The organism is Candidatus Devosia phytovorans (assembly GCA_029202405.1).
Lineage (GTDB): Bacteria > Pseudomonadota > Alphaproteobacteria > Rhizobiales > Devosiaceae > Devosia > Devosia phytovorans.
In genome coordinates, this window is record CP119312.1 from 3,408,594 (window position 1) to 3,523,936 (window position 115,343).

General features: G+C 61.5%; 86 protein-coding genes (2 of these 86 cut by a window edge). 34 read left to right on the forward strand and 52 right to left on the reverse strand.

The features are described 5' to 3' along the window. The 7 genes from P0Y65_16710 to P0Y65_16740 form a co-directional block, all read right to left on the reverse strand. Positions 1-281: the 5' portion of a DUF2937 family protein gene (locus P0Y65_16710; protein ID WEK03814.1), read on the reverse strand. 235 nt of this gene lie to the left of the window's left edge; only the first 281 of its 516 coding nucleotides appear in the window; the start codon lies at positions 279-281; its stop codon lies beyond the left edge, outside the window. Between the two features lie 69 nt (positions 282-350). Next, positions 351-1,325, reverse strand: a complete 975-nt coding sequence (locus P0Y65_16715; protein ID WEK03815.1) for an autotransporter outer membrane beta-barrel domain-containing protein — start codon at positions 1,323-1,325, stop codon at positions 351-353. A 280-nt stretch (positions 1,326-1,605) separates the two neighbouring features. Beyond that, entirely contained in the window at positions 1,606-1,914 is a 309-nt protein-coding gene (locus P0Y65_16720; GenBank protein ID WEK03816.1) for an HPr family phosphocarrier protein, read from the reverse strand. A gap of 58 nt (positions 1,915-1,972) precedes the next feature. After that, complete coding sequence (locus P0Y65_16725) at positions 1,973-2,374, reverse strand: PTS sugar transporter subunit IIA (protein WEK03817.1); 402 nt, start codon at positions 2,372-2,374, stop codon at positions 1,973-1,975. A gap of 166 nt (positions 2,375-2,540) precedes the next feature. Beyond that, positions 2,541-3,011, reverse strand: coding sequence for an HPr kinase/phosphatase C-terminal domain-containing protein (locus P0Y65_16730; protein WEK03818.1), 471 nt, complete (start codon positions 3,009-3,011; stop codon positions 2,541-2,543). Positions 3,012-3,020: 9 nt separating this feature from the next. Further along, entirely contained in the window at positions 3,021-4,832 is a 1,812-nt protein-coding gene (locus P0Y65_16735) for a sensor histidine kinase (GenBank protein ID WEK03819.1), read from the reverse strand. An 8-nt stretch (positions 4,833-4,840) separates the two neighbouring features. After that, positions 4,841-5,557: a response regulator transcription factor gene (locus P0Y65_16740; protein ID WEK03820.1), complete on the reverse strand. Its 717-nt coding sequence runs from the start codon at positions 5,555-5,557 to the stop codon at positions 4,841-4,843. A gap of 248 nt (positions 5,558-5,805) precedes the next feature. On the opposite strand from P0Y65_16740, the gene pckA reads away from it, so the two are divergent. Next, on the forward strand, positions 5,806-7,398 hold the full coding sequence (gene pckA, locus P0Y65_16745) for a phosphoenolpyruvate carboxykinase (ATP) (protein ID WEK03821.1): 1,593 nt from the start codon (positions 5,806-5,808) through the stop codon (positions 7,396-7,398). Here pckA and P0Y65_16750 read toward each other — a convergent pair. From P0Y65_16750 to P0Y65_16770, 5 genes are all read right to left on the reverse strand, one after another. Then, complete coding sequence (locus P0Y65_16750) at positions 7,383-8,435, reverse strand: Gfo/Idh/MocA family oxidoreductase (GenBank protein WEK03822.1); 1,053 nt, start codon at positions 8,433-8,435, stop codon at positions 7,383-7,385. The genes pckA and P0Y65_16750 overlap by 16 nt on opposite strands. A 62-nt stretch (positions 8,436-8,497) precedes the next feature. Continuing rightward, positions 8,498-11,107, reverse strand: a complete 2,610-nt coding sequence (locus tag P0Y65_16755) for an EAL domain-containing protein (GenBank protein WEK03823.1) — start codon at positions 11,105-11,107, stop codon at positions 8,498-8,500. Positions 11,108-11,259: 152 nt separating this feature from the next. Next, complete coding sequence (locus P0Y65_16760) at positions 11,260-12,024, reverse strand: DeoR/GlpR family DNA-binding transcription regulator (GenBank protein WEK03824.1); 765 nt, start codon at positions 12,022-12,024, stop codon at positions 11,260-11,262. Next, positions 12,021-12,575 (reverse strand): gamma carbonic anhydrase family protein, encoded by a 555-nt coding sequence (locus tag P0Y65_16765; protein ID WEK03825.1) that lies wholly within the window; start codon positions 12,573-12,575, stop codon positions 12,021-12,023. The genes P0Y65_16760 and P0Y65_16765 overlap by 4 nt, the downstream gene beginning before the upstream one ends. Before the next feature lie 10 nt (positions 12,576-12,585). Next, a complete protein-coding gene (locus P0Y65_16770) occupies positions 12,586-13,995 on the reverse strand; it encodes a YdiU family protein (GenBank protein WEK03826.1) in 1,410 nt (469 codons plus the stop codon). A 79-nt stretch (positions 13,996-14,074) separates the two neighbouring features. Between P0Y65_16770 and P0Y65_16775 the strand changes: the two genes are divergently transcribed. Beyond that, entirely contained in the window at positions 14,075-14,758 is a 684-nt protein-coding gene (locus P0Y65_16775) for an HAD family phosphatase (protein WEK03827.1), read from the forward strand. A 368-nt stretch (positions 14,759-15,126) separates the two neighbouring features. Beyond that, on the forward strand, positions 15,127-16,002 hold the full coding sequence (locus tag P0Y65_16780) for a cell wall hydrolase (protein ID WEK03828.1): 876 nt from the start codon (positions 15,127-15,129) through the stop codon (positions 16,000-16,002). Between the two features lie 99 nt (positions 16,003-16,101). Here the strand turns inward: P0Y65_16780 and P0Y65_16785 are convergent, their stop codons facing one another. The 5 genes from P0Y65_16785 to P0Y65_16805 form a co-directional block, all read right to left on the reverse strand. After that, entirely contained in the window at positions 16,102-16,935 is an 834-nt protein-coding gene (locus tag P0Y65_16785) for a dipeptide ABC transporter ATP-binding protein (protein WEK03829.1), read from the reverse strand. Continuing rightward, complete coding sequence (locus tag P0Y65_16790; GenBank protein ID WEK03830.1) at positions 16,932-17,780, reverse strand: ABC transporter ATP-binding protein; 849 nt, start codon at positions 17,778-17,780, stop codon at positions 16,932-16,934. The genes P0Y65_16785 and P0Y65_16790 overlap by 4 nt, the downstream gene beginning before the upstream one ends. Before the next feature lie 4 nt (positions 17,781-17,784). After that, positions 17,785-18,687 (reverse strand): ABC transporter permease subunit, encoded by a 903-nt coding sequence (locus tag P0Y65_16795; protein ID WEK03831.1) that lies wholly within the window; start codon positions 18,685-18,687, stop codon positions 17,785-17,787. A 1-nt stretch (position 18,688) separates the two neighbouring features. Continuing rightward, positions 18,689-19,696 carry an ABC transporter permease subunit gene (locus P0Y65_16800; GenBank protein WEK03832.1) on the reverse strand — a complete coding sequence of 336 codons (1,008 nt, stop codon included), beginning with the start codon at positions 19,694-19,696 and terminating at the stop codon, positions 18,689-18,691. 184 nt (positions 19,697-19,880) lie between these two features. After that, complete coding sequence (locus P0Y65_16805; GenBank protein ID WEK03833.1) at positions 19,881-21,476, reverse strand: ABC transporter substrate-binding protein; 1,596 nt, start codon at positions 21,474-21,476, stop codon at positions 19,881-19,883. A 222-nt stretch (positions 21,477-21,698) separates the two neighbouring features. Here P0Y65_16805 and P0Y65_16810 point away from each other — a divergent pair, with 222 nt between their 5' ends. Further along, positions 21,699-22,094 carry a VOC family protein gene (locus tag P0Y65_16810; GenBank protein WEK03834.1) on the forward strand — a complete coding sequence of 132 codons (396 nt, stop codon included), beginning with the start codon at positions 21,699-21,701 and terminating at the stop codon, positions 22,092-22,094. A 74-nt stretch (positions 22,095-22,168) separates the two neighbouring features. Continuing rightward, a complete protein-coding gene (locus P0Y65_16815; protein WEK03835.1) occupies positions 22,169-23,107 on the forward strand; it encodes an aldo/keto reductase in 939 nt (312 codons plus the stop codon). Positions 23,108-23,230: 123 nt separating this feature from the next. Here the strand turns inward: P0Y65_16815 and P0Y65_16820 are convergent, their stop codons facing one another. The 3 genes from P0Y65_16820 to P0Y65_16830 form a co-directional block, all read right to left on the reverse strand. Further along, positions 23,231-24,169 carry a Gfo/Idh/MocA family oxidoreductase gene (locus P0Y65_16820; protein WEK03836.1) on the reverse strand — a complete coding sequence of 313 codons (939 nt, stop codon included), beginning with the start codon at positions 24,167-24,169 and terminating at the stop codon, positions 23,231-23,233. Positions 24,170-24,241: 72 nt separating this feature from the next. Continuing rightward, the gene (locus tag P0Y65_16825; GenBank protein ID WEK03837.1) at positions 24,242-24,586 is read right to left on the reverse strand and encodes a VOC family protein; all 345 of its coding nucleotides are present in this window, start codon (positions 24,584-24,586) and stop codon (positions 24,242-24,244) included. A 14-nt stretch (positions 24,587-24,600) separates the two neighbouring features. Next, positions 24,601-25,833 (reverse strand): glycerate kinase, encoded by a 1,233-nt coding sequence (locus P0Y65_16830; protein ID WEK06825.1) that lies wholly within the window; start codon positions 25,831-25,833, stop codon positions 24,601-24,603. Between the two features lie 137 nt (positions 25,834-25,970). Between P0Y65_16830 and P0Y65_16835 the strand changes: the two genes are divergently transcribed. From P0Y65_16835 to P0Y65_16850, 4 genes are all read left to right on the forward strand, one after another. Then, positions 25,971-26,663 (forward strand): DUF1045 domain-containing protein, encoded by a 693-nt coding sequence (locus P0Y65_16835; GenBank protein ID WEK03838.1) that lies wholly within the window; start codon positions 25,971-25,973, stop codon positions 26,661-26,663. 97 nt (positions 26,664-26,760) lie between these two features. Next, positions 26,761-27,327, forward strand: coding sequence for a phosphonate metabolism protein/1,5-bisphosphokinase (PRPP-forming) PhnN (gene phnN, locus P0Y65_16840; GenBank protein WEK03839.1), 567 nt, complete (start codon positions 26,761-26,763; stop codon positions 27,325-27,327). 63 nt (positions 27,328-27,390) lie between these two features. Beyond that, on the forward strand, positions 27,391-27,540 hold the full coding sequence (locus P0Y65_16845) for a hypothetical protein (GenBank protein WEK03840.1): 150 nt from the start codon (positions 27,391-27,393) through the stop codon (positions 27,538-27,540). Then, positions 27,527-27,730 carry a hypothetical protein gene (locus P0Y65_16850; protein ID WEK03841.1) on the forward strand — a complete coding sequence of 68 codons (204 nt, stop codon included), beginning with the start codon at positions 27,527-27,529 and terminating at the stop codon, positions 27,728-27,730. Before P0Y65_16845 ends, P0Y65_16850 begins: the two co-directional genes overlap by 14 nt. 62 nt (positions 27,731-27,792) lie before the next feature. Here the strand turns inward: P0Y65_16850 and P0Y65_16855 are convergent, their stop codons facing one another. Then, on the reverse strand, positions 27,793-28,011 hold the full coding sequence (locus tag P0Y65_16855) for a hypothetical protein (GenBank protein ID WEK03842.1): 219 nt from the start codon (positions 28,009-28,011) through the stop codon (positions 27,793-27,795). Positions 28,012-28,544: 533 nt separating this feature from the next. Here P0Y65_16855 and P0Y65_16860 point away from each other — a divergent pair. Continuing rightward, positions 28,545-29,603, forward strand: coding sequence for a LacI family transcriptional regulator (locus P0Y65_16860; protein WEK03843.1), 1,059 nt, complete (start codon positions 28,545-28,547; stop codon positions 29,601-29,603). A 70-nt stretch (positions 29,604-29,673) separates the two neighbouring features. On the opposite strand, the gene P0Y65_16865 is transcribed toward P0Y65_16860, so the two are convergent. Continuing rightward, the gene (locus tag P0Y65_16865; GenBank protein ID WEK03844.1) at positions 29,674-31,503 is read right to left on the reverse strand and encodes an ATP-binding cassette domain-containing protein; all 1,830 of its coding nucleotides are present in this window, start codon (positions 31,501-31,503) and stop codon (positions 29,674-29,676) included. A 322-nt stretch (positions 31,504-31,825) separates the two neighbouring features. Then, complete coding sequence (rirA, locus tag P0Y65_16870; protein ID WEK03845.1) at positions 31,826-32,302, reverse strand: iron-responsive transcriptional regulator RirA; 477 nt, start codon at positions 32,300-32,302, stop codon at positions 31,826-31,828. 227 nt (positions 32,303-32,529) lie between these two features. Between rirA and P0Y65_16875 the strand changes: the two genes are divergently transcribed. Further along, positions 32,530-32,817, forward strand: a complete 288-nt coding sequence (locus P0Y65_16875) for an HU family DNA-binding protein (protein ID WEK06826.1) — start codon at positions 32,530-32,532, stop codon at positions 32,815-32,817. Here P0Y65_16875 and P0Y65_16880 read toward each other — a convergent pair. The 6 genes from P0Y65_16880 to P0Y65_16905 form a co-directional block, all read right to left on the reverse strand. Continuing rightward, positions 32,788-34,005 (reverse strand): ROK family transcriptional regulator, encoded by a 1,218-nt coding sequence (locus P0Y65_16880; protein WEK03846.1) that lies wholly within the window; start codon positions 34,003-34,005, stop codon positions 32,788-32,790. The two genes, P0Y65_16875 and P0Y65_16880, sit on opposite strands and share 30 nt — an antisense overlap. A gap of 298 nt (positions 34,006-34,303) precedes the next feature. Continuing rightward, positions 34,304-35,359, reverse strand: coding sequence for a sn-glycerol-3-phosphate ABC transporter ATP-binding protein UgpC (ugpC, locus tag P0Y65_16885; GenBank protein ID WEK03847.1), 1,056 nt, complete (start codon positions 35,357-35,359; stop codon positions 34,304-34,306). A gap of 10 nt (positions 35,360-35,369) precedes the next feature. Beyond that, a complete protein-coding gene (locus tag P0Y65_16890; GenBank protein WEK03848.1) occupies positions 35,370-38,567 on the reverse strand; it encodes a glycoside hydrolase family 38 C-terminal domain-containing protein in 3,198 nt (1,065 codons plus the stop codon). Then, positions 38,564-39,373, reverse strand: a complete 810-nt coding sequence (locus P0Y65_16895) for a carbohydrate ABC transporter permease (protein ID WEK03849.1) — start codon at positions 39,371-39,373, stop codon at positions 38,564-38,566. Before P0Y65_16895 ends, P0Y65_16890 begins: the two co-directional genes overlap by 4 nt. Beyond that, positions 39,373-40,263 carry a sugar ABC transporter permease gene (locus tag P0Y65_16900; protein ID WEK03850.1) on the reverse strand — a complete coding sequence of 297 codons (891 nt, stop codon included), beginning with the start codon at positions 40,261-40,263 and terminating at the stop codon, positions 39,373-39,375. The genes P0Y65_16895 and P0Y65_16900 overlap by 1 nt, the downstream gene beginning before the upstream one ends. An 88-nt stretch (positions 40,264-40,351) precedes the next feature. Beyond that, entirely contained in the window at positions 40,352-41,668 is a 1,317-nt protein-coding gene (locus P0Y65_16905; protein ID WEK03851.1) for an extracellular solute-binding protein, read from the reverse strand. Between the two features lie 279 nt (positions 41,669-41,947). Here P0Y65_16905 and P0Y65_16910 point away from each other — a divergent pair, with 279 nt between their 5' ends. Then, positions 41,948-42,973, forward strand: coding sequence for a LacI family transcriptional regulator (locus P0Y65_16910; GenBank protein ID WEK03852.1), 1,026 nt, complete (start codon positions 41,948-41,950; stop codon positions 42,971-42,973). Positions 42,974-42,980: 7 nt separating this feature from the next. Here P0Y65_16910 and P0Y65_16915 read toward each other — a convergent pair whose 3' ends face one another. After that, positions 42,981-43,226 carry a hypothetical protein gene (locus P0Y65_16915; protein ID WEK03853.1) on the reverse strand — a complete coding sequence of 82 codons (246 nt, stop codon included), beginning with the start codon at positions 43,224-43,226 and terminating at the stop codon, positions 42,981-42,983. Between the two features lie 237 nt (positions 43,227-43,463). Further along, positions 43,464-44,807: an FAD/NAD(P)-binding protein gene (locus P0Y65_16920; GenBank protein WEK03854.1), complete on the reverse strand. Its 1,344-nt coding sequence runs from the start codon at positions 44,805-44,807 to the stop codon at positions 43,464-43,466. 192 nt (positions 44,808-44,999) lie between these two features. On the opposite strand from P0Y65_16920, the gene P0Y65_16925 reads away from it, so the two are divergent. After that, complete coding sequence (locus P0Y65_16925) at positions 45,000-45,188, forward strand: hypothetical protein (GenBank protein ID WEK03855.1); 189 nt, start codon at positions 45,000-45,002, stop codon at positions 45,186-45,188. On the opposite strand, the gene P0Y65_16930 is transcribed toward P0Y65_16925, so the two are convergent. Both P0Y65_16930 and P0Y65_16935 read right to left on the reverse strand, forming a co-directional pair. Continuing rightward, entirely contained in the window at positions 45,185-45,418 is a 234-nt protein-coding gene (locus P0Y65_16930) for a hypothetical protein (GenBank protein ID WEK03856.1), read from the reverse strand. The genes P0Y65_16925 and P0Y65_16930 overlap by 4 nt on opposite strands. 135 nt (positions 45,419-45,553) lie before the next feature. After that, positions 45,554-57,145: an Ig-like domain repeat protein gene (locus tag P0Y65_16935; protein WEK03857.1), complete on the reverse strand. Its 11,592-nt coding sequence runs from the start codon at positions 57,143-57,145 to the stop codon at positions 45,554-45,556. 594 nt (positions 57,146-57,739) lie between these two features. On the opposite strand from P0Y65_16935, the gene P0Y65_16940 reads away from it, so the two are divergent. The 5 genes from P0Y65_16940 to P0Y65_16960 all read left to right on the forward strand — a co-directional run bounded on the left by P0Y65_16940 (position 57,740) and on the right by P0Y65_16960 (position 62,985). Beyond that, entirely contained in the window at positions 57,740-58,435 is a 696-nt protein-coding gene (locus tag P0Y65_16940; protein WEK03858.1) for a helix-turn-helix transcriptional regulator, read from the forward strand. A gap of 21 nt (positions 58,436-58,456) precedes the next feature. Next, positions 58,457-59,140, forward strand: a complete 684-nt coding sequence (locus P0Y65_16945; protein WEK03859.1) for a helix-turn-helix transcriptional regulator — start codon at positions 58,457-58,459, stop codon at positions 59,138-59,140. Between the two features lie 85 nt (positions 59,141-59,225). Beyond that, entirely contained in the window at positions 59,226-61,730 is a 2,505-nt protein-coding gene (locus P0Y65_16950) for a membrane-bound PQQ-dependent dehydrogenase, glucose/quinate/shikimate family (protein ID WEK03860.1), read from the forward strand. A gap of 23 nt (positions 61,731-61,753) precedes the next feature. Further along, on the forward strand, positions 61,754-62,488 hold the full coding sequence (locus P0Y65_16955; GenBank protein ID WEK03861.1) for a cytochrome c oxidase assembly protein: 735 nt from the start codon (positions 61,754-61,756) through the stop codon (positions 62,486-62,488). Then, entirely contained in the window at positions 62,485-62,985 is a 501-nt protein-coding gene (locus P0Y65_16960; protein ID WEK03862.1) for a CopD family protein, read from the forward strand. The genes P0Y65_16955 and P0Y65_16960 overlap by 4 nt, the downstream gene beginning before the upstream one ends. On the opposite strand, the gene P0Y65_16965 is transcribed toward P0Y65_16960, so the two are convergent. Further along, positions 62,966-63,517, reverse strand: a complete 552-nt coding sequence (locus P0Y65_16965; protein WEK03863.1) for a DUF2231 domain-containing protein — start codon at positions 63,515-63,517, stop codon at positions 62,966-62,968. The two genes, P0Y65_16960 and P0Y65_16965, sit on opposite strands and share 20 nt — an antisense overlap. Here P0Y65_16965 and coxB point away from each other — a divergent pair. From coxB to P0Y65_16990, 5 genes are all read left to right on the forward strand, one after another. Then, complete coding sequence (gene coxB / locus P0Y65_16970; protein WEK03864.1) at positions 63,479-64,201, forward strand: cytochrome c oxidase subunit II; 723 nt, start codon at positions 63,479-63,481, stop codon at positions 64,199-64,201. The genes P0Y65_16965 and coxB overlap by 39 nt on opposite strands. Next, positions 64,198-66,690 carry a cytochrome c oxidase subunit I gene (gene ctaD, locus P0Y65_16975; protein WEK03865.1) on the forward strand — a complete coding sequence of 831 codons (2,493 nt, stop codon included), beginning with the start codon at positions 64,198-64,200 and terminating at the stop codon, positions 66,688-66,690. Before coxB ends, ctaD begins: the two co-directional genes overlap by 4 nt. Beyond that, entirely contained in the window at positions 66,687-66,989 is a 303-nt protein-coding gene (locus P0Y65_16980; protein ID WEK03866.1) for a hypothetical protein, read from the forward strand. Before ctaD ends, P0Y65_16980 begins: the two co-directional genes overlap by 4 nt. A 364-nt stretch (positions 66,990-67,353) precedes the next feature. Continuing rightward, positions 67,354-69,006 carry an AAA family ATPase gene (locus P0Y65_16985; GenBank protein ID WEK03867.1) on the forward strand — a complete coding sequence of 551 codons (1,653 nt, stop codon included), beginning with the start codon at positions 67,354-67,356 and terminating at the stop codon, positions 69,004-69,006. Then, a complete protein-coding gene (locus tag P0Y65_16990) occupies positions 69,006-69,845 on the forward strand; it encodes a hypothetical protein (GenBank protein WEK03868.1) in 840 nt (279 codons plus the stop codon). Before P0Y65_16985 ends, P0Y65_16990 begins: the two co-directional genes overlap by 1 nt. A gap of 148 nt (positions 69,846-69,993) precedes the next feature. Here P0Y65_16990 and P0Y65_16995 read toward each other — a convergent pair whose 3' ends face one another. From P0Y65_16995 to P0Y65_17020, 6 genes are all read right to left on the reverse strand, one after another. Continuing rightward, positions 69,994-70,272, reverse strand: coding sequence for an HU family DNA-binding protein (locus P0Y65_16995; protein ID WEK03869.1), 279 nt, complete (start codon positions 70,270-70,272; stop codon positions 69,994-69,996). 279 nt (positions 70,273-70,551) lie between these two features. Continuing rightward, complete coding sequence (locus P0Y65_17000) at positions 70,552-72,243, reverse strand: response regulator receiver domain (protein ID WEK03870.1); 1,692 nt, start codon at positions 72,241-72,243, stop codon at positions 70,552-70,554. Next, positions 72,240-75,233: an ATP-binding protein gene (locus P0Y65_17005; GenBank protein ID WEK03871.1), complete on the reverse strand. Its 2,994-nt coding sequence runs from the start codon at positions 75,231-75,233 to the stop codon at positions 72,240-72,242. Before P0Y65_17005 ends, P0Y65_17000 begins: the two co-directional genes overlap by 4 nt. Beyond that, positions 75,226-76,302 (reverse strand): DNA cytosine methyltransferase, encoded by a 1,077-nt coding sequence (locus tag P0Y65_17010; protein WEK03872.1) that lies wholly within the window; start codon positions 76,300-76,302, stop codon positions 75,226-75,228. The genes P0Y65_17005 and P0Y65_17010 overlap by 8 nt, the downstream gene beginning before the upstream one ends. 279 nt (positions 76,303-76,581) lie before the next feature. After that, positions 76,582-77,370 carry a hypothetical protein gene (locus P0Y65_17015; GenBank protein WEK03873.1) on the reverse strand — a complete coding sequence of 263 codons (789 nt, stop codon included), beginning with the start codon at positions 77,368-77,370 and terminating at the stop codon, positions 76,582-76,584. Positions 77,371-78,127: 757 nt separating this feature from the next. Further along, a complete protein-coding gene (locus P0Y65_17020) occupies positions 78,128-78,370 on the reverse strand; it encodes a helix-turn-helix transcriptional regulator (protein WEK03874.1) in 243 nt (80 codons plus the stop codon). A gap of 279 nt (positions 78,371-78,649) precedes the next feature. Here P0Y65_17020 and P0Y65_17025 point away from each other — a divergent pair, with 279 nt between their 5' ends. The 5 genes from P0Y65_17025 (at position 78,650) to P0Y65_17045 (ending at position 91,878) form a co-directional block, all read left to right on the forward strand. Next, positions 78,650-80,524 (forward strand): AAA family ATPase, encoded by a 1,875-nt coding sequence (locus P0Y65_17025; protein WEK03875.1) that lies wholly within the window; start codon positions 78,650-78,652, stop codon positions 80,522-80,524. Positions 80,525-80,882: 358 nt separating this feature from the next. Then, positions 80,883-81,506: a hypothetical protein gene (locus tag P0Y65_17030; GenBank protein WEK03876.1), complete on the forward strand. Its 624-nt coding sequence runs from the start codon at positions 80,883-80,885 to the stop codon at positions 81,504-81,506. 68 nt (positions 81,507-81,574) lie between these two features. After that, positions 81,575-83,494 (forward strand): AAA family ATPase, encoded by a 1,920-nt coding sequence (locus P0Y65_17035; GenBank protein WEK03877.1) that lies wholly within the window; start codon positions 81,575-81,577, stop codon positions 83,492-83,494. Between the two features lie 570 nt (positions 83,495-84,064). Further along, positions 84,065-89,647, forward strand: coding sequence for a DUF3320 domain-containing protein (locus P0Y65_17040; protein ID WEK03878.1), 5,583 nt, complete (start codon positions 84,065-84,067; stop codon positions 89,645-89,647). Between the two features lie 356 nt (positions 89,648-90,003). After that, positions 90,004-91,878: a DUF262 domain-containing protein gene (locus P0Y65_17045; GenBank protein ID WEK03879.1), complete on the forward strand. Its 1,875-nt coding sequence runs from the start codon at positions 90,004-90,006 to the stop codon at positions 91,876-91,878. A gap of 475 nt (positions 91,879-92,353) precedes the next feature. Here P0Y65_17045 and P0Y65_17050 read toward each other — a convergent pair whose 3' ends face one another. The 4 genes from P0Y65_17050 to P0Y65_17065 form a co-directional block, all read right to left on the reverse strand. Continuing rightward, complete coding sequence (locus tag P0Y65_17050; protein ID WEK03880.1) at positions 92,354-92,740, reverse strand: DUF333 domain-containing protein; 387 nt, start codon at positions 92,738-92,740, stop codon at positions 92,354-92,356. Between the two features lie 345 nt (positions 92,741-93,085). Continuing rightward, the gene (locus tag P0Y65_17055; protein ID WEK03881.1) at positions 93,086-93,820 is read right to left on the reverse strand and encodes a hypothetical protein; all 735 of its coding nucleotides are present in this window, start codon (positions 93,818-93,820) and stop codon (positions 93,086-93,088) included. 114 nt (positions 93,821-93,934) lie between these two features. Further along, positions 93,935-94,240, reverse strand: coding sequence for a hypothetical protein (locus P0Y65_17060; GenBank protein WEK03882.1), 306 nt, complete (start codon positions 94,238-94,240; stop codon positions 93,935-93,937). 518 nt (positions 94,241-94,758) lie between these two features. Further along, positions 94,759-95,481, reverse strand: coding sequence for an SDR family oxidoreductase (locus tag P0Y65_17065; protein ID WEK03883.1), 723 nt, complete (start codon positions 95,479-95,481; stop codon positions 94,759-94,761). Between the two features lie 89 nt (positions 95,482-95,570). Here P0Y65_17065 and P0Y65_17070 point away from each other — a divergent pair, with 89 nt between their 5' ends. Further along, positions 95,571-95,963 (forward strand): helix-turn-helix domain-containing protein, encoded by a 393-nt coding sequence (locus tag P0Y65_17070; protein ID WEK06827.1) that lies wholly within the window; start codon positions 95,571-95,573, stop codon positions 95,961-95,963. A 15-nt stretch (positions 95,964-95,978) separates the two neighbouring features. Here P0Y65_17070 and P0Y65_17075 read toward each other — a convergent pair whose 3' ends face one another. After that, the gene (locus tag P0Y65_17075) at positions 95,979-96,587 is read right to left on the reverse strand and encodes a TetR/AcrR family transcriptional regulator (GenBank protein ID WEK03884.1); all 609 of its coding nucleotides are present in this window, start codon (positions 96,585-96,587) and stop codon (positions 95,979-95,981) included. A gap of 105 nt (positions 96,588-96,692) precedes the next feature. Here P0Y65_17075 and P0Y65_17080 point away from each other — a divergent pair, with 105 nt between their 5' ends. Both P0Y65_17080 and P0Y65_17085 read left to right on the forward strand, forming a co-directional pair. Further along, positions 96,693-97,904, forward strand: coding sequence for an MFS transporter (locus P0Y65_17080; GenBank protein WEK03885.1), 1,212 nt, complete (start codon positions 96,693-96,695; stop codon positions 97,902-97,904). A 244-nt stretch (positions 97,905-98,148) separates the two neighbouring features. Beyond that, positions 98,149-102,519 carry a hypothetical protein gene (locus tag P0Y65_17085; protein ID WEK03886.1) on the forward strand — a complete coding sequence of 1,457 codons (4,371 nt, stop codon included), beginning with the start codon at positions 98,149-98,151 and terminating at the stop codon, positions 102,517-102,519. Positions 102,520-102,930: 411 nt separating this feature from the next. Here the strand turns inward: P0Y65_17085 and P0Y65_17090 are convergent, their stop codons facing one another. Further along, the gene (locus P0Y65_17090; GenBank protein WEK03887.1) at positions 102,931-104,328 is read right to left on the reverse strand and encodes a hypothetical protein; all 1,398 of its coding nucleotides are present in this window, start codon (positions 104,326-104,328) and stop codon (positions 102,931-102,933) included. 248 nt (positions 104,329-104,576) lie between these two features. Next, entirely contained in the window at positions 104,577-105,485 is a 909-nt protein-coding gene (locus tag P0Y65_17095; protein ID WEK03888.1) for a hypothetical protein, read from the reverse strand. A gap of 1,295 nt (positions 105,486-106,780) precedes the next feature. On the opposite strand from P0Y65_17095, the gene P0Y65_17100 reads away from it, so the two are divergent. Genes P0Y65_17100 through P0Y65_17110 form a run of 3 tightly spaced genes read left to right on the forward strand, consistent with a single transcriptional unit; the run spans position 106,781 to position 109,034 of the window. Then, entirely contained in the window at positions 106,781-107,770 is a 990-nt protein-coding gene (locus P0Y65_17100; GenBank protein WEK03889.1) for a helix-turn-helix transcriptional regulator, read from the forward strand. Next, positions 107,754-108,749, forward strand: coding sequence for a hypothetical protein (locus P0Y65_17105; GenBank protein ID WEK03890.1), 996 nt, complete (start codon positions 107,754-107,756; stop codon positions 108,747-108,749). Before P0Y65_17100 ends, P0Y65_17105 begins: the two co-directional genes overlap by 17 nt. Before the next feature lie 30 nt (positions 108,750-108,779). Further along, positions 108,780-109,034 carry a hypothetical protein gene (locus P0Y65_17110; GenBank protein WEK03891.1) on the forward strand — a complete coding sequence of 85 codons (255 nt, stop codon included), beginning with the start codon at positions 108,780-108,782 and terminating at the stop codon, positions 109,032-109,034. A gap of 126 nt (positions 109,035-109,160) precedes the next feature. On the opposite strand, the gene P0Y65_17115 is transcribed toward P0Y65_17110, so the two are convergent. From P0Y65_17115 to P0Y65_17135, 5 genes are all read right to left on the reverse strand, one after another. After that, complete coding sequence (locus P0Y65_17115; protein ID WEK03892.1) at positions 109,161-109,976, reverse strand: DNA-binding protein; 816 nt, start codon at positions 109,974-109,976, stop codon at positions 109,161-109,163. After that, complete coding sequence (locus P0Y65_17120; GenBank protein WEK03893.1) at positions 109,976-112,510, reverse strand: recombinase family protein; 2,535 nt, start codon at positions 112,508-112,510, stop codon at positions 109,976-109,978. Before P0Y65_17120 ends, P0Y65_17115 begins: the two co-directional genes overlap by 1 nt. Positions 112,511-113,423: 913 nt before the next feature. Then, positions 113,424-113,630, reverse strand: a complete 207-nt coding sequence (locus P0Y65_17125; protein ID WEK03894.1) for a hypothetical protein — start codon at positions 113,628-113,630, stop codon at positions 113,424-113,426. Positions 113,631-114,213: 583 nt separating this feature from the next. Continuing rightward, positions 114,214-114,438 carry a hypothetical protein gene (locus tag P0Y65_17130; protein ID WEK03895.1) on the reverse strand — a complete coding sequence of 75 codons (225 nt, stop codon included), beginning with the start codon at positions 114,436-114,438 and terminating at the stop codon, positions 114,214-114,216. Positions 114,439-115,206: 768 nt separating this feature from the next. Continuing rightward, positions 115,207-115,343 carry the 3' portion of a helicase C-terminal domain-containing protein gene (locus tag P0Y65_17135; GenBank protein ID WEK03896.1) on the reverse strand. The gene runs 2,368 nt beyond the window's last position, so only the last 137 of its 2,505 coding nucleotides appear in the window; the start codon falls outside the window, past its right edge; the stop codon is at positions 115,207-115,209.

The following is a 115,343-nucleotide window of genomic DNA, read 5'->3' on the forward strand; positions in this document are numbered from 1 at the left end:
TGCGCCAGGGTGCCGCTCAACTGTTCCAGTCGCACGAAATTGGCGGCTTCGCTGGTGCCACGGCCAACGATGAAGCCGTCGGTGGCGGTATTGTAGCGGTCCAGCGCTTGCTGGCGGTCCAGCCCCGCCGCAGCGGCCTCGGTGTCGAAACGCTGGGTGATGATGCGCAATTCATCCACGGCACCGCCGAGACGCTGGGTGTATTGCTGGGCATATTCGGGGAATTGGCTGAGGACAACGGCCAGTCCGACGCCACCGATCCCCGCTATCACTCGCCGCATGACCTGCTCCTCGATGCCAGGAAGAATGGGCTGGTCATGGTTACGGTTGCATGAAGGCGTGTTGCCAGATCAGTCGAGCGAGACGGATAGCGTGCCCTTGAGGTTGAAATTGCCGCCGCCCTGGCCGATGCCGTCATAGCCGATGGAGGATTTCCAGCGCGTGCCGCTGGGCAGGTCGATATTGAGCGTGCCCTCGAGGCCGCTGCGGATGCCGTCGACGGCGAGGTCGGTGCCGTTCTCGGCGACCAGATTGGCCACCGTATTGAGCTTGAGGCCGGTGGTGACGATGATCTTGTTGACCGTGGTGAGCTTGTAGGAAACGCTCGGGCCGACCGCCAGTTCGCTGGTCGCCTTGCGCTGCGCCTCAATGATGGCGCCGTCGGCATCGACGCCTTCCGGTGCCGAGGCGGAAAAATGGGTGAGTTTTACCTGTGGTCCGAAGGTCCACTGATTGGCGGTCCATTTGCCGGTCAGCGATGTGGTCATCAGCCAGTTCGAAGCCTGGCTCTGGCCCGCGAGGCCACCGCGGGCGCCCAGCACGTCGACATAGAGGTTCTCGCTCAGCCGCGCCGTGCCGAAACCGCCCAGGCTCCAACCGGCAATGGCGGCGGAGGCGGCGAGATCGGTCTGGGCAAAGGTGCCAAGCAGCAGCTTTTCGCTGACCAGATAGTCGACACCGGTGCTGAGCGTGGCGAGGTGATGGCTGGCGCTGGATTCCTGCTTGGGCATGGCGCGACCCTTGACCCAGAGATCATAGAGGCGTGGCTTGCGGTTGCCGCCCAGCTTGTCGAAGGCGGCGAGCGAGGCTGCGACCGGGATGGGGCTACCGGACATGACGCCGGGCAGCGCCTTCATGAAGGGGCCGGCCGAATTGGAGATCTGCACCGTTCCCTTGATCCGGTCGGTGCGGTCCGATGTTGTTGGCAGGTTGGCGACGATGATGCGGTTGCGCTCCATCATCTGGCCAAGGTCGGGCGTACCCTGCGCCTTTGCCGGCGCAGCAGCGATCAGAGCGAGCAGCAATGCCGCTGGCAGCAGCCGCAAAAGGCCGCGCCCTGCCCAAAGGGGCCGGAACCATCCCACCATGTTCGTATGCGGTCCCTGTCACGCATGAGCGCTGCCGGCCAAACGCCCAGGCAGACGCAATCAGGGAAGCCCCAAGGACTGACGCTGGCTTCCCGCTCATCTCCCGCGGGAGACTGGCTGCAAAATCGCGCTTATCGCCGTCATGATCCAGCCCCTCACGGTCAAATGAGCCATGAGCTGAGAGGGAAGGTCAAAGCCGATCTGGAAAGGATTTGTTTACGAAGCGGCGGGCGGGCAATCAGCCGGCGATGCCGTCGCTGTCTTCGTCAAAGCCATTGTTGACCAGCTCGACAATGGCTTCCAATGCCTCGCGGGCCTGCTTGCCGCTGGCCTGGACGAGGATGGTCGAACCCGGTCCGGCACCCAGCATCATCAGGCCCATGATGGAATTGCCGTTGACCGAGGAGCCGTCCTTTATCACCGATATATTGGCGTCAAAGCATTCGGCCGTGCGAACGAAACGGGCCGAAGCGCGGGCGTGCAGGCCCTTGCGGTTGACGATGGTGAGTTGCTGGGCGACCGCCCGGCTGCCGCCCGATCCGTCCATTTACCGGAATATCCGCAAAGCTGAGATCGGGAGCGGGGTCGCGCGCCAAAACGCCATGTCAGGTGGCTCCGAGGATCGAATTGGCGACGGTGATATATTTGCGGCCCGCTTCCTGGGCCAGGCTGACGGCATCCTTGATGGCCATGTCGTTGCGCACGCGACCGAGCTTGACCAGCATGGGCAAGTTGACGCCAGCGATCACTTCCACTTCGCGATTCTGCATGACGGAAATGGCCAGATTGGAGGGCGTGCCGCCGAACATGTCGGTCAGGATGATGACGCCTGCGCCATTGTCGGCCTTGTCGACCGCGGCAAGGATGTCGTTACGCCGATTTTCCATATTGTCGTCGGGACCGATAGCGATGGTCTCGCAATATTCCTGTGGCCCCACGACATGTTCGAGAGCCGATTTGAATTCATTGGCGAGCGCACCATGCGTCACCAGAACCAGACCTATCATGCAACGTCCCCAGCCTGCCGCGCCACGCCCTGGCGCCCACGGCATTCCAGCAATTCCTGCCCCCTGTCCATGTGGCTCCCAAGCCGACACGAACGCGAACCCGGCCCAGTAGGACGAGCATGGTTCATTTTCGGCCTGTAACGGCCCGGATTCAAGTGGTTTTTTCTCACGGTGCCGTGGGTTGCGGTCCAAGAGCGGCAATCGCCTCGATCACCAGCAACATCTGATGCGCCACGCCGACCACATCGCCATAGGGCACGGGCGTGCGCGCAATGCGGACGCCGGCCAGTTCGGTGACCAGTTCGTCTTCCTCGAGCATGCGGACGAGATCGGGCACGAGATCGACGACGAGATGGAGCGGCACGGGGCTCTGGTGCGGGCGCTTGACGATGCCGCGGCCGCGCAGTTCGATCAGCCCGGCAAGGCTGTCGGGCGCCTGCATGTCGAGGTCGTCGCCTCGCTGCAGCAGATCGACACGGTCGTCGGAGACGAGAAAGGCGGGGAGCCCCCTGCCCTCCCAGCGATCAAGCAGCGTCAGGGCAAGCACGGACTTTCCAGCGCCGGATGGCCCGCGCAGCAGGACACCCGTCTCGCCCAGCAGCAGGCCTGTTCCGTGAACATTGAGTGGCTTGGTCATGACGATAATCTATTTGCGGGCACGCGGTAACACAACCGTGAACGCAGCGCCGGAGCGGTCCTGTCTGTTATGCGCCCGAATGGTCCCCTTATGCGCATCGACAATCTGCTTGGAGATCGACAGGCCGAGGCCCGAGTGATCGCCAAAGCTCTCGCCTTCCGGTCGATCGGTATAGAAGCGCTGGAAGATCTTCCCGACATCCCCGGTAATACCGGGCCCTTCGTCGGTCACCATGACGGTGATCAATTCGGCATCGGTGGAGAGCGCAACGCGCACCACGCCACCTTCGGGCGAAAAGCTGACGGCATTGTCGATCAGATTGGCAAAGACCTGCGCCAGCCGGCTCTCGTGGCCATTGATGATGGCGGCGCCCTTGCCGGTTCCGGCGCGCTTGTCCATTTCGACCTTCACGCCGCGCCCATGCGCCATGTCGCCCTGTATCGACACCATGGCCTCTGCGAGCTTCTCGACATCGACGCGTTCCGAGCCCTCTCGGGCCAGTTCGGCATCGAGGCGGCTGGCGCTCGATATATCGGTGATAAGGCGGTCGAGACGTTTGACGTCATGCTGGATGATGTCGTTGAGACGATCCTTGTCCTCCTGCCGCTTGGCCAGCGGCAGGGTTTCGACGGCACTGCGCAGGGATGTCAGCGGGTTCTTGAGCTCATGGGCGACGTCGGCAGCAAAGCGCTCGATGGCCTCGATGCGATTATAGAGCGCATCGGTCATACGCCGCAGCGCGCCCGAAAGATGACCGATCTCGTCGGGACGGTCGGTAAAATCGGGGATTTCGGCGCGGGCATTGCCGGCCGTCTGCACGCGCTCGGCAGCTTCGGACAGGCGGCGCATCGGACCAGCGATGGTGCCGGCCATCAGCAGCGAGAGGGCAATCTGAACGATGGCAGCGATGCCGGCGATGCGCAGGATGCTCCAGCGCTCCTGTGCCACGATCGAATCGATGTCGCCCGGCGCAGTCGAGAGCAGGATGGCGCCGACTACGGCGCGCAGGCGCTGCACCGGCACGGCCACTGACACCATGAGCTGGTTCTGCGCATCGAGACGGACAAAATCGGCCGGCGCCCCCGCAAGCGCCGAGGCAACCTCGGGATAGCGATTGCCCTCGTCGATGCCATATTCCTGATATTTCGGGAAATTGTCGCCCGGCACCCAGGCGAGCACGGCATTCCACCAATCCCACAGGAAGAACTCGGGCGGCTTGGTGTCGATCACCGTCCGCATCACCTCGCCACGAGCATAGATATTGTCGCTGTCGAGGATTTGCAGTCCGCCCTGGTCGTAGATGCGGGCGCGCGTGCGGGTCGGCGTGATGAGATTGCGCAACAGCGGCGCGACCCGCTCCGGGCTGATCGGGAATTCAAGGCTCGGGTCGAAATAGGAGAGCGAGGAAATCGAGCCCGCGCCCTGCAATTCGAGCAGGCGGTCGGGATTGACCGAGATCACGTCGCTATTGACCGTGGCCGAGGCGGCTATGGCCGCAGCAATGATTTCGCCCTGCACGCGCAGCGACTGCACGCGTGCATCGATAAGGCCGGCACGCCACTGGTTGAGGTAGAGAATGCCCACGACCAGAACCAGCAGGCCCGCCAGGTTGAGCACGATGATGCGCTGGGTGAGGCTGGAAAAGATCGAGAAGTTGAGGAAACGCACCACGGCGTTTCCCAACTTGTAGAAGGGCGCCAGCAGCATGCGCCAGCGCCTCGCCGGGGACGTCCTCGACTTCTGGTCAGCCGTATCCTGCCCCGGCGCCTGCCATTCGGCAGCGTCGGGTTTGGAGCTGGTTTCCGGGTCGAGAACGGCCACTTTTGCGCCTATTGTTCCTTGAAGCGATAGCCGACGCCATACAGCGTCTCGATCATTTCGAAGTCGTCATCGGTCGCCTTGAACTTCTTGCGCAGCCGCTTGATGTGGCTGTCGATGGTGCGATCGTCGACATAGACCTGGTCGTCATAGGCGGCGTCCATCAGCGCATTGCGCGACTTGACGACGCCCGGACGCAGGGCAAGCGCCTGCAGGATCAGGAATTCGGTGACGGTCAGCGTCACGCGCTGGCCCTTCCAGGTGCAGGTATGGCGTTCTTCGTCCATCACCAGCGAGCCGCGCTCGATCAGCGCCTTGCCCGGCGCGGCGTCGCCGGCGGCACCGGCAGGTGCCGAGGGATCGCGGGGTGCGGAACGGCGGAGGATCGCCTTGACGCGCTCGACCAGCAGGCGCTGGCTGAAAGGCTTGGTGATGAAGTCGTCGGCACCCATCTTGAGGCCGAACAGCTCGTCGATCTCTTCATCCTTGGAGGTGAGGAAGATCACCGGCACATCGGATTTCTGGCGCAGGCGGCGCAGCAGTTCCATGCCGTCCATGCGGGGCATCTTGATATCGAGAATAGCCAGGTCAGGCTTGTCGGTGGTCAGTCCCTCGAGGCCCGAGGCTCCATCGGTATAGGTGGCAACCTGGTATCCCTCGGCTTCCAGCGTCAGCGAGACGGAGGTGAGGATATTGCGGTCGTCATCAACCAGCGCGATTTTTGGCATATTCTGCCTTTCTTGTTCGGACGCTTGCAAACAGGCGGCTCTATGGGCCGCTTTTACATGCTTGCAGGCGACAAATACGCATTAAATAAGGCGTGGCCAAGAGCAGCGCCGGTTCTGTGCACACGCATACGCAGATGCAACTTCCGTCTTACGACCCATTTCGGGATGGTTGTCTGACGAATTCGTCCCGTATTTTCAGCTCCATAGCAGGCGGCGCCTTTGCCGCCGAAGCGACGGAGCATGCTGCAATGACCCAGTTCGACCACGAAGCCCTCAGGAGCGCTGTCGCTGCACAGGCTGGATCGGTATCCATCAACGATATCGCGCCAAGGCTGGTTGCACGCTCGCTACAGGGCGAAGAGTCGCAGCTGACGGCCGATGGCGCGGTCAGCGTGCGGACCGGCGCCTTCACCGGCCGGTCGCCCAAGGACAAGTTCATCGTGCGCGATGGCCTGACCGAGACCAGCGTCTGGTGGGATAATTCGGGCGCCATGAGTCCGGCCCATTTCGACGTGCTGCTCGACGATGCGATCGCCTCGTTTGGCGGCGTGGCGGCTTTCCGACAGGATCTCTTGGCGGGCGCCGATCCGCGCCACCAGTATGGCGTGACCGTGCTGACGCCCAGCGCCTGGCATGCGCTCTTCATCCGCAACCTGCTCATTCGCCCCGGCGAGGGCATCGAGACCAGCGTCAGTGCAGCGCCGGTGACCATCATCCACGCGCCGCGCTTCAAGGCTGATCCGGCCCGCCATGGCAGCCGCACGGATACGGTGATCGCGCTCGACATGAGCCGCAATATCGTCGTCATCGCCGGCACGCTCTATGCGGGCGAGATCAAGAAGTCGGTGTTCTCGCTGTTCAACTTCCACGCGCCGCGCCAGGGCGTGCTGCCGATGCACTGCTCGGCCAACCTTGGCAAGGATGGTGAGGCCGCGTTGTTCTTCGGCCTGTCGGGCACCGGCAAGACCACGCTCAGCAATGACCCTGACCGCCCACTGATCGGCGATGACGAGCACGGCTGGAGCCAGGACGGCGTCTTCAATCTGGAGGGCGGGTGCTATGCCAAGACCATCAAGCTCAGCCCGACGGCCGAGCCGGAAATCCACGCGGCGACCAAACGCTTCGGCACGGTGCTGGAAAATGTGGTGCTCGACGATGCTCATATACCCGCGTTCGACGACGTCTCGCTGACCGAAAACACCCGCGCGGCCTATCCGATCCACGTCCTGCCCTCGATCGCTAGGGGGAGCGTGGGCGGCACGCCCAAGACCGTGGTCTTCCTCACAGCCGATGCCTTCGGCGTGCTGCCGCCGGTGGCGCGGCTGACATCTGAACAGGCGGTCTATCATTTCCTCTCGGGCTACACCGCCAAGGTGGCCGGCACCGAACGTGGCGTTACCGAACCGCAGGCGACTTTCTCGGCCTGTTTCGGCGCGCCCTTCATGCCGCTGCACCCAACCGTCTATGGCGACATGCTGGCTGAAAAGCTCGAACAGAGCGGCGCTACCGCCTGGCTGATCAATACCGGCTGGACCGGCGGCGGCTATGGCGTGGGCAAGCGGATCGACATTGCCTCGACCCGTCGCCTGCTCACGGCAGCGCTGGATGGTTCACTCGACGAGGCCGAAATGCGAGAGGACGAACTCTTCGGCTTCGAAGTGCCGCTGAGCGTGCCGGGCGTCGATGCCAGGCTGCTGACACCGCGCGCCACCTGGGCCGATGCGGACGCCTATGACCGCCAGGCCATGCATCTGGCCGGCCTGTTCCGCGCTAATTTCGAGAAATTCGGCACCGGCGCCAATGCAGCGCCGGGCCCACGTCTGGCTCAGGCTGCCGAATAGCCCAGCTCGACGCGCCGACCTTCCCTCGAAGAGCGGAGCATGGCGTCGATCAGGCGATGCACAAGCAGGGCCGTCTCGCCGGTGGAAACTGGGGGACGGCCTTGTCGTATGGCATCGGCGAAATCCGTGATCTGGGCGGCATGCCAGTCAAAGGGAAAGGCCATGGGATCGGCACCGCCGCCACCCTCGGTGGTTTCGCCCTCGACAATGGTTTCGCCGGACATGGTGTGGATGGTCAGGTTACCGGCGGTCAGCGTCGCGGTCGCCTTTTGGAAGTTCAGCGTCAAACTTTCCGGGCTACCCGGAAAATTCGCCGTGGTCGCCATGACCGCCCCCACAGCGCCACTGGCGAATTCGATACCGGCCGAAACGAAGTCCTCGGTCTCCATCTCATGCAGTCGCGTCGTTCGCGCCATGGCGGTCACAGCCTTTGCGGCGCCGGTGTAGCTCAGCATCAGGTCGAGCGAGTGGATGGCCTGGGTCAGGAGAACGCCCCCGCCATCCTGGGCGAGCGTACCGCGGCCAGGCTGGTCATAATAGCCAGCCTGGGGTCGCCACCATGGAACGGACAATTGAACCGCTTCAATCCGTCCGTAACGATGGTCGGCAACAGCCTCGGCGAGGAGCTTTGACGCCCGACGAAAACGGTGCTGGAAGATGATGCCGAGCGGAATGTTCGAAGAAGTCGTGCAGCATGCCTGGATGGCTTCTGCCGCCTCCAGCGTCCGCTCCATCGGCTTTTCCATCAGCACCGGAATGCCGGCTTTCGCCGCCGCCTCGATGATGGGCAGGCGGGCGTTAGGCGTCGTCAGCACCAGCAGAGCGTCGATGCGGGGGTCGGCCAGCAGCGCCTCAATGCTTTCCGCTTCAGGAAATCCATAGGTCTGACAGAACTTTGCCCGTTCCTCGGCATTGCGGCGATAGACGCCGATGACGGCTATGTCCCTGGCCAGCGATTGCAGCGCCAGCGCATGGGGCTTGGCGCCCATGCCTGCGCCAACCACTCCATAGGCAAACCGTCCCTGCGCATCCGTCATCGCCATCCTCCTCAGGCTAAAGGCTTGGGGGATCATACATATCGAAGCGGCGATGAGAAGCGTCAGGACGCCTTGAGCCAGGAGCGGCCAATGAGAAAGGCCTCGAGGTCAGCGGCACTGAGCGGGCGGGAGAAGGCGTAGCCCTGCAGGATATCGACGCCCAAATCCCGAAGGATGACAGCATGTTGCATGGTCTCGACACCCTCGGCGACCACTTCGATGCCCATGGATTTGCCAATATCGACGATCGAGGCCAGCAATTGCCGCTGCATGGGATCATCGAGGATCGGATGAACCAGCTGGCGGTCGATCTTCATCCGCTTGGGACGAAGCTTTTGTAGAGAGACGATAGAGGCATAGCCGGTTCCGAAGTCGTCGATCTCGACATCGATCCCCAACTCCTTGATCTGGTCGATGTTCCAGCCGACCAGCGCATCGCTCTCGTCGAGATAGATCGATTCCACCAGCTCGAAAGCGATGCGGCCGGGCTCGATGTCGAGCTCCAGCAGACCTTTGATCAGGTCCTCGTCATGCAGGCGGCGATGCGAGACATTGACGGAAGCACGCGGCACGTCGAGCTTGATGGCATCCCAATGGTCCAAAGCCCCCAGGGTCTGCGCCAGGATGATGCGGTCAAGCGTGGCGACGACGTTAAGCTCCTCGGCGATCGGAAGAAAAACGTCTGGCGAGCGCAGGCCGTGAGTGGGATGGATCCAGCGCGCCAGGGCTTCAACGCCGACGACTTCAAGCGTCCTGGCGTCGAACTGGGGCTGGAACCAGGCGACAAATTCGTTGCGTTCCAGCCCGTTGAGGATTTCGTCGGCCAGTTTCTTGGTCTTGACCACCTCGGCCTGCAGGGCCTCGGAAAAGAACTCGTGGCGATTGCGGCCCCGTGCCTTGGCCCGATAAAGCGCGATATCGGCATTGATCAGCAGGCGCTGCGGATCCACCGCCGGCCCGCGATCGGCGGCGATGCCAATGCTGACGCCGAAGCGGCATTCGTGGCCCTGGTAGGCGACCGGCTGGCGCATTTCACGCGTGATGCGATCGGCCAATGCGCCCAGGTAGAAGTCGCCTTCTGCCGCCGTGGTCAGCACGACGAATTCGTCGCCGCCAATGCGGGCCACGAAGTCATGATAGCTGCAGGCATCGCGCAGGATGGCCGCGGCATGGATCAACATGGCGTCGCCGGCGGCATGACCCAAGGTGTCATTGATCTGCTTGAAGCGGTCGAGGTCGACATGCAGCATGGCCATGCTGCCGGTGCCGCGGTAGCCCTCCAGAGCTTCACGGCGCAGGACCTCGTCGAGATACCGCCGGTTGGGCAGGCCAGTGAGGCTATCGTGCAGCGCATTGTGCTCGATGCGGGTGCGGGCTGCCTCGAGTTCGCGATTGCGCGCCTCGGTCAAAAGATTGGCATGGCGCAATTCATCGTTGAGCACCACGTCCGAGGTCACATCCCAATTCACCCCCACGACACGGTCTGGCACGCCCGGCTCGCGGAACAGCGCCCCCATGGAACGGACGTGGCGGATGGTCGTATCGGGCAGCAAGACGCGGTATTGCGACTCGTAGCGCCCCGTGGCGATCATGCGGCGAAAATCGGCTTCGGCACGCTCCTGATCATCGGGATGCACGGCCGCCTTCCAGTGCTCGTGGTTGCGGGCATCGTCATCCACGGTCAGCCCATAGAGCTCATTGGTGCGCGCGTCCCAGTTCTCCTGACCGCTGGCGAGGTCCATTTCCCAAACCCCCACCTTGGAGACATCCAGCGCCAGGCCAAGCCGGCGGGAGAGATCTTCGAGGTCCTTCTCACGGGATTTCAGCTCGCGGAAATGGCTCTGGCGCTCGCCGAGCAGACGGCCGGTAATGACGATGGGCAGCAGGATCAATGCACCGGCGATGACCATGGCGAGGCGCAACAGCAGGCGTTCGCTGTCCGCAGCGTTCCAGCCGCCCTTGGGGATAGCCGCGATTTCCCAGCTGCCGGAGGGCAGAATGACCCTGGCAGTCACCGGAGCGGAGGCGGCGAGGTTGCGACCAAAGAATCGCGTCCCTTCGAGTCCGCCCATTTCCAGCGACGATATCGAGATTTCAATGCCCAGCCCGGAATCGAGCAGGCCGCTGTCGAGATAGAGGCGACCGACATCGACAACCGCGGAGACCACGCCCCAGAAGCGGCGACCAGAGGGTGTGTCGGTATGCACCGGAAAGCGGCCGACAAAGCCGCGGCCGCCCTGCACCAGATCGACCGGGCCGGCGAGGACCAGCTTGTCGGTATCGCGTGCGCGCATGACCGATGCGCGCTGCTCCTCGTTGTTGAGATAGTTGAGGCCGATGGCTTTTTCATTGCCCGCCAGCGGATAGGTCATGGAGACGATGAGGTCGGGCGCCGCCGCGATGGAGCGGAGCTGGCTTTGCTCTTCGAAGATATTGGCGACCAGCGCCGAGAACCGGGTCTGATCCATGTCCGGCTCGGTGGAAATGGTGGACACCAGACCACGGACGAGCTGCAGATTGCCGTTGATATTGCCTTCGAGCTTGGCGCGCACCAGGGCGACTTCCGCAAGTACGTCAGTGCGCTCGCGCTCCTCGTTGAGGATGCCGCTCTGGCGATCGAGAAACCAGCCGCCGACGCAGAGAACCGCAATGGCCAGCAAAGCGGGGAGCAACGTCGGACGCAGCCAGTTCAGGCGATCATACCGACTATTCCTGATGTCCCTAGCCACGTGCCTGATACCTCCGGCCAGCACAGCATAGTCCTCGAGACAGGTTTAAGTTCGGCTTATCGGTTCGCCAACGTGCTGTCGTGGTTAGCGGGGGGCTAACAGGCTTCGATCAGCGTGACGCCGGCGTCATTACAGCGCTGCCGGAAGCTCGCCGAAACCAGCCGGTCGGTGACAAAGGTGCCGATCTGGTCGATGCGGGCGATGCGCACCGGCGCGGAGCGGGCGAACTTGCCCTGATCGGCGACCAGAATAACGTGGCGGGCATTGGCGATGATGGCCTGCGCCACCTTGACCTCGCGATAGTCATAATCAAGCAGCGCGCCATCCTCATCGAGCGCCGAGGCGCCGATCACCGCATAATCGACCTTGAACTGGGAAAAGAAATCCGCCGCCGCCTCGCCAACAATGCCGCCGTCGGAAGGGCGGACAACACCACCGGCGATCACCACCTCAAGCCGTGGATAGACCCGCAGGCGATTGGCGACATTGATATTGTTGGTGACGACCAACAGGCCCGCGTGATCGAGCAGAGCCTGGCTGACCGCCTCGGTGGTGGTCCCGATATTGATGAACAGCGAGGCATCATTGGGGATGAGCGCTGCGGCCGCCTTGCCGATGGCATCCTTGGCCTCGGCGGCGATGCGTCGGCGTGCTTCATATTCGAGGTTCTCGACGCCCGATGGCAGGGTCGCGCCGCCATGCAGGCGGCTTAGCAGGCGCTGGTCGCAGAGCGTGTTGAGATCCTTGCGGATGGTCTGCAGGGACACGCCGAAATGGCTCGACAGTTGCTCCACCGTTACCCGGTTGTGCAGGCGCGCCAGTTCGAGGATGGCCTGGTGTCGGGTGGCGGTATCGCTCATGCCGGCTCGAAGTCCCCAGGCGTTGCACCAATGGCGACCAGGCCGCCGGCAAAGCGGCGCGCGTTCCTGACATAGCGTTCAGCCGAAGCGGCCAGCGCCGCGACGCCGGCTGCATCGATTTCCCGGACCACCTTGCCCGGCGCGCCCAGCACCATGGAATTGTCGGGGATGACCTTGTTTTCGGTGACCAGTGCATTGGCGCCGATGAGGCAGTTCCTGCCGATTTTGGCGCCGTTGAGAATGGTGGCCCCCATGCCGACCAGCGTGTTGTCGCCAATGGTGCAGCCATGGACGATCGCCGCGTGGCCGATGGTGCAATTCTCGCCAATGCTCAGCGGGTAGCCGGTGTCGGTATGCAGCACGCAGTTTTCCTGAACATTGCTGCGGGCGCCGATGCTGATGATCTCGATATCACCTCGCGCCACCACGCCGAACCAGATGCCAACGTCCGGGCCAATCTCGACATCACCGACGAGCACCGCAGTTGGAGCGATCCAGGCGACGTCGGGGTGAATGCGCGGGGCCGTTCCATCAAGGGCATAGAGGGGCATGGTCGTCTCCTTAGGGCGTGACCCCATAGGCTTGGCGCATCTGGGCGATTTCTGCCAGTGCTGTTTCGACGCGGCTCCAGTCGTCGCGCTCGACGATGGGCTCCCACATCGCCTCCACCTCATCGACCAGCATGGTGCGCGGCGTGGTCCGGGCAAAATAGGCATGGTCGAGGTTGACGTCATTGGCCGGGCCGTAGTTCTCAAGGCCATTGGCAACCGGACGAAAGGCTTCGCTGGCATACAGTTCTGCCGAGGGTGAGCGGGCGGCGCGTTCGGCGCTGAGAGTGCCGCCGCGCCAGTCGAAAAAAAACTGCTCGTAAGAAGCCTTGCTGCTCAACAGGAAGCCGAAGAGTTCGGTGACAAAAGCGCCATCGCTCTCGGTATCACGTGGCGTCAATCCGAGGCGACGCAACATCTGGCGCGGCAGCTCTTCGCGAAAGATCGGCCAGACTGTGTTCAGCGCCGGCTCCAGCGCTTCGATGCTCGACAAGGGCAGGAGGCATTCGGCCAGCCGGGTCAGGTTCCAGGCCAGGGTGTCGGGTTGGCGGCCGAAGCTATAGAGACCGGTCTCATCAAAATAGGCGGCGGTGAATCCTGGATCGTAATGTGGCAGGAAACGCCAGGGGCCGTAGTCAAAGCTTTCGCCGGTGATGTTGATATTGTCGGTATTGAGCACGCCGTGGACAAAGCCGGCCGCAGTCCATTGCGCGCCAAGCCTTGCAACATTGGCGACGACGGCCTGAAGGAAAGCTGCAGGCTTGTCGGCAGCCCCTGCCAGATCGGGATAATAATTGGCGATGCAATAGTCGAGCAGTTGGCTGATGCTGTCGGTGTCCTCGAGATAGGCGAGGCGCTGGAAGGTGCCGATGCGGATATGGCTGTGGCTGAGCCGGGTCAGGACCGACGATCGCGCCGGCGATGGTTCATCCTGGCGATAAAGTTCCTCGCCAGTTTCAATCAGCGACAGGCTCTTGGAGGTATAGACGCCCAGCGCCTCCAGCATTTCCGTCGCCAGCACTTCGCGCAGCCCGCCCTTGAGCGTCAGCCGCCCGTCACCGCCGCGCGACCAGGGCGTCTTGCCGCTGCCCTTGGTGCCGAAGTCGAGCAGGCGAGGGTCTTCAAGGTCATGGGCCTGGGCAAAGAGAAAGCCGCGGCCGTCGCCGAGATCGGGATTGTAGCTGCGGAATTGATGGCCGTGATAGCGCAGGGCCAGTGGCTGTGGCAGCGAACCGGGCAGCGGCTCGAAACGGCCGAAATGGGTCAGCCATTCGGCCTCGCTCAAACCATCGAGCCCAACCCGGCTGGCCCAGCGCTGGTCGCGATGGCGCAGCACGGTTTTGGGAAAATCTGCGGCATCTACCTGATCGAAAAAGGCCCGACCGAGAGACAGATGGTTTTGCGAGGGACGAAATAGTGACATGGCTCAGACACTAATGCGCAAGTCTGCTCTTCGCCATCCCGCCTAGCAAGCGAGTCCAAATCGCCCTATATCACGCAGGATGAAATCCCAGAGCGATATCCTGCGCCTCGCGCCCTTTCAGGCCGTCATTTTCGATATGGACGGCACGCTGCTCGACACCGAAAGCGTGTTCAAGACCATCGTCTTCGAGGTCTGCACCGAGCTCGGCTTCGAGATGACCGATGCGGTGCATATGTCCATGGTGGGTGGCAGCCACGAGCATACCAATCGCCTGCTGCTCGAATCCTATGGCGTTAGCTTTCCCTATACATTGTTCGACGAGCGCTGCCGCGTGATCATGCGCGAGCGCAGCCATGGCGGCGTACCGATGAAGCCGGGCGCGCTGGAGCTGGTCACCGAATTGCGCGAGCGCAAGATCCCGACCGCCGTTGCCACCTCCTCGCGCAATCCGCATGCCCAGCATCATTTGGGCGCAGCAGGCCTGCTCGACCTGTTCGATACGGTGGTCACACGCGACGACGTGGTCAATCCCAAGCCGCATCCCGAACCCTATCTCACGGCCGCCAAACGGCTGGGGGTCGATCCGCTGCATTGCCTGGCGCTGGAAGACAGCCATGCCGGCGTGCGGGCTGCCCATGCCGCCGGCATGCAGACGGTGATGGTGCCTGACCTCGTCCATCCCAGCGAAGAAATCCGGGCGCTGGGCATTGCCGTGATGGAGAGCCTCGATCACGTACGGCTGGCGGCCTTTGATCGTCACTAGGCGTTTGAAAGTCACGTTCTTGCAGAGCCCGGCCCGCGTGCCGGGCTTTTCTTTGCGACCTGCATTGTCGCAAGCGCATTCCGTAAACTTTTAGGCTTTGCCGAAAGCAGGCCCTAACCACCCAACAAAGCGCTGTATTTAAAGGGTTTTCATATCGACTTGGGTCGATTAACCCTAACTTAACAAGCTAACGACTATGGTTAAGCAGTCGTAAATTTGATCTTCCCACGCGTGCGGACCTTGGATAGGGTGCAGCCGGAAGTGACGAGGACCTGCAACGACAGGTCTTTAACGAAGGTTCGCCAGATACGGCTGGACGGGCTCAGGGGTAAGGACGGGGCATGGGTCTGAGCTGGCGGAATATTGCTGTGCGTGCGTTTTCGCATGTGCTCGCCCTCGGCGCGATCGCGCTGGTTCTGTTTATCACCCTTGTTCCTGCACATGCCCAGACGCTGCGCGTCGCTGACGTAACCCCCTTCGAAGTTCCTGCCGACCTTATCACCCTGCGCGAACAGCCTGCCATTGGCCCGACCTTTGTTGGCATGGCACCTGGTCAGCAGGCGCTGACCCCGGCCCTGCTCGCCAATTATGTCGATCGCCAGAACAAGCTGCGGGCGCTGGATGTGCTGGGACTGCAGGAGCAGGAAGAACTGACCGCCGACGTGCTGATGGGCTATATCGCCCGCGGTTCGATGGGCGAGGGCAATAGCGCCGTGTCGGCCATTGCCAGCTTTGCGGCACCGACCGCTGCTATCGAGCCCGACCTTAACCCGACAATGCTGGCGGCCTATGTCGAGACCGGCTACCAGCCGCTCGCCGCCCGCCTGCAGCATGCCGATGCCGAGCGCGATTGCCTGGCACAAGCGATCTATCACGAGGCCCGCGGCGAGAGCCAGGCTGGCCAGTTGGCCGTCGCCAATGTCATCGTCAACCGCGCCCGTTCCGGCAAGTTCCCGTCGACCCTTTGCGGCGTCATCTACCAGAATGCCGACAAGGGCTATCACCGCTGCCAGTTCACCTTTGCCTGCGACGGCCGCAATGATGCACCGGGCGAACGCAATGCCTGGAAGCGCTCGGCCGAACTGGCCCAGTCGGTCTATGCCGAATTCGCGCTGGGTGACGATGTGGGCGCGGTTCCCGGTTCGGCGCTTTACTATCACACCACTGCGGTCAACCCGTCGTGGTCGAACACCTACAATGCCGTCGCCGAAATCGGCTCGCATATCTTCTATTCGCCCAACTAGACGGGTTGGCTGCGCGATCCACGCGGCCTCTTCCAAAATCCAGGCAAACAAAAATCCCCGCTTGCGCGGGGATTTTGCATTGGGCGATCTGCCTCTGTGTCAGACAGCCAGAGCGGCTTTCCTGGCAAGGCGGGCCTTGATGTTCTCGATGCTGGAGTCCGGCGTCGCGGCGAAGAGGCTCTTGGTATAGGCGTGCTGCGGATTGGCGAACACGTCGTCGCGCGTGCCGTGTTCCACCACATCCCCGAAATACATCACCATCACCTCGTCGGCGATATAGCGCACGACCGAAAGGTCATGGCTGATGAAGACATAGGTCAGGCCGAACTCATCCTGCAGGTCCTTGAGCAGGTTGAGGATCTGCGCCTGGACCGACAGGTCGAGCGCCGAGACGGGCTCGTCGAGAACGAGGAAGCTCGGATTGAGCATCAGGGCACGGGCAATGGCGATACGCTGGCGCTGGCCACCGGAGAACATATGCGGGTAGCGGCCGAAATGCTCCGGACCGAGGCCGACCTTGATCAGCATGGCCATGGCCTTTTCGCGGCGCTCGGTAGCGGACATGTCGGTGTTGAGCAGCAGCGGCTCGGCCAGGACATCACCGATCTTCTGGCGCGGGTTGAGCGAGCCATAGGGGTTCTGGAAGACGATCTGCACCTTCTGGCGCATTTCCTTGCTGACGCCATGGCTGGCATCGACCTTGTTGCCATCGATCAGGATGTCGCCGGAAGTCGCCGGGTCGATCAGGGTGATCATACGGGCGAGCGTTGACTTGCCACAGCCGCTTTCGCCAACCACGGCCAGCGTGCGGCCCTTTTCAAGCTTGAAGTTCACGCCCTTGACGGCATGGACCACCTTGGCGGGGCGGAGGAAGCCACCCGAAGAGACATAGTCGCGCTTGAGGTCGCGCACTTCGAGAACGGGGGTGCTCATCGGGCGGTCTCCACTTCGGCGGCAAAGTTGAAGTCGGCCACCGTGGGCAGGCGATCGCCCACCGCATTCTCCGGCAGGGCCGACAGCAGCGCGCGGGTGTAGTTTGACTTGGGATTTTCGAAGAGGGAGAGCACGTCGGCCTCCTCCATCTTGTGGCCCTTGTACTGCACGATGACGCGATCGGCCGTCTCGGCGACCACGCCCATGTCATGGGTGATCATGATCAGGCCCATGCCAGTTTCGGACTGGAGGCGGACCAGCAGGTCAAGGATCTGCTTCTGGATGGTCACGTCGAGCGCCGTGGTGGGTTCGTCGGCGATCAGGAGCTTTGGATTGCAGGAGATGGCCATGGCGATCATGACGCGCTGGCACTGGCCGCCTGACATCTGATGCGGGAAAGCGCCGAGGCGTTCGGCGCCATCCTTGATGCCGACGAGGCGCAGCAGTTCGACGGCACGATCACGCGCCGCCTTGCCCTTGAGGCCAAGATGCTTGCCCAGCACTTCCTCGAGCTGAAAGCCCACCGTGAAACAGGGGTTGAGGCTCGCTACGGGCTCCTGGAAGATCATGGCAATGTCGTTGCCGATAATCGCGCGCTTTTCGCGTGCCGTCATCGCCAGGAGGTTGCGGCCCTCGAATTCCATCTTGTCGGCAGTAACCGTGGCGGTCGAGGGCAACAGGCCCATGACAGCCAGCATGGCCACCGACTTGCCGGAACCCGATTCACCGACGATGGCGAGGACTTCATGCGCATCGACCGAGATATCAATGCCGTCCACGGCCCTGAACAGGCCGATCGAGGTATCGAAGGAGACGGAAAGATTTTTGATTTCAAGCAGGGGCATGGCGTCAGCTCCTCTTGAGCTTGGGATCGAGGGCATCACGCAGGCCGTCGCCGACCAGATTGATGGCCAGAACAGTGATGAGGATGGCAAGACCCGGGAAGGTCACGACCCAGGGGGCCTTGGTGATGAATTCGCGGGCCGAGGCCAGCATGGTGCCCCATTCCGGGGTCGGTGGCTGGGCGCCCATGCCAAGGAAGCCAAGGGCCGCAGCCTCGAGGATGGCATTGGAAAAGCTCAACGTCGCCTGGACGATCAGGGGCCCGAGGCAATTGGGCAGGATGGTCACCAGCATCAGCCGGAAGTGGCCAGCGCCGGACAACTTGGCAGCGGTCACATATTCGCGGCTCTTCTCGGCCATCACCGCGGCACGCACGAGGCGGGCAAAATGCGGCTGCAGCACGAGGGCAATGGCGATCATGGCATTGAAGAGGCCCGGCCCCAGGATGGTCACCAGCACCAGCGCCAGAAGGATCGGCGGGAAGGCGAGGATGATGTCCATGATGCGCATGATCAGCGCATCGACCCAGCCGCGGAAATAGCCGGCGAGGACGCCGAGGATGACGCCGACGATCATGGCCGCCACGACCACAAAGAAGCCGATGAACAACGAATAGCGGGCGCCGTGGATGAGCCGGCTCAACATGTCACGACCGACCGGATCGGTGCCAAGCAGGAAGCGCGGATCGGCATTGGCATCCCAGAAGGGCGGCTTCAAGAGCGCATCGCGATACTGGAAGATCGGCGAATGGGGCGCGATGAAATCGGCCAGCAGGGCAAAGACGATCAGGATGGCAAAGACCGTCAGGCCGATGACGGCGCCGCGGTTCATCGAGAAATAATACCAGAATTCGCGCAGGCCCGAGACGGGCTTGCTGGCGGTCACGGTGGGTTCAGTGGATGTGGTCATGTTACTGCACCCGGATGCGCGGATTGATGAGGGCGTAGAGCAGGTCAACGATCAGGTTCACCGCCATGACGATGAGGGCGATGATCAAGAGGCCAGACTGCACCACGACATAGTCGCGCTTTGAAATGGAATCGATCATCCACTTGCCGATGCCCGGCCAGGTGAAGATGGTTTCGGTGAGAATGGCGCCGCCAAGCAGCAGACCGACCTGCAGGCCGATCGTGGTGACGACGGGGATCAGGGCATTGCGCAGGGCGTGGACGTTGATGACGCGGCGGGGCGACATGCCCTTGGCGCGCGCCGTGCGGACATAGTCCTCGCCCAGCACTTCGAGCATGGCCGAGCGGGTCTGGCGGGCGATGACGGCGAGCGGAATGGTGCCCAGAACCACGGCCGGCAGGATCAGGTGGCGCAGCGCCGAAACGAAGGCGGGCCAATTGCCGTAAAGAATGGTGTCGATCAGCATGAATCCGGTGATCGGGCGCAGGAAGAAGCTCAGTGCAATGCGGCCCGAGACCGGCGTCCACCCCAGATAGGTGGAAAAGAACATGATCAGCAGCAGGCCCCACCAGAAGATGGGCATGGAATAGCCGGTGAGGGCCACGCCCATGGTCGCCTGGTCAAACCAGGAGCCGCGCTTGACGGCGGCGAGGATGCCCGCCGGAATGCCGATCGCCACAGCCAGCAGCATGGCAACCAGCGCCAGCTCGATCGTGGCGGGGAAAAGCGTCATGAATTCGGTGATGACCGGACGCTTGGTGGCCAGGGAAATGCCGAAGTCGCCCTGCAGCACGCCGCCCAGATAATTGAAATATTGCTGCCAGATGGGCAGGTTGTAGCCGAACTGCTCGCGCAGAATCTCGTAGCGTTCCGGCGTTACGCCGTGTTGCCCGGCCATGGCCAGGATGGGATCACCGGGGAGAACGCGCACGAAGGTGAAGGCGCAGATGGAAATGCCGATGATTGTCGGAATGACCAGCGCCAGTCGGCGCAGCAGATAGTTGAGCATGAGCGGGCTTTACCCTTGTCCAGCCGGAGCCGAAGCGATCCGGACGGCACTAGTTTCCTGTTGACCGGTTCGGCGGTTCCGTTGTCCGGAACTCTTGGAAAACCAGCACGTGTTCTAAAAATCGGAGCCCCGGTCCGCTGAAGCGGATCGAGGCTCCTATCGTCTTGCCGTAAGGCCTCAGGCCTTACTCCTGGACGTCGACGTCCTTGAAGCTGTGGCTGCCGAGCGGGCTCATAACATAGTTGAGCACGGTCTTCTTCATCGGCATGAACACCTTGGAGTGAGCGATGGTCATGGCGGGCTCTTCAGCCTTGAAGATTTCCTGGGCCTTAGTGTAGAGCGCAGTACGTTCTTCGGCATCAGAGGTTGCCTTGGCAGCCTGGATGGTGGCTTCGAACTCGTCGTTGCACCAGCTCGAGTAGTTGGACACGCCGATGGCCGAGCAGGAGAACAGGGTGGCGAAGAAGTTGTCCGGATCACCATTGTCGCCGGTCCAACCGATCATGAACGGGCCCTTGCGGTCGGCAAGCTTGCCGCGTTCGCGATATTCGGTCCATTCGTAGGTCACGATGTTGGCGGTGACGCCGACAGCGGCCCAGTCAGCCTGGATCAGCTCAGCCATGCGCTGGCCATTCGGGTTGTAGGGACGCGACACCGGAATCGCCCAGATCTCGGTGGTCAGGTCGGTGACACCGGCTGCCTCGAGCAGCTTCTTGGCTTCTTCGGGATTGTAGACGTCGGCTTCGATGGCGTCGTCATAGGACCACATGGTGGGCGGGATCAGGTTCTTGGCGTCCTGGCCGGCACCCTGGTAGACGGCATCGATGATGGCCGACTTGTCGATGGCCATGGTCAGTGCCTTGCGAACGTCCGGATTGTCGAACGGCGCCTCGGTGGTGTTGTAGGAGAGGTAACCGATATTGAGGCCTTCGCCTTCCTGCACGGTCAGGTTCTCGTCGCCCTGGAGGGCTTCAAGATCGGCCGGAGCCGGATAGGGCATGATATCGCATTCACCGGCCAGCAGACGCTGGGCGCGAACCGAAGGATCGGTGGTGATGGCGAAGATCAGGTCATCGACCGGCTGCTTGCCTTCCCAGTAGTCGGGGAATGCGGAGTAGCGGATGACGGTGTCGAGCTGGTAGTCGACGAACTGGAACGGACCAGTGCCCACCGGCTGGGTCGAGAAGGCAGCGAGATCGCCGGCGGCTTCGACCTGGTCGGCATATTCCTTGGAGACGATCGAGGCGAACTGCATGGCAAGGTTTGCCAGCATGGGAGCGTTTGCTTCGGTCAGGGTGATCTTGACCGTCAGATTATCGACCTTCTCGATGGACGAGAGGTACTTGGGCATGTCCATGCCCTGGAAGTAGTCCCAGGTCATGCCTTCGAGATAGGCATGCCAGGCGTTGTCTTCCTTCCACTGACGCTCGAACGAGAAGATCACGTCGTCTGCGTTGAGGTCACGCGTGGGCGTGAAATAGGGCTGGGTGTGCCACTTGACGCCGGGGCGCAGGTGGAAGGTGTATTCCAGACCGTCTTCGGAGATTTCCCAGCTCTCCGCGAGAGCGGGAATGATTTCGGTGGTGCCGGGCTTGAACTCGACCAGACGCTCGAAAATCGTGTGAGCCGATGCGTCGAAGTCGTTGCCGCCGGTCAGCGGGCCGGGATCGAAGTGGGCGGGCGAGGCTTCCGAGCAGTAGATCAGCTGCTTGGCCTGGGCGGCACCGGCGGCGAGCGCCATGATGGCCGTTGCGGTCAGCAGCGTTTTCATCAATTTCATTATTGTTGTCTCCCGATATTCCTGCGCACCCGGCTTGCCAACCGGGGCTTGGGCGACACCAAAGCGTAGAATCCCCGATCGTGCAACTCCGGAGTTTGACCATTTGGTCAATCTGATGACAACGGGAACAGGCTTCCACAGGATTGGACGGTTTTGAAATGAATGGTTCGGCTGGCGATTGCCCGCTTGACCCGGTGATTGGCCGGGTGATCCATTCTCTGCATGACCCAATCGATCGCCACCATATCGCTGCTTGTTGCCGACTACGACGACGCCAAAAGTTTTTATTGCGGCAGGCTCGGCTTCGATCTTGTTGCCGACACGGACCTCGGTGGCGGCAAGCGCTGGGTGCTGGTGGCTCCGGCCGGTCAGAGTGGTGCGCAGCTGCTGCTGGCCAAGGCGGATGGCGACGCCCAGAGCGCTGCCATAGGCAATCCGGGCGGCGGGCGCGTCATGTTCTTTCTCAACACCAGCGACTTTGCCAAGGACCACGCCGACATGATCGAACGTGGTGTGCGCTTTCTCGAAGAGCCCCGCCATGAAGCCTATGGCACGGTTGCAGTATTCGAGGACCTCTATGGGAACAAGTGGGACCTCATAGAGCACGCCAAGTCCTGAGACTGCTGCCCGTTTTCAGAACCGAACCCAACGCTGCCCAAGGCGTTGTTCAGCCATAACAATGGAGAAATATCATGGATCGTCGCCCGCTTGGCCGCAGTGAACTCGTCATCGAACCCCTGGTTCTGGGCGGCAATGTCTTTGGCTGGACCGTGGACGAGAAACTGGGTTTCGACATTCTCGACGCCTATGTGGACGCCGGCTTTACCGCCATCGATACGGCCGAGGGCTATCCGAACTGGGTGCCGGGCAACCCGCCGGGGATGAGCGAGACGATCATCGGCAAGTGGATGAAAGCCCGTGGCAATCGCGACCAGGTGCATGTCTTCACCAAGGTCAATTCGGCCAACAAGCCGGGTGGGCTGGGCGCCGAGGCGATCAGGAACGGGATCGAAGACAGTCTCAAGCGCCTCCAGACCGACTATGTCGACCTCTATTTCAGCCATTGGCCAGACCCGCAGACCGAGCACGAGGAGACACTGGGGGCCTATGATCCGCTGGTCCGTTCGGGCCGAGTGCGGGTGATTGGCGCATCCAACTACACGTCGCAGATGGTCAAGGATGCCAATGAGACGGCGGTGATCAAGTCGCTGCCGCGCTATGAAGTGCTGCAGCCGCGCTACAATCTGTATGATCGCGCGGAATTCGACGCGCTGCGCGATGTGGTCACCGAGGACGATATCGGCACTGTGGTCTATTACAGCCTGGCGTCAGGGTTCCTGACCGGCAAATACCGTTCGAAGGCCGATTTCGGCAAGTCGCAGCGTGGCGGCGTTATCGAGAAATATCTCGACGCCAAGGGCGAGAAGATTCTTGCCGCGCTCGACACGGTGGCCAAGGCCAATGATGCGACGCCGGCAGAAGTGTCGCTCGCCTGGCTCGTCGCTCAGCCGGGCGTGACCGCACCCATTGCCTCGGCGACTTCGGTGGAACAGGTCAAGAGCCTCGCCAAGGGCGTGCGGCTCAAACTCAGCGATGCCGAGCTGCAGACGCTGACGGACGCGGGGAAATAAGAGTACCCCCACCTGACCTCCCCCTGAAAAGGGGGAGGGATTGCCTCCACTCGTGGGCACAATTCAGCCACCTACGCCGCGCAGTCCCTCCCCCTATCAGGGGGAGGATAGGTGGGGGTATCCCTACCACTCAAACTCCGGCCCGTTTTCGCGACCACCCATCAGGAAGACGTCGCTCATCAGGCGCAGGGGCGCGGCGTCGACATCGCTCTCGCCGCGTTCCAGCAGCGCGGCGAAATGGTCATACATGGCGGCATATTCGCCATCACCATGCTGCAGCACCAGTTCGCCATTGACGGTCAGCGAGCGTCCGCCGCTTTCGAGCTTGATCTTCGTGCCCTTGCCGGTCTCGACGCTGAAGGTCCAGATCTCGCCGCTCTCTTCGAGCCAGTTGAAACCGGCCGACAGCTTGGGCTGATGCAGTTGGCCCGACTTGAAGGCGATCTCGACGTCAACCGGTGTCTGTCGATTGACCGGGAAGGTCAGCCTGGCGCTTTCCACGAAGACCGGAAAGGGCATGATCTTGGTGAAGATCGAGAAGGCATTGATGCCGGGATCGCAAACGCCGAAGCCGCCCGGCTCCCAGACCCAGTCCTGCCCCGGATGCCACTTGCGCACGCTTTCGCGCCAGTCGATGCGGACAGATTTGACGCCCTCATCGGCCAGGATTGCCCTGGTGCGATCGACCGGCGGATTCCACTGACTGTGCCAGGTCTGGTAGAGAATGCGATCGAGTCTTTTGGCGTGGTCGATCAGGTCATCCAGCTCGGAAATCGTGGTGGTGGGCGGCTTTTCCATCATCACATCCTTGCCGGCGTCGAGCGCCTCGCGGACATATTGATGGCGGATGCCGGGCGGGGTGCAGATCGAGACCAACGATACATCTGGTAGCGCGGCATAGAGCTCGGCGGGCGTCTTGAAAGCCGGCAGGCCATTGTGGCTCAACCCGCGCGTCGAGACCGTCGCGGCCAGCTCGAAATGGTCCGATGCGTCGATCACCGGCAGATGCTGGTCCTGGGCGATCTTGCCCACGCCGATAACGGCAATCTTGCGCTTGGCCATGAAAAGGCTCCCCTCAGAAATCGGTCCGTATAGAACAGAGCCCACCCCGGTCTGCCAAGGGGATTTGTATGATTATTTTGGAGCTTCCCAGAGTTCGATCGGATTGCCTTCCGGATCGTGGATGCGGGCAAACCGGCCGGTCTCGGGCGTATCCCATTCGGCGCGCGTTTCCGCGGCAATGCCAGATGCACGCAGATCCGTGAGCAGTGCATCGAGATCATCGACGCGGAAATTGATCATCCATTGCCGCTCGGCGGGGAAATAGTCGCTGTCAGACTTGAAGGGCGCAAAGACCGTCATGCCGGCCTCCTGCGTCCAGAAGCCGGGCACGCCAAGATGAATTTCGTACCATTGCCCCAAAGCCTCGGCGTCCTTTGCCCGAAAGAACACGCCGCCAATGCCGGTCGCCCTTGCCATGTGATCCTCCCCGATCAGAAGACGAGGATAGCACGGAAGTCGTTGACATTGGTGCCCGTCGGGCCGGTGACCAGCAGGTCGCCGATGGCATCAAAGGCGCTCCAGGCGTCGTTGTTGGCAAGAGCCACCAGCGGGTCGATCCCGGCCTTGCGCAGGCGGGTCGCGGTCTGACCATCGGCAAAGGCGCCGGCATTGTCTTCCGAGCCATCAATGCCATCGGTATCGGCCGCCAAGGCGGTAATGCCCTCGACGCCATCGATGGCAATGGCGAAGGCAAGGAGGAATTCGGCGTTGCGACCGCCCCTCCCCCCCTTGCCGCGCAGGGTCACCGTGGTCTCGCCGCCCGAGAGCAGGACGACGGGCTTGGTGAATGGGCGATTGCGGGTGACGACTTCGCGGGCCATGGCGGCAAGCACCTGCGCCACGTCGCGCGACTCGCCCTCGATGGAATCGGAAAGGATGGCCGCCTCGACGCCGCGCTGGCGCGCCAGGTCCGCCGCGGCCTCGAGCGACAGGGTGGCCGAGGCAATGGTCGAGACGCTGTTGCGGGCAAAGGCCGGATCATCGGGCCTGGGGGCGAGATTATCCTCGCCGGCCATGATGCCGTGAGCATGGGGCGGCAGGTTGAGTTTATGGAGATTGGCATATTTGCGCGCCAGTTCGCGCGAACCAGCGAGGGGAATGGTTGGCCCCGAAGCTACCACCGCCGGGTCATCGCCCGGCACATCGGAGACGACCAGCGTCGCCACGCGGGCGGGCGCGCATTGCAGGGCCAGCCTCCCACCCTTGATGGCGGAGAACTGGTTGCGGATGAGGTTCATCACCGAGATCGGTGCACCAGAGGCCAACAGCGCCCGGTTTATGTCCTGCTCGTCATCGAGCGTCAGTCCGGGCGCCGGAGCTGGCAATAGCGCCGAGCCGCCACCCGAAATCAGCGCCACGACGAGATCATCAGGCCCAAGGCCGGAGACCATTTCCAGCATGCGGCGCGCCGCCAGATAACCGGCAGCATCCGGCACGGGATGCGCTGCCTCGACGATCTCTATGCGCTCGCAGGGCGTGGCATAGCCGTAGCGCGTCACGACAAGGCCGGTGAGCGGGCCGTCCCAGGCCTCTTCGAAGGCCCTCGCCATCTGGGCCGAGGCCTTGCCAGCACCGATGACCACGGTGCGGCCCTTCGGCCTGTCCGGCAGATGGCGTTTCACGCCCAGCTCGGGCTGGGCCTGAGCCACGGCGTGGCGAAACATTTCTTCGAGCAGCGCGCGGTCCATCATTCCTCCCGACTTGCGATTCTCCCGTCACAAGGGTAGCCAGCATGAGCGTGCCTGCACAGGGTGTCAAAGTCCGACACGGATAGTGCGTAGCGGCAGGGACAGGAGTTTCGATGGCCGAACGTTTCGCGATCTATTTTGCCCCATCTGCCACCAGCAATCTGTGGGAGCGTGCCGCGACCTGGCTGGGCCGGGACGCCAGCGATGGCGACCTGTTCGATGGCCCGGTGGCGGGCGTTGATCGCGACCGGCTGCTCAACCTCACCCAGTCGGCCAATCGCTATGGCTTTCACGCCACGATCAAGGCGCCGATGGCCCTGACCGAGGACAGCACGGAAGCTGACCTGCGCACTGCGCTGAGCGAATTTGCCGGAAGGCACGAGCCCTTCAGCCTGGGCAAACTGCGTCTGGCATCGCTGCAGGGGTTTCTGGCGCTGCTGGTGGACGACAATGAGCGCCTGCAGGATTTTGCCGCCCATGTGGTGGAGGATTTCGATCCCTTCCGCGCGCCGATGAGCGTCAAGGATCGCGCGGCGCGGGCCGGCAAGGGGCTGAGCGAGCGACAGCTCGAACTGCTCGATGCCTATGGCTATCCCTATGTGTTCGAAGAATTCCGCTTCCACATGACGCTGACCGACCGGCTGGCCGACGAGGACGCCCATGAGATCGCCCAGGCGGCGACCACCTGGTTCGGCCCAGTGCTCGAGGAAGAGATCGTCCTCGACCGGCTGTCGCTGTTCCACGAACCCGACGCCGGCAAGCCCTTCCGCCGCGTGGGTGATTTCAAGCTTGGCGCTGCCGCGTGATGGATTGACGTTGCTGGGGGCACTGGCCATGGTAACGCCCATCGGGCGGCGACTGCTTCGGGTGGAGCAGCGGCGACGTTAAGGGATTGACTGACCCATGGTTCGACCGCTCGGTTCTCTGGTTCTGGTCGTCGGACCCTCCGGCGTCGGCAAGGACACATTGATCGACGGCGCGCGTCAGGCGCTCGACAATGACAAGCGCTTCAGCTTCGTGCGGCGCCTCGTCACCCGCACCTCGGGCCCGACAGGCGAGGAACACGACAATGTCGAACCGGACGTCTTTGCCGAAATGGAGGAGGCCGGGCGCTTTGCCCTCTCCTGGGACGCGCATAACCTGCGCTATGCCTTGCCGCTGAGCGTCGATACCGACATAGCGCTGGGCCGTACGGTGGTGGCCAATGTGTCGCGCCATGTGGTTGGCGAAGCCAAAGCCCGCTATCCGGGCTGCACCGTCATCCTCATCACCGCCGAAATCTCGCGGCGGGCCGAGCGCCTGGTCAAGCGTGGGCGGGAAAATCCGGATCAGATCACGGCGCGGCTGGCGCGGGAAAACGCACCCGTGCCGACGGGCATCAATCCGATCATGATCGACAATTCGGGCTCGATTGCCATCGGCGTCACCGCCTTCGTCATGGCCTTGCGCGGGATCGCCGCGCAGGAATAGCGCCGGGTTGAACCAGTCGCCTTTTGCCGCGTTGAACCCTGACAGTAGCGTCAGGAGTTTTCCATGAGTCGAAATGGTCTTTATGCCGTCATTGCCATCCTGCTGATCGCAGTGGTCGGCTTTGGCATCTACAGCTATCAGCAGCAGCAGGCCCAGCCGGGCATCGAAGTGCGCGTCGATGGCAATGGAGTGTCGATCGATGGCAATGGCTAGCGAAGACGACAGCCGCCGCCAGTCCATCGTCACCGCCATTACCGCGGAGCTGGAACGGCAGGCCAAAGACGGGGAAGCGCGGGTCAATGTGGACGCCTTGGCCGAAGCGATCGACATCGCCCTCGAACCGGTGCCGCCCACGGCCGAAGGCAAACGGCCCTATGAGCTCAACGCCACCAATGACGATTGAGCATCAGGCCTGACGATGAAACAAAGCGCGTCCCCTGACCACCAGATCAGGGACGCGTTCATTCAGAGCGTGTCGTCGGTGCTGCGGATAGCCTGGGACACGGCGAAATGGGCCTTTTCGACCGTCTCGAACTGCTGGCCGTCGATGGCAAAGGCCGGCAACTTGACCGCGACGAAACGGAAGCCTTCGGAATTGGGCACGACGACGCCTTGGGGCTCACCACCCACTTCTATGACGATCGGCCTCTGTGCCTGGGCACTATGTAAACTGCGTTCCTGCATGGGTGGGTGCTCCACTTGCGCATTGCACGGGACAAAAGGGAAAGACTCGCGGAGCTTTCACCACAATTGCCGGCAATGCTGAGATTCTATCGGAAGAGTGAGACGAAGAGGTGACAGAGGTCACATTCGTTTGTTGCGACAGGTCTCTTGCCAGCGTTTTACGCTTTGGAGCTGGGTGGTTACGCGCGCACAACCTGCATGGATGGTGAAGGTAATAGATGGCGTCATCTTCATTCCTTTCCCGCTGGTTGAACGGAGCTAACATCGGCACATGCCGATGCAGTGACGGCAAGATAGGAGTGTTTTTGGGCAATTGCTAGGCCAGCAACGACCCAAGAATACAGATTTATCAGAAAAGACTGCCCTCAATTGGTCGCAATCAGAAAATCTGAACAATTCGGTCATGTTTTTGATGCACGCCCCTCACGCCTTGCAGGACAAGCAAGGCTTGAAGTGCACCGGACAATCTGGTGTGGTCGAGCTTTAAACACGTGACACCGCCGGAAAACGGCGGGCCCCAAGGGATAAGCGAAGTGTCAGAAGACGACGTGCCGGCTGCCAGCAAGGGCAAGCGCGGGGTCAAGCCATCGGGCAAGCCCACGCTCAAGACCATAGCGCAGATGACCGGCTTTGCCGTCACCACCATTTCGCGGGCCCTCAACAATGCCCCCGAGCTTAGCCAGGACACCCGCGACCGGGTGCAAAAGATCGCGGCAGAACTGGGCTACCTGCCCGACCGCGCGGCGCTACGCCTCAAGACCGGCCGAACCAATGTGATCGCCCTGGTGCTCGAGCCGGATGAGCAGATCTATGGTTTTGGCTCTTCCATCGTCAACGGGCTCAGCGAGGCGGTGCGCAATACGGCTTACCACATCGTCATCACGCCGCTGTTCCGCGGCGTCGATCCGATGGAGCCGATCCGCCATATCGTGCGCAACCGCATGGCCGACGGCGTGATCTTTTCCAAGGCCGAGAGCTTTGACGAGCGCATCCGCTTCCTGCTCGACAATGACTTTCCCTTTGTCAGCCACGGCCGCACCAATTGGCCGGAAGGGCATCCCTTCGTCGATTTCGACAACGAGACCTATGCCCACGGCGCAGCCAGGCGCTTGGCTCAGTTGGGATGCCGCAACATCTCGACAATCCTGCCCGATAGCGCCCTCACCTATACCGACCATCTCAAGACCGGCATGGCGCGGGGCGCCAACGAGGCGGGGATCGCCTATGAGTTCGCCGCCGACGTCAACCTGGGCAGCGCGACCGATGCCATCCGCCACTATGTGACCAAGCGCACCAAGCGGCCCGACGCGCCCGATGGCTGGGTCTGTGCATCGGAAGTGTCAGCGCTGGCAGTGATCGGCGCACTCAATGAATGCGGCAAGAAGGTCGGCCAGGACGTGCATGTCGTGTCCAAGCAGGCCTCCGAAATGTTCGCACAGTTCCAGCCGGGCGCAGAGACGGTGTTCGAGGATTTCGTCGATGCCGGCCGCAATCTGGGAAGCCTGCTGCTGCGCCGGATTGCAGGTGAGCCAATTGGCGACCTGCACCATCTGGCAGAACCGAAATTTGATTGGCTGCGAACCGGCCCATAGGGCAAATCCGCTCCAGCGGAGCGAATTTAGGTAAGCAGGCCATGAGGGCTATGCCCGAATGGCGGGCGGACTAACCTTCCAGCTCTTCCCTGAGCAGTTCCAATTCCATCCACTGTTCCTCGGCCTGGGCTTTCTTGGCTTCGGCTTCGAGCAGGGCCTTGGACTTGGCGGCAAAGCCGGCCGGATCCTTTGTGTAGAAATCAGGCTTGCCCAGCGCTGCGTTGATCGCCTTGATCTCGTCTTCCAGCCCATCGATGGTCTTGGGCAGGGTTTCGAGGGCGTGCTTTTCCTTGAAGCTCATCTTGCGCTTGGCGGCCGGTGCCGGAGCCGAGGTTGCCTGGCTGGTCTGGGTGAGGCTGGTCTTGCCGGCGCGATGGGTCTTGGCCGTGGGCTCGCGGGCGGTGACGCCCTCGCCGCGCTGGATGACCATGTCGGAATAGCCGCCGGCATATTCGAGCCAGAGGCCTTTGCCTTCGGCAATGATGACAGAGGTCGCCACGCGGTCGAGGAAGTCACGATCGTGGCTGACGACGATGACCGTGCCGGCATAGTCGGAAACCATTTCCTCGAGCAGGTCGAGGGTTTCAAGATCGAGGTCGTTGGTCGGCTCGTCGAGCACCAGAAAGTTCGACGGCAGCGACAGCGCACGAGCCAGGGCCACGCGCGCGCGCTCACCGCCCGAGAGCTTGCCGATCGGCGTATTGGCCTGTTCGGGCCCGAACAGAAAGTCCTTCATATAGCCCACGACATGCTTGGGCTGGCCGTTGATCTGCAGTGTGTCCGAGCCACCGCCGGTCAGGGCTTCCTTAAGGCGCGTGTCTGGATGGAGCTTGGCGCGACCCTGGTCGAGCATGGCCAGTTCAAGCGCCGAGCCGAGCTTGATCGTGCCGGTGTCGGGCTGGTCGAGCCCGGTCAGCATCTTGATCAGCGTGGTCTTTCCCGCGCCATTGGGGCCGACGATGCCGATCCGGTCGCCGCGCACGACGCGGGTCGAGAAGTCACCGACGATGACGCGATCGCCATAGGCCTTGGAGATATTTTCGGCCTCGACCACCAGCGCGCCGGAGGTGCGGCCCTCTGCGACCTGCATGTTGACCGAGCCGGTGACCCGGCGCTGTTCGCGCCGGTCCTGGCGCAGACCGGCAAGGCGTTCGAGACGGCCGACATTGCGCTTGCGACGCGCAGTGACGCCATAGCGCAGCCAATGCTCTTCGCGCACGATCTGGCGGTCGAGCTTGTGGCGGTCGCGCTCTTCTTCCTCCAGCACCTGGTCGCGCCAGGCCTCGAAGTGGGAAAAGCCCTTGTCGAGGCGGCGGGTCACGCCACGATCAAGCCAGACGGTCGAGCGCGTGAGATCGGAGAGGAAGCGACGGTCATGGCTGATCAGCACCATGGCCGAGCGCATGGAATCGAGCTCGGACTGCAGCCATTCAATGGCCGGCAGGTCGAGATGGTTGGTCGGCTCGTCGAGCAGCAGCACGTCGGGCCGGGGCGCCAGCACGCGCGCCAAGGCAGCGCGGCGGCCTTCGCCACCCGAGAGGTTCCTGGGGTTTTCTTCGCCGGTCAGGCCCAGCGAGCTCAGCAGATATTGCGCGCGATATTCATCGTCACCTGGCCCTAGACCGGCCTCGACATAGGCGAGCGTCGTCGCATAAGCGGAAAGATCGGGCTCCTGCGGCAGGTAGCGCAGGGTGGCGCTGGGCTCGACAAAGCGCACGCCACTGTCATGGGTCACATCGCCCGCAGCGATCTTGAGCAGGGTCGATTTGCCCGAGCCATTGCGGCCGACCAGCGCCACGCGCTGTCCGGGCGAGACAATGAGTTCTGCCCCTTCGAGCAGGGTAGTGCCGCCGAAGGTGAGCTTGATATTTTGAAGCGAAAGAAGGGGTGCTGGAGCCATGGGGCGGATAGAGCACAGGCAGGCGGCAATGAAAAGGCCGCCCAGCGGCACCGGCAAAGAGAAAGGCCGATCAGGACGTTGAGGATCCTGATCGGCCCGGGGAGACGGTAGCAGCAAGCCCCGTCGTCTCGTTTGCTTGGCGGGAGGGTCGCATTCCCCTCGTCCCGTCACCGCCTCGCTATGGCCAGAGATAACCACAGCGTAACATGACTGTCAAACTCATAATTATGACCTGGGCGGAAAATATGCGCGACCGCGGACAGAAAAACAAAAATCCCCGGAGCATGCCGGGGATTTTCAAGAATTCAGATGTGTCAGCCGGTCAGAGCGCGGCGAGCAGCGACTTGTCTTCGGCAACGGCCTGGGCGGTCGAAATGCCCAGGCGCTCACGGATCGAGCGCTTCTTGCTGGCGAGATCGGCAATCGTATAGCCGGCTAGCACTTCGAAAAAGGCGCCAAGAGCTTCGCGCAGCGCGCCATTGAGATCGCATTCGCCGATAAGGGGGCAGTCAGCACCCTCCTCAAAGCATTCCGCCAAGGCGAAATTCTCTTCGGTGAGGCGAATGGTCTCGAGCAGGGTGATGTCCTCAGCCTTCTTGCCCAGCTTGATGCCGCCGTGACGGCCGCGCACCGTTGCCAGCAGGCCATTTTCGACCAGGGGCTTGATCAGCTTGAACAGGAAGAGTTCGGAAATGCCATATGCCTTGGCGATATCGGCGACCCGGCTCAGGCTGGGCTCATTGACGGCGCAATAGACCAGGGTACGGATCGCATAGTTGGATTGACGGGTCAGTCTCACTGCGGCCTCTGAAGCTCGAGTTCGGGAACGAGTCAGATCACCCGTTCTTGTATGCGTCCTTCTTAGAACAGGTCGCAGCTTATAACCATTCTAAAATATGTCAACATAAGTTGATTGATTGCTTCAAGTTTCTCGCGTGCAACCAAAAAGCTCGACAGCCGCTTAACTTCGGACTATGAACTTAAGTTCAGGGGGACGTTATTTTGGTTAAGACGATTACGCGAGCCATGCTTAGCGAAGCGGCTTCCCGCCGCACTGGCCTAAGCAAGACAGACACCGCCGCTATTTGCGACGCTATGTTCGAACTCATCGGCGCATCATTAATGCGCGCACAGACGGTTAAACTGACCACATTCGGGTCGTTGCAGGTGCGCTCACGCGCAGAGCGCATGGGGCGCAATCCGCGCACCGGTACGGAACACACGATTTCGCCGCGTCACACGGTGGTGTTCACGCCCAGCGCGCAGTTGCGCGATGCGCTGAACTCACCCGACGAGATCCGCAAGCGTGCGTGAGAAGAAGCGGCGGTAGAGCGTCAGCTCGCCGGCACCCATCGACGGCGCCATGGCGCCAAGATGACCGAGCATAACCTGGGGCGGACGGTAGGACGCCGGCACCGGGAGATGCTTGAGTTCGCTTTCGACCTCGGCAACCAGGCGCTCGCCAAGGGCAGGCGGCAGGATGGTGTCCAGCACGACCAGCGCGGTCTCGATGACCATGGTCGTGTTGTAGACCACGCGCGCAAGGGCATTGCCGCTGTCCTTGATCCACTGGTCGACGACGGGCGCGAACGTATCCCAATCCCAGGTCTCGAACTGACCGGAGATCATCAGGAAACCTGCGTCTTCCAAGCGCTTTTCCAGTACGGCCGTCGAGGCAATGCGATAGGCCGGCTGTAGCGGACCGTCGCCCTGACGCACCAGCATGGCGCCCATATTGGCCGAGTTCCCGCTGGACCCTTCCCAGAGCGAGCCCTCACCCACTATGCCGGCGGCGATGCAGCGCCCGATCATGAAATAGATGAAGTCGCCGGAACGCGGCCGGGACAAGGCGATGAGTTCGGCCCAGCAGGCTGCGTTGCCGTCGTTGACCAAACTCACGTCCAGGCCGCAGCGGCGCTCAAGATCGCCCGCCAAATCGAGGTTAGCCCAGAGCGCGCCCTGCTCTTCCGGCGCTTCGGACAGGTGCATGTAGCCAGCCATGTCAGCGGGCATCGAAACACCGATGTCGCGCAGCCGGCTCTGTCCGGCGTCGCTCAGACCTGCACGCAACTCGCCGATTGCCTTGGCGATTTCCCCCGGCAGAGTACGCGCGTCGGGAAAGTCATAGTGCCAACGCCGCGTGCCCAGCACATTGGCCGTGAGGTCGATCATGACGACATCGACATGCCGCCAGCCCAGCTCGACGCCAATGGAATAGGCGCCCTCGCTGCGCAGAAAAATCGGGGTCGCCGGCTGGCCGCGACGGCCGCGCAGCACCGGACCGCGCGTGATCAGCCCATCCTGTTCAAGATCGATCAGGATTGCCGACACGGTCTGAGGTGCCAGCCCGGATAGACGGGCAATTTCAGCATTGGACACGCCGGAATTGAAGCCGATCAGCGTGAGTACGGCGCGCTCGTTGGCCCGGCGCAATCCGTGGTGCTGGAGGCCACGCCCGCCAGCATCGAACACATCCCGCACCAGCTCTGGTTTTACTGTCATCAGTCACTTTCACCGAGGCCGGTGCCTGAGCCCGATGAAATAACTTCAACAGGCGATTTTAAATTTCAAAGATGTTTGCAGCACGCAAATGCGACAAACATGGGTTTCATAAGTCGTCTGACGATCATGCCAAACGGGGTCCGCCGCGCCTAGGTCCCTACCGGAAGACATCGATAACACTGCCATGATTGTCTATTGGGAGATTTGACAATTCACCAGCAATTCTGCCGAACACAGACACGCATCTGATTCTCTAACAAAAAAACTGAAGAGATATTTGGAAAATTTTGCGCGAATCCTATCGCAAGGCGCGACCCTGCTCGTCGAACAGGTGCACCCCATCCCTGGGCAGGCCGATATGGATCGTCTCATGCAGCTGCAGGTCTGGCGCCCCGTCGAGCTTGATCGTCACCATGTCACCGCTGGGCAGTTCGACATAGGCCAGGGCGTATTCGCCGAACTGTTCGATGACCGCCAGTGTGCCGGAGAAATGGGCCGTGTCCGACGTGGCCAATTGCAGGTGTTCGGGACGCACGCCCAGTGTTCGCACATCGGCCAGTTTTGGGTGGCTCAATGCTAACAGTCTGTTACCCGGAAGTGCCAATCCGTCAGCATTTGCGGTCACATTGAGAAAGTTCATGCGCTGGCTGGCGATGAAGCCGGCAACGAAGGTGTTGACCGGGTTGCGGTAGAGTTCGAGCGGGGTGCCAACCTGCTCGATATTGCCCGCGTTAAGCACCACGATCCGGTCCGCCAGGGTCATGGCCTCGACTTGGTCATGGGTCACGTAAATCATTGTCGCATCGAGTGTATCATGCAGCTTGGCGATCTCGATACGGGTCTGGGCGCGCAGCGATGCGTCGAGGTTCGACAGGGGTTCGTCGAAGAGAAAAACGCGTGGATTGCGAACGATGGCGCGACCAATAGCCACACGCTGGCGCTGGCCACCGGAGAGCGCCTTGGGCATGCGGTCCAGATATTGCTCGATCTGGAGAATTCGCGCCGCCTCGCGGACCCGCTGCTCGACTTCGGCTTTGGGCGTCTTGGCAAGCTTGAGGCCGAAGGCCATGTTTTCGTAAACGCTCATATGGGGATAGAGCGCGTAGGACTGGAAGACCATGGCGATGCCGCGCTGGGGCGAGGGTATGTCATTGACGACCTTGCCCCCGATCGAGATGTCCCCGCCCGTGATCGGTTCGAGACCGGCAATCATGCGCAGCAAGGTCGACTTGCCGCAGCCGGACGGTCCGACGAAAACCACGAATTCACCGGAGGTTATGTCGAGATCCACGCCATGGACCACTTCAAGCGATCCATAGGACTTGCGGACACCACGCAGCGAGACATCGGCCATTTCATGCTCCTCAGGTTTCGATCAGCAGGGTCGCAATCTCGAAGGGCCGCAGCGCGAGGCTGACGGTATTATCCTTGAGCTCGAGGGGTTTGCTGTCGCCCTCCTCCATCAGATTGACCACGCGCACCGACTTGACCGGCACGCCGAAGCTGATCGTTGCGTCGGCCCGAATATTGGCGTGCTCGAAGATGCGCAGCACCACGGCATCGGACTTTTCGGCCTTCTTGACGGTTTCGAGCGTCACATTGGACTGGTCGGCGCTGGCAAAGCTGAAGCTCCGGAATTCGCTGGCTGGGCTGCCGGAAGGTCTGGTTGAACCGACCAGCGCCACCGGATTGTTGAAGCGCTCGGCGGCGCGATGCACTTCGGCGAGGTCGGCAACCCCGTCGTGGACAAACAGCGCATAGCGCAGGCGATGCTCGCCCAGATCGGCCAGCGGATCGGGATGAGTCGAGCCACGCACCAGCGTCAGCCGGACGGATTGTTCAAGACAGTCATAGGCATACTTGCAGTCATTGAGCAGAGCGACGCCAAAGTCGGCCTCGCTGAGATCGACCCAGCGATGCATGCTCGCTTCGAACCTCGCCTTGTCCCAACTGGTGTTGCGATGGGTGGGGCGCTTGACGTGGCCGAACTGGATTTCCGAGCGGATTTCGGAGGTGTTGAGATCAAAGGGGAACTGCGCCTTGAGCACCGTGCGGCGCTCCTGCCAGTCGATAAAAGTGTCGAACTCCACCTGCCGGGCACCGACTTCGAGCGAGATGACCTGCACGACGGTCGAGGCCTGATATTTGCGTTCGACGCGAATGGCCGCACGATGCGGGCCGGTTTCGACAACCGAAATGGATGTCTTGCCATCGGCCAGCGGCCAGAACTGCTCCTCGAAATAGCGGTCGATGTCCCAGGCATCCCATTCCATCGGCTTGTCTTCGTAAGCGATGAGGCGGTTGGCTTTTTCGCCCTGGGCCAGGGTTTCGCGATTGCGCGTCTTGTCGAGAATTGACGTGATTTCGCCCGACTTGTCGAAGGTGATCCTGAGCTTGTCGTTTTCGAGATGCTTTTCGGAAACCGAGAGCGACGACGACACCTTGGCAGCGCCAGAGACGATCTGGCCACCGGTCCAGCCGAGCGGGGCAATATCGGCTGCAGGCGCGCCGAAGCTGGTCGTGCCATCGGCCGATATCAGCTTTTGCAGCGGCTGCACTGCGCCATTGGTGGCGAGCGACGTGCCCTCCTGAACGCCATCGGACGTGACGCTGACAAGGCCCGAGCGAGTCTGACCGGTGAAGTTGAACAGGCGCAACTGGTCCGCACCCGGCTTGGCAAAGGCCTGGGCAGCAGAATGCCAGGGGCCGTTCTGCGAACCGAGTGTCGAAAAGATCTGGCCATATTCATTGTCGCTGTCGACATAGACCTCCGGGATGGAGGTACCCGGCAGGATGTCATGGAACTGGTTGATCAGCACCAGTTCCCAGAACTCGGCGAGGGTTTCACTCGGATAGGCGGCACCAGTCTGGGTCAGCGCCATGGCGCCTAAAAACTCCAGCTCACGCAGCATGCGCTCGGCGCGGCGGTTGTTGGCCTTGTTCTTGGCAACCGAGGTCAGCGTGCCGCGGTGATATTGCAGGTAAAGCTCGCCATTCCAGGTGGGGAACCTGTTGCCCGGCGCATCCATGGCCTTGCCCAGGCGGTCAAGGAAGGGAACGATACCCTCCAGCTTCACCTTTGGCGCGCCGGGAATACCGCGTTCCATGCGGATGCCGCGCTCGATCATGCCACGGGTCGGGCCGCCGCCGCCGTCGCCATAACCATAGGACATGACGACTTCGCTATGCACGGCCTTGGGCTCGTAGCGCTTCCAGGCGCCCATGGTCTCGGACACCGAGAGGTCGCCATTGTAGGTGGTAAAGATTTCTTCGCTGTCATACTTTTGCGCGGTGATCAGCTGGGCCTTGGTCACCGTGCCGTCAATGCCCTTCCAGTGGAAGCTGTCATAGGGATGACGGTCGGTGTCGTTCCAGCTCAGCTTGGACGTGACGAAATATTTCAGCCCCGACTTGTCCATCACCTGCGGCAGGTTGGCGGAATAGCCGAAGGTGTCGGGCAGCCAGACGGTCTTGGGATCGACGCCGAAATGCTCGAGGTGGAAGCGGCGGCCGCGCATGATCTGCCGCACAAGACTTTCGCCCGAGACGATATTGACGTCAGGCTCGACCCACATGGCGCCTTCGATCTCGAACTGGCCCGCCTTGATCTTCTTGATCATGCGGTCCCAGAGTTCGGGATAATCCTTCTTCAAGAAGTCGAAGAGAACCGACTGGTTATACATGAAGATGAACTCGGGATATTCCTCCATCAGGTTGAGCACCGTGGCGAAGGAACGCCCCGTCTTGTCGCGGGTATGCATGACGCGCCAGAGCCAGCCGACATCGAGATGGGTCGAACCCACGGCGGTGATCTGCGGCTGCACCTCGGTATCCACCAGCTTGTAGATCTCGCCAGCGATCTTTTCGGCAGCGCCGAGCGAGGCCTCGAATTCGGGCGTGAAGCCATCGCGGCGATCGAGCGCCCGCAGGGCGCGATCGACGATGTTGAGAATAGCCTGGCGGCGCGGATCGTTCTGATAGAGGCGGACGGCGACGTCGAGTGGGGTCTGAAGGTCCCAGTAGAGTTTTTCGGCGCGTTCGCTACGGGTGTAGAAATCGACCGTGAAACCGACCAGCGGACGGTCAAAGAAGGTAAAAGCATTGACCAGCAGCACATGCTTGTTGCCCGGCTTGGCCTTGCGCTCGATGACCAGTTCGGTGTGATTGCCGTCGAGCGCCTGAGCGATCTTGCCGTCGAGATAGGCGAGACACTGCGGGTCGGTGGAGCCGGGGCGATCCTGCCACTGACTGGTGAACTTGAGGACAAAGGTCTTGCCCCGAGCCTCTTCGGGCACGATGACTTCGGCGGCAAACCAGGTGTGGCCCTGCTTCTTGGCCCAGACGGAATGAGGCCCGAACTTTTCCCACTTGCTCCAATCGGCCTTGAGCGCCTGGTCGGCGGTGACATCGGCGCGCTGCACGTGCCACTGCCAGTCACTATAGGGAACGGGCGTCAGGATCTTGGTTTCAAGGTCCTTGCATAGCCGGATGAGCTTGCCCTCCATCTTGAGGTCATCGTCGAGCAAACCAAGCTTCGACGACATGGGATTGGAATAGGTCATCCTTTAACTCCGACACCGGCGAACCCTGTGTTCATGTTGCGCCGTAACAAGAAATAGACGCCGACCGCCGGCGCTGCGTAGAGAATGGAAAAGGCCGTGAGGAAGCCATAGTTGATGGCACCCTGCTGGCCGAATGCTGCGTAGAGACCGACCGACATGGGGAAGGCATCCTGGACGCGGGCAAAGATCAGCGGCAGCAGAAACTCGTTCCAGGCGCCGGTGAAGCTGAAGAACCACACCACCGCAATGCCGGCCTTGGACATGGGCAGGACGATCTTGGTGATGATCTGTAGCAGGCTCGCCCCTTCGACATAGGCGGCTTCCTCAAGCTCGATCGGCACGGTGTCGAAGAAGTTCTTGAGCAGCAGCAGGGTGAAGGGGAGATTGAGCACGGTCAGCGCAATGATGACGCCGAGCTGATTGAGCAGGCCCGAGCGCTGCGCCGCAAAATAGAGCGGTACCAGCACACCGGCCGAGGGCAGCATGCGCAGCAGGACCAGGGTCCAAAGGAAGGCGTTGCGGCCGGGAATGCGCAGCCGCGACAATGGATAGGCGGCGGAAATCCCGACAATGACGCTGAGGGTGGCCGTGCCGGCGGCGATCAGCATGGAGTTGAGGAATTGCCGCCCGGCATTGCCCGAGACGGCCATGGCGAAATTGTCGAGCCCGAGGGCGCGCGGGATTTCGAGCTGGCCGGTGGACAGTGGATTGAAGGCGTTGAGGAACAGCCAGGAAAAGGGGCTGACCCAGATGACGGCCATGAAGGCGAGGGCAATGGCGGTGAGGCGGGAAGGTCCGGTTTCCATTATTTGGGCTCCCGCAGCATGCGCAGATAGACGAGCGACAAGAGACCGACGATGACCAGCATGGCCACGGAAATGGCGCTGCCAAAGCCCAGGTTACCGCGCGAAAAGCTCTGGTTGTAGAGGAAGACGGCGAGCGTCTGCGTCGCCGTGCCAGGACCACCGCCGGTCATTGCGTAGATCAGCGGGAAATAGGTGAAGGTCCAGATGGTGATGAAGAGCATGTTGGTGGCGATATGCGGCCGGATGATCGGCAATTGCACCAGCCAGATGCGCTGGAACGGAGTGGCGCCATCGACCTTGGCCGCTTCGACCACTTCACGCGATACCGAATCCAGCGCTGCCGAAAACAGCAGATAGGACCAGGCCGTGCCCTTCCAGATATTGGCGATGGTGACGATGGGCAGGGCATATTCATTGATAAAATTGATCGGCGGGAAGCCGAAGGGCGTAACGAAAAGTGCGTTGATCAGGCCGGTCTGATTGGTGGTTGCCGACCACAGAAACGCCGCCACGATATCGGGCAGCAGCCAGCCTAGCATGATGCAGACTTCGACCACGCTGCGGATGGTCGATTGGGTGCCGCGCAGCACCACGGCCAGCAGGAAGCCGAGCACGGATTGGCCGACGATGGCGGAGAAGAAGACGAAGATCACCGTGGTCCAGAGAGACTCGAGAAAGCCACGGCGGGTGAACAGGCGTTCGAAATTCTGCAGGCCGACCCAGCTCCATTCTACCGACTTGCGACCCACGAGGGCCAGATCGGTGAAGCTGAAGGCAAAGGCCCAGGCAGTGAAATAGAGCAGCGCCCCGATCAGCACCATGGCCGGCAGCATGCCGAGGCCAAGCACGAGGAGATTGCTGGTAAGCCAGGGATTGGCCTGGTTTTTCATACTTTTGGCCCCGTCGCCGCCGAAGCTTGAAAACACCCGTCACGGCGGCGCCCGGAGGACATTGGGCGCCGCCGCGTCGGGAGGTGGCTTATTCGTAGGTTATGACGTTCTCTTCGCCGAACTCGTCGACCAGGGCGTCATGGTAGGTCTGGATGACCTCGTCGACGCTGGCACCGTCGAGCAGGTCGGACGTCGCCTGCTGAATCAGGGCCGAGACCGTCTGGTAGCCGGGAATGGTGTCACGGCCTGTTGTGTCGGCGGCCAGCTTGGTTGCTTCAGCGAGGAAGGGATCAGCCGTATATTCGGCACTGTCCGAGATGTCGGTGCGGACGGCCATGCGGTGGGTTGCCAGGGTCCAGGCCTTGAAGTTGGCTTCGTCGAAAATTGACGTCACCAACTTGAAGGCCAGGTCCTGATCGGCAGCCTTGGCATTGATGCCGATGGCCCAGCCACCGGAGATATTAGTGGTTGCCTTGGTGCCGGGTTCGCCCGAGCCAGGCCAGGGCGTCCAGGCGACCTGGGCATCACGCTCCTCGCGGCTCGGGGGATTGTTGCAATCCCAGAGGCAGGCATCTTCCCATGAGCCGGAAGCCAGGATGCCGAGCTGATCGGCCGCCGCCGCAGCGCGTACGGCGGCGCCGATATCGGTGGCATAGTTGAGGTCGGCCGGGTTGAGCTGCTGCTCGTTATAGACTTGGTAGTAGAGATCGAAGACGCGGCGGAGGCCCGGGCTATCACCGATCCACTGGCCGGTTTCGCGGTTGAGCAGGCGGTTGCGATCGCCCTCGGGCACATCGGCGCCGAGCAGCGCCATATAGACGCCCTGCATGGTGGCAGCTTCAGCCTGCTTTGTGCCGGCCGGGAGCTGGAACGGATACTGGACGCCGGCGTCCTTGAGCTTGGTCGCCGCATCGAGAATATCGGCCCAGGTCTTGGGCTGCCACGGCGTGGCAATGCCGGCTTTTTCAAAGTTCGACAGATCGTACCAGAGCATGCGCACGTCGGTATCAGTGGGCAGGGCATAGACCTGCCCCTGATAGGAGGCAACTTCGAGCAGGCCGGGCAGATAATATTGATACTGGTCCCAGGCGCCGGCCAGTTCATCGAGCGGGGAGAGATAACCGGCCGACGCCAGTTCGCTCACCATGAAGCTGTCCATGACGTTGACATCGGCGGCGGTGCCGGCGCTGAGGTCGAGGGCGATGCGCTGGTCATAGCCCTGGCCGGGCAGCTTGATGCCATTGACGGTTTCACCCGTTTCGGCCTCGAAGGCTTCGATACCCGGCTCGACCAGGGCGGAAATCCATTCGGGATACATGAACGTCACTTCGGCATGCGCGGGGATCGCAGCAGCCACCATCAGCGACACAGTGGCCACCGTGGTCAGAAAACCCTTCTTGAGCATGAACTCCTCCTCATCTCCTCCGGCTGCCTCGCTGGACAGCCCCGCCAGATCCTCATCCGGCATGGCGAAAGGTAAACACAAGAGTTAGAACGTTGCAAACGTTAATCGAGATTGGTCAGACATGGTGACCTTATCCGCGCTTTTTCGTTCCTTTTCGTATGTTTAGCCTGTTTTGATTGCCTTCAGAGCGTGTGGAAAGTCTCTGCATCGTTGCAAAATTACGGGTTTCGACTTTACCGCGCGACAGTGTAAAAGCGGAGGCCGGGGAAACGGAGCAGCATGGACAGGAAGTCGACAGTCAAAGCGGGCGGCAATCGCCGGGTCACGCTGCGTACCATTGCGGAAGTGACGGGGTTGAGCCTGTCCACCGTGTCGCTGTCGCTGCGCGGCGGCACGACGCTGAAGCAGGAGACGCGCGACAAGGTCAACGAGGCCGCTGCGGCGCTGGGCTATGTGCCCGATCGCGCCGGGGTCCGCCTGCGGACCGGCAAGACCAATGTGATCGCGCTGGTGATGGACGGGGCGGAAGACTCGATCGATTTCGCTCGCCAGATGATCCAGGGCATTGGCGGCGCCATCAAGGGCACGCGCTACCACTTGACGGTGATCCCCGAGTTCGAGCGACACAATAGCGCCGAGACGATCCGCTATATCCTCGACAACCGCACGGCCGATGGCGTCATCATTACCCATACCGGTCCGCGCGATGCGCGGGTACAGATGATGATCGACGCGGATTTTCCTTTTGTCAGCCACGGGCGGACGGAGTTCTATACGCCGCACCCCTATCATGACTTCCATTCCGAAGCCTTCGCCGAGATCGCCGTCGATCGGCTGGCCGGCAAGGGGTGTCGTGACGTCATGCTGGTGATCGGCGATGACAGCACCACCAATTACCACAATATCGTCACTGCGTTTCGCAAGGCGACGGCGCGAGCCGGCATTGATGGGCGGCTGCTCGAGGGTACGCGCGGCATCACGCCGGCCGAAATGCGCCGTATGGGCGTAGAGCTGGCGGGAAGCCAGAACCGGCCGGACGGCATCATTTCGGATAGCGAGATGCGCACGATTGCCCTGGTGGGCGGATTGCAGGAGGGCGGGATCACGCCGGGGCGCGAGCTGCAGCTGATCTACAAGCAAACCTCGGGCATTCTGCCGACGCTGTTTCCGCAGCTCGACAGCATCCGCGAGGATGTGTTTGCCGCCGGCAGCGAGCTGACCCAGCTGTTGCTGAGGCGGATCGATGGCACGCCGGTCAGCGACTTGCAGAGCCTGGCCGAGCCACAAAAGCAGTGGCGCAGCTAGGCGCTTGTCAATTGATGCGCGGCTGCGCCGGAATGCCGAGATTGCGATAGAGGCCGGCCAGCTCGGGGCCGGTGAAGCTGGTCTCGCCGATGACGAGATTGGCGCCATGCAGGCTCACCGGCGCGGCTTCTTCGAAGGCGAAACGGAGGGCCTGTGCGGCGGTGCGGAAGTTGCGGGCGCCCTGCGCCCTTGCGGTCTGCCATGTGCTGCCAAGGTAAAGCTCGGCGGGGGCGTGAAAATCGAAGTTGGACATGAATACTCTGGTTGTCCGCGCAGAATGCAGCGGGATTTGGGATTGAACAACGCGCGCATCCGTCTGGCGCTCCACAAGGAAGCAGCCACGAGTCAACATGCCGCACCAGTATTGGCGAGGGGTGTGACGCTCGAATGACGGGGGATTGGCCTTGCCAGATTGACCGGAACTGCGGGCCAGCGCTCAAACGTATGTTTCCCAGATAGGCGCTGGTCGTGGCAAGATCAAGGCCGATCGTCAGCTTTGCCGAGAACGCTCGTTCTCCAGAATGCTCCTGGCGATATTGGCGGCCTGGACGCGGATATCGGGGATGGCCTCAATCTCGAAGAAGCGCCCGCGGGTGAGCGGGCCGATGGCGAGAAGGCTGTCATTGGCATTGCCTGCCGTATCGATCACGGCGCAATGCTCGTTGACGTCGAGGCCGATGCGCAACTCGTCGGGACGTCCACGACCGCTGGCCACGAGGTCGCGGATGACCGGATTGGAGCTGGCTTCCACATTGACGCTGACGCCGCCGCAATCATAAACGCGGGCGACAGGCATGATCTCGCGGATCGCGGTGCCGCGGCGCCGGATTTCGGCTTCGGCGGCAAGATCGCGGCCGGTGACGGTGACGAATTCGCCTGCGACGAGGCGTACCTGGCCGCTGGCAACGCCTTCTGCAATGCGCTCATAGAGCTCGGGCGGCAGGCGATGACGATGGATATTCCACCACGGTCGCAGATGGCGCAGGAATTGGCGGCGGGTCTCGCGGCTCCAGCTCTGCCAGATGCGCTGGTTATAGGGCCGGATACCATCCACGACGCTGCGCCAGTCGCCGCCTGCAGCCTCGGTATCGTGGATCAGGCCGCGGAACCACCTCAGCCAGTGCACCAGCCTGGATCCAAAGGGCACGTCACCCTCGGCAATGGTCAGCGGCTTGACGTCCTGATGACCCTTGGGCAGCAGGCCGTTGCGCGAGATGACGGTGATCGGCCCAATATGCTTGGCGTCTGACAGCGAGACCCAGGCATCGACCATGGAAAGGCCGGAACCCAGGATCATCACCTGCGCTTCGGTTGGCAGAACCGTGTCGTCTTCGGAGCCGACGCGCACGGCAATGCCGCGACTGCGGGCAGAATGGGTTTCGTGGCCGACGGCAAGGACGACCTGGCGGCTGGGCAGGACGGTGCCATTGGCCAACACAGTTTGCATGCCCTCTGGTGTGTCCCCGACCGACAGCACTTCGTCCTGCAGCACGGTCAGCCGACCCGGATTGGCCTCACCGGCTTGCTTCAACAGGTCTCTGAGATAGGTGCCGTAAAGCCGACGGGGCACGAAGACCCAGGAACACTGCTCTGGCGGATGGCCGCGCGACTGCAGCCAGCGCGAGAAATGGTCCGGATCGTCGGCGAAGGCGCTCATGCCGCGGGCGGGGACATTGACGCGATGGTCATGCTGGCTGGCGGAATAGGCAACCCCCTGCCCCAGCTGGGCACGCTCGATCAGCGTCACCGTAACGTCGGAGGCCGGATCGCGCAGCAGATGGGCGGCAAGCAGCACGCCGCTGGCGCCACCGCCGATGATGGTGACGCCGGTCATAGACTAAAGCCCTGATGCATTGCCCGTCCCCCTTAGTCGATCATTCGAGTCGCGAATATGGGCAAAGGCAGAGGCTATGACCAGAGAAAATGGCGCCACTGACATTGGAGACTGCCGGAAACTGCATGCCGGCCATGTCGGAACCCGGCCCACGCCGCCACGTTATGCGGGACCTTTGGAGACCCTCGGATCATGAATTTCAGTTGGACAAGCCTCACCCAATCGCAGCGCCTGGCCCTGCGCAATCTTTGCGCCAATGGGCCACACGAACTGCCGCGAGACCTGGGTGAACAACTGACCAGCCTTGGTCTTGCCGAACCGCTGAGCCAGGGCGGTTATGGCGTCAGCCCATTGGGCCTGACGGTCGCTCCGGCCAACTAACGCCGGCGCGGCGTCGCTACGCGGGAGTAGAGGCGGACCATGTTGGTCGAGCCTTCGGCAAGCTGCCAATAGACCTGAGCGACAAGATCCTTCCTGGCGCCGCTGCGCACGAGATCGAGCCCCAGTGCCTGCCGGCTTGCCGCTTCTGGCGAGCTGACGCCCTCGACACGGCTTTCACCAATGTTTTCGGATTCGGGGCGGAGATCCACCACGCGATACGATTGAGACACCGGCAAATTCCTGACCTTGTCTAACTCCACTGCCATTGCAGTAGATAGGCTCGGGCTAGGCTCCACCTATCGAGCCGTCAATTAACTAGATTAATTGGCGCTCCAAATTGTCTCTCCCCGCCGCTAGCATCTGCGTCAGAATCTTCCCTTGATCGACGCGCGGATCGAGGCTGAGGAAAAACCGCCGCTATCGAGTTCGGTGCTGAATTCCAGGCCGAGCAGCAGGCCGGCTTCGGTCTCGTAGTCGACGCCCACGGAAATGCCGCCGACAATGGTCTGGTTGTCCGGCTGGTCGGGCTGCGTGCCTCCTGCAACACCCACATCGAAACCCAGCGAAGGCGTCAGTCGTGAACCGTCGTCGAGCATGATCTCATATTCGAATTCGGTGCCCACGGTCAGGCGATACTGCAACTGGTCACCACCGGGCACGCTGACACTGTCGCCATCGGCATTGGTCACCGTGTAGTCCGCAATGGTTTCATTGCCGAGCGTGAAGGCGATATTGGGCCTGACCTGCAGGTCGTCGAGCTCGAAATAGCCGCTCAACTCGCCCATGGCCAAGAGGCGCGTGGTGTCGAAGTCGCCGCTGAATGTGTCGCCGAACATGTTTGACGTCGCCGTATTGCGCGACTGTCCGTAGAGGATGGTGGCGTCAAAAGACAGGTTTTCGCCCAGTGCGATGGAGACATAGGGACCGATGAGGAAACCGGTGCCTTCCACCATGCCGTCATCGGATTCTTCCGTGGCCCAATCGCCCTGGATCAGCACGCCCGCCAGGATGTCGTCGGTAATCAGATAGTCGGCGCCGACAGCCAAGGTGCCGATCTGGCCCCAGCTTGGATCGTCGTCGGTCGAGGCGTGGATGGTGTAATTCGTATCGAGCCAGATGTTGAAGGGCAGTTGCTCCTGAGACCCAGGATCGCTCAGGGCCAGACCATCCGCGGCCTGTGCGGCAGAATAGGCGCGCCATTCGGCAAGGCTGGTGGAGAAGGCGAGCAACTGGCTGCTGCCATCGGCATTGGCCATGACCGTGCCTGCCCGCGCGCCACTCAATACCGAGCGCCGCATGAAGATATTGGGGAGCTTGATCGAGCTCGACAGCACCCGCATGCGGTTGGCGACGAAAGTATTGCCCATATCCTCGAAGGTTTCCGAGATCGTGTCCGCCTCGGAGCGCAAGGATAGCGTCGCGCTGACATCGGCAATGCCATCGGCCGAGACCAGGACGAAGAAGTCGACGCCACCCGCCGCCATATCGGCCTCGCTCACCGTATAGGTGGCGCTGCAGGTCATGGTCTCGCCCTCGTCGAGCGATGTGCGCGGGCAGTTGAACGACAGCGCCGACGAGATGGAAATATTGTCGGCCGGGCCGGCATTGGCAGCGATCAGCGCCGAGACGGTGATACTCTGGCCTGCTTCGAACAATGCCATGGAATCGGCCTCCAACACGACCGACAGCGCGCCCGGAGCCGCACCAGCCACCGTCACATTGGCTGCGCCACTATAGCTCTGGCCATAGTTCTGAGTGCCCAGATAATGCGCCGTGATGGCATTGGCACCCGGATCGAGATCGGTCAGCACAAAGCTGGCCTCGCCGTTGATAAGGTCGAGCGTATCGAGCAGCACGCCGTTCTGGAGGATTTCGACCTGGCCGTCATTCACCACGACGCTAGAGGTCACATTGATCGTCGCCGTCACGGGAATGGTGGGCCGCACCTGGCTGGCCGAGAGAGAGACGGAGGTCTGGGTCGGCAGCTGCGCCGTGGCCATGATCGATGCGCTATCCGAAGCCGCCGTAAACCAGTCGTCGCCAGAGTAGTCGAAGGTGAAGGTCGTCGAGCCGGGGCCGAAGCTGCCGGCTGGATAGGAGAAGTTGGCGATGCCGTTGACGAGGGTCAGCGTGCGCATGGGCAGACCGCCGCCAACGAGGTCAATTGTGCCGGTCGGGGCGCGGCTGATGCCATTGGGTGGGTTGACGGTGATCCGGCCGACCGCGCTGCCATCGAGCAGGATGCTGATGTTTGCAGAAAGGGTCGGCGTGGCCTTGGCGGCGCTGACGATTTGCGGCGACGAGACGGAACCCTGATCGGCACTGCCGCCATCAGGCACGAACTCGGCGCGGAATTCGACCGAACCGGCAATCGGGTCGCTGGTGACGGTTGCGGTGGAGCCACCATTGGTCGGAACCTGGGCGAAGGTCACGCCGTCCGCTGTAAAGATGATCGTGCCGGAATTGACGAAACCACCACCCAGGCGCCGCACATTGGCGGTCAGCTCGACCGTCTCGCCAGGCAGGACACTGGTGGCAGAAACCCGCAGTTCCGTTTCGGTCTCGGCCCCGGTCGGCGCAACCACGAGCGTATCCGAACTCGGCAGGGTGAGCAGGTCACCAGGATAGTCGGCGCGGAAAGTGGTGGCCGTATCGTCGGTCATCACGAGGCTGAGCGTTGCCACGCCCAGGACCAGCGGTGCGGTGCCCAGGGTCACGCCCGTGGTTTCATTGACGAAGGTGACGAGGCCGAGGGGAACCACTACGCCACCGGCGGCCGTGACCGTTGCTGTCAGGGTGAAGGGTTCGCCGACCTGCGGCGCTGTCGGACTGCCCAACAGGACCGTAGTGCTGACGACCTGGACCGGTGGGAGACCCAGCACATTGAGCGACAAGCCGAGTGCGGCACTGCCGTCATGATATTGATCGCCGACATATTCGGCAGTGACCAAATGGATGCCGACGGCGGGCGAGACCAGCGTGTGCACGGCCTGGCCGTTGTTGTTGACGGCAACGGTGGCGACCACATTGCCATTGTCGCGAAAGATGACATTGCCGCTGACCGGCTCGCCGGGATTGAGCGCCGTCACAGCCGCGGTGAAGGTAGCGGTTTCGCCGAACAGGATGTCCCCGAGCGGCGCCGACAGGGTGGTCAGGGTTGGTGAGGTCACGTTGAGGATGATCTCGTCGGAGCTGCCAAGGTCGATGCCGGTTGTCGAGACATAGCGGGCGCGAATGGTGTGCTCGCCAGCTGAGAGGCCAAGCGTTGCATAGCTTGCGCTGCCCAGAAGGGACGGCGCCGTCAGGACATCAGTGCCGTCGACCGAGAAGATGATGCTGCCCGGCCCTGCCGGTCCGTTTGAAGGCGCGTTGCGCTCGACGCTGGCCACGAAGACCAGCGGCGTCAGTGCCGAAACCGAGCCTGTTGGACCCGAGAGGGTCAGCGTCGTCGGTACGGCTGTGACATTGATGGGCGGGCTGGTGCCGGTGGAGGAGGCGAAGGCCAACAGGCTGGTGAACTGGGCCGACAACGTACGGGTGCCGGTCGTCGTGAAGGGGATATTGAAATTGGCGGTACCGTCAGCCGCCAGTGCTCCCGTCGCCAGGGGCAGGCCGGTCTGGCTGTCGGTCAGGGTGACGAGACCCGACGGCGTGTTTGTCCCGCTGTTGGCGGTAACCTCGACGGTTACACCAAGACTTTCGCCGATGACAGCAGAGTTGGCCGCGGGGGTGACCGTAGTGGTTGTCGGCACGTTGAGCAGGGGCGCGACGACGAGCATGGAATAGCTGCGCTCTCCGACATTGCCGGCGCTATCAACGGCGCGGACCGTGAAATTGTAGAAGCTCGGCACGATCGGTGTCCCCGAAATGATGCCCGTCGTCGTGTTGAGCGAGAGACCCAGCGGCGGCAGGGAGAGGTTGATCGCGCTGTAGGTCACTGCACCCACGGCATTGGAGGGCACAACGGAGGTCGAATAGAATTGGCCGGCGATGCCGTCGGGGACGTCGGCAGGCAGGTCCAGCGTGACGGGCGCGGCGGCGACGATCAGGGCGAAGCGGCGCGAGACACGGAAGCCGTCGGCATCGGTCACGGTAATGGTAGGGTTGAAGCTCCCCTGCTCGGTCGGCGTGCCCGAGATGACGCCGCTGGTGCTGATCGTCAGGCCTGCCGGGGCGTCAGTCAGCTCATATTGATAGGGCGCGCGACCGCCACTGATGCTGACGGAGGTCGGCGGATAGGGTTCGCCTTCCTGGCCAGCTTGCGGGGTGAAGGAGATCGTCAGTTCCGGCTCGGCAATGGCAAGGCTATAGGTGCGGCTGTTGATGAGGCCCGCATTGTCAGTGGCGGTTATGGTGAAGCTGAAGTCGCCGGTGGCCGTCGGCGTGCCGGTGACGGCGCCGGTGGCGGTGTTGAGGCTGAGGCCGGTGGGCAGCGCGCCGGCGGCGAGGGCATAGGTGAAGGGGGCGGTGCCACCCGTGGCGGCGACACTGTCGGCATAGACCTGGCGATAGATCGGCGTATCGAGCACACCAAGCGTCGCATTGCCGACATTGGTGTCAATCGTGAGTTCGACGGTCTGGGCGGCGGTAAAGCCATTGGCGTCGGTGGCGGTGATGGTCACTGTGCTGGAGCCGGCTGCCGAAGGCGCACCGGTGATGGCGCCGGTCGATACATTGAGGCTGAGACCGGTGGGCAGCGTGCCGGTGGTGACGGCATAGCCCAAAGGTGCAGCGCCACCCGTGGCGGTGATCGAACCGGCATAGAGCTGGCCGATGCGGCCCAGGGGCACATTGGCGGTCAGCGCAATGGTGGGTGCGGCGATAGTCATGCCGTAGGTCACATCGACGGCAAAACCATTGGCATCGGTGACCGTGAGCACGAAGCTGAAGCTGCCGGCGTCGGTCGGCGTGCCGCTGATCGTGCCATTGGCGCTGATCGTCAGACTATCGGGCAGAGATGAGCCGGCCTTCAGCGCCACCTGATAGGGCGCCTTGCCGCCCGTAAGGCCCACCGTGTCGGAATAGGCGGCGCCGGCCACGGCATCGTCAAGCGTGCCGGCGGCGGCGATTGTGGGGGCGACGACGGCCAGCACATAGTTCCGGCTATTGGTGCGGCCATCGCTGCCGGTCACCGTGACCGCTATGGGATAGTCATCGACCAGCAGCGTCGAACCGCCGAAAATGCCATTGGTGACGTTGAAGGTGATGCCCGCCGGCAGGCTGCCGGACAGCGCATAGGTCAGTGGCGTGGCGCCGCCAGTGGCCGCGACCGAGGCGGAATAGGTCTCTCCGGCGACCACCTGCGGCAGGCTGGCCGGCAGGGTTGCCGTACCGATGTCGCTGGTGATCTCGACCGTATAGGTGGCACTGGCGGTAAAGCCATTGGCGTCGGTAGCGGTAATGGTGAAGCTGCGCATGCCGATCATGGTCGGCGTGCCGGTCAATTCCCCGGTGGTCGTATCAAAGCTCAGGCCGTCGGGCAGGTTTCCGGTGAGGACGAAGTCCACCGGTGTCGTGCCGTTGAGGAGGGTAATGGTCTCGCTGACCGGCCGGCCGCGCATGAAGTCGGTGGGTAGGCTGGAGAGCGAGAGGACCGGCGGGGCGATGGTCAGTGCAACCTGAGCCGTGCCGGTGAAGCCATTGGTGTCGGTGGCGGTCAGGGTGGCGTTGAAGGTGCCGGCCTGGGTGGCGGTGCCCGAGACCACGCCGGTGGTGGCATTGACGGTAACGCCCGCGGGCAGGCCAATTGCCGAATAGGCATAGGGGGCGATGCCGCCAATGGCCGCGACGAGGCCGGTGGCCGGTTCGCCGAAGTCATGGTCGTCAATGGCAGCGGTCACGATGATGGGTGGTGCCAGCACGGCAATGGCGACGCTGGCGGTGACAGAATCGCCATTGGCATCGGCAATTTCAAGCACTAGCGCATAGCTGCCGAGCGCCAGCGTGGTGCCGGTGAGCTTGCGGGTGACCGGATCGAAGGTGATGCCGGCCGGCAGGGTGGCGCTGATGACGCTGGTGCTATAGGGCCCGGTGCCGCCCGAAACGCTGATGGTCTTGTCGACCGTGGTGCCGGCGGTGATGGCACCGATATTGGTATCGACCACCAGGGTCGCGGCCGGCTGCACCTCGAGCGTATAGCTGCGCAGGCCGACGAGCGGGGTGGCTGCCGAGTCGGTAGCGCGCAGTTCGAAGGTGAAGCTGCCAGCAGCCGTTGGCGTGCCGGAAATGCGCCCCGTCGTGGCGTTGAGCGACAGGCCGGTGGGCAGGCTGCCCGAAGCGATTTCATAGGCATAGGGCGGTGTGCCACCAATGGCGGCCAGGGCCTGCGAATAGGGGCGGTTCTGGCGCGGCGTGGCCAGGGTGGACGGCAGCACGATCATCGGCTGGGCATCGACATCGACGCTGGCGTCGAACCGGCCGGTAAAGCCATTGGCATCGGTGGCAATAATGCCGAAGGCATAGGTACCGGCCGTGGTCGGCGTGCCGGAGAGGACGCCCGTGCTGGTATCGACGCTGAGTCCGGGCGGCAGGCTGCCGTCGGACGTGAAGCCCATGGGCGCAGCGCCACCGGTGACGGTGACCGACCCGGTATAGGGCGCGCCGACCGTGGCATCGCCAAAGGTGCCGGAAACGCTGACCGTTGGAGCAATGGTCACTACCGTATAGGCTTGGGCGCCGGCAAAGCCATCGGCGTCGGTGGCCGTGATCTGGAAACTGGCGCTGCCCAGCTGGGTGGGGCTGCCGGTCAGATCGCCGTTCAGCGGATTGAGCGCCACGCCCTGCGGCAGGCTGCCCATGGTGACGCCATAGACATAGGGGCTGGTGCCGCCCGATGCGGCGACGGACTGGGCGAAATCCACGCCGAAAGTGGCGCTGGGCAGGGTCGGCGGCAGGATGACGGTGACGGGCTCCAGCACCGTCAGTTCCGCGGCGACACTACCGGTGGCATTGAGAGAATCGGTGGCGGTGACAGTCCAGTTGTAGGTTCCCGCAGCGCCCAGCGTGCCCGAGACAATGCCGCTGGACTGATCGAGATTGAGGCCGGGTGGCAGGCTGCCGAGCGTCACGGCATAGCTATAGGGCGGCGGCAGGACATTGGGCGTGCCGCCAAAGGCGGTGAAACTGCCGGTATAGGCCATGCCCGAGACGGCACGCGGCAGGATGGGCGTGACGCTGATGGCGGTCGGGGCCGGCGAGATCGTGATGTCGCCTCCGGCGAGCGTGCCGGTGCTGCCCAGGTAATTGCCATTGGCGGCATAGTTGACCGTGACGGGCCATGTGCCGGCCGGAATGACGCTGAGGCTCAGCGATCCCGTGCCATTGACCAGGGCGACCGGATAGGTGGCCGGACCGATGTCGATCGTGGCGGTACCAGGAACCGGCGCATTGCCATTGGTGGTGCGGACCGAGACGGCGAAGGTAATGGGCTGGCCGACGAAGGCTGTCGATGGCGTTGCCGTGACGGTGGCGGTGGTGGCCGCGGGGCTGATGGTGATGGATTTTGGATCGGTCAGATCTGGGCTGAAGTTGAGGTCGCCGCCATAGGCAGCGCTGACCGTATGCGTGCCGGCGCCAATGGTCGGCAGGACCAGCGTGGCGGTGCCGCCGGCCAGGATGCCCGAGCCGACCTGAGCGCCGTCGACATAAAAGAGAACTGTGCCTGTCGGCGTACCACCAGAGGAGGTGGCGGCGGCCGAGACGGTCAGGATGGCACCGAACTCGCCATTGGGTGCCAGGGTCAGCTGCAAGTCGGAACTGGCCTTTCCGGCCGAAATGGGCTGGGCCAGGGTGGCACTGCTGGGGGCAAAATTGGCGCCGCCCGAATAGGTGGCGGTGACCGAATGGCTGCCGGCCGTCTGCAGCACCTGATTGATTGTCGCCGTGCCGTTGACCAGGGCAATTGGCGGGCGCGCCAAGCCATCGACGGTAAAGATGATCGTGCCGTTGGGCGTGCCGTGGTCGGCAGTGACATTGGCAGTCAGGGTGACAGTATCACCCACGATATATGGACCTGGCGAGGCGGTGAGCGCGGTCTGGGTGGTGGCGACATCTATCTCGACCCCGCCATTCAGCGTCGCCGTTGTCCCAAGATAATTGCCATTGGCGGCATAGGTGGCCGTGACGCTATGCGTGCCCACGGTCAAAGCCGAAGTGGTGAGGCTGGCGACGCCCGCGCCATTGACCGTGGCCGGCGCCTGGGCCTGGCCGTCGACAATGAAAATCACGGTGCCGCCCGGTGTACCGGCGTCGGAGGCCAGCGTCGCGGTCAGCATCACCGCATCGCCAAAGCGCGCCGGGTCAGGAGTAGCGTCGAGCACCATGCTGGTCGCAGCGGCGCTCAGTGTGACCGTGGTCGATCCGGCCACCGGGCTGAAATGCGTGTCGCCGGCAAACTGGGCGACAATGGTATGCGATCCGGCCGACAGGACACCGAGATTGAGGCTGGCCACACCGCCGGTTGGGGTCACCGGAACACGGGCCACGCCATCGACAAGGAAGGTCACGTCACCGGTCGCGGGCGTGCCGGTGGTCGAGGTCAGGGTGGCCGTGGCAGTGATGGGCTGGCCGAAACTCGGCGAGGCGGGACTGGTGGTGACCGCTATGGCGGTCGCTGCCCGCGTGACCACCACGCCCCCGGGAAGTATCGTGCTGGCCGCAGCATGATCGCCGTCGCCGGCGTAGCTGGCGCTGACCGTGGTGACGCCCGGCTCCAGCCCGGTTACGGTCAGCGTCGCGACACCGCTGGCATTGAGCGCGGCAGGAGCCTGCGCCACGCCGCCGACGGTGAAGATCACACTGCCCGACGGCGTGCCGGAAATGGCGCTGGCTTCTGCGCGCAGGGTCACCGGCTGGCCAAAGGTAGCCGGGAGCGGCGTTGCCGATGCAGTTAGCGTCGTCGCCGCAGGTGCTACCGTCAGATTGCCGGAGAGGGCGCCGGTGCTCGCGGCGAAATTGGCATTGCCGAGATAGTTGACGGTGATGGCGTGACTGCCGCGGGTCAGGGCCGACGTGGTGAGGCTGGCGGCGCCGGCGGTGAGGCTGGCGGTGCCCAGCAGATTGCCATCGGCGCGGAATTCCACCGTGCCGCCTGGAATGCCCTGGCTCGACGTGACGGCGGCCGAAATCGTCGTGCTTTCACCGAGGCGAATACTGGACGGCAGAGCGGACACTGTCGTGGCTGTGGTCGCGGCGGAAACCGTCATGCTGCGGTCCGTGGCTGCACTGGCCAGATAACTCGCGGTCGCCACATAGCGGGCGCCGAGCGTGTAGCTGCCGACGGCGAGATCGACCAAAGGCAGCGTCGCCACACCGTTCACCAGCGGCACGGCCGGGCGGTCGACCGAATTGACCGTGAAGATAACGGTGCCCGCGGGCGTGCCACCGGTGGAAGTGACCGTGGCCGTCAGGGTCGCCGTATCATGATAGACGGGATTGGCGGGGGCAAAGGCCAGGGTGGTGCTCGTGGCTGCGGCGGTAACGGTGGTGCCGCCGGACAGCGTACCACTGCTCGAGGCATAGCTCACGTCACCGACATACAGTGCGGTGATGCTGTGGCTGCCCACGCCGAGGTTGGAACGCACGAGGCTGGCACTGCCGCCCGATAGCGCCACGGGCGACTGCGGCACGCCGTCAATGCTGAAGACGACATTGCCGGTGGGTGTGCCGCTGCCCGGCGCGACGGGCGCGACCTGGGCTGTGAAGGTGACCGTCGCGCCGAGGGCCGGGGCGGGAGTGTCGGAGGATATCGACACCGAGGTGGCCGCTCGCGCGACGGTCTGTCCGCCCGGGAGGGAGGCGGAACTGGGATTGAGATTGGCATTGCCCGAATAGGCGGCGGTTACCGTATGGGTGCCGACCGGTTTGGCGGACATGGCAAGGCTGGCACTGCCGCCCGACAGGTTGACCGGATCGCTGTCGACGCCGTCGATCGTGAAGACAACAGTGCCCGTCGGGGCGCCGGCGGCTGCAGGACCACTGGCGATGGCGGTAAGGGTCAGGCCCTGCCCCGTCACCGATGGATTGGCCGAGGAATTGACCACAAGCGTGCTGGCGGCCTTATTGACCGTGCCACTTCCGGTGTCTGAACTGGGCAGATAGCTGTCGCCGCCCGAATAGGCTGCCGTGATGGCATAGGTACCGACGGCAAGATCGGGCACCAACAGGTTGGCGGTGCCATTGACCAAGGTCACCGGAGCCTGCGCCACGCCGCCGACAGTAAAAACCACGGTGCCATCCGGTGGAGCCAGGCTGCCGGCAGCGCCAACGCCGGCCATCAGGTTGAGCGGCTGTCCAACCGTAACGGCCGACGTGGGGCTCATGACCGTGGCGGTGGTCGTCTTGTTGACCACGAGACCACCGCTCAGCGTCGCCGTGCTGGCGGCATAATTGGTCACACCGAGATATTCGGCTGATATCGTGTGATTGCCACCTGTCAGTCCGCTCAGGGAGAGGGTTGCCTTGCCGGTGAGATCCAGCGCAACGGGTGCGCGGGCAACGCCATCCACAGTAAAGACCACACTGCCATTGGGCGATGGCGTGCCGCCGCTGACTGTGGCAGTGACGGTCGCAACCTGCCCAAAGGTTATGGGGCCATTGCTGGTCAGGGCCGTCGTCGTGACGATGGCGCCCACCGTGTGGCCGCCGTCGAGCGTGGCGCTGGCTGCCTCCAGATCGCCGGTACCGGCATAGCTGACCGCAACCGTATGCGGGCCGACGGCCAGTGCGGATGTGGTGACGCTGGCAATGCCATTGTTGAGAACGGCAAGCTGGGCAGCGCCATCGATAGTAAAGGTGACGAGGCCAGGCGGGGTGCCACCACCCGAAGTCAGGGTTGCGGTGAAGGTCACCGGCTGGCCAAAGCTCGTATTGGTGCTGGGCGACTTGCTGACCGCGATCGCTGTTGGCGCCTTTACCACCAGCTGGCCGCCCGGCAGGTTGCCATTGCTGGCGAGATAATTGTCCGAGAGGATATAACGCGCATTCACCACATGCGTATTGGGGATGGCGGCATTGACGGTGAGCTGGGCCCGACCATTGGCATCGAGCGCCACAGTGCCTCGATCGAAGCCGTCAACGCTAAAGACAACTGAACCTTGCGGTATGCCCGTGCCTGGTGCAACGGAGGCGACCTGTGCCGTGAGGATGATCGGGCTGCCGACCGGCGCAGAGGCTGTCGAGCTGGATACCGTCGTGGTGGTGGCGGCCCGGTTGACGGTGTGACCGAAGGCCAGCGTACCGCTGCTCGGATTAAAGCTGGCGGCGCCGCTATAGCTGGCGCTGACGGTGTGGTTGCCGACGGTGAGACCCGCAACATTGAGTGTGGCGACACCTGATCCATTGAGGGCGACTGGCGACTGAGCCACACCATCAACGGTGAAGGTCACATTGCCCGTCGGCGTCAAACCATCGGTGGCGGCTGCGGTTGCGGTCAGGACGGTATTCTGGCCGAGAACCGTCGGGCCATTGCTGCTGACGGCCAAGGTCGTTGGCGAGGGCCCGGGCGTGCAGGTGACGGTGACCACGATATCGGTCGGGTTGCCCAGCAGGCCGGCAATCAATACGCCGGCTTGCGGATCGTTGGACTGTGCCGTGACCGCCAGATTGAGCAGTTCGAGCCCCAGCACTGAGCCAACAACGCCCGACATGGTGTGGGTCGGGGCATTGGTGGTCTGCTGCGTCAGGTAGAGCCCGCCAGCGGACAGGATCAGCGTATTGCCAGACCGGACCGGGGAGGAGGTGTGGGAGTAATTGAGCCGATCGCCGCCAAAGAAATTGGTCAGCAGGATCGTCCTCGTCTGAATCGGCTGGGATTTGCCGGTGTAGTTGAGCAGGCCGCTGTTGACGGCGTTACAACCAGCCGATGCTGCCAGCGCCATTGACGCCAGCATCAGGACCAGGAGAACGCCCAGCATGACACTGAGCGTGCAGCGCCAGATCAACCGGACACCAGCCTGCAAGAGCGCTGCATCCGCGGGTGAGCCGGTTGACCCGGAATCCGTTGGACCGCTCGTACCATTCTGGCCGAACGCAAACAAACTCAACAAAATTACTCGCTGCTTACTAGATACACGCAGCGTTCCCACCATCAGATTATTCAGCAGGTCTTGCCAAATACCTAACAGTTCTCAATATTTCTAGGTCGGGGATTTGTGTTTAATTTGAAGTTAACTAATATAACTTCTTTCGCTCAAAGCACGAGGCGAAGGAGGACAAGATCATTCGGGAACGCAGGCTTTGGGAGCCGCAATGATCTTGTCCCCTATCCAGCCTTCGTCTTGGCTAGGCAGATCGAAACGGAGAATTGGGTATTTTGTTTCTTCTCTGCGATCCCCTCGAGAGGACTCGCTGGGATTGTTTGGAGAGTAACGCAAGGGAATCACTCTGAAAATTGTGAGGATTGCCGTCGCGCTTTCTGCCGTTGTTGGAATTGACATCCGTAAATTTGACAATGGAATTTATTGCGGCAATGCGTATCGTGGTTTTGCTAATGCGACTGGGGGGAAATTCAGCGCGACCGAGAATGAATATTCCGGCTGTGCGGATCGGAGTGGATGTTAGCGTTTGCAGAAGACTATTTGCGGCGAATTCGTGCCGCGACAAATGATACTGAGATCATTGCTATCCTTGGGCTTTTGGCCGGTGAACTTGGATATCGAAGCAGCTATTTGATCGAATATGCCAGCACGCTGAAAACGGCGGCGCTGGTGCTCGACAGCAGCCCGTGGAGAATGGGCTGGTGGGAATATTACGCTTCCAGTGGCTTGCGCCCGGATACGTCGGCAGCAGCCGAGCTGCTGACCCAGAATGGCGTGATCTATTTCAACGAGACGCGGTTTTCTGCGTCGGGTGAACCCATGCTGGCCTTCGCCCGACGGGTGGATATGGTCAATGCGGCAATGATTCCCATCCGCTTCGACGAGCACGTTGCGGGACTGGTCGGCCTGTGCGGGGAGAGGATCATGACGCGCGAGCAGGAAAAGGCGGTGCAGTTCGTCTGCTACAGCCTGTTCTCGCAATCACGATCCTTTCTGTCGAGCGGCATTCGCGCCGCTCCGGCTCACCTCACCCCGCGTGAAAAGGAAGTGGTGGCGCTGTCGTCGGAGGGGCATACGGCCCAGGAGGTCGCCGAGCAGCTGGGCATGTCGCCCCGGACGGTCAGCCAGCACATGGACAATGCCGCCGACAAACTGGGAACAAGGAACCGGGTCCACACCGTCGCCGAGGCCATCCGGCGCGATCTTCTCTAACAACAAGGACAAGGCACGAAGATGCACACCTTTGTCGATACGATGCTGCGCCGGATGTCGACCGTCAAAAGCGATGCCGACATCGAGAGCCTCTTGGGCCACCTCGCCGAGGTTCTCGGTTATCGCAGCGCATTCCTGCTGGATTTTCCAAAGGACGGGTCCGACCCCATCCGCCTCTGGGACAGCAACGAGGACCGCGGAGCCTGGTGGCGGCAGCAGACCTTGCAGGGCACGCAGTCGATCAGCCGGTCGCTGACCGAGGTCCTGTCGCGCGAGGGTGTGCAGCACCTGCGTATCGATGCGGCCGACCCGCGCTACAATTTTGCCACGCGCTATGATTTTGTTGCCGCAACCGTCGTGCCCATCACCTTCGACCACGAGACGCGCGGCGTTGCCTGCTTTTCGGGCGAGGCGGTGCATGTGGCGAATATGGCAATGTCGCTCGAAATCGTCTGCTATGCCCTGCTGATGCAGGCGCGGCTGACCAGTTCCAATCCCGGCCTGCCCTCGGTGACACTGACCCCGCGCGAACTCGAGGTGGTGGACCTTTCCGCCCAGGGCATGACCTCGGAAATGATTGCCGGAGAGCTGGGGCTGTCCCCGCGCACCGTCAACCAGCATATCGACAATATCGGCATGAAGCTCAAGACGCGGAACCGCGTGCATACGGTGGCCGAGGCCATCCGGCGGGGCCTGCTCAACTAGCCTGCGACACCCTGTCCAAATTATGTCGGAACCGTGGCGAGGCTGCGCCGTTGCGTCCTTGATATAGTTTCAGGGAGATGGGCGCATGGCCACGATGAGCCGGGGTTTTGGATATTGGGCGGTCGTCGTCCTCGCAGTCATCATGGTGCTGTTCGGCCTGCCCATTGCCGCCGGTGGCGTCTGGCTGATCACGCTGGGCGGCTCCTGGTATTATGCGCTTGCGGGCCTTGGCCTCCTCGCCTCTGCGCTGTACCTGTTTCGCCACTCGATCACCGGCGTCTGGATTTATCTCGTCACCTTCATCGGCACGCTGATCTGGGCGCTGTGGGAATCCGGCTTCAACGGCTGGGCCCAGGTGCCGCGCCTCGTGGCGCCAACCGTCATCCTCATCCTCGTGCTTCTGACCATTCCCGCCCTGCGCGGCCGGCTCGGCGTGCCACGGGGTGCCTATGCGGCAGCCGCCACCGGCATCCTGGCCCTGGGCGCTTCGGCCATGGTTCTCACCACGGTGCGCGAGACGACCCTCGTGGCACAGGAAACCACCACGCCGCCGGCTATCGAGACCCCTGCCGAGCCTGCTGCACCGGCCACGCCGCTCGCACCTGCGCCAACCGAAACCGCGACGCCGGCCGCCCCAGTTGAACCGCCGGTCCAATATGCCGTGCTCGAAACCGGCGTCGACTGGCCGGCCTATGGCGGCGATCACAAGGCCACCCGGTATTCCCCGCTCGACCAGATCACGCCGGACAATGTCGCAGGCTTGGAAAAAATCTGGGAATTCCGCACCGGCGACCTGCCGGAAAATGATGAGCCCTTCGGCAACCAGAACACTCCGGTCAAGGTGGGCGATCGTCTCTTCCTCTGCTCTGCGCTTAACAAGATTTCGGCTCTGAACGCCGCCACCGGCACCGAATTCTGGACCTATGATCCGCAGACACCGGCCGATGCCATTGGCTATAATGCCTCCTGCCGTGGCCTTGTCTATTTTGAGGACACCACCGCGACGCCTGGCGATCTCTGCGCCACCCGCGTGGTCAACCTGACCCATGACGCCCGCATGATCGCGCTCGATACCGAGACCGGCCAGCTCTGCCCCGATTTCGGCAATGGCGGTATCGTCAATCTGATGGAGGGCATTGGCGACAGTGCGCCCGGCTTTTATGCCCCCACCTCCCCGCCCACTCTCGTTCGCGACGTGCTCGTCGTTGGTAGCCAGGTCAGCGACGGCCAGACCCGCGAAGCTCCTTCGGGCGTGATCCGTGGTTTCAATGCCGTAACGGGCGAACTCGACTGGGCCTGGGACATGGGCCGTCCGGGCGAAACCGGCCTGCCGCCGGAAGGCGAGATCTATACCCCAGGCACGCCCAACATGTGGACCATTGCCTCGGGTGATGACGAGCTGGGCCTCGTCTACATGCCGATGGGCAATTCGGCCGTTGACTATTGGGGCGGCGACCGCTCCGATGAAGAGAACCAGTTCTCCACGGCCATTGTGGCGCTGGATGTCGAGACCGGCGAAGTGCGCTGGTCTTACCAGACCGTCCATTATGACGTCTGGGACTATGACCTTGGCGGCCAGGGCACCCTTGTGGATTTCCCCACCGCTGACGGCCCGGTCCCGGCCATCGTCATGCCGTCCAAGCAGGCGCAGTTCTATATTCTCAACCGTGAAACCGGCGAACCGCTGGTCACTATCGAGGAGCGTCCTGCCCCAACCGGCGGCGTCGAGCCCGAGCGCCTTTCGCCCACTCAGCCCTATGTCACCGACTTCCCGAACCTGTTGAAGCCAACGCTCACCGAAAAGGACATGTGGGGCGCAACCCCGCTCGACCAGCTCTGGTGCCGCATCCAGTTCCGCCAGGCGTCCTATGACGGCGTCTATACGCCGCCGACCGTCGACACCCCCTGGATCCAGTTCCCCGGCTACAATGGTGGCGTGGATTGGGGTGGCGTGGCCATCGATCCGGTCAACAACATCATGATCACCAACTATAACAACATGCCCAATTTCAACCAGTTGATCCCCCGCGAAGAGGTGGATGCCATGGGTGTGCTGCCGATCAACGATCCCAACTACGACTCCGAGGCCGCTTCGGGCTCGCATGGCTCGGTTAACCCGCAAGCGCAGACGCCCTATGGCATTCGCGTCAACGCCGGCTGGCGCGTGCCCTTCACCGGTCTTCTCTGCAAGGAACCGCCCTATGGTGGCATCGCGGCGATCGATCTCAACACCCGCGAAATGCTGTGGGACCGCCCCTTTGGTTCGGCCCGCAAGAATGGCCCCTTCGGCATCCCGACCATGCTGCCGATCGACATCGGTACGCCCAACAATGGTGGCGGCGTGGTCACCGCCTCGGGCCTGTTCTTCATCGCCGCGGCAACCGACGACATTCTGCGCGCCGTCGATACGACGACGGGCGAGGAAGTTTGGCAGGTTGAACTCCCTGCCGGCGGCCAGGCAACGCCCATGACCTATGAGGCCGAGGGCCGGCAGATCGTCGTCATCAATGCCGGTGGCCACGACTTCATGGAGACGCCGATCGGCGACTATTTCATCGCCTATGCCCTGCCGGAGGGTGCCGCGAACTAACCGGCTCCAGCGTCAGGACCCAAATGCAAGCGTCACCCGATATGAGCTATTGCGGCCCACCGCCGCTCCCGGAAAATCTCTGGGGGCGGTGGAATTTCGATCCCTGGCTGATCGGCCTTCTGGCCGTGGCCAGCCTGGCGTTCCTGCTGCGGCCATCGATACGGCAACAGCAGCGCGCCTTCCTTGGCGCCATGGTCCTGCTGGTGATGATCTTTATCAGCCCGCTCTGTGCCCTGACCGTGGCGCTGTTCTCGGCACGGGTAGTGCACCACGTGCTGCTGGTCGCCCTGGCCGCGCCATTGCTGGCATGGGCATTGCTTTGGCAGCGCGACAGACTTGCCAACCTGCTCACGCCGCTGACAGCGCTACATGCGGTGACCTTTTGGATCTGGCATGCACCTGATGCCTATCAACTGGCACTGACCAGCACGCCGGTCTACTGGCTGATGCAGGCGACGCTGTTGGGTTCTGCCGTCCTGTTGTGGTCGGCCATTTTCGCCGCATCGTCCGGCAAGGCGATTGGTGCACTGCTGTTTCTAACCATTCAGATGGGCCTGCTTGGCGCGCTTCTGGTCTTTTCCTCCAGCCCGCTCTATGCGCCCCATTTCACCACGACCATCCCCTTTGGCCTCGGCGCGCATGAGGACCAGCAACTCGCCGGCCTCATCATGTGGGTGCCGGCCAGTCTGCCCTATATGGTTGTCGGCCTGTGGCGACTGGTCAGCCTGCTGCGCGCCGAAACGAGCGCCGAGGCATGATCCCTGTCCTCGTCAAATTCCTGCACATCATTGCGATTGCGGGCTGGTCGGCAGGGCTGATCTGTCTGCCTTTCCTTTATCTGCAGCGCTACCGGCTGGGCGGTGATGCGCTGCACCGTCTGCATAATTTCACCCGCTTCTTTTATGTCGCGTTGGTTTCACCGGCCGCTTTTGTGGCGGTCGGCACGGGTATCGCGCTGATCTTTGTGCAGGGAACATTCGAAGCGTGGTTCTCGGTGAAGCTGGCACTGGTCGCTGCCATGGTCATCATCCATGTCACCAGCGGCGCGCTGATCCTGCGCCTGTTCGAGCCGGGCCAGAACTATCCGTTCTGGCGCTTCCTCCTGGTCAGCACGGCAACCGTGGCCGTCATCGCCAGCATTCTCTTCGTCGTTCTGGGCAAGCCGCAATGGACGACGCCGGGAGAAATCGAAAATTTCTTTGCCCCCGGCGTGCTCGGAACCCTGCTTGCCGATCTTACTGCTTGGTCGAGATGATGAGGCCAACCCCATGATCAAAGACCAGCTTGCCACCGTGCCAACCGGCCAGTGCCGTCATCACGGCTGCGATCAGCGACAGCATCAATCCATGCGGCAGCACGGCATCGGGCACGTGCAGGCGCAGACCAAAATTGGCGCCCGCAACGGCCAGCAGCGTCATGGCAGCAATGGCATGGTTCCAGCTCGCGACACGCACGCGGATGCCGGGCACGGCCAGCAGTTCGAGGGTGCCAGCTATGGACGCCAATATGCCGAAGGCAAAGGCGAAGCCGGTGGCCCAAAGACCGGCGCGAACGAAGAATGGATCGGCTGTGATCCAGTAGAGTCCGTCGACACCCAGAGCACAGATCACCAGAGCGATGGGAAAATGCACCAACATGGCGTGGATGGGGTGGCCGGCAACGGCAATGGCCGAACCGACATCCTGATCGGCCACCGCGCGAATGGCCGGATTGGGATGGGTGGAATGCGCCTCGGGGGGCTTTTCTTCGTGTTCGACCTCGACTTCTTCGCTGTCTGGCTTGGCCATGTAGTCTCCCGTGCTGTCCGTTTTGCTGCCTTTGCAGCAACGCCGCTGGCGCTGGCTGGTTGCGCCACGCCTTTGTCGACGCTCGACCCGGCCGGCCCGGCGGCTTCCAATATCGCGACCCTCTGGTGGATCATGTTTTGGGGCAGCGTCGTGCTATTTGCGCTGGTGCTGGGACTGCTCACCACCAGTCTGCTGCGGCCGCGACTGATCGCGCAGGTCAAACCGATGCACTGGATCATCGGTGGCGGGCTGATCATGCCCATACCGATCCTGCTCGGCCTGCTGTTTGCGGCCTTGCTGCTTGGCGAACGGCTCCTGCCTTTGCGCGGCGCGGACGCGCCGATGCGGATCGAGGCGCGAGCCAGCCAATGGCAATGGCGCTTTGCCTATCCGGACCATCCCGCAGCGGGAGAAACCGAGGTGCTGCATCTGCCAGCGGGCGAAGCTGTCGACATCGTTGTGACAGCTGAGGATGTGATCCATTCCTTCTGGATCCCACGCCTGGGCGGCAAGATCGACGCCATTCCCGGACGGGAAAATGTGATCCGGCTCGAGGCGGACAAGCCAGGCATCTATCGCGGCATCTGTGCCGAATATTGCGGACAGGGGCACGAGACCATGGGCTTTGTCGTCGAGGCGCATGCGCCGGCCGACTATGCGAGCGCGCTGGAGGCGAGGCCATGAGCCGCGAGCAGCTTTCGCCCGTGGCGCTGCACAAGGCGCTGGAAAAGATCTGGTCCACGCCGCCCGGCTGGGGCCGGCTGTCGGCCGTCAATCACAATATCCTGGGCAAGCGTTTCATGATGCTGGCCCTGGTGTTCTTCGCCATCGGCGGCGTGCTGGCCATGCTGATCCGTGCGCAGCTCGCGACGCCCAACAGCGCCTTCATCGGCCCCGAACTCTACAACCAGATCTTCACCATGCATGGCACGGTGATGATGTTTCTCTTCGCCATTCCCATGTTCGAGGGATTGGCGATGTATATGCTGCCAAAACTCCTTGGCGCGCGCGACCTGGCCTTTCCGCGCCTCGCCGCCTATGGCTTCTGGTGCTACCTGTTCGGCGGCACGATCCTGATCGTCGCCATGCTGGCGGGCTATGCACCCAATGCCGGCTGGTTCATGTATACGCCGCTCTCGTCGGGCACCTATACGCCCGGGATCAATGCCGATGTCTGGCTGCTCGGCATTACCTTCGTCGAGATTTCAGCGGTCACCGCGGCTATCGAGCTCATCGTCACCATTCTCAAGATGCGCGCGCCGGGCATGTCGCTGACCCGTATGCCCATCTTTGGCTGGTACATGCTGGTCACCGCCGGGATGATGCTGATCGGCTTTCCGCCGCTGATCCTGGGCTCGATGCTGCTTGAGCTGGAGCGCGCCTTCGACCTGCCCTTTTTTGATCCGACGCGCGGCGGCGATCCCCTGCTGTGGCAGCACCTGTTCTGGCTTTTCGGTCACCCCGAGGTCTATATCATCTTCTTGCCGGCCGCCGGCGTGCTCTCCACCATGATCCCGACCTTCGCCCGGCGACCGCTCATTGGCTATAACGCCGTCATTGTCGCCATTGTCGCCATGGCCTTTTTGAGTTTCGGGCTCTGGGTGCACCACATGTTCACCGTGGGCATTCCCCATCTGGCCCTGGCCTTCTTCTCGGCCGCCTCGGCGCTGGTTGCGATACCCACCGCCGTGCAGATCTTTGCCTGGATCGGCACATTGGCCTCCGGCCGGCCGAAGTTCGATATTCCCATGCTCTATGTCGTGGGCTTTTTCATTGTCTTTGTCTGTGGCGGGCTGACCGGGGTCATGCTGGCCATGGTGCCGTTCAACAGCCAGGCGCATGACACCTATTTCGTCGTGGCGCATCTGCATTACGTGCTGGTCGGCGGCTTCGTCTTTCCCATGCTGGCGGCGCTCTACTACTGGCTGCCGCATTTTACCGGGCGGCGTTCAGTCTATTCCCTGTCGGTACCCGCCTTCTGGCTGATCCTGATCGGCTTCAATCTCACCTTCTTTCTCATGCACCTGACCGGGCTCATGGGCATGCCACGACGCATTTCCACCTATCCGTCCAACTGGGGCTGGGACTGGCTGAACCTGATCTCCTCCTTCGGCGGCTTCCTGATGACCATGGGTTTTGCCCTCGTCCTCATCGACATCATCATGCAGTTCCGCTTCGGCCGTCGCGGCAGCCGCAATCCATGGAAGGCGCGCACGCTGGAATGGGCCATGCCGACGCCGGCACAAGCCTATAATTTCGCAGCAATCCCTGAAATCTCGTCTCGCGCCGACGATCTCGAGGTCAATGCGCTGGGCAATGAACTGGCCGCCGGCAAAGGCTACCTAGCCTTCCCGCGTGCCGGACGGCAGGAAACGCTGGGCGTCGACATGATGAGCGGCGAGCCCGATCAGGTGATCGTCCTGCCGCAGCCGACCTATCTACCGCTTTGGACGGCCCTTGCCACCGGCGGCGTCTTCCTCGCTTTCCTGTTCAAGCTCTACTGGCTGGCGCCGCTGCCGGCGCTTGCCGCCGTGGTCCTGTTCTTTTTCTGGGCGCGGCCCCTGGGGGCGCGGCGCAACATGGGCGCGATCGACATCGGCATGGACAAGGCCGTGCCGGTCGATGGCGAAGTGAAGGACAATGTCACCTGGTGGGCGACGCTCTGCGGCATTACCGCCGACACGACACTCTACGCTGCACTGCTGTTTGGCGCGCTCTACTTGGCGTTGATCGCGCCGGGCTGGACTGGCTCGATGCCGGGCATGAACTGGTTGCCAACGCCGGCGCTGGTCACCGGTTTTGCCGGACTGTTCCTGGCGCGCCGCGCCGAGGCGATGAACGGTAATGGTCAGTCACCTGCAACGCCACTGGCCATCGCCACCGGCCTGGGCGCGACGACGACCCTGCTGCTCATCATCGGCGTGATCATGGTGCCCGACCCCACCAGCCATGCCAACCTCGCCCTGCGCGTCGTGCTGATGATCTATGGCGCCGTCCATGCCCTGGTCGCGACGCTGCTGTCCCTCCACGCCCTGCTGCGCTGGCGCGGTGGCTTCGTCTCGGCCGTTCGCGCCACCGACATGCGGATCACGCGCGCCTGGACCGACTATGCGGCCTATGCGCAACTGCCGGCCTGGGGCCTGATCCTGCTGCTGTCGGGAGTGGGGACATGATGCGCAACCTCTGGCCGCTGCTGGCCGGCTTCGGCATCTGGGCCGCGGGCTTATCAGTGATATATTCCGTCCAGGCGCTGGGCTGCGTCTGGCTCTGGACGGAGGCCATGCACCGGACCGTGCTCGTCGGTCTCGCCATTCTGACGCTGGCGGCGCTGGCGATCCTCTTCATCTGGCAGCAGTTTTTGAGCCCGCCAGACGCAGTCTGGAAGAAGTCGTCCAGCATGCTGACGGCCCTGGCGCTCGCCGCAACCGTGGTGACCTTCCTGCCAACCACCTTCGCAACGCTCTGTCAGTAAGGAAAATATGGCGGAGAGAAAGGGACTCTCCGCCGTCAAGACAAAACTCCTGCAAAATCAATACTTTGCAAGCACATTTTTCACAGACCTTTGTACCAATGATTTGGCGCGGCGCAACCCCCGTCGCAGGTTTGTACGGCGATTTCCGCAGCCGACGGACGACGAAGGGCTCCGCCTCCTCCGCCGCCCGCTCTGGACGCGGCGGTCCCTACCGGACGGGCCGACGTGTCGGTTCGGTCTCGAGTATGGAGATGTCATTGCGGCTTGATCGGAGGCTTTCGGAAGGGCATCAGTGATAGTCCGAGGCTTTGGGGCGACGATGCAGGTAATATACAGAGGCAGGAGTAACCGGCGTACGCGGCCGATGCCGAACCCGCCCGGCGATTTTCTCGAACTGCTCCACGACAACTGGGACGACTTCGGCTTCGAGACGACGTTCCACGCCAAGTGCGTGGCCGACGGCGAGACGCTGGATCTGGCTCCCCTGCGCATCTTGGTCAAGGACGAGACGACGACCGCGGACACTTGGCGGCGCCTGGTGGGAGAGGGCTGGGACGGAGTGTTCCCTGCGCCCGGCATCGACTATGTCACGGTACCGTCCGACGTGACGTTCTACCAGCAACTGGAGGCGGCGATCGGTATCGACCGCACCGTCGAAGTGGCCGCCGCGCTGCGCGACGCGAGCTATCTGGTGCACGTGTCGGAGGACGAAGAAGCGATCGCGCTCACTAAGTCGACCGGCTTCAAGGACTCGCTCCAGCGGGAGCGCGGAAGTGTCAAGGCGTTCATCGACAGCTGGAAAATCCTTCGGGGAGAAGAGCTTTCCGTACTCGACATGGGGTTCCGGTTCGATAACGTTCGCGGCAAGCGCTCTCTCCTGGAGTTGCGGTTCCAGTCCGACAGCCCGCTGCCGCACGACATCAACGTCCTCATCGGGCCGAACGGTTACGGCAAGTCCAGCGTACTGCACCAGATGGTGGAGGACTGGACCGCATCGAGGGAGTTCGGCGGCCAGGGTTTCGTCGACAAACCCAACCTCAGCCAAATTGTCGTGGTCTCCTACAGCCCGTTCGAGAGATTTCCCGTCGATCTGTCGCCCAAACGGGTCAAGGACGTCGACGCCTATCGCTACTTCGGGTTCAGGGGACGGTCGGTGACGACCGACGGAAAGCCCGGGCGCATCCGCATCTCGAACGACTTTCCGCGCAAGGCCGCTGCCGGCTCGTTGCTCGATTGCCTGGCGGACGACCACAAGTACAGCGCCATCAGGGGCTGGTCGAAAAAGCTGCATACCGTGGAAAAAGTGCTCAAAACCGCCATCGACTTCGATTTCGCGGCTTTGGAGATGGATCTCGGTAAGCGGGCGAAGGATCTTTACGATCCGCAGTCTGCACCGCGGGCGCCGTTCAGCTATCTGGTCGGCGACGACCCGAAACGCAGATATTTTCCGGTATCGTCCTCCCGCGTCGCGGGCCTCGATCTGGAACGGCTGAAGCATGCGGTCGTCACCGACTCCGGAGTGGCGTTTTTCAAGGACGGTGAGCCGGTGGAGCTCAGTTCCGGTCAGCGGCTTTTCGCCTACCTCGTGGTCAACGTCGTTGGAGCGATCAAGCGCAACAGCCTGATCCTCGTCGACGAGCCCGAGCTCTTCCTGCACCCGACGCTCGAAGTCCAGTTCGTCGGGATGCTGAAGGGCATCCTGAAACGCTTTAATTCCAAGGCCCTGCTCGCTACGCATTCCGTGGTCACGGTTCGAGAGATTCCGGCCGATTGCGTGCATGTGTTCGAGAGGTCGGAGGACGACGTGCTCGTGCGCAGGCCTCCGTTCCAGACGTTCGGCGGCGACGTCCAGAGGATATCGTCCTACGTTTTCGGCGACGGCAAGATAGCCAAACCGTTCCAGAATTGGATCGAGACACAGCTCGAGGCACGCTCCGCCTCCGAACTCATAGCCGCCCTGGGCGACGAGGTGAACGAGGAACTTATCTTGCAGATACGCGCCATGGACCGCGCCTGATGGTCATGCATCTTCCGGAGCCGGATTTCGATTCCGTCGCTTTCCTCGATCTTCTGGTGGATGCCCGCCTCAAAGGGAAGAACAAGCTCTTTTTCGAGAGCATCCGGCAAGAGTGGCGAGAACGGACCGAGCGCTACATCGAATTCAGAGGCTCGCCGGAACACGTCCCGAGCTGGCCGGATATCCTGCACAACAGCGGCGTCTTCCTCAATCTTTACGCTTCGCCGGCCCTGGGCACCCTGCACCACGGCATGCTGAAAACCCTCGACGCACATCTGCTCACCATGTGTCCGGCCTGCGGCGAGCCCGGCCGCCCCAACACATTGGACCACTACCTGCCGAAGACCCAGTTTCCGCATTTCTGCGTGACGCCGCACAACCTTTTCCCGATGTGCGACGCCTGCCAGACCGAAAAGGGAAGCAAGACCGGCGATGCCGAACACCCCAGGTTCTTCATCCATCCCTACTTCGACGTCTTCGCAGCCCAGCAGGTACTGCATCTGCGGATACAGGCTCCATACGACCCACCGGCTTTCAAGATAGTACCGTCCCCGCATCTGTCGTCCGACGAGACCCGGCTCGTGGACCGGCATCTACGCGAACTGGATATCGGCCGGAGATACCAGGAATATTGCGTGACCGCGTTTCCCAGGCTGGTGCGGCTATGCGCGTCGGCGAGGCAAAGCGGCCAGTCCGTGCCGGATTCCTTGCAACTTTTCGCCGACCACTTCGTCGACCCCAGTCCGAACGGATGGGACCATGTCCTCTACTCGGCCGCCATCGGCGATCCGGGCTTTCTCGATTACCTGACGAACGGACCTATACCGCCCTACCCTTGATCCTGTCGTCCAAGGGGGAATGCCGGCGCCCGCGGTTCTCTTTGTTTGCGGCCTCTCGACATGCTGTCCGGATATCCGACAATCGCCCTTTGCGGCGGATGGATCGCGGATGCAGGTTCAGGTTGGCGCCAAGCCGACCTGACAGACGCTATTTGTTGAGCGCGTCCTTGAGAGCCTTGGCCGGCGCGAACATTATCTTATTCGCTGCCGCGATTTTTATGGTGGCGCCGGTAGACGGATTGCGACCTTCGCGCTCCGGCGTAGCCTTGACCTTAAATTTCCCGAACCCCGGCAACGAGACTTCGTCACCTGCAACTGCTGCGTCGGTTATTGCCTTGATGACGCTGTCTACCAGCGCCTTGCCCTGTGACTTCGACAAGTCGTGCTCAGCCGCAATCTTGTCCGCGATCTCGTTGGTCGTCGCCATTATCTTCTCCTTCGTCAGTTAGCGGCACACTCAATCATTCCAGGACGGTCACGTCGACAACCATTTCACGACATTTGTCCATGGGTCGACCGGCGTTGTTCGGGCATCGCCAAAAAGCCCGCGTGGTCGTCCAATAACGGACCTTAACGATCGCGCCGAGCGGTCTGCGCATCCACTCGGTAAACATCCTTCAAATGGCGTGCCCCCTCGGCTGTCCATCTGAAGGAAAAGAACACCTGCGAACTGACGGCCGACCATGTGGCAACGCAAAAGCAAGCGTCATTCGTCGCCGGCACCGTCCGCCTTCAGTCTGACCCACTCGGCCTCGATGACGCCGACGCGAGCGAGAGAAGTCCCGAGATCGTGGGCGATCCGCTGCGCATGACTAGGTTTAAGCTGGGCGACCCACTCGCATTCGCGGTATTCACCGACCAGAGCGAATTTGTTCCCCTTTTTCGTGGCGGCGACCATGCGTTCGCCGCCGGCGACAAACCTCTCCATCCAAAGCTGGTCACGCGGCTTTCCGTAACTGAAGAGCTCGATAAATCCCTCGCTGCCGGGCCGTTCGATGACCACCCCTTTTGACTGGCCTTTTCCCGCCACCGCCTTAAGTTCCCAGAAGGGGAAGCTGTAGGATTTGCCGTCGTCCAGCCTAACGCAGTCGCACAACGGCATCAGGCACACTGCATACCGGAGCTCATCCCGTTCCACTCCCGCCGCGTCTTTCACCTGTACGGAGTATCGGATTACCGTGCCAAATTCGAGGTAACGCGCCTCTCCATACTGGGTGCGGGCCACGAACAACGCAGCCAGGCGCTCGGTCGCGTTCGTGCCAGCTGCGTCGAGTTCCTGATGGAGCTTCTTTATAGCCTTTGTGTCCAACTTCACCATCTTGCGGACGGCGGCCGGCCCTTCCTTGAGAAGCCGGACAGGATATTCTCCGGCTTTGGTCGGCTTCCCGTTCTTGTCGTTCCATACGGTTTTGACGCCCAGCGCGTCGATCGCATTGTTAGCCATCGCAGTTGCCTGGCCGGCGGGGATCTTGGTATCCACCATCACCGCCAACGCTTCTTCGGCCAGCAACTCGGGTATCTGTTCGAAGGCGTCGTCTGCCGGCCACACCAGCCCGCGATGAGCGAGAAAGGCCCCGTCCATTTCGGGGCGGAACTTGTCGAGAATCTTCTTGGTATTGGTCCGGACGCTCGCCAGACCATGGAGGGCGAACGAGGGTAGAATGCCTTCATGCATCTTGGCGAACTCGCGGATTATCCTCTCCGCCAAGTCGGCTTCCGCGACCTGTGCATCCGAGACCTGATCGGCGGGGCGGCCGGTCGTCGGCTTGCCCAGAACGACGATACGGGACGATCCTGCGTTAAGCACGTAAGCGCCGTCCACTTTGACTGCCAGCTTCAACCCGTTGAGGTGGTCGAACACCTGCTGGGCCACGTGCTTGAGGTTTTGGGTAGAGGTATAGATCGCGCAAAGTCTCACGTGGTGCGGCACGGTGGTTTGAGCCGAGGCGACGAGGCCGGCAATGAGGCCCAAAACCTTAGTGCCGGGTTCCTTGTGGAATTCCCAGTCGAGGATGACGACGTCGGCGCGCTCGCAGAGCCTGAACAACTCGGAATCGGGATCGGTCCTGAAGTCTTCCGCCGGCTCGTACAGCGCACAGACCATCCGTTCTTTGGCAAAGGATTCCACCAGAAATTTGGGGTGATACAGCTCCCCGCCGTCGGCCTTAGCGGCCATAGCGGCCGCGGCGGCTTCGACGTCTTCCTTCGCCACCTCGATTACCTTCTGGACCTCGGGTTCGACAGGCTTTCTCCAAATCTGCATCGACGCGGCGGCCGGCGTCGCCTGATCCTTTACGGCTTGGGCGGGAACGCGGACATAGATCTCGTCGTCCACGAAGACCACGCTCTGCAGATACTTGCGCGCCGCCGAGAGGGCGAACTCCTGGACTGTCGTCAATTCCGTCCTCCGTTTTCCCTGAAAATCAGGGCGAATGTCACTGAAAAGCCTGCGCGTGGCTGCACGACGCGCAGGGCCATCCCCTCCGCCTCCAACGCCTTTGCCGAAATGAAAAGGCCGAGGCCGCGTCCACCCGATTTCCGGCTGAAACCGCGTTCGAAAATCCGTTCGTTATCGAATCCCTCGATCGACGGTCCATTGTTCGAGATGAAGATGGCGCTTTCATCGGCGTGGAATTCGATCCGCCGGCCATCAGGTACAGAGTTGAGCCAGTGCAGGGCGTTGTCGACGACGTTGATTACTGCGGGATAAAGCGTCGATGGGTAGCATTCGACAGTGGTGGCCAAGAAAGCCTCTGTCGACGACAGCTCCACCCGATGTCGCTCGAGGCGGTTGGAAAACAATTCGTTGCAATAGTTCCGGATGTCACGGCCATCGATTTTGATCGCCGCGCGCTGCAGTCGTCGCTGCAAAGGCGTGAAAAGATTGAGGTGGCCGTCCAGGTGCTCGAAGTTGGACCGGATCGACTCGTAAAGAGGACGTATGCCGTCGCTGCGCCGCGAGATCTGGCCGAGTTCCTGGATACTTCGGCGCACCCGCTTTATCGACGCGCTGAATTCGTGGTTAATGATTGCCACCGCCAGGCCGAGTTGCACCATCTCGAAATCTTCGTCGGCCTGCTCCTCGAGAGCGAGCATGCGTTCTTCCATCGCCTCCATGATCTGGGCCGGCGCTTCGCCGTCCGATGCACGCAGGTTTTCAGCAAGCGACGCAAGCATGTCGCGCGCAGCCATCAACGCGTCTCGGTGACGCCCTTCGATTTCCGTCAACTGCGTTTCCCAACGTCGCCGCATGTCGTCGACCCGTTCGGGATCCATGCCGGCAAGGTCGGTGCGGTTGAGGTCCGCCTCGATGGCACGCACGGTTTCGTCCAAGGCCAGCCGGGCGCGTTCCGTTATGGCGAATACGGTCTGTCGGGTGTCGGTCGCAGTGGTGTTCGCTTGCTTTACCGCCTCCGCCAGGTCCTTCTTACGCTCGTTCGCAAGGGACCTGATACGCTCTTCCAGACGTTTGCGTTGGTCGACGTATACACGCGCCTGTTCCGCAACCGTACCGAGCGTACCGGCGACTTGCTCCTCGAAGGGCGAGAATACCTCCGTCTCCAGCCTTTGGCGCTCGACGCTATAGGCTTCCCAGTCGCGCTGTAACTCGCGTCCTAGCGCAACCCCCGACGGACGCTTCTTGGTATACTTCGTCCGCAGTTCGGCCAGCGAGCCTATCGCTTCCTGCTCCGCCCGGATGAGCGCCGCGGCGGCCTTGTCCTGGTCTACGATCTTGGCGGCAGCGTCCATCCTGGACTGCGTGACCCTCATCAAGTTGGCCGCCTCCGTAGTGGGAAGGCCTGAGCGCACATCTTCGGAGAAGGACTGCAGCGCCAGGGTAAAATTGCGCTTCTTGGTGTTCGACTGCTTTTGCTGCCGTTCCAACGCCGCCGATCGTTTGCGGATCTCCGCCTGGGCGGTTTCGAAAGCTTCCGTGTTCGCTCCCGTCTTGCGGAAGAACTCCGCGGCCAGATAAAGCAGCAGATTGATCAGTATGTCGCGGATCTGACGATAGGCCTCGTTCTGCTGATAGCCCTCTCGACCAGCTTTCTCCTGCAGTTCTACGTTCCGCTCACGGGTCAGCAGCACCGCGCCGAACATGCGTCTGAAGGAGAAAAAGTAGTATCCCGCACCCTTGTTTCTGCGCTTCTCGACATCGAGCCAATCGAACGAATAATCGCCGTACGGCAAGATCCGGACACCGTCCCGGTAAACGTAGATGCCGCCTAGGTGATTGAGCTTTTGATGGAGCCGCCAGAAGACGTCCGCGGGCATGAGCGTTTCGGTCGGTCGTCCCATGACGTATCCGAAGTTGACGTCGAACGGTCCGCACTTCGTAACGCGTCCTTGGGCCCCGCCCCAAGGGATGACGATTTCGTACTGCTTGTCATAGACCCGAAGAGAGCCTTTGAACTGCCCGAACTCGTCGACTTTTCCCTCAAGGTAGTGGTCGGATTGGGTCAGTAGCTCGTCGCGGGTAAAGAACGTGGAAGGATCGAGCAGTTCCTGTCCCTGGGTGTCGCCGGGACGCCAACGCCGGAACGAGGTCGTTATACGAGGCCGGGAGTCCGCACCGAACACGCCTTCGGAAAACCCGAGAAGGTGCTTTCTGAAACTGTAGTCGTCCTCTCGCTCCTCGTGCTCGAGTTCCAACTTGATTACCGGATTGCTCGGCGCCACCAAGAAGTGCGTGCCGGTAGCGGATCCGCCGAGCCCCAGATGATGTTCTTCCGTCGTGGCGAGATACCCGTAGACGCTCGCCAGGTCAGGCTGAAAGGTATCGATCTGCCGTATGATCCGATCGAGATCGGCTTCGGGATGCTTTTCCTTGATCGCCGTCGCGCAGTCTTTCAACTTGGCTCTCATACCCGCGAGCGTCTGTTCGTCCGGTAGTCCACCTCCCGAAACGACCTCGACGGGGACCTCGATATCCTCGAGATTGAGACCGGGTATCTCGAACAGTCCCCAGTGTATAAGACCGACGACCAGATCATGGATGCCGTCGGCACGCTCGGCGCGTGTCAGGACCATCGTCTGCTCGCCCAGCAAAGCGATAGCCAGCCGTCCGATGCCTTTTTCCCCGGTGATCGGTCGTGGCTCCGCGTCCTTCGGGCGGTACGGCGGGGCGCTGGATACGGCTTTGCTCTCCGTTCCGAGTACGAGCCATTTGTCCACGAAATCGGATTGGGTCATTCCGAAGCCGTCGTCGCGGATGACCAGGAACCCGTCCTTTTCACCGCCGAAATCCTCGAAGTAGTCGATCGATATCCGGTCCGCGTAGGCGTCGTGAGCGTTTTTGAACAGCTCGACCATTGCGTTCTGCACGCCGGCGATCTGCTGCCTTCCCAACATGTCGACCGCTCTGGCGCGGGTCTGGATCCTAGCCATTTCTGACCGACTTCAGGTGCATGCCTATCCTCTCCGCCAGCGCCGGCGGAACAGCGTTGCCGATCTGCCGTGCCATGGCGTTGATGCTGGAAGCATGGAATTGAAACTGCACCGGGAAAGTCTGGAGGGAAGCTCCTTCCCTGATGGAGATCGCGCGATTTTCTTCGGGGTGGCCGAACCTGCCGTTGGAAAGGCTGACAAAGCGGGTCGTAATCGTCGGAGCGGGCCGGTCCCACGACATGCGGCCATACACGTCGCGGAACATATGGTCCTTGTCGCGGTAGGCGTCGATCTGCAGGTCCGGATCACCCGCCCATGATGATCGGTTGCCGCCGGTGGGCGTCGCCTCGATGCGCCGGACATTTCTTTCGGACAACGCCGCCGTCGTATGGTGGAAATCGGTTTGATCCCGATGACCCGGGCCGATCTGCGCAAACCCGTTTTCGACACCTATGAAGTCGGCCACGTTGAGTGGCTTAGCTCCCGCATCAGTAGGCAACGGACTGACTTTGGTGACCCGCGAAGCGATCAGAAGATATCGCATACGGTTCTGCGGCACGCCGAAATGGCCGGCGTTGATGATACCGTCCTCGAAATTGTAGCCCAGTCTGCGCAGGAAATCCTGAAAATCCTTGAGCACGGTGCCGTCGGTGCGACGAAAGAGCCCGGGCACGTTCTCGACGACGACAAAACCGGGCCGGAAGTGCTTGATGAATTTCTGAAACTGCTTGAGCAGGAACGCGGTCTTGAGCGACTTGGTCTTGTCGGTCCTTATCTTGCTCCAAAACTGGCAGGGACTGCATCCGCAAAACACAAGGTCCGGGTCGTCGATCTCCAAGCCGAGTCGTCTACCCAATTCTGGAGCCGACAGGCCGGTAATATCGCGACGAATGAACTTGGCGTCGGGTACGTTGGCCTCATAGGTTTTCTGGCAGTCGGCGGCATTGTCGATGCCGGCCAACACCTCGATCCCGGCCTGCGACAGGCCGTAGGACATTCCTCCTGCCCCGCAGAAAAAATCTACCGCTTTTAGTGAAGCGGCGTCCCGCACACGCTTGGTCTCAGACATTCTCGACTATATATTTTGAATTCAATGACTTGCCAATTTGCCGGCAGGGAATCCGATTAAACTGATTTGATGAACATTTCTCCCTGCCGATGCAGCAATGCACGCGTGCGAGCTGACGGCAACATGAAACTCGTCAGCCCATTGCGACCTGCCGCTGCCGAGCATACCGACCGTGAGATATCGAGAACAGAAATCTTGCAAGGTCGTGACCGCGCCGTATGGAGACCCAGGGTGTTCGTTGCAATATCGGTAGTCAGACCGCGGTGAGATAAATCACACTCAAGCGTCCATCTCCGCCGGATTTACGTGCGGAAAACCGGGTCCGAAAAGCTTTTCGCCCCTTTCGCCTATCAGGACGTTTAACTCCCGCGCCCGGCTCAACTGCGTTTCTGACCTATGCTTGATCTGAGCCATCAGAGCGTTGAGCTCGGCAGTATAAGGGACTAGGCGCGCAAGTACCTTTTCCTTGTCACTGTCGAAAAGCGTTCCGTCTTCGAGGGCGTCTGGAGGGATCAGATCCTTCATCTTGGCTCGAACACGATTGTACTGATCGATACTCGCCACGAGAACCTCGTGCTGCAAACCTAGCTCGACGCACCGGGAAACCAATGCGAACTCGTGGGCTTCGAGAAATGGCGCCAGTTCGTCTACTTCGAAGAGCTGAAGCCGCGTGCTGCCTACAATTCCGGGGACTCTGGCCCACATAGGGTGTCCAGTGAGACCATAACGATTGGCATTCTCTAGTTGTCGATGCAGCGAGTCTACGGTCGCCCTGATATGGACCAGGATCTGCGACGCCCTCATCATCAAACGCACCGCATTGTCCCGAGCGGCAGCTATACGAGCGATCTCGTGTTGCTTGGAGGAATGATCGATAGCCGCCATTTGCAGTCTGTGTGCGTGGTCGGCGGCCTTTACCTGCAACCAGGCCGCGATGATGCCGGCCACCAGCGAACCGAGCAAAGCACCGCCGAGGCCCGAGCCGACGGCAACCCAATCCGATGCTGCCAAACCCAGAAACTCGGTCGACCCAGTGTCCCAAACCAAAACGGGAACCAATGTTTCCATGCCTGTGCAATCCGGATGTTCAAGAACCTCCCCATTACTCTTTTAAACGCGGATTCGTCAGGGTCGATCTGTTGGTAGCCTGTTCCGGCCGTGTTTTCGAGATCGTGTTTCAAGGCTGATCGTCGGAGGATTCGACCGCGGTGCGACGCGCGTCGGGTGTCATAAAGCGGCCGAACGGTGCCGGAGCGCTTAACCAAGATTTCTGTCAACCAGCGGCGGATTTCACCCGTTGGCTACATGCCGTCGCTACTCCAACACCCTGATCCGTTTCGCGGCGTCCGATGTGAAGCATTCGAGGTTGCAGCGCGACGGTCGTGGAGAAATCTGTCTTCCATAATCCGGTGAGCCTATCGGTGAGAGAACCTCCCCCGGCGCGCTCCCGGACTTTTCGGACCGAGGGCTCGACGCCCTCACGCAAGAGGGCGTCGAATGCGTGCTCGATTTCCGTGTCACGCATGTTCGACACCCTCGCGGCGCTGACGAGCGACGCGCCATGCCGTTTCTTCACGACGCCTGATACGTTTGGCGAAATGGCGCCGAGAAGTAGCAAAACGGCCACGTCTCGCCTCGGACTTGGGATGAATTGACGAACTGGATCGATGGTGTTGATGATGCATGATAAACCCTTGGACAGGGTTGGTCATCGTCACGCGGAAAGCTCGGCGTGCGGAGCGACGGGTCGCGATCCGTCTTGTGCATCAAGTAATGTCCGGAAAAATCCGTTCAAGGACCGGTGGCGACAGAAGGAACAGCTCCGTCACTCCTCCTCGGCCTGCAGCAGGCTGACGACGACCGTTCGACCGTTGCGTGCAAAAGAGATGCCGTTCTCTTCGAATACCCGCTCGATGTCGCGCAATGTTCGATCCGTCAACGGTCGACGGCCCGACTCGAAGCGCGACAAAGTGTTAACGGCGACCCCTGCCATCGCGCTTACCTTCGGTTGCGACCAGCCGAGCAGTGCTCGGGCGGCTCTGATCTGTGCAGAGTTAGGCAACGCCAAATTTCGTCTCCTCAACACCGACGCAGAACCAAGGTAGTCCTCGAGATCAACATATCCAACCTATTTTGCGATTTTTTCACCAAAAGACTTGTATCTCACGATTGCCCTCATACATGTCGGCTATCGGCTTTGTCCGAACTTCGCATGCCGCTCATGCCGCATGACGTCCTTGCCTGTGAAATCCGGACGGATCCATGCGAAGCGTTCCATGCCTGTTGAAGACGAGTGTTCTGTCGTCCAATCCCCACAATACCACCGACCTCCATAGCGGAGGCGTACATGTCTGAGATCGTCATCCCGTTGGGTAAGAAGCTGATCTCGTCCGACTCCGCTTTGGCGCTTGCCATGATCGACCGCATGTTCCGCGACGAAGCCCGCGTCGCCCTTGAGACCGGTAAGGTGTGCGTCGTCATCAAGGTGCCCTCTTTCGACTGGGTAGCCCCCATGGTCGCGGCTGCAAAGCTTCTGGGAGAATGGAACGAAATCGTCGCCCCGAAACCTTCTTTTCGAGACGATTTCGACGACGCCCTAAAGCACCTTGCGGCTGGCGGCAGGGTGCTGTGCGTATCTGCATCCGCCGCTACCTCTCTGCCTAAGTCGATCATGTTCACGGCGGACTACGTGGTGGAAATGCCATACCCGGGCGATGAGGAGATAGCTGCCGTGATAAAGGCGGTAACGGGCTTTCCATCGCCTGACCTGCCTCCGGGCATCGGGCGGCGCCTGGATTTCGGGACATTGTGCGCGGCGATGCGCAGAGGCAGCTCGCCCGAGAAATGCGTTGAACGCCTGACCGCCGCCATGTCGGCGGTCGATCAACCCGAACCAGGCTTGGCCGACGCGCCCTATCTCCACGAATTAAAAGGTTACGGCCAGGCAATGGACTGGGCCAATCGCGTCGTAGCCGACGTGGAGAGTTGGCGAGAAGGGAAACTACCGTTTTCGGCGATCCAAGCAACTTGCGTCCTCGCCTCCCAGCCTGGCTTGGGCAAATCCAGCTTGATGAGAAGCTTGGCAAGGACGGCCAGGTTGCCCCTGTTCGCATCCTCTGTCGGGTCGTGGTTCGCAGGAGGGACGGGATCGCTGGACGGCGTCATAAAGCAGATGGACCAGCTTTTCAGGCAGGCCGCCGAAGCCGGTCCCGCCATCGTATTTCTCGACGAGCTGGAGGCCCTGCCGGACCGAAGGACCCTCGATTCCCGTTACCGCGACTGGTGGACGCCGGTAATCGGGCACATGCTCACCATTCTCGACGGCGCAGCCACAAGTAAGGTCTCCAACCTGATCATTGTCGGAGCGACCAATTTCGCGGACAGGCTGGACGGCGCCCTGACGCGCCCCGGCAGGCTCAGCCCAGTCCTCGAGATCGATCCTCCGGATGCCGACGCCCTGGCCCATATATTCCGTCAACACCTCGGGGACGATTTGCCGGATATGGACCTGGCGGCGATCGCGCGACTTTGCGTCGGGATTTCCGGTGCCGAGGTGGCTGGCATGGTCAAGGGCGCGCGCGCCGCGGCCCGGGCGGATGGACGCGTCGAGCTTCTCGCCTCTGACCTCCGCTCGTCGGCAGTTCCCGCGACCAAAGAAGACCCGGCAACCCTGCGCCGAGTATGCCTTCACGAGGCCGGTCACGCCGTAGCGGCTCATTTACTCGGTGTGGGCAGCGTCGAGCGCGTAGGGACTATCCGATCCGGCTCGGTTGCCGGAGCCACGGATATCAAGTTGCGCTCCGGCCTGCTCATGCAATCGGAACTCTTCGACCAAGCCAGGATGGGACTGGCCGGAATGGCCGCCGAGATGGTGGTGCTCGGCGAGCGGAGCACGGGCGGCGGAGGAGACCTGGGCAGCGACCTGGCTCGGGTTACGGAGCTTCTGGCCAGCTGTATCCTGAGCTTCGGCTTCGCCGACTCGATGATCTACCAGGCGGGAAGCGAGGAGATCGGGCAGACGTTGAAGTTCTCCTCGGCGGTCCGGCTAGAGGTCGACAGGCAGATGAAAACTCTCTTCGAAGAGGTGTGCGAATTGCTGGAGGCCAATCGGTCTACCTTACTACGCGTCGCATCGACATTGGAGGTCGAGCGAGTCATCGACGGTCGACGTTTCCTCGAAGTCGTCTCCGTTGTCAAAGACGCGGAGCGCCTTCATGCCTGACACATCGGAAAGGATAGATCGCTCCTTGGCCTTCGCGCTGCAGGAATTCGACGAGGGAATCCGGAGGCGGGCATCGATGGCAGCTTTGGCCGCAATCGCAGCCGTACTTTTGGAAGCAGCGGAATGCCGCTCTCGGCAAAAACGCGTCAAACGTTCGGATTCGGAGCGAATACCGAAGATTAACCAAGATGTTGCGAAAAGGTGATAATATACCCAAAAGGTGTTGAAATAACCATGCCGCTCTGTTCTTTAGAATGTGTCAGGCCGGTGGTCTGAGCGCGACCGCCAAGGTCGCGAGATCCAAAATTCGCACGGCAGAAAATCCCGTGACGTATCACCGCCATCGACGGAGAATTCGATGACAGTCGCACTCGAACTGACGAACCCGGCGGGTATCGTCCTCTATCCCGATCAAAAAGCCGCACGCTTCCATCACGAGCGGAAAAGCCTGGCAAAGCGTGCCCGCGCCATTATCCGTGCTCATTACGGGATCGTGGAAACCGCTCCCGACTCCTTGCTCATCCATATCGTCACCTCGGCCGGTTTCAGCCGCGACGATCTTGCTTGGTTGAGGGTGATGAGGGGCGGCAAGATGATCAACATCCTCGTCGTACCCAGCCGCATATGGCACAATCCCGAAAGCATGGCGTTGGTGTTCAAGGCGCGCCGCGACGCGACAACATCCGGCTTGCGTTGTCTTTTGGTGCCTCAGCGTTGGCTTCGGGGCGAGAACAGGTCCGCAGCGGCCAATCTGATCGCCCGCTGCAGCGAGCACGAAACGTCCGATATCGAGCGTCGTGCAGTGACCGAACATATCGCCTCGTACGGCAGAGCCACCGTCGGCACCTGCGCAGAGATCCTCTCGCGTAACGACGATCCGTTCGGCGCCGTTCTGGCAATGCATGCCTGTGGCGTCATCCGCATTGACCTGAGCCGCAGGATTGCACCGGACAGCTGGGTCAAGCTCGGCCTGCGCAACTGACATCCCGCTTTTTCAACGCCTCGTGTCCGGACGACAGTCCGGACCGTGTGCCTATGGAAACTTTCCCTATGTCCGAACTCGACAACTCCATCGAAGCTTTCGCCGCCCGACGGTCGGAAAGAGATAGCCTGCTATATCCCAGCATTGCGCTGGCGGAAGCGATGATCCGATCTTCGCTCGACCGAAGTGTTTTGCGTCGTCTCCTGCAAGGTTCCCCGCTCGCGCTTATCGTGCTGGCCCCCTACCCCGAAGCGGTGCCCCACCTGGCAGACGCCTTGGACCGAATGTCCGCCGAAAGCGCCCGAATCCTGCACACCACGTCCATTCGCGGAGGTAGGAACCTCTTTGGCGTCGCAGGGGCTGCAGGCGGCATCGCCGCCGTTCACGTCACTGCCGACATAAGCGAAGTGCCTCCCGCCTTTCGTATTTTGGCGGAAGCGGTCATTCACGTTCCCGCGCCGGACGGCCCAGTGCTGCGCAAGGCGATGGCCAAGTGCTGCGTCGGTCGTCCGCCCAAGTCTGTCGAGGATCTGGACATCGGTCGTCTGGACTGGCGGCTTGTTTGCGCTTTAATGCCGCGAGGCGGCAGCGCGTCCGCATCTGCCAGAGCGTTCGAGCGAGTGCTGGCCGCCGAGAATGAAGATCAGATACCTACTCTGGAGGAAAGCGTCGAGTACGGCGAAGCCCGCACCTGGGGCATGAGCCTCAAGCTTGACCTCGCCGCGTGGCGGGCCGGGGAAATCGGCGGCGATCAGTTGAGATCGGCGATCCTGCTTTCCGGCGAGCCGGGGGTGGGAAAATCCTACTTTGCTAAAATTCTTGCAAAATCGCTGGGCGTGCGGCTGGTCGTTTTCGGTGTGGGCGAACTGTTCCGCAACGGCGGATACCTGAACGAAACGCTAAAGACTCTAAGGGAGGCGTTCTCCGCCGCTGCTGCGTCGCCGCCCGGGGTGTTGTTTCTCGACGAGCTCGACAGTTTCCCGATGCGGGGCTCGGGCGAACGTAACGATGCCTATTTCAACGCCTTGGTGAACGAGCTTCTGCTTTTGCTGGATTCTTCCAGCCGCCCGGCCGGACTGGTCGTTGTCGGGGCGACGAACAGACCGGAGGAGATCGACCCGGCGATCACCCGCTCCGGGAGGCTTTCCACCCATGTCGCCGTCACTCTTCCCGACCGCGCGGGCATCGAACACGTCATGCGCGTGCATCTGGGAGCAGACTTGGTAGACGCTTCGCTGGCAAATCTTTCTTTGAAGGCTGTGGGCGCCACCCCCGCAGACCTAGCCGAATGGATCAAGGCCGCCCGCTCGGTTGCGAGGCAGGAGGCCAGGCCGTTGCGGATCGACGACATCGAAGGCTTCATGACCGCCGGCGACCGGCGGACGCCCGAAGAAAAATACCGCATCGCAGTACACGAGATCGGTCACGTTCTCGCCGACCGAATGATCGACGCATGCAGACTCCCCTCATTCGTGAGCATCGTGGCCCGCGGACAAACCTTGGGTCAAGTCGGTCATGCTCCTATCGGATCGGTGTTGACGGAACAGACGATCGGCGCGCGCGTCAGAATCCTTCTTGGAGGACTGGCAGCGGAAGAGTTGGTGTTCGGGCGTGATCTGGGAGCCGGAGCGGGCGGTGCGGCGGGCTCTGATCTGGAGCGTGCCACCATGTTGGTGACGATGATGATCGGTTCGTTGGGTTTTCGCGGAAATCTGCTGTATCGCGGGGCAGACAAAGAGTTGTTTGCCCAACTCCGCTACGACCCGTCGATGCGCGCCGCCGCAGAACGCGAGTTGAAAAGCGTATACGCGGAGGTGAAAAACTTCATCCACCACCGGCGGCGAGAGTTGGATGTCCTCGCATGCGCATTGGCAGAGCGGGGCGTACTCACGGCGGAAGAGGTGAAGTCCGTCGCAGACCAGGCAGCGCACGGGCCGCGAATGCTCCCACCGCCGGATGCAGCGGAAGAGTCCATCCAGGTCGCATGACGAACACTGCGTCAAACATCGAGCAATAACGCGGGATTTCGGTGCGCGCGGAGGTTGGCTCGCATTTTCGACGACCACGTGCACATCCACAAAGCCTATGTTTGCGACAGTCCGTTTCCAATCACGACGCCCGCCTCTGGATAAGGGGCGGGCGCCGTGAGTACAGACTTCGCGTATATGATGAACAGATTGCGCTCGACCAAATTAATTAGCTCCTCCGCGAGCTTCAGGCGAAAACCAGAGTTTAGTTTCATCTTGCTCCACGCGATCGAGGCAGACTTAGGATATAGGCGCCATCGCCTAGCTAGCCATCTACAAGCTGCGGAGACCCTTCATCCGTGACTCTGAACTCATGCTCATTCCGTCTCCGGGAGATGGTGCAAGGGTCGAGTTGCTCAGGCCTTACAGCTCGGTCGGCCGGATGTTCGGCATATAGATCCCCTCCGGTCGCAGTTGCGGACCGACTGTCTCTCGGCACAGGGGGAATAGTCGACATTATTCGGCGTAGAATTCACTTCGCACTGGACACGCCGTGGGTTCACAATTCTCTATAGCGACATAGGAGACACTATGATCGCAGAAGACCCACGCCCCGAAAATGCGAACGAGACTTCGGTTTTCCAAAGTGCGCTTTCCATCGACGACAAGATAGAGCGCGCGCGCACCGAACTGCTGGACCTTTCCGCACGCAACCGACTGCTCAACGTTCCGCGCTTTTCCAAGAGCGCAAAGACGATCGACATCGTGGGTGAAAGCACGGCGGACACTTTCCGCATTCTGGTTCGTGACGGCAAGGCGATGACGTTCCTGGCGGGGGCCAAGGGCCGGGACAACCCGGAAGGCGACGAGGACGTCGAGGAGATCGAAGTCGCGCTGCCAGAAGACGACGAACGCGACGGCGACGGCAGGCTGATCCGTCACGGAGATACCAAGCTCCAAACACTGATGACGCCCAACGGTCTCCAGAAGCGCTTGCTGGACCTCTACTTCGACGCCCGCACGCTCGAAGAGGAACAAGGCGTCAACATCCTCTATTTGGCGATGGGCCTGCTTAGATGGGTAGATCCCAACAATGCCGAGAACGTCCGCCATGCTCCGTTGATACTCGTTCCGGTCTCGCTGGAGCGGAGTACCGCTGCCGAGCGCTTCAAGCTCAAGGTTCGTCCGGAAGACTTCGCCTCCAATCTGTCGCTGGAAGCGTTCCTCGACCGCGTCCATGCGATCAAATTGCCGGAATTCGAGTCGACGGACGAGTTCGACCCGGTGGCCTATGTTGAAAGCGTGAGGGCCGCGATCTCTACCAAGCCCGACTGGTCCGTGGAAACCGACGGCATCGTGCTAGGTTTCTTCTCCTTCGCCAAATTCCTGATGTACCGGGATCTCGATCCCAAGCTCTGGCCGGCGGATGCCAAGTTCACCGACAGACCGCTCATCCGCGGCCTACTTGCCGACGGCTTTGCGGGTGGGGAACCCATGCTTTCGGAAGATGCTCGGGTAGACGACCACATCGCCCCGCAGCAGATGCTGCACATCGTCGACGCGGACAGTTCCCAGACGATGGCGATCCACGAGGCCAGAAAAGGCCGGGATATCGTCATTCAAGGGCCGCCGGGAACCGGCAAGTCCCAAACCATCGCCAACATAATCGCGGCCGCTATCGCAGACGGAAAGACGGTGCTGTTCGTCGCCGAGAAAATGGCTGCGCTGGAAGTGGTAAAGCGCCGGCTCGACCAGGCAGGCGTCGGCGATGCGTGTCTTGAACTCCACTCCAACAAGGCGAACAAGCGCACTTTGTTGATGGAGCTGCAGCGCACCTGGGACCTCGGCGCTCCTCGCAAGGCGACACCGGAAAGCCTGGACACCCGCCTGACCGCTGCTCGCGACCAACTCAACGCGCACCCCGCCCGGCTTCACCGCCGCTATGAACCGTACGGCCTGTCGCCGTTCCAGGTCATGGGTCAACTGACAAGACTGCGGCAGCAAGGTCAGGCCCCTGTCGAGATAGAGCTAGAGCAGGCTCCGTCGTGGACCACCGACCATGCCTCGGATCTGCGTCGGTTGCTTGGTGAACTGGCCGAGCGCGTCCTTGAGACCGGATTGCCGATCCGCCATCCATGGTATGGTGTCGGCATCGCAAGCATCAGCCCGATGGATCTGGAACGCCTGATGCAACGCATCCGGTCCGCGCTGGAGCGTATTCCTGCCCTTGACGCGGATATCTCTCGACTCGACCGCGATCTCCAGCGCGAGGGATCCCGGAACGTTGCCGACCTACGCGACCTGTCCCAGCTTGCAAGTCGGGTCAGCACCGCACCGGAGATCGACGATTCCGCGCTGGCCCATACCGCTTGGGAAAACCGGCTCGGGGAGGTCCGAGCCTTGATCGATCGGGGCGAAGTCCTGGCCGGGTTGAGCGGCGCCCTAGATACTAACTTCCGAGCGGCGGCCTGGGAATGGCCCGTCGACCGGCTCCTCGACTGGTACAGGATAGTCCCCGAAGATTATTCCGACACCGAACTGGCCGTCTTCGGCGACTTGTCCACATTGTTGCCGGATCTGATCCGATCCGCCGGCGATCTGCAGCGGCAGCTCGGCACAGACGGTCCCCTGGCGACATTCGGGAATATCGAAAAGCTCGTCGTGACCGCGGATCGGGTGGCGGTCGCCCCCGATGTCAGCCCGGAGGCGTTCGCCGCAGCGATCTGGGAACGCGGCCTGGATCAGGCCGGCGATCTGGCGGAAGCCGTGGACACGCTTTCGCGCGTGCGCGCCGAACTCGCCGGTAAGGTCACGGATGCCGCATGGGATACGGATATGACATCGGCGCGGACCGCGATCGCGACGAGTGGCAAGAGTTTCCTCAAGTTCGCCAACGGCGACTGGCGTAAAGCAAATGCTTTGGTCAAGTCGTTGCTGGCCAATCCCTCCGCTGAGCCCGACGAAGTGGTCCGAATTCTCGATACGCTGTCAAAGGGCAAAGAAGCGCGCCGTGTCGTGCGGGAAGGCGACGCCTTAGGGCGTGCAGCCTTCGGCGCGGACTGGCGCGGGGAACGAACCGATCCTCAACCCCTGGAGGATCTGGTCAGCTGGATGCGTAGCCTGAAAGGCGTCGCAGCGGAGGCGAGGCTGATCGCGGGCCGGCTTCCAGATAAGGGACAGTTGGCCGAAAGAGCCGCGCAGGTGAAGAACCAACTGGACCGTGCCCGTCTGCTGTACAACCGGCTGTGGGCAGGGCTCGGCGCTGTCGCGCGGGAAATGCTGGGAAATCCGCCGGGCGTCGAGTCCGTCGACCTGCGGGCCACAGTACCCACCTTGGAGAACATGGCGGTCGTCAACAGGCTCTACGCATCGGAGGCACTGCAGCTGCCAGCGACTGTCGAACAAAGGTTACAACGCCTCAAGTCACTCCAAGAGGGCCAGAGGGCGCGCCAAACCCTATCGGCGGCCGGGGAGCTGGGCACCTCGGTCTTCGGCGCGGACTGGAAAGAGCTGCAGTCGGACTGGAAAAAACTCGGAGCCGTCACGGCGTGGGTGACGGATAACCAAGACATCCGGATCCTCGCAGCCTCGACACCCGATCGAAGGAACGTCGGTGCGATCGCAGACGGCCTTCTGAACCGGGCCACAAGCGTACTGATCGATGTCAAATCGATCCTTGCCTCGCTCGAGGCCGACCCCGCGACGCTGTTCGACGCGGAAACCGTCGACGATACCCCTCTGCGGGCGCTGGAGGAACGGCTGCAATCGTGGAACGGCGCCGAAGAGCGGCTATCGCAGTGGCTGAACTACTCCGTAAGATCCGAACGCGCGGAGGTCCTAGGCGCGGCGCTACTGGTCGATCGACTGGAAGATGGCCGGACTGCCCCCGACGACCTCGTCCGATACTTCGACATGGCCTACTACGAGGCCCTGTTCCGATCTCAGGTCGCTCGGGAGCCGGAACTTGGCCGCTTCGACGGCGATCAGCATTTCCGACTGGCGTCGGAGTTCGCTTCGATGGACCTCGAACGGATGAAAGCCTCGCGCTTCGACGCGATGCAGGCACACCACGCCAAGATCCCGTCGAGCGCCGGTGGCATCGGTCCGGTCGGCGTGCTCAAGGCCGAGATGGCGCGTCGGCGCAACCACATGCCGATCCGTCAACTCATGCAGCGTGCGGCACCCGCGGTCCAGGCGTTGAAGCCTGTCTTCATGATGAGCCCGCTGTCGATCGCCCAGTTCCTACCTCCAGGCCAGTTCGTCTTCGATCTGGTCGTGATGGACGAGGCCAGCCAGATCCAGCCTATCGACGCCATCGGCGCCGTGGCGCGCGCCAAGCAGGTGGTCGTAGTGGGTGACGAACGGCAGTTGCCGCCGACACGGTTCTTCTCGAAAATGACGGCAGGAGAGACAGATGAAGACGGGGAAGAAGGCGCCCAGGTCTCGGACATCGAAAGCATCTTGGGACTATTTTCGGCGCGCGGTCTGCCGCAGCGCATGCTGCGATGGCACTACCGTAGCCGTCACCAGTCGCTGATCGCAGTTTCCAACCGCGAGTTCTACGAAAACAAGCTCTTCATCGTTCCGAGTCCCTATATGGCCGAGGCGGGTATGGGCCTACGCTTCCACTTCGTGGAGAACGGTGTTTTCGAGGACAGAGTGAACAAGCTCGAGGCGCAAACCGTCGCCAAGGCCATTATCGACCATGCCAGGACAAATCCGGAGCAATCGCTCGGTGTCGCTACGTTCTCGTTGAAGCAGCGACGCGAGATTCAAGACAATGTCGAGTTGCTCCGAAGGGCCAATCCCGACACCGAAGAGTTCTTCCACGCCCATCCCAGCGAGCCCTTCTTCATCAAAAACCTTGAAAACGTACAAGGGGACGAACGCGACGTAATGCTGATCTCGGTCGGTTACGCCAAAAACAAACAGGGCCACATGGCCATGCGCTTCGGTCCTTTGGGTGCCGACGGCGGCGAACGCCGCCTCAACGTCCTCATCAGTCGCGCCAAACGTCGGTGCGAGGTCTATGCGTCGATCACGGACGACGATATCGACCTCGAGCGCAGTAAGGGTAAGGGCGTGATGGCGTTCAAGCTCTTCCTGCACTATGCGCGTACCGGCAAGCTCGGCCTTTCGGAGCGAACCGGCCGGGACATGGACAGTGTTTTCGAGGAGCAGGTCGCCGCCGCGTTGCAGGCCAAGGGCTATCAAGTGCATCCTCAAGTCGGCATCGCCGGCTTCTTTATCGACTTGGCGATCGCCGACTCGGAGCGGCCCGGACGCTACGTCCTCGGCATCGAATGCGACGGCGCCGCATACCACGACGCAAGATCGGCACGGGATCGTGACCGGTTACGCCAAGCCGTGCTGGAAGATCACGGCTGGATCATCCATCGGGTCTGGAGCTCGGACTGGTTCCAACGCCCCAAGGCAGAGCTAGATAAGGTAATCGCCGCCATCGAGAAGGCGAAGGTCGAGCTGGACGATCGCGAGGAACGTTTGAAAGCGCAACGCCGCGCGGTGCCGGTGGAGATCGTTACCGTCGACCGCCACGACGTCACCGAGGTCGGTCTCGTCGACACCGACGAGCCGTCGGTTCCCGCCTATGTCGAAGCCGAACTCGAAGGGATGGCGACGGAGCTGCACGAAACGCCCGTCGGCGCTCTCGCCGAGTTGGTCAGACAGGTCGCGGACGCGGAAGGGCCTGTTCATCGGGACGAAGTGGTGACCCGCATCCGTTCCGCCTGGGGCCTGATGCGTGCAGGCGGGCGGATCGACGCCCATGTCGAGCGGGCCATAGAAACGGCTTCCGCGAAGGGTTCCGTCGTACGCCAAGGGAACTTCGTGTCCTCGCCGTCTCGCCCGGTGGTCGTACGCGATCGCTCGAACGTCGCCTCCCCCGGATTGCGGCGGTGGGACTACCTGCCCCCCGCTGAGATCGACGTAGGAATCACCACGTTGGTCGCCGACAATTTCGGCGCCACCGAAGACGAGGTCGTTCAGACGTTGTCCCGGCAATTCGGGTACAAGGCCACAAGCGCACAATTGAGGGAGGCGATCCGCAGTCGGATCGAGGCGCTTAAATCGGACGGACGCCTAATTCTGCAGGACCATATTTTGGCCGTCGCCCATCCTGTGACAAGCGAGTCACCGCCCCCCCCGAGAGGTTGATGAAGCTTGAAAAGCTGGCTCGGTCGTGTTCACGACGGTACTCCGCGTGGTGAGCGCGAAAACGGTAATGGATATCCATCAGGTGCGGCTTGTCGGCAGCGCTGACTCTTGAGGCAGACACTTTTCTTATGCAGCCACCTCGTTGCACCCTGCCCTGTATATGATCGGACAAAAAAATGGCACCGGGCTTGGGCGAAGTGTCTAGGTCTAGGTGCAAGATCGGTGCAGGCGGAGGCCGCAACAATTGAGCGGTTGTCGCCGCAGCGAAGCATCGATCTGATCGCGACCGCGCCAAGTCCACTTGGCAGAAAGTCGCGCACAGGTAATGAATGACATTCTGAGCGGAAGCAGACCACGTGATCCGCCGCGACTTTATTTGGGGGATTGCCGTGACGACCTCGTTTCAAACAAATCCGGTGGCTTTGAAGGACTTGATGCGTGACTGCCGCGAAGGGAAGCTTCAGCTACCCGACTTCCAGCGCGGGTGGGTATGGGACCAAGACAGGATAATCGACCTCCTGGCGTCCATCTCCGAAGGCTTTCCTGTCGGCGCGCTTATGACCCTGGATGCGTCCGGAACAGTTTCCTTTGCGGCCAGACCCGTGGAAGGCGCACCCGCTCCCACAAAACAGATCGAGGCCTATCTCCTCGACGGCCAGCAACGCATGACCTCGCTGTATCAAGCGACCTTTTCGGGCGCTTCGGTATACACCCAGACATCGAAAAAGCGCCCGATCAAGGTGCGCTTCTACTTCGATGTCCGGTCTGCGCTCGACCCGAACGTGTCCCGCTCCGATGCCATTGTCGCCGTGCCCGAGGACCGCATCATCCGCGATAACTTCGGCAGGGACGTGAAACTCGACCTGTCCACCGAGGAACTCGAATTCGACGCGCTCTATTTTCCGGTCGAGCGGGTGTTCGACGAAAACAGATGGCAGATTTCCGCTGCTCAATGGATGGCGAAGGAACCGGTAGCCAGGCAGGAAAAGTGGGCTCTGATCAACAAGTTCGCGCAGGAGGTCGTCGGCAACTTCTCTTCCTACCAGATACCGGTGATCAAGCTTGGGAAAGACACTTCTCGGGCGGCGGTCTGCCTGGTTTTCGAAAAGGTCAACACAGGCGGGAAACCCTTGGACGCGTTCGAGCTGGTGACGGCGATGTACGCATCCGACAGTTTCCACCTGCGCGACGACTGGAAAGCCCGTCGGGCGAGACTGGTCGAGAAAAAAGTATTGGCCAAGATCGAACCGGTCGAATTTCTTCAGGCGATCTCGTTGTTGCATACCAAGGAACGTCGCGATAACGCCATCGACGCCGGAAGCGAACCGCCTGCTATCAGCGCGACGAGGAACAGTCTGCTTCAGGTTCCTCTCGAAGCCTATGTCAAATGGGCGGACAAGGTCGAAGCGGGGTACGTGGCGGCGTCCAAATTTCTGCATTCCCTCAAGATCTTCAATGCGCGTGATTTGCCGTACCAAACCCAACTCGTTCCCCTGGCGGCGATCCTGGCGGAACTGGGTTCGTCTTGGGATAACGACGCGGTAAGACAAAAACTTGCCAGATGGTACTGGTGCGGCGTTTTCGGCGAACTCTACGGCTCCGCCGTGGAGAGTCGCTTCGCTCTCGATATCCGCGACGTCGGGGCCTGGCTTAAAGGCGGCGCCGAACCACAGACGGTTCAAAGATCCAGTTTCGAGGAAAAGCGGTTGAGGACCCTCAGGTCTCGACTGTCGGCGGCGTATAAGGGAGTCCATGCCATCCTGATGAAGTCGGGCGCAGAGGATTTCAAATCGGGGCAAGCATACGACCAGACTGTCTTTTTCGACGAAAATGTCGATATCCACCACGTGTTTCCAGAGGCCTGGTGCAAGATCAAGAAAATCGAGCCTGGGATCTACAACAGCATCGTCAACAAGACGCCGTTGTCGTCTTCCACGAACCGTATGCTCGGCGGGGTGGCGCCGTCGGTTTACTTGGGCCGTCTCGCCAAGGGGAACGATACGAACCCGGCGGTTTCGCCCGAACGCTTGTCCGCCATGCTCGGCAGCCACGAAATCGACGAGGCCGCTCTGAGGGCAGACGACTTCGATTCCTTCATGGATCTCCGGCGGGCTCGGCTTCTATCCATGATAGAGACGGCAATGGGCAAGGAGGCAGTCAAGGAAAGCGCGGCGCCCGCCGTTCCCGAAGACAGCTTCTACAGCGAAGACGAGTTGGAAGAGGCGGCGTGACGACGTGTATGACAGGCTAGGCTGTATGCGGACTCGGTCAAAATCAGCTGCGGTTGGAGAGGTGCGAACAGGAGATATGTGGCGAGCAAAAACCTATCGACGTCGCAGGGAATGTGCGGTCGCGGCCCCACCGCACATTCCGTGCTGCACCAATCAAGAGTGACGGCGCTTCGCGTGGGCACCCGGCGATATTTTCGCCGCAGGTCACGAACAGCCGGTCGCCGGCCGGGAGACGCCGGAGTGGAGCGGTTCCCTAGTTGCTGGGAGACACTGCGACGACCCATTCACGACTTCAGATTTGGCATCTGATGTCGTCTACGATGAGTGAAGACCGGGCGATGTGGTCTGCCATGAGTGAAGACCGGGCCGGCCGCGACTTTGGAGGTCGATGTGCGGCACGGACCGGTTTTCGCCGCTACGGTTTGCGGCTTTCGCGTCTATGACGGTAGGGTCGCCACGTCCTTTGACCCGTCAGTTACTGCATGCGGAAATAGGACCAAGCCTCGATCGACGTCCCGTCAGGCAAGTTGCAAAGCGCAAGTTCAGCGCCTGAACCGTTCTTGACGATTTCGACTTGGCCTCCGTTGTCTTCGCAATAGATGCTGGCCGGATCGCCGCCATCCTTGCCGACGATGACGTCCTGCTTGGCGTTCTGACGATAGAACGACCACTCTTCCATCGCGCTGCCGTCCGGAAGGTTGCAAAGACCTAATTCGCCTCCGTTCGCGGCGGTCACGATCTCAACGGTGCCGCCGGAGCTCTCACAAAAATCACTGGCGGGATTGCTCATGGCAAAAGCAGCCGGCGTTGCAGCCGAGAGAATAGCAATGGCGGTGAGCGCGGTAAGCATAGATTTGATCATGGTGTGCTGCGCTATCGAGAGCGCTTCCTTGTTGTGGAAAATCGGCAATCACACCGGCATTTTGTTGGAAATCGGGCACGGTCGACCGTGTTTCGATCGATACTTGTCGCGCCGTCCACTCGAGTATTTTTCGAGCCATTCCGTTTGGCGTCGGCGGTACGAAATTTCATGTTATTCAATGGATTAGCTTACAGCGAGACCGCTGCCATCCGCCATGATCAGTCTGTGTAGATCATGGGATTACTGACAGTAGAGCATGGCGCCACAATAGCTTTGGCACGCACGGCACATATCGAGGCAGACAGTGTGCGTTGGAAGAAGGCGAGTGTGGCGGCGTGCCGTCGGCTACCTGTGCGCTTTTCCCCTCGCTTGTTCGTTCATCGAAAATACCGCATCCGCAAAACCGGTAGGAGCTTTCGAGAGCACGCCTTGCAAGTCTGCATCCCTGTCCGCTTCGTCGCGAAACTCCATGGATGCAGTCCCGAGCTGGAACTTTCCCGCAGGCGTGATCAGCACGACGAGGTCGCCGGCGAGCGTATAGCGCCGGTAGGAATCCTCCGATGTCGCCGTGCACCATCTCGTTCCCCAGCCCCACTGCCGGGCCGCCGAAGGACCATCGAGACGCAACACCGTCCAAGTTCCGTCGTCATACAAATGCGTGGTCTGTCGGCGAGCGTCCTGTCGCGTTTTCATGCGCATATTACGCATGCCTGAAGGCGGGATTTCGCCCGCCGCATCCCGCACTTCCTCGATCGTCCGGAATTTTCCGATGTCGCGCGAGCGGGTCGGCAGATATGGCGAAGCTTCGACAAACTGCTCCAGCGCATGGCGGACGGCCCGAAGTTCCGAAAGCCCTACACCCGTCGCCAGCCCCTTTTCCGGCCAGGATCGTCGCCGCCACACTGAGAGCCACCCGGCGAACTTTCCCGGCGTGGGATCGATTCCGATCAACCTTTCAAAGACACGTTCTTCCCTTTTGACCGCCATATGTGGGTCCAGGCGCTCTACCTTCGCTCGCTCCCAAGCATGTTGCAGATGTAGCAACAACACGGCGTCCAACTTTTTCAGAGATTTCGACATCAACGCAGAATGGCGCCGACGGCGGAGTCGAAGAGCCCGGCATAGGCGTTTCCCACAGGCTTTCGAGGGTGCGGACGATGGCGGCGCAACGCGCCGCCACGTTGGATCTAAGCGTCAGCTTTTTCGTCTGCCGAGGCGATAATAGCGGGATAACGTCCTTGCAAAGCCCGCCGACGGATCCATGTAGAATATGCCTGAAGTCGTGACCGGTCCGTCGGCCAGCAAGGGATGGCCGACGACTGTCCCGATCAAAGCCGGTTCCAGGCGATAGCCAAGTACCCAGTCCTCGACGAGAGGGGCTTCGATCATGGATTCGACAGCCGGATGGCCGACCGACTGAAGCAGTTTAAGGTCGCGGGAAAGGTCGTGGACGAGACGCGCGGTCTTGCGGACGCTCGCCTCTGCGAAGGTGAAATCCATTCAGGATCTCCCTAACAGGAAGTTCGGCGGTGTACCGCCGGTCTGGCGTCGTGCGGCTTGAAGCGGCACGCGAAGGGATTAAACGACATCTAGGAACAGGCGGCGGCGTTTTCAAGTCGCCTCGCAATTCGGAACCGTCGCGGCAACCCCGCCGGAGGCCTTGTTCGGTCAAGCTTCCGCCAGTGCGGAATTCCCGGCTCCGGCGGAACGCAAACTCTGGTGTAGCAAGTGCCGACGACTAAGATCAGCGATCGATGTTCGATGACCCTATCGATCGGCGCGGAACTCGGCGGCTCGGCGACCTGAAAGGGCGACCACTCGGTCGCCCGCCGTCTATTCGCAGGTGGACGGAGGAATCATGTTTTCGAAGCGCGCGGATGAGCGTGGCGTCGCCAAGGGCGACGTACTGCTGCAGAAGAACCGTTAGGTCAGGCCTCCCGGCTGTACGGGGTGGAAACCACATGGTCCGCTGGTGATGCGCAAGGCATTAGAAGCGGACCTTTCTGGCATAGCTGCAATTAGACTTGAACAGCTCCGCCATCGACGAAGAGTTCGACGCCTGCGATGAAGGATGCCTGACCACTCAGCAGGAACACGACTGCGGCAGCGACCTCTTCGGGTCGCCCCATCCGACCCAGTGGGATTTGTGACGCAATCGCAGCACGCCCCTCGTCCGGCAGGGCGGCGAACATCTCCGTGTTTGTCGGGCCCGGGCTGACCACATTGACGCGAATACCTCGCGGCGCCAGTTCCGCGGTCCAGGTCCGCGCGTAGGACCGGAGGGCCGCTTTCGTGGCACCATATGTGCCGAAACTGGGCGCGCCGGAAACCCCGGAAACAGAGCCTATCAGCACGACGGAACTGCCCGGTACAAGCAGCGGCAAAGCTGCCTGAAGGCCGAATACCGGCCCCCGCACATTGACCGCTACCTGGCGATCGAAGCCAGCTTCGGTCTGGTTGCCGATTGCGGTGGGTTCGGCCGTGCCGGCATTGAACACCAGCGCGTCGATGCGCGCATGCACGTCCTGCACCAGGGCAATGACCTTCGCCAGGTCGTCAGGATTGCCGGCGTCTGCGACCACACCTCGCGATTTGGGCCCAAGACGGGCGACGGCCTGATCCACCTGATCCTGATCACGGCCCGTCAGAACCACTGTGGCCCCTTCGCCAGCCAGGCGCTCCGCGACCGCAAATCCAATCCCCCGGGTCCCCCCGATAATCACGGCAATCTTGTCCATCATCACATGACGCTCCTTCAGCGAACTCTTGATGGACGCCTAGATATACGCAATAAATCTGGTATCAAGAACGCACCATGAGTAGCGTAGATATGGCTGACTATACCGACTGGCCGTCCGGCACCTATTGCACCACGCCGAACCTGGCACTGGCCCGCCCGGCGCTGGAAAAGATCGCTGACAAATGGACGATCCTGATCCTCACCGTGATCAGTGCCGGTCCCAAGCGGTTCAATGAGATCAAGCGCAGCCTGGAAGGGATAACCCACAAGGCCTTGTCCGACGCCCTCAAGCGGCTCGAGCGTAATGGCCTCGTGACCCGGACGGTGCTACCGACCAAGCCAATTGGCGTCGAATACGCCATCACGCCATTGGGCCTGTCATTGGGACCGCCATTTCAGGCACTTTTCCGTTGGTCACTGGAAGCCAGCGAGCAAATGCGGGCGGCCAGCGTGCTGTATGACGCAGTCGAAGCGTCGCGCTAGCTCGGAACGAGGTCGTCACGCATTTCTGTGCAGACCCCATATCTGCATGATCGACGTCACCGCTTGGTCAAGCCTGTCGGCGTCCACATCGTCACGTGCTTCGAGCGCGATCCCCATAAGAAACGTATGGAACACACCCGCGAGGACTTGGGCATTTGTCTGTTGCGACAGTTCCCCACTATCTATGGCGCGCTGGATGCAGATCACGATGCCGTTGCGGTTTCGTGCTCGGTCAGCGGCAAGCAGATCATCCACATGCCGATTTTCGGGCGTGCAGTTGCTGGCCCCAAGCACCATCAGGCATCCTTGTGGATGGGCCCTGTCGGTTTGCATTTTGGCGGATCGTCTTAGTGCATGCTCGATAGCGTCACGCGGCGGAAAGCTCTCGTCGTGAAGGCTTGCTGTAACTTGGCCGTAGGTGGCCTGATAGCGCAAGACGACCTCATCGAAGAGAGCTTCCTTCGAGCCAAACGCTGCGTAAAAGCTTGCCGGTGAGATGTCCCCCATGGCGCTCTTCAATTGCGTCAGCGAAGTGGGCTCATAGCCCTGCAACCAAAAGAGCGTCATCGCCGCGTCCAACGCCTGCTCTCGATCAAACGCCCTGGGACGTCCCGTTCTTGCCATGCAATCCTCCGCGGCTGTTCTGTACTAACTGATCCATAAGTTATTGCCAAGCCAGTAGCGCTTCGATATGTGGACCGCTCGATCCATATATAGGTGAGTGCTTTCATGACTTCAAACCGAACCCCAAGTAACACCGAGCGATTGCCCCTTTCGGGCCTGCTCGCGCTGGCCATGACCGGCTTTATCTGCATTCTTACCGAGACGCTTCCTGCTGGTCTGCTGCCACAAATCAGTGACGGCCTGGGCGTGTCGCCATCGCTCGCCGGCCAGACGGTGACCGTTTACGCTCTTGGATCCTTATTGGCAGCAATTCCACTGACGATCGCCACCAGCGGCTGGCGGAGGCGGACAGTGGTGCTATTCACCATCGTTGGATTCTTGATCTTCAATTCCGTGACGGCGCTATCGTCAAACTATGCGGTGACGCTGGTGGCCCGCTTCTTCGCCGGGGTTGCGGCCGGGCTCGCCTGGAGTCTTCTGGCTGGCTATGCCCGTCGAATGGTCCCCCGACATCAGCAGGGCAAGGCCATGGCGATCGCGATGCTCGGAACGCCGCTCGCCCTGTCGCTGGGCGTGCCGATGGGAACATGGCTCGGAAACATTGTCGGCTGGCGCACCGCCTTCTGGATCATGTCGCTGCTGACATTGGTGCTTATCGGTTGGGTATTGGCAAAGGTGCCGGACTACCCTGGCCAGAAAAAGGGAGAGCGTATTCCCCTGCTGCGGGTGTTTTTGACACCCGGTGTGCGCTCGGTCCTGGCCGTAGTGGTCGCGTGGATGCTCGCCCACAACATTCTCTACACCTATATTGCCCCCTTTGTTCAATCTGCCGGTCTTGAGGAGCGGGTCGACCTCGTTCTCCTGGTCTTCGGACTGGCTGCGCTCATCGGCATTTGGATCGCCGCCAGGCTGGTCGATCGCTTCCTGCGGGTGACCGTGCTGATCAGCGTCGCTGCCTTCGGGCTGGTATCCCTCGTTTTCGGTATCGCCGCGACGTCGCCGATGGCAATCTATGGCGGCGTTGCGATCTGGGGGCTTACCTTTGGTGGAGCGGCAACGCTTCTGCAGACGGCGCTCGCCGATACGGCAGGTGATGGTGCCGACGTTGCGCTGTCCATGAACGTTGTCGCCTGGAACGGCGCAATTGCCGGCGGTGGTATCGTGGGCGGCCTCCTGTTGGATGCCTATGGCCCGACTGCGTTTCCTTGGGCCCTGACTGTTCTGTTGATCATTGGTCTGGTCATCGTATGGTCTGCCAGGGCACGTGGATTTACCCCAGGGAAGCGTCTGTCAAACGTGGCAGTTGCGGGACACTGATGTTTGCCTGAATGACGGCATCCGGCCCACCCGCTCTGGCTAGGCCGGATGCCGAAGCCGCTGAAGGTCAACGAAATGGGGCGGCTGCTTCTGGGTATTTCTATTGCTATCTGGAACGACCGAAACAGGGTCGGAAGCGGACAGTCTACTTCTCGGTCAGTGCCAGGCCACGGGAGTTCACGACGCCCTGCGCTTCGATTACCAATGTCGGCAACCGATGCCCCGATTGAAAAGGCCCTTGCCGATGAACGACTTCATTCCTCTCGACAGGCAGTTCCTGCGTTGGCAAGAGGAAGAACAGATTGACCTGGAACTTGCAGGCTACCTCGAGGGTAGTTCGAGTACGCTGGACTGGACTGCCCTACTTGAACGACGACGCGTGGTGATCCTCGCGGAGGCGGGTAGCGGAAAGTCGACGGAACTCCGGGAGCGGTTCAAGGTCATGAACTCGACCGGAAAGACCGCTTTCCTCACGACGCTGCAGAAGATCGGGCAGAGGGGAGGTGTGGAATCGGCGTTGGGCGCGTCGGAGTGGCGTCGTTTCCTAGACTGGCAGTCTTCCGGTGGACCGTGCTGGCTCTTTCTCGATTCCGTCGACGAGGCGAAGCGCGCCGACTTCGAGCTGGTCGACATACTGACTGACGTGGCCGACGCCATCGACGGGTTTTCCGCGCGGGTACACATCATCCTCACGGGCCGCGTCAGCGACTGGCAGTTCAAACGCGACATGGCGACCCTCCTAGAGCGGATCCCCATTCCGCCAACAGACACGACTATCGAGACGATCGACCTAGACAAGGCGCTGGTGGACGCCATGCGGAAACAGCGACGCGAGAGCAACGTCGAGCCCCCGGAAACGCCCTTGGTGGTGGTCCTGGCCGCGCTGGATCGCGGAAGGGTGGAAAGGTTTGCTCGCGCTCAAGGCATCCTGGACGTCGACCGGATGTTCAAGGAGCTGGAACGCCGCAACCTATGGACCTTCGCACGTCGTCCGACCGATCTCGATTGGTTGGCCGGATACTGGCGCGCCCACGGCCGCTTCGGTTCCCTACAGGATATGTTGGATGTCTCTATCACCGAACGGCTCAAGGAGACGAACGCGTCCAGATCACGTTCGGATACACTCGACGCGTCACGGGCCCGCAGGGCCATCGAGCGCGTCGGGGCGGCACTCGTCCTTCAGAAGCTCGATACCGTTGTGGTGCCTGACACGTCCTCCGAAGCCAGACGGGACATCGAGTTCCTGGATCTGAAGGCAATCCTGCCCGACCTGTCCCCGGGTGACCAGGTGGCGCTGGGCAACAGGGCGATCTTCGATCCGGCGACGCCTGGCTTCGTCCGCCTTCACGCCGATAACCAAGGGCAGGTCCGCGGCTTCCTCACGGCGCGATGGCTGACGCGGTTGCGGCATGAAGGGAACCTGCCTGTATCGCGATTTTTCGAGCTCCTGCTCGCCGACACTTACGGCGTAAGCCTTGTCATCCCGTCCATGAGATCGACCGCGGCATGGATGGCGCTATGGCACCCAGAAGTAGCGCAGGAAGTCATCAAGCGAGATCCCCGGCTACTGATGGACGCCGGCGATCCGTCCAGCCTAGGTTTGGAAACGAGGGTCCGCGCTCTCGACGGCGTCCTCCAAGACGCGGTGGAGGACGAGCATTTCGCGATCCCGGATCACGACGCGTTGCAGCGGTTTGCCTTGCCTGACCTCGAAGGCTACGTGCGGGAACGGTGGGCTTCACTGAAGGGCTCGCCGGGTGCCCGGACCCTGTTGCTGCTGCTGATCCACCTGGGCAAGTTCACAAGCTGCGCCGACATTGCCGAGGAGGCGGTACGCGGGGGTTATCGGGATCGGTACACGCCGATCTTCGGTGGCCGCGCCTTGCTGTCTTCGGGGTCTAGCGAACAGCTGCGCGCCTACGTCCGATATCTCGTCGAACACCCCGCCGGCGTGCATCCGAGCATGGTTTGGGATGCACTCGACGAACTATATCCCCGGCTGGTGGCAGCCGGGGACCTTATATCTCTGCTCGCCTCGGCGCATCTACGTCAGGACGACACGGTCCTGGACCTCAGCTATTACGGCCCGCGTCTCGCCGCTCGCATCCCCGATCGATTGTCTGCAGAGACTGTCGTCGACGGGCTGCTCGGTGCGCTGGCGGTCAAGTTCGATCCCTATCAAGTCAGTACCGACCGGTCCGACGACAAGTTGCTGGAGGCCTTGGAGGTCGCTGCGGCCCGCTATGCCGCACTGGTCGGTGACGCGGAACTTCCGAACCCTATCGTCGATGTCGCCGTTCGGCTGGGTGAAAGCCGACGCGCGCGCAGGCGTCTCGACACCGGGGACGACGCGTTGGATCTGGCGATGCAGATCAACGCTACAGCCGGGCGCAGGCGACTGGCATTGTGGCGATGCTTCGAGCGGTTCATCGAGTCGGGAGAGGCCGCGCCGGTCCATCCCTGGCAGCTCCAGATCACCGGTATGGGACTTAGTATCCGGGCGGATGACCTCGACTGGTTGATCGACGACATACAGCGGCGTCCGGATGAGGACGGCATCAAACTCGCCACGAACGGGGCGATGCGGATATGGCGTGACGAAGGCAGCAATCTGGAGGTGCTGGAGCGGATCCGAGCAGCAGCCTCGGCGCCGGCGGCAAAGGAAACCGTCGATGAATGGCTCGCTGCGCCTCGCCCCGATGCCACCGAACTCGAACGACAGGCCAAACGGGCGGACCGGATCCGGCGAGACGCCGCCGAGCAGCTCGAAGTCGATCGGAGTTGGCTTAAGTTTCGCGATGGCCTGCGGGAAGACCCAGGCAAACTGCTAAGGTTTGTCGAACCCGCGGACGGCAAGGTCGACGCGACGCTTTACCATATGTGGCTCGCCCTCAGCCGCATCGCCGGAAGCAATACCCGGCGCGCCATCGCGGACGTTTCCCCGCTTCGTCCGCTTTTCGGCGATCAGGTTATCGCCAACTTCCAGACTGCCATGATCCGGTACTGGCGGTTGTTGAGCAGTACGCTGCCTTCCGAGCGTCCGCCCGAAAAGCGCGGGGTTACTTACACCTACGACATGATGGGCATAGCCTGCGTGACTTTCGAGGCGGCAAGCGATCCGCTCTGGGCGACCAAGCTGGGCGAGGCGGAAGCCGAATTGGCGATCCGCTTCGCTACCTGGGAGCTCAACGGTTTTCCCAAGTGGTTGGACGATCTGGCAAAGGCACACCCGACCGTCGTCAGGGATGTGCTGTGGGGCTATCTCGCATCTGACCTGGAGGGTGACGTGGACCCCGGTGTCCGTACGAGCCTACGCGATGTGGCAGGCGCCGGGGGTAAGGTGGTGGAATTGCTGGCACCGAAGATGCTCGAGTGGATCGAGGAGCATCCGGAAACCTCCGGCGACGCCTTGGAGAAAGCAGTCCACCTCGTAGCGGCGGATCGCACCTCGCGGGTCGCATCTGTCCCCTTGGCGACGGCGCGGGCATTGTCGGAAAAGAACCGGCATAAGCGAGGCGCCTATTTCAGGCTGCTATACTCTCACGACGGTGCAGTCGCCACCGACATCCTGATGCAGGCCCTAGAGGCGATGCCGAAGCGGGACCAGATCCGGCTCGTGCAGGCGGTGCTCCCCCGCTCGTTCAGTTCCGATCTGCGACTTGATACACGCCCGGCGACAACCGTCTCTACGGCCAGCCTCGAGCAGCTCGTACTGCTGGCCTTCGAGCACGTACATCCGCTCGAAGACAATGACCGGCCGAACTTCGAGACCTACACGCCTGACGATCGGGATCACGCCGAGAATGCCCGTGGCGCGCTGTTCAACGCCTTGGTCAACACGCCTGGGCATGCCACATATGCTGCTATCCAACGCTTTCTTCGGATACCCGACTTTCCGGTCTGGGAACGCAGGTTGAAGGAGGCGGCCTTCGGTCGCGCGGCTGCGGACTCCGAACGACCTGCACTCCGGTCCGTGGACGTTCTTACCTTCGAGAAGAGCCAGGAGCTGGTACCCGCGACTTCCGAGGACCTCCAACGCGTCGGGCTGGCGCGTCTCGCGGACATCGCCCACCAGCTCGAACACGGGGATTTCAACCAGGGCATGACCGTGGCCCGCCTGCCGAACGAGGTCGATGTGCAAAACTGGTTTGCCGACCGGCTGGCGTCTCTTCAGGGGCAGAGCTATTCGCTGGAACGCGAACCGCATGTCGCCGAGGAGAAAGAGCCCGACATACGCCTCGGCTCCCTGAGGGACCCGGGCGCGAAATCGCCGATCGAGATCAAGGTTGCCAGTAGCTGGTCGATCACCGAACTCGAGGAGGCCCTGACCGTGCAACTGCAGGGCCGTTATCTACGGGACAAGGACAACCGGTATGGAATCCTCCTCGTGGTTCACAACACCGTTCGCGCGAGGGGCTGGGAGCTGGACGGGTCCTATGCCGGGTTCGCCGAGGTGATGTCGCAGCTGGAGGGCATCGCCAACGAGATCTCCACGAGGGACGCGCTGGCGCCGCAGATGGTTCCGTTCGGAATTGACCTGTCCAGCTTTGCGCAGAAATTACTGGACGAAGCCGAGGCGCCGGAGCGCCGCTCCCGTAGCAAAAAAGGGAAGTAGGGGTGGGGCTTTGTCCGCGGGGCTAGTGGAAATTCCGGGTTTGGAGCCGGATGTGTCGATATGCAGGTCGTGGATGTATATATTGCGCTGCTTGAAATCGGGCGGCTCTTCTTAGCAAAAGCCCAGAGATCTGGGCTTTTGCTTGTTTACATGGAAAGTTGATCTGCTCGAACGGAGCAATGTTTGACCAGTAGACAGAGGCCGATCTGACTTGCAGCCACAATTCTCTCAGCACAAGACAGTGTTTGCGCCGTAGCGCATGTCCGCTTTGCCGTTGCAGCGCCCCTGCGCGAAGGGTGTCCCGTCGTAAATGCACGGGCGTTGCTGATCTCGCCCCCTGCTCCCGAGGTGTCCAACACAGGCAGCTGTCGATTTCGGCCAGACACTTCAGTAATTTCGGCGACCGCCTCGCTACTCCTGCTCGACTGCACTGGGCTCGGCCGTCTCTGCGGAATCCTGTGGGCGAAAGAAGCCCTGCAGATCCCATAACGCGAAGTATCTGTCCGACAGGGTCGCGATGTCGATGCCCAGGTCCTTCAGTGTCAGTAGGAGGAGGAGACCGGTAGCGGCCCGGACCTCGGCATAGAACTTGCGCGCCTCATCCGCCGTCATCGACGGAGCGGAGTGGAACACCTTTCCTCGTCGGTTCTGGATGCGCTTCGCCAAAAGCCTCGGAAATGCGAAATTCGATCGGTTGACATCGTCTATGGCCCGCTCGATCAACGTCGCCAACCCCGGAGCTTTTTGCTCGACGACTTTGACGTGTTTTCTGGAGAACTCCGCAAGGTTCTTGTTTGGCGAGGCTTCGATCCAGTCGAAGAACTCTTGTCTCAGGTCCAGATACGATTGTTCGTCGCCCGTCTTGTATCGGTTAAGCAGGTATTCCTCCAGAACAGGCATGACCATGGAAAACCTGTCGTTCAAGTTATTGGAAAAGAAGCGGCTGAACTCGACCGCATGGACCCTCGTGACGAGACTTAACCGGTCGCTCATAAAGCGACTTAGGACAGCTTTCAGATTGCCGCCGCCTAGGCCACGGACGTGAAGCGGCCTGAAGTGGTCGGGCAGCTCCTGCGCGGTCCAATTCCACCCTGCCAGGTCGATGGTCGCCGTATTGTCGGCGACTGATATCTGGAATGTCGGCGGTTTCCTGCGGAAACCGATCAGAAAACCGAACAGGACTTCCAGTTCGCCCGCCACCTCGATGACATGGTCCAGGTTCGCGGGCGTCCCGAACTTCATGAGGAACGAGCTTGCCGTCCGGACAGACGCCGACGACCCGCGGGAACTGACCTCCGCGCCCAATGCCACCTCCACGGTCTCGCCGGTCGACAGCGACACGCTCTCCCGGAGCGTATCGAGGATCTCCATCGAGGGCTTTCTCACCTCGAGGTCGTAATCTTTCTTGAATGCGGCAGTCCCGTACCAAGCTGCGAAGGACGGCGAGTCGAACGAGAGGCGATCGATGACCCCGTCCGTGGAATCAGGAAACTGCAGGCCTGTCACTAAAGCTTGGAACTCGCCCGAGACGATCGTCCTGGCATATAGGCCGGAGCCGATCGATCCCGGATCGGTTCGCGCAAGGAACGGTCGGACCAACGTGCATTGGCGCTGGTGGTCGAGCAAGCCGACCACGGTGGACGCGTCTGTGAAAGGATCGCCGTTGTACACGCCGGCAAATTCGGAATGACGGACCGCCTCGAATTTCCAAGCGCCCTTGGGAAGGCCTGAATTTTCGATCTTTCCGACCCAAGCTTCCGGCGCTTCACCGTCCGGGTCGTCCGCCTTTACCGGAACATAGATCCACATGTCGCGATCTCCTGGTCGAATACCCTCGTTATCCACCGGCATCGTCAGGCGGTCCATAGGGCAAGCGGCGCCCAGTTGAGGTTGCATAGCCTAACCGGGGGAATATCGATGTATGCGAAAGACCCGATGTATTGGCTGAACCGTCTGCTTTCGCTGCGGAGAACAAGGCCGATACCGACAAACATCTGATGATTTAGCAGTGCTATTCCGGGCTGGCGGTAGATGGCTGCAGCGGTAACGACGGATGCCTATGGAGACCCAATCTCTTGTGTCGATGGCCCCAGAACAGCTTCGCGTAAAGTGGCGTGATCTCGCAGAGAGCGTCTTGCTGCATCAATGAGCGGAGTTGTGAGGCCGGCCACCGCCGCTTTCAAATCGTCGTCGATCTCGTCGTAGGGGAAGAGGTCTTTGGCCGTTTCCCAGAAAATCTGCTCTGACTTTGCACGGACCGCCTTCTCGATCCTCGAGTCCATCATGTCGCGGAATTGAGGGATCTGTTCCAAGTCGATTTCTGCGCCCATTGCCGTGCTCCTGAGTATGATTTTCCCATATGCTCCTTCCACCGCCATTCCCAATCGAAGGTAGCATCCCAGAAGTTCGGGTGCATTCGGATGGTCGTAGATTAATCGCAGCGCCTTGGAGATGATGTCGTCTCGATCACCGTTGCGACAGATGATCGAAAGGGCCGCATCGCCCGCGTCCCAGTTCTCGGCAGCATCCAACGGAAGATCCAGCGTACCGATCGACCTATACCGCACTCGGACACTACCGCGACTGAAGGTAATAAGTTCGCCGAACGGCTCTTCGCCCTTGCCCTTGGCTTGGTGCGCGGACCTCCCGACATGGATAAGTGCTTGTCGGAGGGAAAAACGGTTGTACTTCGCATCTTGCGATGTCAGAGCGGACAGGATGGCGCCACCATAGTCGAGCATTCGTAAAGACATTCTCGCATCGTGGGATCGCTGGTACTCCAAATGCAGTATCTCCTCCCCGCTCTCTCTGAGCATGTCCACGTTCCTCTTCGTTATTTTCGAAACGTCCGTGTCCAGTTTTTCGTCGCCGACCATTGCTATCATTCGGAGAAACGATCGCCCTCCGGCGGCAAAAATGTTCCTCAAGGAAATATCGTAACTCGGCGTCAGTTCGGGCTTGATCATTAGAAGGGCGCCTCGAAGAAAGTAACAAGCAGGGAATTAACGCCGGGAAGTTCGGGATACGGCCGGCCATTCTATCTAAGGTATCATCTTGAACGACTGGCAACCTGTTGATCGTGCAAGCTTCTAAAAGTTTCGGCGATGTGGGATGGCATGACGTCGCCGATGGCGAAGCGATGTGAATATTCAAGGAAAGAATATGCATCCACCGATGGTGCTCCCAAGAAGTGAAACCCATGGTCGTTTCAACCGGATCGATGGTGTCGCCAATGGGGAGACCCACAGAAAATCGCCAAGCGATCGCTATTAAAAATGCTTGTGCGATCAAGATGACACGCTGATTGCGTCCAGATTGAAGCCTACACACTGGCGGAAAGAGACGCCGATACAGCCACAAGGCACCGTGTCCGAGCAACCCGCAATTAAATAATTGCGAGACCTGTAACACTTGAAGCGCTACGAGTGCATGAGGGGGCGATAACAGCTGTAACGTTATGGCTACGATAACGTTACGCAAAACACTACTGATGTGTGCTGAAGCGAATTCTTTCTCGACGCGAAAAATCTGCGTGGAATCGCCCTAGCGAAGTATTACACATTTTAGCAGCCATGCAAGCATTTCTCATCACAAGTTCCATCTTACGTGAACTCATGCTCGATCAGACAGCGCAGTGGCTTGCCACGTGTGCAGCGGACGTTCCTAAATATATGCCACATGCGAGCAAGAGCAACATGGTGGTCCTTGCTTCCGTCTGATCCCAATGGATCCACCTACAGGCGAGATGAAGGCCCTGGTGCGCAGCGAATCCAGCGGAGATATTCGGTCCAGCTATGTAGCAGCAGAGGTTGGGCTTACTCGAGGCCGCTCTTGGCCGCAGCGAGCGTGATAACCTGTTAATGTCGCCACCCTGGACCGAGGACCTCGGTTGATGTCGCCGGGCGGAGCTAACCACTGCCTGTTCAGAAGTTCTCCTGTTTGGCGAGATTGCCGTGTGGAACCTGGAACGTGGCCGGTCGAAATGTCGATATGACAGCCTAGAAATCTCGCCATAGATTTCAGTGGCTTGCGTTGAAAAAGTTGGACTTTTCTTACGTATACCGATGGGGGTGGATCTACATAGCTCCACCCCCATCGGTCATCATGAGGCGTGTTCAGCGCAAGCCTATGACGCACAAAGGCAATTTCAATCCAGATATTGCGCAGCTTCGGGCCTTGGGAGTGCCAAACCTACGTTTAAGGCGCTTCGCAAGTGGTCGCCAAAGGGGGTACTTCAGTCCAACTTTTCGCCGGTGTCGGCATGAGAAAGGCGGAGCGCGCTTCCAAATCGAAGCGAACATCGGTAATCCTGCGACTGCTCAACAGCGAGGACAGGATGGCGCAGGCCTCTTTAAGATTGAGGGCGGCGCGGCTGGCGGCAGGGTATGTTGTCAGCAAGGACGCCGCGGCTGCCGTCGGCGTTTCCCTCCCGGCGTACCGCTCCTCCGAAGGGACCAGGCTCACCGAGAACGTGCTGCATCGCGCCGCGAACACTTTCGGTGTTACACCTCGTTATCTCGCGACCGGCGAAATCGATAACGAACTCGACCGGCTTGCCGACAGACTGCACGCGGTCATCGTCGCTGCTGCCCACGGAGTGGATCAGGGAGAGGCCGCACTGCGTCTGAGAGAGATGCGTTTCGCGGCCGGCTTCGGCACAATGCTTGAGGCTTGCGACAAGTTCGGGTGGCCTAATACCACCTATTCTAATCATGAAAGCGGCTATTCGACCATTCCGCTCGACAGGTTGATCGGATACGCGCTCAGTCTGGGCGGCAGACCGGAGTATCTCGTATCCGGACAATTGCCGGTACTCGACGAGAACACGACATCATGGGTAAACCTGCGAAATTCGGACGCCCTGCCGGAAGACAAGGCCACCTTGGGTTGGTACTGGCTTCGGTCGACCGCCCCCGGTCTTCCGATCTTAGTCTTCAAAAACGGTGTCGTTCTTGTGTCCGAAGACAGGCTGCAGCTGCCTGCGGAGATGTTGCGCGACAGCAAACGGGGAACCGGCGACAACCGCTACGTCTATCTGCCGCCGACGTCCGACGGGACCATGTACATCGTCAACGCCACCGAGGTCGGCGGGAAGCTGCTCTACGTCGACGAGAACGACGGCAGCGCCAGTATTCGGCAGGGACCGGGCGACACAACTCCGAAAGATCCGATAAGGAAGAGGACCGGGGGAGAGTTCTATCTTGGCGGGCTCGTCCGCCGTCTGAGGCTCGTGGATGACGGCGACTCGTAAACTCTCTCTTCCATATCTGTACGAGATGTCGAGGAGGAAACCGGGTGGACGTCTGGAGTTCTCGTTCGGTATGCTCGCTTCGCCGTTCGAGGTGCGTTCCGTCGGTTCAGAATACGCCCCCGTCGTCGCCTCCTGCGATGTCTTTCAAAGACACTTTCAGTTGCGCGCGTACGAAGGCGTTCTTTATCGACCCGCGATCCTCGCCCATCCTGATCCGGCTCCGTTAGTCGATATGGAACGGGCGACGGCCGACGAGATCTGTTCCGACCCAACGCAACTGGACGATCCCGAAGAAGCGACGGAATGGTTCGACCACCCTGGATATATCGTCAGAACATGCCGCGCTCGCGAGGACCCATGGCGAAAGGCGCCAAGTCGGCAGTATTGGCGGGGCCACTCCGACATCGTGCTGGACAACGATGACGTCCGGCGAGAGCAGGTCCAAAAGGGTTTGGACAGCTGTCTCGTCATAGACGACATGCTGTGGCGCCCGACGAGCGCACCCGGAAAGGCTGTTTTCGTTTACGACAAGCTGGTCGTCGTGGAGGACTGGCTGCCCGGTCTGACTCACCTGTTCCAGTCCCCAGTCTTTTTCGATAGGCACGAAAGCGATGCCGCCGAGCATCTGATCGATCGATTGTCCGTCCGTGCCGAGATCGTCTGGATCAAGCAGGTCGAAAGGAAACCCCTCGCGTTTCACGGGGAGTCTTACTGGACCGGATACTATGCAGACATGGCGATGGTCCGATCAACCGCGAGGGCGCTGGCTGGCCTCGGAAAGCCCGTCGCCGCTTTCGGCAGCGGTGTCGCGGCGGCGTACTGGCGATTGACCACGTTTCCCGCCTATGGGCGACCCGATGACGCCGCCGATTTGCTTCGCTTCGTGCAGCCGGATCTGACCGGCTGCGGACATAACGATATCGTAGGCATAGGGGCTTCGATCGCGAAACGGTTCAGATCGCTGGAAGCCGCAGGGTAGACTGAAGATTGGGCTCATCCGTGGACGCCGTTGTCGAGCCAGGAGCCAGTCGTCCACTATCTTTTCGACGGTTTGCGCGAAGACGGCACCTACAACCGGCAGATCGATTCACTCATGGTGCACGCGCAGGAGCGTGACGGCCGGTCCATCTTCAGCACGTACGAGGTTATCGCGGTTCCCCCAGATCGAAAATCCTGCCGTCTGCTGGACCGGCGTGAGGATGCCGACCTGGACGGCCCGCTGGCCGAGTTGTTCGTGAAGCCGCCCAGTCTCACGCCGAACTAGTCATACGATCTCCTAGGGCTATTTTACGGTACGGCACACCTTGCCTGCACCTGTTCACGGCCAGGGGGGCCAAACCATCCGCTGTTTCCGGCCACGGTCCAAATACCGTGACCGGAAATGCAAGAGCTAAATCTGATCGTCGACGGCATCCGGCGCCACCTCCTGTTGCGCCGGCAAGGCGAGTGTCCCGCCGCTTTCGTCGTGGACCAGCGTTCCGGCCTCGATCAGCTTCTCCACGGCGGTCTCCAATCGCTTGCGAGGCGCATCGGCTAGACCCTCCACCGTCTGCGCGATGTGCTCCCGAACGATCTCGCCGTGTTCGGCGATATGGTCGCGCAAAAGCTTTCCGACCGCCTCGACCGTCGTCGTCCGCAAGGGGCCGTCCCGACCGAATACCAGCGCACCCTCGGAAGTCGCGTCTGGCTTTTTCCGGGCGAGACTATCCGCCAGACCCTGCAGTATCTTCGCCTGGTCCGAAAGATCCGAGAAACGCTGACGGCTGACGGCAAGGTCAAGCTTGACCGCGTTCCCCGCCGCGATTTCGGCGGAAAGGCGTGTGGCGAGTTCGGCGCGCGCGGATTCGAGCTCGTCGATCCGCTTCTGCATCACGTCCGCGTCGGCGTAGGCCTCCGCCAACGCGGCACCCATCTCCTCGACACGAAGTTCGGACGACTTTTTCGCCTCTTCCACCTGCGCATCGGCCTCGGCCTTGAGAAACGACCACATCTTGGACGTCAGCCGTTCGCACTGCTCCCTCATGGCGTCGGGCACTTCGTGCCGCGGAGAGTTCCGCAGCACGAAGTCCGACCTCAGCCTCGCCACGACGTTGCTGATCTGGGTCATGGAGCCCGAACCGATCTTCGCCCGCACCTGGCGGACGGAGGGGATGGCGCCCGATGCGGCCAGTTCCTCGAAAGCGTCCTCGATCACGCTATCCAACATCACTTCTCTCCCGTACCGGTTTTCAACGCTGCGGCCTGCGCGACCCTGCGGGCGTGGTCGCCTTTCCGCCCCCTCCAGATAACGCTGGGGTCATACGGCATGGCGACGCGTTTCGGCTTGCCGCTTCGCATGAGCGCGCGATCGGAAAACCGCGGAACCGTCCCGACGTCCGCGATCGGTTCGATGCCCCGGGCACCGAGCAGAGCGTGCGTCAGGCGACCGGTGACACCCTTGTTGTCGAGGGCACGCATCAAAGTGGCGATGCGGGGATACTGACCGTACTCCGAAGGCATCTCGTTCCAGCGCGAACCGGTCCGGATCAGCCAAAGCAGACCGTTAATATGCCGCCTGTCGCCGACGTGGCCGCTGCAGAACAGCCTGGAGGAATCCTTGGCCAGTCCGGCCTCCACCAACCGGTCCCAGTCCGCGTCCGACACCTCGATCTCGCCGGATTCGGGATCGGCGGGACCATAGCGCAGGATGTCGTGCCGGCTCTCGACCAGTTTGACGCGCTGCGACTTGGTGGCATTGTGCTTGGGCCGGGTCCGCTCCTCGTCCATGGTCACGCCGAACTTGACCGCGAGCAGTCGGTACATTTCCCTGCCGGCGTGCGTCTTCCAGAACGCGCGCGCCTTGTCCTGCTGATGCTCGCTCAGGTTCATGTGTCGGAGGATCGTGTAGGTTTTCTCCCCCAGCACGACCGCGACCGCCATCCATCTCGCCACGGTGCCGTCGTCCTTGAACTGCTTGCGGTAGATGCCGTGAGGATCGAGCGGAGCGATATCGTCCGGCGTAAAGTCGAACTTGCTGTGGGCCAACATACGCTTGATCTCACGGTCGAGAATGTCCTTCCGTCCCAGCGCTTCCGTGACGATCTCGGAGCGGAAAATACGCGGCGCCGCCGGCTCCGTCCCACGCCAGAGCATCGCCGACGGGGTGATAAACACGTCGAACCGTCCGTCTTCCACCTCGACCAACTCGATCTTGTCGATCGCGTCGCGGACAAGCTCGAGCACCTGACGGCTGGCCTCGTCAACGGGCCGGAACGGAACCGTCCCCGAGGCCATCTCCAGAGCCGTTACGAAAGGCACGTCCCAGCCGTCGAGGAACGTCTCCAGATCGCCGACGTGCGGCAGCCCGTCGAGTTCGTCCTGCTTATCCGCCGCGAGCTGTCGCGAGGCCAGCAGTCTCGGCTTGAGCATGGCGAGAAGCTCGACGTCGCCGAACGCGGCCGACAACGTCGTCTCTTCTGCCCGGTTCAGTTCCAGAATCTGCTCGGCAAGCTCGTCGCGCCGAGATTTGATGGCCTCGAATTCGAGCTCGCGCTGGCGCCTGAAGTTGTCGCTGTACGCGGTCCTGGCTTCGGCTCCCACGGCATCGGCGATGGTCCGCCAGACCAGCGTCTCGATCTTGGGCTCGGAGAAGCGGACCTCACGGCAGACGTGCGCGGGATCGACATGCGGACATTTCATGTGGATAGCGCCATGCGATGTCTGAACGCGCAGGGACAAGTTACAATCGCGGCAACAGACCTTGCCCGAGGGAACGTAGGGATAGCTTTTCCTCTTCGAGTATCCGACGCCCCGCTTACCCCAGACGCTCTCGAAGACTTCGTCGGATACGATCCTGGCCCATTCGGTCTTGACCTCGAGCCTCGTGCGCAGGTTTTTCCCCGTGACGCCCGGAAGCTTTTCCCAATCGAAAATGGGAATGTGACAAACGGTGAGGCCGCGATGAATCTCACGCCGCAGGACCAGGTAAACCATCTCGGCAGTCCACTTGTGGACCTTACCTTCGAGTTTGCCCTTGCACGGCGTCGGGACCTTCTCGAGATTGAGTGTCCGCGCGATCTGGCTATAGCTCTGCTCGAGAACACGCCACTCGTACATCTTGGCGATCCACTGGGACTTTTCGCCGTCCGGATAGATCCTGCCCTCGATCTTGACATAGCCGAACGGTACCCGGCCCATCCATTTGCCGTCGAGCACCGCCAGTTGTCTGCCGTCGCGCATCGTTTTTTGGAGCTTGTGATACTCTTTCACGCTGTCGAGCTGGGACTGCGCCGCGGTGTCCGCATCCACATCGCCGATGTCTACATAGACGAGCCGGGCCTTGACCTCGCGCATCTCGACAGCGAGTTGGGCCACCGCTTCGTGGTCGCGTGCCCAGCGGCTCGTGTCCAGCGTGTAGACGGTGCTGTTGGGGTGGCGTGCGCATTCCGCCTTCAAATCGTCGAGAGCGGGACGATCAGAGATGGCGCCGGAGACACCGGCATCGATGAAGACCCGGTCCACGTCGATACCCTGCGTAGCGCAAAAGTTCATGGTCGGGTCGAGCTGACGCGCGACAGTATAGCCTTTGGCCTGCTCGGCCGTGGAATGGCGGACATAAACGAAGTTCTTGCCGACCGAGTCCGCCTCTGTACTGCCGCGCGGCACCACGGCAGCGGTGTAGGCCAGCTTGGAGGTCTTGCTGGAAGCGGCGTGCCGCGCAAGCCTTGGGTCGTTGAGCCAGTGCTGCTTCTGATTTTTCATGCGAAATCCTTTCGCCGTAAAGACGGCAACTGTCGTCGGGTGCAGGCATAGCTCCGCTACCCGTGCCCTCGAGGGACGGTTGAAGATCATGGGCGGCGCACCGCCCATGCGATCGGATCGGTGGGTGGACCCGGGCTAGCCGCGGGCCCTTGTCCGCAACGGGCGACCGGGAGGCTTCTGCCAATGCGGCGGCCGATAGCCGAGCCTGCGTGCAATTGCCCGGGCTTCCGGCTCCGCCATGGAGCCGGAGGGATAGACGTACTCTACCTCGGTCGCCCGAGCCGACCGGTTAAGGTCGACACGCTCGAGCGGCGCGGCCGACGAGACCAGGGCCCGGCGCTGAGCCGAGAAAACCGGTCGGGGGGCACGAGGCGGGATCGGCCAGTTGTTCTTCGGACCGTGCATTCCAATTCCTTTCGCCGTATGGACGGCAGCTATCGACGGGTGCGAGCGGTTTGACAGCACCCTTGTCCACGTGGACTTGAGATGGGCATGGGCGGGAGCGCCTATGCGTGCTTTATGGGGAGCGGACCGGCGCCTACGGGACGGCGCCGGTCCGGCGATGTCGGTATCGAGCCGAACGCAGATCGAGGGTCCGACGCGCAAGCCGTCGCGCATCGACGAACGCAGAGCGCCACAGCTCCAACGCCGTCTGATCCTCCCTGCAGGATGCCGGGGCGTCCTCTCTGATTTCCGTCTGATCAGACTTCATGTCTTGCCACCGCCTTCTTGCCGCCGGAGGAAATCAGTTGCCATGCCTGCTCGGCCGCCATTCGGTCGGATGCGCATCGCACAGGTGGAATCTTCGCGTTCCCCCAAGCCCGGTCAGGCAATCGACCCAGATTGCCTCGGGGAACGAAGCGGCTGGATTGTTTGGGATCGCCGAAGCGTCTTTTCGTAACCGTAGTCGTCATCAGCTCACCTTTCTTGCCTCGACAAAGCCCATCATACCGATTCGTTTTGGGTTGTCGACTACTTTCGGCCCCTTTCTTTTTTGGGATACCAAATGCCGGGTCGTCATCTCGGACTGCCGGCTAGCCCAACGAGCGAGCGCCGCGCCAAAATTGGCGTGCCAAGCGTCCGCCGACGACGGGGTAATACGGGGGGTGATATCCTTCATGCGTCGAAGTCCTCGTCGGTGCGAGGCGATGCGAAGCGCGGCCAATAGCCTTCCGGCACGGTTCCCGACCGTGGAATTGGGAGGATTTGGGGGACACGCACTTCTTCGGCATCGCCGATAAAGAACCGGTTTTTCGTCATGCGGGGCAAGCCGGCATGCGGAGTGCAACGAGTGCGTCGACATTAGCTGGGCGCCGGCTTTAGGGAAAACAAGGTCCCGCAGCGACATATTTCTAGCGATTTCGCCCACGCCCTTTGTCGGCCGGGAGACGGGGCGATCCGCCTTCGATTACACGACATGCTGCACCGGATCGTCGGTGACGGCCGTTCCGGCACATCTTAAGTGTGCCCGAACAGGGCCGGTGTCCGGACCTGTTTCGAGACATGATCGTAGGCAAAGACTGCTAGCCCCGGCATCCAACGCCAAGTTACGTCAACGAGCGACGGTAGTCGGCTGGTACAGCGTGTCTGCCTTAGGGCCGGTGCTGTCTCCAGCGGCCGAACCACGCATCATTGGCGACGACGGCGTAGTGAGGCGTCTGCGACAGCGTCGCAACATTACGCCCGATCACCGCTTCAGAGCGTCAAGTGGGCTGGTCCAAGCTCCCTCCCCCGCTCTTGTTCCCCAGGTCGTCGATGTTGTCGTCGAGCTGCTCTCCGTCCACAACTTCGGCGCTGTCGTCGGTTTCGGGCTTCCGCTCCCGTGGCTTCTCATCGTCCTTGTATGCCGGGGTTTCATCCGCATCGCTGCCAGGCACGACATCTTTCAGGTCACGGGTCTTGGGGGTTTCGGATTCGGGTTGCGTCATCTTTGGTCTCCTTGAACCCGGACAGCGGTCGGCGGCCCGCAAGGTTCCGCCGATATCCCCGTAATACGTCCTACAGGACGGCCCTGAACCAAACACGATAACGGCGTTGCCTCTCCGGATTGCTTAATCGAGGGCTCGCGGTTCACGGGCAGGCGCGATATCGACGAAGCCCAGCAGCCGCCTAACGGAAAGCGGTCAGGATAGGTCCACAGCAGCTCTTCGGGCACGACAAGTCTGGAAGCGTCGAAGTCCTCGAGGTGAATGTGTGTAGCGGTTTGCCCGGACGGATCCAGCTGAAGTTCCGATGTTTTTACGGATGTTTCGCAATGTCCGTAAAACTCCGTCGTTTAACTTCGGGACATGCAAGATCGCAGGTCCGTCACACGCATCAGGGTCGTCAAAAAGGCCACCATCGTATCCGACGACGGCCTGACGCGCTTGGAAGTCGATTTGGTGGATCTGTCACGCCGCGGGGCGCGTATCGTATTGCGCGCCGGACAGGTGTTGCCGAGCGATTTCTACGTCTTGATGCCGGACAAGTCGATGCATGCGTGCAACTTGGTCTGGAGAGGGCCGCTCGTCGTCGGTATCCGCTTCCAAGCGTAACGGCAGCCGAAGCGACACGATGTGCGGCAGTGGAGGTAAATCCTGGTCCGCCAACGAAATATACCCTGCGATTGCAGGCCACTGTCGGCGCGCGGGCGGCGACATCCAGACTTTGTTGCGACTGTGGGCACGGGCACGCCGATCGACGGCGTGCCCGATCGATCAGGAGTCGGACTTGAACGTGGCGGTGAAAGTGGGAACGAAGGTTTCCGCGGCCAGCCCGAAATGGGTGAGTTGCTGACGCACCTTAGCCTCGTCGTTGAGCGGACCGGCTGCCAACGCAGTCGCGTAGGCCTTAA

Bases quoted from the DNA above. Each gene is read 5' to 3' on its own strand.
- P0Y65_16720 (WEK03816.1), bottom strand. From the start codon at position 1,914: ATGGACGGATCGGGCGGCAGCCGGGCGGTCGCCCAGCAACTCACCATC.
- P0Y65_16725 (WEK03817.1), bottom strand. From the start codon at position 2,374: ATGATAGGTCTGGTTCTGGTGACGCATGGTGCGCTCGCCAATGAATTC.
- P0Y65_16730 (WEK03818.1), bottom strand. From the start codon at position 3,011: ATGACCAAGCCACTCAATGTTCACGGAACAGGCCTGCTGCTGGGCGAG.
- P0Y65_16740 (WEK03820.1), bottom strand. From the start codon at position 5,557: ATGCCAAAAATCGCGCTGGTTGATGACGACCGCAATATCCTCACCTCC.
- pckA (WEK03821.1), top strand. From the start codon at position 5,806: ATGACCCAGTTCGACCACGAAGCCCTCAGGAGCGCTGTCGCTGCACAG.
- P0Y65_16750 (WEK03822.1), bottom strand. From the start codon at position 8,435: ATGACGGATGCGCAGGGACGGTTTGCCTATGGAGTGGTTGGCGCAGGC.
- P0Y65_16760 (WEK03824.1), bottom strand. From the start codon at position 12,024: ATGAGCGATACCGCCACCCGACACCAGGCCATCCTCGAACTGGCGCGC.
- P0Y65_16765 (WEK03825.1), bottom strand. From the start codon at position 12,575: ATGCCCCTCTATGCCCTTGATGGAACGGCCCCGCGCATTCACCCCGAC.
- P0Y65_16770 (WEK03826.1), bottom strand. From the start codon at position 13,995: ATGTCACTATTTCGTCCCTCGCAAAACCATCTGTCTCTCGGTCGGGCC.
- P0Y65_16775 (WEK03827.1), top strand. From the start codon at position 14,075: ATGAAATCCCAGAGCGATATCCTGCGCCTCGCGCCCTTTCAGGCCGTC.
- P0Y65_16785 (WEK03829.1), bottom strand. From the start codon at position 16,935: ATGAGCACCCCCGTTCTCGAAGTGCGCGACCTCAAGCGCGACTATGTC.
- P0Y65_16790 (WEK03830.1), bottom strand. From the start codon at position 17,780: ATGCCCCTGCTTGAAATCAAAAATCTTTCCGTCTCCTTCGATACCTCG.
- P0Y65_16795 (WEK03831.1), bottom strand. From the start codon at position 18,687: ATGACCACATCCACTGAACCCACCGTGACCGCCAGCAAGCCCGTCTCG.
- P0Y65_16800 (WEK03832.1), bottom strand. From the start codon at position 19,696: ATGCTCAACTATCTGCTGCGCCGACTGGCGCTGGTCATTCCGACAATC.
- P0Y65_16805 (WEK03833.1), bottom strand. From the start codon at position 21,476: ATGAAATTGATGAAAACGCTGCTGACCGCAACGGCCATCATGGCGCTC.
- P0Y65_16810 (WEK03834.1), top strand. From the start codon at position 21,699: ATGACCCAATCGATCGCCACCATATCGCTGCTTGTTGCCGACTACGAC.
- P0Y65_16815 (WEK03835.1), top strand. From the start codon at position 22,169: ATGGATCGTCGCCCGCTTGGCCGCAGTGAACTCGTCATCGAACCCCTG.
- P0Y65_16820 (WEK03836.1), bottom strand. From the start codon at position 24,169: ATGGCCAAGCGCAAGATTGCCGTTATCGGCGTGGGCAAGATCGCCCAG.
- P0Y65_16825 (WEK03837.1), bottom strand. From the start codon at position 24,586: ATGGCAAGGGCGACCGGCATTGGCGGCGTGTTCTTTCGGGCAAAGGAC.
- P0Y65_16830 (WEK06825.1), bottom strand. From the start codon at position 25,833: ATGTTTCGCCACGCCGTGGCTCAGGCCCAGCCCGAGCTGGGCGTGAAA.
- P0Y65_16835 (WEK03838.1), top strand. From the start codon at position 25,971: ATGGCCGAACGTTTCGCGATCTATTTTGCCCCATCTGCCACCAGCAAT.
- phnN (WEK03839.1), top strand. From the start codon at position 26,761: ATGGTTCGACCGCTCGGTTCTCTGGTTCTGGTCGTCGGACCCTCCGGC.
- P0Y65_16845 (WEK03840.1), top strand. From the start codon at position 27,391: ATGAGTCGAAATGGTCTTTATGCCGTCATTGCCATCCTGCTGATCGCA.
- P0Y65_16850 (WEK03841.1), top strand. From the start codon at position 27,527: ATGGCAATGGCTAGCGAAGACGACAGCCGCCGCCAGTCCATCGTCACC.
- P0Y65_16855 (WEK03842.1), bottom strand. From the start codon at position 28,011: ATGCAGGAACGCAGTTTACATAGTGCCCAGGCACAGAGGCCGATCGTC.
- P0Y65_16865 (WEK03844.1), bottom strand. From the start codon at position 31,503: ATGGCTCCAGCACCCCTTCTTTCGCTTCAAAATATCAAGCTCACCTTC.
- P0Y65_16875 (WEK06826.1), top strand. From the start codon at position 32,530: ATGCTTAGCGAAGCGGCTTCCCGCCGCACTGGCCTAAGCAAGACAGAC.
- P0Y65_16880 (WEK03846.1), bottom strand. From the start codon at position 34,005: ATGACAGTAAAACCAGAGCTGGTGCGGGATGTGTTCGATGCTGGCGGG.
- ugpC (WEK03847.1), bottom strand. From the start codon at position 35,359: ATGGCCGATGTCTCGCTGCGTGGTGTCCGCAAGTCCTATGGATCGCTT.
- P0Y65_16890 (WEK03848.1), bottom strand. From the start codon at position 38,567: ATGACCTATTCCAATCCCATGTCGTCGAAGCTTGGTTTGCTCGACGAT.
- P0Y65_16895 (WEK03849.1), bottom strand. From the start codon at position 39,373: ATGGAAACCGGACCTTCCCGCCTCACCGCCATTGCCCTCGCCTTCATG.
- P0Y65_16900 (WEK03850.1), bottom strand. From the start codon at position 40,263: ATGAAAAACCAGGCCAATCCCTGGCTTACCAGCAATCTCCTCGTGCTT.
- P0Y65_16905 (WEK03851.1), bottom strand. From the start codon at position 41,668: ATGCTCAAGAAGGGTTTTCTGACCACGGTGGCCACTGTGTCGCTGATG.
- P0Y65_16910 (WEK03852.1), top strand. From the start codon at position 41,948: ATGGACAGGAAGTCGACAGTCAAAGCGGGCGGCAATCGCCGGGTCACG.
- P0Y65_16915 (WEK03853.1), bottom strand. From the start codon at position 43,226: ATGTCCAACTTCGATTTTCACGCCCCCGCCGAGCTTTACCTTGGCAGC.
- P0Y65_16920 (WEK03854.1), bottom strand. From the start codon at position 44,807: ATGACCGGCGTCACCATCATCGGCGGTGGCGCCAGCGGCGTGCTGCTT.
- P0Y65_16925 (WEK03855.1), top strand. From the start codon at position 45,000: ATGAATTTCAGTTGGACAAGCCTCACCCAATCGCAGCGCCTGGCCCTG.
- P0Y65_16940 (WEK03858.1), top strand. From the start codon at position 57,740: ATGTTAGCGTTTGCAGAAGACTATTTGCGGCGAATTCGTGCCGCGACA.
- P0Y65_16945 (WEK03859.1), top strand. From the start codon at position 58,457: ATGCACACCTTTGTCGATACGATGCTGCGCCGGATGTCGACCGTCAAA.
- P0Y65_16950 (WEK03860.1), top strand. From the start codon at position 59,226: ATGGCCACGATGAGCCGGGGTTTTGGATATTGGGCGGTCGTCGTCCTC.
- P0Y65_16955 (WEK03861.1), top strand. From the start codon at position 61,754: ATGCAAGCGTCACCCGATATGAGCTATTGCGGCCCACCGCCGCTCCCG.
- P0Y65_16960 (WEK03862.1), top strand. From the start codon at position 62,485: ATGATCCCTGTCCTCGTCAAATTCCTGCACATCATTGCGATTGCGGGC.
- P0Y65_16965 (WEK03863.1), bottom strand. From the start codon at position 63,517: ATGGCCAAGCCAGACAGCGAAGAAGTCGAGGTCGAACACGAAGAAAAG.
- ctaD (WEK03865.1), top strand. From the start codon at position 64,198: ATGAGCCGCGAGCAGCTTTCGCCCGTGGCGCTGCACAAGGCGCTGGAA.
- P0Y65_16980 (WEK03866.1), top strand. From the start codon at position 66,687: ATGATGCGCAACCTCTGGCCGCTGCTGGCCGGCTTCGGCATCTGGGCC.
- P0Y65_16985 (WEK03867.1), top strand. From the start codon at position 67,354: ATGCCGAACCCGCCCGGCGATTTTCTCGAACTGCTCCACGACAACTGG.
- P0Y65_16990 (WEK03868.1), top strand. From the start codon at position 69,006: ATGGTCATGCATCTTCCGGAGCCGGATTTCGATTCCGTCGCTTTCCTC.
- P0Y65_16995 (WEK03869.1), bottom strand. From the start codon at position 70,272: ATGGCGACGACCAACGAGATCGCGGACAAGATTGCGGCTGAGCACGAC.
- P0Y65_17005 (WEK03871.1), bottom strand. From the start codon at position 75,233: ATGGCTAGGATCCAGACCCGCGCCAGAGCGGTCGACATGTTGGGAAGG.
- P0Y65_17010 (WEK03872.1), bottom strand. From the start codon at position 76,302: ATGTCTGAGACCAAGCGTGTGCGGGACGCCGCTTCACTAAAAGCGGTA.
- P0Y65_17015 (WEK03873.1), bottom strand. From the start codon at position 77,370: ATGGAAACATTGGTTCCCGTTTTGGTTTGGGACACTGGGTCGACCGAG.
- P0Y65_17025 (WEK03875.1), top strand. From the start codon at position 78,650: ATGTCTGAGATCGTCATCCCGTTGGGTAAGAAGCTGATCTCGTCCGAC.
- P0Y65_17030 (WEK03876.1), top strand. From the start codon at position 80,883: ATGACAGTCGCACTCGAACTGACGAACCCGGCGGGTATCGTCCTCTAT.
- P0Y65_17035 (WEK03877.1), top strand. From the start codon at position 81,575: ATGTCCGAACTCGACAACTCCATCGAAGCTTTCGCCGCCCGACGGTCG.
- P0Y65_17040 (WEK03878.1), top strand. From the start codon at position 84,065: ATGATCGCAGAAGACCCACGCCCCGAAAATGCGAACGAGACTTCGGTT.
- P0Y65_17050 (WEK03880.1), bottom strand. From the start codon at position 92,740: ATGATCAAATCTATGCTTACCGCGCTCACCGCCATTGCTATTCTCTCG.
- P0Y65_17055 (WEK03881.1), bottom strand. From the start codon at position 93,820: ATGTCGAAATCTCTGAAAAAGTTGGACGCCGTGTTGTTGCTACATCTG.
- P0Y65_17060 (WEK03882.1), bottom strand. From the start codon at position 94,240: ATGGATTTCACCTTCGCAGAGGCGAGCGTCCGCAAGACCGCGCGTCTC.
- P0Y65_17065 (WEK03883.1), bottom strand. From the start codon at position 95,481: ATGATGGACAAGATTGCCGTGATTATCGGGGGGACCCGGGGGATTGGA.
- P0Y65_17070 (WEK06827.1), top strand. From the start codon at position 95,571: ATGGCTGACTATACCGACTGGCCGTCCGGCACCTATTGCACCACGCCG.
- P0Y65_17075 (WEK03884.1), bottom strand. From the start codon at position 96,587: ATGGCAAGAACGGGACGTCCCAGGGCGTTTGATCGAGAGCAGGCGTTG.
- P0Y65_17080 (WEK03885.1), top strand. From the start codon at position 96,693: ATGACTTCAAACCGAACCCCAAGTAACACCGAGCGATTGCCCCTTTCG.
- P0Y65_17085 (WEK03886.1), top strand. From the start codon at position 98,149: ATGAACGACTTCATTCCTCTCGACAGGCAGTTCCTGCGTTGGCAAGAG.
- P0Y65_17090 (WEK03887.1), bottom strand. From the start codon at position 104,328: ATGTGGATCTATGTTCCGGTAAAGGCGGACGACCCGGACGGTGAAGCG.
- P0Y65_17095 (WEK03888.1), bottom strand. From the start codon at position 105,485: ATGATCAAGCCCGAACTGACGCCGAGTTACGATATTTCCTTGAGGAAC.
- P0Y65_17100 (WEK03889.1), top strand. From the start codon at position 106,781: ATGAGAAAGGCGGAGCGCGCTTCCAAATCGAAGCGAACATCGGTAATC.
- P0Y65_17105 (WEK03890.1), top strand. From the start codon at position 107,754: ATGACGGCGACTCGTAAACTCTCTCTTCCATATCTGTACGAGATGTCG.
- P0Y65_17115 (WEK03892.1), bottom strand. From the start codon at position 109,976: ATGTTGGATAGCGTGATCGAGGACGCTTTCGAGGAACTGGCCGCATCG.
- P0Y65_17120 (WEK03893.1), bottom strand. From the start codon at position 112,510: ATGAAAAATCAGAAGCAGCACTGGCTCAACGACCCAAGGCTTGCGCGG.
- P0Y65_17125 (WEK03894.1), bottom strand. From the start codon at position 113,630: ATGAAGGATATCACCCCCCGTATTACCCCGTCGTCGGCGGACGCTTGG.
- P0Y65_17130 (WEK03895.1), bottom strand. From the start codon at position 114,438: ATGACGCAACCCGAATCCGAAACCCCCAAGACCCGTGACCTGAAAGAT.